The following is a 115,343-nucleotide window of genomic DNA, read 5'->3' as shown; positions in this document are numbered from 1 at the left end:
GCCGGACGGCGAACCGCCCGCAACCCACGGCCCCGACGATCCAGGCGACGCCGGGCCGCGACGACCGGGCGGCTCCGAAAACGAGAGCGGCGCACCGAGATCCGAGACTTCCGCGGAACCCGCCGGCGGACCTCGAATTGAAGCCACCCCGCATTCCGATGGCACCCCGCAACCCGATCCTGCCTCGGTGCACGAGGCGGACAACGCCGAACGCCGCGCTGAGACGGTCAAGGCGCGCGACCTCGCCGTAGAAGACCTCGAGCTCGCGATCCGCAGGCGCAACGAGCTGGCCGAGTTCCTCGGCGTCGACCCGGCCGACGACTGGGCCGCCCTGCGGCCGGGCGACAACCTCGCCGACACCCTGCGTGAGTTGAATCACCGCCGTCCAGACGTGCCCGAGTGGCAGCCGCACGACCTGCTTCGCGTCAAGGAGCTGGAGCGGCTGTCGAATCGGGTGCCCGAGTCGACCGCGGCGATCGAGCGGTTGACCGCCGAACTGGCCAGGATGGATGCCGAGGACGGCCCGCAGGAAACCCGAGAGGCCGAATACGATCGCCTGCTCCAGGAACGCGGCGAGCTGGCGCGCGAGCGCGAAGCCGCGCGCGCGACAAGAGATGAGATCGCCGGGCGACTCGATGTGAAACACCTGACCGGCGACGCGTTCACCCAGCGGGTGCTCGAGCTGCACAACGAGGCCCGCAACAGGTCGGTGCGGGTGCCCGCCAACCTGGACAGCCCCTCACGGGTGGTGCACGAACCGGTGTCCGGGCCCGAGCGCGAGCTGCGCGACCGCGCCGTTCGCAAACTGGTCCAGGCCGTCGAGGCGTTCAACCGGCTCGACGATGCGGTCAGCGGGATCGACACCAGGCTCAATGACCTGCACGGCGAGAAGGTGAACCGGGACCGCCCGCTATCCGCCGACGTTGTCGCCACCCTGGATCGGCTGGCCCACGAGCAGGCGGCGATCTTCCAGGAGAGCAAGCGACGGCGCACGGTCATGGAGGACCTGGCGGAGCGACTGGATGTTCCGCTGTCCGATCTCGGCCCGGAACCACACCGGCTGGACGAGACGATGCGGCGTCAGCGGCAGCTCGACGACGGCACCGATCCGCACCGAGCGGGCATGCTAGAGGAACTCGGCGACGCCGCGGCCGACGTGATCCGGTCCGACAAGGCGATGACCCGCAAGCAGCACCAGATGACGCAGCTAACCGAGCGGTGGCACGAGGTTGCCGAGTGGCGCGACACCATGCGCGCCGAGGGCGGTCGGATGGCGACCGACCGAGTCGGCATCATCGTGGGCGAGCCACCCCGGATCGTGGTTTTCGGTCAGCAGCCCGAGACGGCGCGCCACGGCGCCATCCACGATGCCGCGCTCGAACACGCGATCCGCACCAATGCAGGTGTCGCACAGGCGATGTTGCAGCATCCGCGAATCGAATATCGGGAGACCGCGCCGGGGCGGGAGACGGTGGTGCACCCGGGGCCGTCGCTGGAGCGCACCGCGACGGGCTGGATCCAGGGCGACCCCGGCATGCTGGTGGTCCGCTGGCGCGACGGTGCCGGTGACTGGCATACGGTCAACCCGAGCAGGCCCGACTGGACGGTCAATGTGGGCGAGGACGGCAGGTTGCGCCGTGGCAAGAAGCTAGGGGATTACGATCCGGGCAATCCCGATTGGTGGGCGGGTCTCGCCGACTACATCAACGACCTGGCGACACCGTTCGCCGATATCCCGCCGGGGCATATCGCGAAGAACATGCTGCCGATGAATGCGATGAGCGCACCGGTCGAGTACTTCCAGGATGGTGTCCCGGCCGACGACATTGTCACCATCCACATCGGCGGCGATTTCTATGCCATCCAACGCGATATCCGTACCCTGCTCCAGGCGATCGATCACCCGATGGTGCGGGACTGGATCCATCGGCACCCGGCGATCGGCGACTGGGTCAAGGCCCGGCCGTGGTTGCAGCGGCTGCCACCGTTCGGGACGGTGTGGGACGGTTTCGATTGGCATAAGCCGCCGGAGACCAATATCCAGCCGATGTTCCGTAGTTGGGAGGCGAGCGAACACTCGCGCCTCGACGAACACGTCGAGATCCCCGAGTGGTTGCAGCAGGTCTTCGATCACGAGATCGCCGATTGGCAGCGGGTTCAGGACTGGGCCGACGGTGAATACGACAGGTTCCGTGCCGATCGCCGGCTGGCCGACAAGATCGCCGATCAGTTGGCGCACTACGGCGAAGACCAGCAGTCCGACGCCGCGCGCAAGCTCATCGACCTGGTGCGCAAGGAACTGGTTGACGCTCATCGCGGCATCGACCCCACCCGGCCCGACGCCGCCGAGCAACTGCATCGGATCGACCAGCAGATCGATGACCTGGCCGGGCGCGTGCTCGGCATGTTCGACAGCAATGATCGAATCGCGGTGCGCGACACCATCGCCGACATCCGCAACCTGCTCGTCGATCAGCAGAGCACCGGGCGCATCACCGAGGAACAGCTCGATCGGATGGCGCGGGAACTGGCGCCGAACATGTGGCACGACGCCACCACCGACGGCGCCCTGCCGCCGCCGCGCTTCACCAGGGAGCAGATTCAGCAGGTCCTCAATCACCTGATGACCGATGAGCATCTGGTGACCGACTACGCCGATCCCTCCGGCCGAGTGGTGAAGCGGCCAATGGATCAGCTGGCCGATGTCGCCGAGGCGCTCAACCGCCTGGTGGCAGGCGAACCGCTGAAACAGGACATCGTGCTGCTGTACGACGCGCTGGCCGAGTCGGAGTTCCTGCGCGATCCCGAGAATCGGGGCAAGACCTGGCACGACGCGAACACCCACGCGGTCGGCCTCGGCTTCCACTGGGACGCGGATCGGCCGCCGCTGACCGGCTGGCGGGCCGGCATTCCGTTCGCCGCCGCACCGCTGACGGATTCGACGCCGTTCCTGCCGCGCGACCGCTACCAGCTCGCATTGTCCGAGGCGCGAGCCACTTTGGACGCGCGCACCGATGCGCTGCTCGCGCTGGAACAGCGCCTCGGCGTCGACCCCGCCTGGCTGTTCGGCTCCGACGAGCCCGTCGACACGCGATTGGCCGAACTGCGGGCCCAGCAGCCAGACGCGGACGGCCGCCGGCGGGTGGACGACTTCGCGCAGGCGTTCCGCGATGTCGAGGACGCCGCCGCGGACGTGCGGCGCCATGAGGAGAACGTCGAACGTCACGACGTCGAACTTCAGCAAGCTCGGGCGCTGGCGCGCAGCGGACGACCCGAACTTCCGGCTGCGCAGACGCCGGAAAGTGATCAGCACGAGGCGGATACGACGCACAATGACGCAGATGCGCAACGCGACGCCGACGCTCGACAGGAGGTAGCGGACCTCAGGGAGCATCTCGAAGCGGAGTTGGTGCCCGCCCAGGATCGGCTCGATCGTGCCGAAGCGGCGCGGGCCGAGGCCGCCGCGAATCTGTCCATGACGATCCAGCCACACGAGCTGCGTTCCGTGCGTGAAATCGAAGCGCGCGCCGAAGATTTGCGGTCCCGGACGTTGGACGTCACCGAGCAGCAGGCTCGGCTGGACAAGGTCGCCGAACTCGAGCGAGCCGCGAAGGATTACCTCGTCGCCGACGCCGAAGTGGGGCGCATCGAAGCGGAACTGGCGCAGGCAGAGACCCGTGCCGAAACTCTGACACCGCTCGACCCGAACGCAGGCGTCCGGCCTCGATCGGATGAGGAGAACGCGAACCAGCAAGAACCGCTTGGCGATTCGCCCCCGACCCGCCCCGCTCCGGAACGTAATGGGTCCGATCTCGCTGAGCAGCCCACTGATTCGGGTACGGCGACAGATCGCGACCGCGACACCGGTGGCCCTGATCGCGAGCAGCCGGTCGATCCAGACTCGACAGTGCATCGCGATCGCGACGGTGACGACCCCGATCCCGTTGAGTCGCCCGGTGATTCAGGCTCTGCGCGGGATCGGACTCGTGAGTCCGAGAGCGACTCGGATCGCGATGATTCAGCGGGTGATGAGCAGTCGGTCGATTCGGACTCGACGGCAAATCGTGATCGTGACGATGATGACTCCGATCCTGCTGAGCAGTCTGGTGATTCGGGGTCTATGCGGGATCGGACTCGTGAGTCCGAAGGGGACTCTGATCGTGACGACTCGTCGGGCGATTCGGGGTCGGATCGGGGGACTACCGATGGTGGTTCGAATCGGGATCGCGGTTCCGACAACGGGGACGACGATGGTGGGGACGATCGGTTCCGCGGTGGCGAGCCGGATCCGGCGCTGCTCCGTTCGCGTATCCCGCATCCGCCGCACGACTACGAGTTCGAGTTCCCGCCGGAGGTAGGGCCCCCGCCCACCGTTCATGTACCCGCGCCGGAACTTCCGGAGCCGCCGCAACCCCCGCACCCGCCCGTGCCCCCGCATCCGCCGGTCCCGCCGCACCCGCCGACTCCGCCACGGACTCCGGTCCCTCCGACGCGTCCGCACACGCCGCATCCAGTACCGACCACGCCGACGACACGGCCGACGCCTCCGACGACGCCTCCGACGACGCCTCCGACGACGCCGCCGACGACGCCGCCGACGACGCCGCCGACGACGCCGCCGACGACGCCGCCGACGACGCCGCCGACCACGCCCCCGACGACGCCGCCGACCACACCTCCGACCACGCCGCCGACGACGCCTCCGACCACGCCCCCGACGACGACGCCGACCACACCTCCAACGACCCCGCCAACCACACCCCCCACGTCGCCGGATCCGACACAGCCTGGCCAGTCCACGCCACCGCCGAACCCACTACAGGCACTTCCCCCATACCCGGGAGAGTCTGGGGCAGCACCGTTCCCAGGCCAGCCGTCACTTCCGGGCCAACCCGGATACCCCGGCCAGAACGGGCACATCCCGAACCCATGGCAATCCAACGGCTCGCCGGCCGGTGACCCACAACAGCCTTCGATGGCCCCACCGATGATGCCGCCGATGGCAGGATCGGGCACCGGTGCCGCGGGCCGGCGTGGTGGCGAACGCCGACGCTGGAACGGCGAGAACGCCACGCCGAGTAGCGAAATAGTCATCCAGCCACTCGACGGAGGCCGCATGGCCACCTTCGATCCGGAGACGGGCTCGCTGCGCGCGCTCACCACTTCGGCCACCAGCCCGGTCGGCGGCGTACTCGGCTACTTCGGTGACGTCCTCGCCGTTTTCTACCGCAAGGCGGGCCGCCTGACATTGCGCCTGGGCGCCAACGAGTTCGATCTCGATGCCCCCGCCGTCGACGTCGGCTGGCAGCACCTCGGTCCGCAGCAGGCCCGCTTCCAGGTGCGGGTCGGCGGCGAGCCCGTCGTCGATTTCCCCTACCCGCTGGGCGGCGCCGGGACCGACCTGGGTCTGATAATTCGCGACGTCTTGGCCGACCCGCGACAATGTGCCGGAGTGTTCCACTGAGACCGACAAGGAGGAATCATGTTCGTGGACTACCCAACCGAGGACGAACTGCGGCAAAACTTCGTTGACGCGCTCGCCGCGGTCCGCGGTGGGGGCGGCGTCTCCTCGGACAACGGTCTCGACTTGCGCACCGTGCACGCGCTGTGGGAGATAGCCGACGCGTATCCGAACATCCCCGATAACCTGATCGTGGCCGCCGGCGCCGCCTTCGCGGGCCAGCTGGACGGCTCCAACGCGGCCGCGCGACAGGCCGCGATCGACCGTGCGTTCGAGCAGAACGAGTGAGCGAGGCCAGGCCTGGGTGACCCCGTGATCATCGGTAAAGTCGCTGGTCAACGTGTGTTCGGAGCAAGCGTGCCACCAAGATTCGGGTCTGTACATGCGAGGTCGACGCTAGTAACCATAGAATTGGCACGCTGTAGGAACTGGCTGCGATGCTGTCGTGCGCACATAACGTCAGCGGCGTCGCAGGTACGAGGAGGGCCAGTAGCGGATGAAGGATCCAGTGCACGAGCGTCGTTCGATGCCGAGGACGGGTGGGTGGCCTGTCGCTATCGTGTCGGCCTGCGGCCGTACTCGGAACCTTCGCGCTGGCAGGAGTGTGACCAATGGGTGATCCGAAGGACGATTGGAAGGGCTTCAAACGGCCCGGTGCCCTCAAGTTGGAAAATGGGGTCGCGACTCAGGCCGCGACCTTTTGCGCCGATATGCTCGACATCATCGATCTGGCCGTGGGAGATGTCGGCAGAGTTGTGCCGACCCAAGCCGAAATGTTCGGCCATTTACCCTCGGGTCATCGGTTGACCGATGAGTTCGTCAAGGCCGGCAAGAAGTTTCGTGACGAGGTCCTGGACAGCCATAAGAAAATATTGAACGATATGGCTCAGTCGTTTCTGATCGCGGGCAACCACTACAAGAACGCGGACACACAATCGCAGACCGATCTGGACGGCATCAAGAATAGTCGGAAACCCAGGGAGGGCATCGAGCGTATCGGGCAGTCCTGGCAGGTTGTCCTGTGCACCACAAAAGGCGATGTATACGGTTGGGCCGACACCCCGGTCTCCGATCCGAGCAACTATCAACGAGCGAAGCGGGACGACAAGGGTAACTGGCAGATCGGCAAATATGCTGGATTGCCTTCCGGACTTCAGGTTACGGACAAGGGAGCCCTCGTCGAGGCGGAACCTGCCGTATCGCTGCTGTATGAAGATTTTTACAAATTGGCTACCAGCCTAGGCGGTGTGTACGCCGCCAAGGATGTGGCGTCGGGCTGGAAGCGTATCGCCGATAAACTGGATGCGGGCTTCACCGACTTCAACGCGAATATCTCCGGCCTGGTGGACTCGGAGAAGTGGACCGGCCACGGTGCCGACAGTGCAAAGAATGCGGTGCACGTCTATACCGGCACCGGCAAGGCATTGGTCCAGGCCATGAAAAACATGAGCACCGTCTCGATGGACGCGTACAACTGGGGAAAAAACACTCAGGTCAATATGCCGAACTCCCCGGCCGACACGTTGTCTCCGGAAAACAAGAATATCGAACTAGGGCTGGCCCGAGATGCCTACGCCGGCTGGTATGAGCAGGGCATAGCGGCGACCTCCACCGCCATCCCGGAGCTGCCCCTTCCACTAGGCCCCAAACCGCAGCAGAACAACAGCACGCCGGGAACCCCGGGCACGCCAGGTACTCCGGGCACTCCGGGTACTCCAGGCAAGGCAAATCCCGGCACCCCCGGACTGCAGAACCAACAGCAGCAGCAGGATCAGCAGCGCAGGCTCCAGGAGCAGGCCGATCAGCAGCGCAAGGCCCTCGAAGACCAGCAGCGGCGGGCACAGGAGCAGCAGGCTCAGCGCGATAAGCTGCAGCAGCAGCAAGAGCAGCAGCGAGCCACCCAGCAAGCCGCGCAGCAGGCGAGCCAGCAGGCCACCCAGATGGCGTCGCAGATCGGGCAGCAGCTCTCCCAGGCAGCTCAGCAGATGGGCTCGCAATTGGCCACTGCCGCACAGCAAGCCGCGCAGCAAGCGGGCTTGGCCGGACTGCCGGTCCTGCCGAGCATGAAGGACCTGGAGGAGCAGGCGAAGAAGGCATTGGGCACGGCCTCGTCGAAAGGCGGCGGTCCTGGCCCCGGCAGCGCCGCGAAGCCCGGCGGTGTCGGACAGAACCTGGACAAGGCCTCGAAGTTGTTCCCGCGCGCCGAGGCGGCGACATCCGCCGCCGCGACCGGCGCGCGAGCGGGCCTCGCGACGAATGCCGGGATGGGCATGGGCCCCGGCCCCGGTCCCGGCGCTCAGGGACAGCAGAAGGAGCACAAGCGAGCCGACTATCTCGACTCCATCGAGCATCTCGAAGATGCGATCGGGGACGCGCCGGTAGTGGTCAAACCCATCGTCGAACAATGAACCGCACGTGGACGTTTACCGACCTCGAACTCTTTGCCTTTTGGGAACGGGCAACGACGACGTGGCTGCCCTGGCCGTTGCTCATGACCGCTCGCGTGCGCACCCGCAGCGAATTGGATTCACAGATACGGCAGGCGCTGGATCGGATCGAACGTGCGCACCCGGAGTTCGTCGATACGGTGTTGGAGACACTGCTCGAGCCTGATATCCAGATCGCGGTGCACGGCTCCGACGGCAACGACAACACGAAACCGGACACTCTGGTCCGTGTATATGCCGTCCGTCGTGGCGATATCGGCTACGTGGTAACCCAGAAACCTGGTGAAACCTATTGGCATAGTGGCGGATATATCGTCACCGAGTGCGACGCGCTGAGATTGGCCGACATGGTGGTGCAAGCAATTCCCGAGGTCCCGGCGGGTAGGGAAGCGGACTACATCCTGCCCACCGAGGACCGGGCCGAAGAGTTGGACTATTCCTACGCCAGTTCCATTGTGCAAGATTCCTTTACAGACTCTGTGCACTCTCGGTCCGCACGGTTCATGGCCGCGCCGGACCAATATGTGGGCACCATCGATATCACCCAGGGACGTTCTCGATTCGGCCCGCGTGGAGTTACCCGCCATCGGCTCGAGTGGCGCGACATCGAAGACGACGGTCGTTACGTCATTACCGAGGGAACCCCGGCCACGGCGGTCGCGGCGGACGGCAAGCGGTTCGTGCAGTTGATCAACGGCCGAATCGCCGAGGTGGTCCGTGCCATCAAGGACGAGCGCGCATAAGGAGTTGTTAAGGAGTTGACATGCGTGAGACGCTGTTATTGATCCCATGTTCGGAGAGGGAGCGGCCGTGACGACACCCAATGGCGATACGCCGCAGGAGTTTCCGACGGAATTCGTCGTGACCTCGCTGACCGGCTCGATCGCGGTGCGCACCACCGAGCAGGGCCTGCCGCTGGGTATCCGGCTGGACCAGGATCAATTGCGGCGTGCCCCGGAGGCGTTGGCGGCCGAGATCTTACGGCTGTGCAAGCAGTCGGCGAACCGGGCCGGGATGGCCCGTCGGACGCAACTGCAGGAAGCGGGCTTCACCTCCGAAATGCTGGCGATGACCGGGCTGCCCACCGAGCAGGAAGTGGCGCGGCAAGAGATCATCGAAGAGCAGGAGTACGAGACCGAGCCGCAGAGCTGGCTTCGATCAGTCTGACCAGGACGGGAATTCGGGAGGTAGTCATGGTCGACACGATGGACGAGCTGATCGCGCGGGTACAGCAGCAGATGTACCGACTGCGTGATCTCAACGAGGCGACCACCGGCATCTTGATGACCGAGACGTCGGAGGACGGCTCGGTCACCGCCTCGGTGGACGGTAACGGCGCGCTGGTCGGGCTGAGCTTTACCGGTGCGATAGCGAAGCTTTCGCCCGCCGACTTCGAGAAGACACTGGTCGACACCGCGCGCGCGGCGGCGTATCGCGCCTTCGCCGAGCGGGCCGAGCTGGTTACCGCGTATAACGAGGAAAGCGCGGCGAAGTGATCGAGAAATTACGCCGTGATCAGCGCATACATGCTCCGATAGGTAAGGTCTGACGAAACGCCTTATGGTGTTTCGGGATTGGATGTCAAGTCATGAATCACATTGAAGTTGTTCCAGATGCGGTTCGGGCCTACGGCTCCGCCTCGGCCGCGATGGCAGCGGGCGTCGCCTCGGCGGGCGCGGTGGACCAGGCGGCAACCATCGGCACGGTGGTGCCGGTGTTCGGCCTGATCGGCCAGGAGTTCCTCGCCTCGTTCGCGTTCGCGCAGGCGAACCATCTGAGCTCGGTGGCCGAACTGGCCGCGGTGCACGCCGGGACCGCGCTGACCGCGCACCAGGCGGCCAGCACCTACGAGTCCGCCGATGGCGCGTCCAGTGCGGCCATCGGATCGGTCAACTCGAAGCCATGACCATCCCCGGGGCCATCCCACCGCCGGGGGCGGAGCCGCTGGATCCGAGCGTGCTGGATCTGTTGCGGGGCAGCGTCCTAGCCCCGATGCTCGACCAGCCGGTGAACCACATCCTGCAGGACATGGGGCTGCCGAACCTGCCGGAGCTGCCCTCGTTCATCCATATGCCCGAGATGCCGCCGCTGCCGCAGCTTGACCTCACCGCGCTGATGCGGCCGCTGACCGATCTGGCGTCCGCGTTCGGCAACGGAAAGCTCGGCGCGCCACCGGCACCCCAGCCGGCCCCGGCCAACGCCGACGGCACCCAGAACGCGGCGGCGCCGCCACCGCCGATGGACCCGACCCAGCTGTTGACCGGCATCTCGACCGTCATGCAGACGGTGATGCAGGTCGGCACCTCCGCGATCCAGACGGCGATGTCGGTCTGGCAGGGCATGGCGGCGATGGAGGCGGCGAAGAAGTCGGGTGAGGCCGCGACCGACGCCGGCAAGCTGGAGAGCCAAAGCACCCAGGAGAAGGCGGTTCTCACCAACGCGGCGGGCAGCGTCTTCACCGGCGCCGGGCTGATGTCCGCAGTGGTTGCCAAGTTCTCCACCACCCTCGCGCTGGCGCCGCTGTACGCGGCAACCCCGCCGGGACAGGCGTTTCTGGCGGCCTCGGCGGTCGAGTCGATGGCCGAGGCGCTCGGCATCACGGTCAAGACCAAGGTCGAACTGCTCGGCCACAGCGGCACCATGACCGCGACCGGGACCAAGGTCCCGATCACCAACGCGCCCAAGGGCGTCGCGGGTGCGGGCGGCGCCGACCAGCTGAGCCAGCTGATGGGCATGGTGACGCCGCTGATCAGCACCGCGACCACGGCGGCACAGTCGCTCGGTCAGCTCGCCCAGGCGAGCTCGGCGCTCAGCGCGCCGAAGCCGGTCGTCGACTCGAAAACCCATGAGAGCAGCCAACTCTCCGATGACGAGAAGGCGAAAGCCGAAGCCGCGGGCGGTGTCGGCGGTCCCGGCGCGTTCGGTGGCCCCGGCCCCGGTGTCTCGGGCGCTCCCGCCGCTCCGTTGAACCCGTGGCAGGGCACTCGAGTCGCGAGCGGCTCGATGGGCTCGCTCACCGGGTTGAGCGGTGTGGGTGGGTCGAGTCCCGCCACCACAGCGGCGATGTCGACCGGTGGCACCGGCGGCATGGGCGGCGGGATGCCGATGTCCGGTGTCGCCGGCGCCGGACTCGGCAAAGACGGCGGGTCGAGCACCGATGCGCTGCGTGGCCAGCTGGTGACCAGTCAGCACGGCGACGAAGTGGTCGGCCGGATCGAGGGGGTCTCGTTGCCGGTGGTCGGCGCGGCCGACACCACGTCGGAACCACCGCCGGATAAAGAACTCACGCTCTGACTTTGAGGAGGGTCTCATGAGTAGTGATAGCGCGTTCACGAGCTTTCAGTTCGACGCTGACGCGGCCGGGGAGGCATCGAGTGGACTCGATGTGCTCGCCGACCGGCTGGCGGCGGATCTGCAGGCCGCCGAACAGGCATTGACGATCCAGCCGGCGGGGGCAGACGAAGTCTCCGGCCGGGCCGCGCAGACCGGGAACGAGGTCGCGTCGTCGTACCTGGCGAGCGCGCAGGCCAGCGTGACCGAAATGCGAAAGCTGGCGGCCACGTTGCGGTTGCACACCAACGAGTTCAGCCAGATGGAAAGCGACAGCGTCGCGGGCTTCAACGCGGCAGGCGGCACGTCCGCCTGAGGCACGGGTCCGTGGAAAGGCCTGTCTTGGAAAGGCACAGCGCAGCAATGATCGAACCACCGAAGCCAGGGTTTACCGGCGTGGTGTGGGAAGCTCGGCAGCCGGATCGGCTCGCCCGAGACCTCACCACGGGGCCGGGTTCTCTGCCGATGGCCGAGGCAGCCGCCGAATGGGCGCGGCTCGCCACGGTTTTCGGTGCGGCGGTGCTCGAATACGAGCGGGTCCTTGCTTCGCTGCGCACCGCATGGCAGTCCGGTCGCAGCAACGAGGTCATGGAAAAGGTGACCACGCTGCGGGATTGGCTGGTCGACGCGGCCACCACCGCGACCTCGAACGCCACCCGCTTGCAGACCCAGGTCGCCGCGTACGAGGTGGCCAGACTGACCATGCCGAACACCGCTGACATTCAGCAGATTCAGCAAGTGCAGGAGATGCTGAAAAGCATGGGTGCCATGCTCGGCGCGCCGATCCAGGCGATCGCCGCCGACAACGACGCGGACGCGGACATGGCGAAAGCCGTTGCGTCACGGGTGATGCGCAGCTACGAGACGGCCGCTGAACCATTGGCGACGCCGTGGCAGCATCAAGAACCGCCGAAGATCGCGCCCGAACAGGCATTGGCCGCCGAGCAGGCCACCGCTGCGGCGGCAGTGACACCCACCGCGATGCCGGGTATCGGCGGTATCCCGATCGGCTCGATCGCGATACCCACCTTGCCGCCACGGGCGCTATCGTCCTACCGCGCGCCGGTGTACTCGCAAGCCACCACGACTACCGAGTCAACGACGAAATCGACCCAGGTCAGTACGGCGAGCGCGACCGGCCAGTCGGCGCCGATCGCCCCCGGCGCGATGGGCGGCGCAGGCGGCGGCCAGGATTCGGCCCGGTTCCCACGCGCCAATCTGGCGGGCGAGGCGGACCAGATCGGGCTCGAAGGCGAAATCCAAGCCGCGCCAGCGGTTCTCGGCGGCACCGAGTCGGTGACGAAAACGCCCACCGAGACTCGGACCGAATCCGGCGGTGCGTCGTGACCACACTGACCAACGACGCGTTGCTCGCCGTCGCCGACCGGCTCGGGGTGCAGACCCTGCCGCTGGCGCTTTCGGTAGGGCCGCAGCAGGATTCGTTCGAGGAATGGCAGCGCGCGCAGGAGCACGCCATGGCCACCCTGATCGGCGACGGCCTGATCGACGCGCACGGCGAAGTGGCTTCGGAGCTGGCGGAAACGCTGTTCACGCTGGCCTTGCCGGAGCATGAACTGGTGGCCCGCATCTACACCGAAGACGGCCCGCGCCGAGTCTGTGTGGTGCGTCGCGGCGACGCGCACGCGGTCGCGGTCCGCTCCGGCGACGACTTCGAGGTGCGGCAGGTGTGGACCGATGGGTCCGCGGCCGATCTGGTGCGGCCGCTGCTTGCCGCCATGGGTCCGTGCCCGCCCGCCGACATTCCCCAGTTCAGCGTCCCCGCTGCGGAGCTGGCCGAACGGCTCAACGCCGCCGCCACCTCCAGCGAGCTCACGGACGCTCTCTATGCCCTGGGTGCCGCTGAGCGCGACGCCACCAAATTGGGGCTCGCGTTCGGTGCGACGCACGCTTACGCCGAGATCGTGGCGTGCGCCCATGAGGATGGCGTGACCACACGAGCGCCTGGTGCCGTCGCCGTGTACGACACCGCCCGCGGGCGGATCGTCGCAGCGCCGACGGTTTCCCCGGATCAGCAGGTCTGGTCCACGGTCACGCCAGGTTCCGACCACCGGGTTGCGCAAGCAGTCGCCACGTTGATCGAGGGGCTGCCCGGGGGGAGGTGGCTGCCTCAGTAGTTCTCGGGTGGCAACTTCGGTTGTCTCGTAGTTCGACGAGATCGTTTGCATCAGAACGATCATCAAAATGACGAAAGGTCAATGAAATGGCACTCACTAACCTCGCCCCCTCGGGCGACACCGTTGCGCTCGAGGCCCAAGGTATCACCGCGGTCGCCCAGCAACTGACGCAAGCGATCGAGAACCTGCGCGCCTCGGTCAAAGCAATCGACCATGCCGCAATGGAAGCGAAGGCTGGCTGGAAGGGTGACGCCAACGACGCGTTCGTTCGGGTCGCCAACGAGTGGGACCACGAGGCCACCGCGCTGAACGCGAAGTTCGACCGGTTCAACGAGGCGGTCGAGAACGGCAAGAAGACGCTGCTGGCCATGGACCAGACCTAAACGGCCTACTCCACTCCTATTCGTCACCCATCATTCGAAGGAACTGATCCATGACCATTATGTATGACCCCAAGACCATGAACCAGCTGTACGACGAGCTGAAGAATCACGGCGGCAAGATGCAGCAGGAGATCACCACGCTGGAGACCGTTGCCAAGGCCTTCCACAACAACCTGGCCGGTAAGAACGCGTCGGCGAGTTTCGACGCTATGCACAAGGAGCTCGACACGGAGCTCACCGACACCATCGACAAGGTGAACCAGCTCGCCGCGCAGGTGGAGAGCGCGCTGAACCGCGCACTCGAGGCCGATAACAAGGTCGGCGACGGTTTCTCCGCTTACGCCTGACCTTATCCCTTACCTGACGGCCGAGCGGGACAACCAGTTCCGTTCGGCCGTTTCGGGTTTCGAGCCAGTGCTGTAGTTCTCGACCAGCACAGCGATTCCCGGATCAGCGGGCGGCGAGCGATTCGCCGATGTAGTGCATCTCGTCCGGTGTGGTCACCATGAACACGGTCGCGGTCGCGGTCGCGGTGCGCACCGTGATCCGGTTCGGCGCGTCCGGATCCTGGATCAGCGTGACGTCGGCATCGATCGGCGCCGGCGGCTGATCCGGCGTGCGTACATGCACGATGGTGGCCCCGCCCGCATGCGTGGTCGGTGCGATCCCGTCGAACACCACGACCGTGGTGCTCGGGTAGGGCGCGGCAGGCAGCGGTGGCGCGGCAGGCGCGTGGTAGCTGGCGCCCGCAGACCGTGGCGCGATCGAAATCACATGCGGCGCATCGAGGTTGGTCACCATGGTGTGCCACGCGTCGGGACGTGCGGTGTGCACGATGGCGTGCGCGCCGAGCGCGGTCGCCCGCAGGATCACCTGCTGGGCCAGGTCCAGGTTGCCGACGACCTCCAGGTGCCTGGTGCCCTCCCCGACCAGCCGCACCGCGATGCCCTGGCCGGTCTCGTCGGCCCCGATCAACTGCCCGCAGCCCGCGGTCGGCACCGCGATGTCGGTGAGCGCGGTGATGGTGCCGCGATATCCGGTGTCCGAGCCCCAGCGGCCCGCATCCCCGATCGGCAAGGTGTCCAACAGGATTCGCAGCTGATTGCCCGGCAGTTCGCGCAGCCCCGGCAGCGGTGGCTCCTCTGGCTCGAAGGTGGTGTCGAACCGGACGACGGCATTGAGTACCACGGTGCCGATGTGGTCGGCGCGGGTGTCGTGCCGGTGCGCGCCGGGCCGCAGCCGCAGGGTCACCGTGGTGGACAGGCTCTGCACCGTCCAGATATCGGCGAGCCCGCGCGGGCCGATCATGTCCGCGCCGATTTGATAGTGGGTGAGATAGCGGCCCTGATACTCCAGTGACCGCGGCGATTCGGTGAGCTGGTCGAGCTCGAAGCCATGGGTGAGTTCGCGGACCGCGGTGTTGATTTCGGCGGCGGTCAGTACCGCGGTGGCAATGTCGTGCGCGGCGAGCCGGTTCGCCACCCGGCGGGTGGCGATCATCGCGGTGCGCAGCGCGCCGGTGCCGCCGCCGCCGCGTTTGTCCACCGCCTCGGCATTGGCCAGCGGATCGAGCCGCAGCACCAGCCAGAGGGTGCGGTGCGCGATGGCGGGCAGCGGGCCGAGAATGCTGTCGTAGAGGTGCGAGATGATGCCCGTGCCCGCTGTGCGCGCGCCGGTGCTCACGATGTCGATACCGGCCAGGGTCAGGTCGAATTGATCGAGGCAGCTGGCGATTTCGGTGAGCGGAAGCAGTTGATCGGTGCTCAGCGAGCCGCGGCGAAGCAGCGTCAGCGTGTCCGGCGGCGGGTCGATGCGCAGCACAGTGAGCAGCAGCTCGCCATCCCAGCGCACCCCGTAACCGCCGCCCTCGCTGAACGGCACATCGAAGGCGGGCGCCTGGGTCAGCTGGTCGGCGGGACGCTTGGTGCGCCGCCGGGCCATGGCGCCGCCGATTCGCGCCGCCGGGGTGCGGCCGCGGATCGGGACGAGAAAGATCACCGCGAAAGCGATGCCCGCGCCGATCGCGCCCCACAGCGAATGCGTGGTGGCGAGCACGACCCAGGCCAGTGCGGCGGCGAGTACCACCACCGGCACGACCACCCGCAGGGGATAGACACGGAAGAGCCAGAATTCGGGGTCGCGCAGGGTGTCGTAGGCCGAGGCTGGAACGGCGGGCGGCGTCGGCGCGCCATCGCCTTCCGGCTCGGTCGCCCCGTCGGGCCTGGTCTGCTGCTCAGTTGTCGTCACCGCGTTGTCCCTGTCTGCCACCTGTACGACCAGCGCCCATGACCATGAAATCATCGGTTCAGGGCCGTCCTGGAATTACGGTACCGTGTCGATGAAGATGGTTCTCGACAGTTCGATGGAGACCTTGTGCCGGCACAGCTGACCACCCGAGCCCAGGTCAACGGGTATCGATTCCTGTTGCGCCGACTCGACCACGCGCTGGTGCGGCGCGACGTGCGAATGCTGCACGACCCTATGCGGTCTCAAGTGCGCTCGCTGTGGGTCGGCCTGGTGCTCGGGATTCTGGTGATAGCGGGTGCCGCGATCCTGAGCTTCCTGCGGCCGCAGGGCGCGATCGGTGACTCGTTGATCGTGTCGGGCAAGCAGAGTGGCGCGCTGTATGTCGTGGTGCAGGGCAAGGATGGCGGCAAGACGCTGCACCCGGTCCTGAATCTGGCCTCTGCCCGGTTGATCACCGGCAGCAATGCCGAGCCGAACGCGGTGAAGGACAGCAAGCTCAACGACCTGCCGCGCGGACCGATGGTCGGCATCCCCGGCGCGCCGAGCGCGCTGCCTGGGTCGTCGCAGGGGCCGCGGTCGGAATGGGCGCTGTGCGAGACGATCACGCTGTCGCAGGGCGGCAGCGCAGCCTCGGCCACCGGCGGTACCACGACGGTCATCGCGGGTCGTCCTGCCCTCGGCGAGCGGACCCGCACGGTCGGCAAGGACGAGGCGCTGCTGGTGCAGCGCGGCGGCAAGACCTACCTGGTCTACGACGGCAAGCGGGCCGAGGTCGACCCGGGGAACTCGGTGTTGGTGCGCGCACTGAGCCTGACGACGCACCGGGCGCGCCCGATCGGCACCGGAATGCTCGGCGCGACAACGGAAGTCCCCGCGCTGGGGGCGCCGCAGATCCCGCAGGCCGGCCAGCCTGGCCCGGGGCCGCTGTCGAGTATTCCGGTCGGCGGCGTCATCTCCGTTCGCGACGCCGGCGACGGCAAGCCCGGGCTGTACGCCGTGCTCGCCGACGCGCTGCAGCCGGTGAGCCCGTTCACCGCGCAGCTGATCCGGTTCGCCGACTCGCACGGGATGAGCGACATCCCGACCATGCCGCCGGACGTGCTCGATCGAGTGCGGGTGGTGCACGATGTGTTGCCGATCAACGACTTTCCGGTCGAGACCCCAAAGATCCTGAACGCCGAGGACGCGCCCGTCACCTGCGTGGCGTGGTCCAAGACACCGGGCACGGCCCCCGCCGACCGCAAGGTCGACGCGGGCGACGGCCCGGCCGAGCGTGCGTCGATCACCCTGCTCGCCGGTGTCCGCGTGCCGATCGCCGACTCGGCGAAGGCTGTCGCGCTGGCCACCGCCGACGGCACCGGTGACCGGGTGGACGCGGTGTACGTCCCGCCGGGCAGCGGCGAGTTCGTTCAGGTGACCGGCATGGAGCCGGGGAGCCCGCGGCGCGGCAGCCTGTTCTACGTCGCCGATAACGGTGTGCGCTACGGCATTCCGGATATGGCGACCGCGGGCATACTCGGTCTCGGGGACACCCCGCGGCTCGCGCCGTGGGCGATTATCGGCCAGATGGTGCCCGGCGCAACGCTGTCCCCGAAGGAAGCGCTCGCCGCGCGCGATCAGCTGCCGCTGGAGCCGCAGCACTAGCCGTGCCGCCGCCGCGTGGGGGCCGCATCAGTCGGGTGCGCCCGTTGCGGCCCTTGGAGTGTCAGCCGGTGAAGCCGACGTTCAGCGAGGCGAGGATGCTGGACAGCGCGGTGTGCATATCGGGCGCTTCGATGCGCATCAGCATCTTCTCGTCGATCGTGGTCAGATCCAGCGTTTCGTCGTTGGCCAGCCGGAACTCGCGCTCTTCCTCGGCGGTCTCGATGACGTTACGGATGAACCGGCCGTTGCCCGCCAGGTCGACGCCGCGGCGCGGCTGGCCGCTCTGGTCGGTGCTCTGCAGCTCGTAGAGCTGGGTGCAGGCGGTGACGAGCAGCGCGAGCGCCTCGTCGGACAGTTCCGAGTCCCGCTTGTGCGCGATGACGTTGCCGATCTCGCCGAGCTCGGCCGGGGTATACGACGGGAACTGCACGCGCTTGGAAAACCGTGATGCCAGGCCGTCATTGGCGGCGAGCAGGCGATCGATCTCGCCGTCGTATCCGGCGATGATCACCACCAGCCGGTCGCGGTCGTTCTCCATCCGGGCCAGCAGGGTGTCGATGGCCTCCCGGCCGAACGAGTCGCCGCCTTGCAGGCCGGTCTGGATCAGCGTGTACGCCTCGTCGATGAACAGCACGCCGTCCATCGCGCTGTCGATCAGTGCCTCCGACTTGACCGCGGTGCCGCCGAGGTGCTGGGCGACGAAGTCGACGCGCTTGGCCTCGACCACCTTGTCGGTCTTCAAGATGCCGACGCCGCAATAGATCTTGGCGACCACCCGGGCAATGGTGGTCTTACCCGTGCCGGGCGGACCGGTGAAGGCGAGGTGCTGACCGCGCGCCCCGGCGGCCAGGCCCTTCTCGGCGCGGATCTTCGCCATCTGCGCGCTCGACTGCAGCTTGGCCACCTGTGTCTTCACCGAGGCCAAACCGATCTGGGAGTTCAGTTCGGCGCGGGCGTCGGCGAGGATCTTCTTGGCCCGGTCCTCGGTCTCGGCCTGCTCCATGGCCTTCATCGACGGCGCCGAGGCCGGATCCCACTTGTCGGTGCGCGCGTCGATCGTTTCGCGCGAGGTGACGCTGATCCGATAGGTGCGGTCGCGCATCGCGGCGGTGTTCGCCTCGAAATCCGGTGCCTGCGAGTACACCTTCTCGAACAGGCCCTGCGCCACTTCTTCGTTGCCGGATTCGCGCAGGCACAGGCCGCGGCAGAACATGGCGGTGGACCGAGCGGCCGGAATCGGGCCCGATTCGGCCTGTTCCATCCGGCGGATCGCCTCGCCGAACAGACCGAGCTGCGCGCAGGCGGTGCCGACCATGACGTTCGCGCCCGCCGCGAGATACGGATCGTCCCACTCGGCCGAACCGGCCAGCACGGACATCACATCGGGCCACCGCTGGGTGTTGTAATGCATGACGCCGCGGACGTACGCGCAGATGCGGTTGTCGATCTCGCGATCAGGGTCGCTCAGGTGGGACCTGCGGTGCGTGTCGAGCTCGTTGAGCACCCGCTCGGCCTCGTCGTACTCCTTTTCCCCGATCAGGTACGCGGCCCAGGCGAGCCAGATTTCGGTGTAGCTGGCCAGCGGGTAGTCGATATAGAGGCCGGGCAGGAACCGGCCCGCCAGGTCGCGCGGCTGCAGGCCGAGCCTGCGTTGCTCGCGGTACAGCGTGCTCGCGCTGGTCCTGTGCATGTTGAACAAGACGTCTTTGGTGAGCTCGCCCGCGGCGGCGCGGCCGAGCCAGGCGTCGCACATGGTGGGGTCCCACTCGGTGGCGCGCTGGAAGGCGAGCTTCGCGTACTCGAGGTCGCGCGCGGATTCCTGTCCCTCGATGGACAATCCCAGCGACAGAATTCCGGCGTCGAAGGCGCGTTGTGCTTGGCGATTGCCGGTCATGGCTGTCGGACCCCGAAGTCTTCGTTCGTAGTAGCGGATGAGTTCTTTATGCCCCCCAGACTACCGATCGCGCAGTGCCTGGTCTGTCCGTTACATTAGGTTCAGCTGCCCAGAGGTTGCAACGCAAGTGTTGTCTAGGTGAGAGTCTTACGGGTGTCGAAGTCGTTCACTCAGAAGACGTTCCACCCAGTGCCGTCGAGGCGTGAACAATCGTCAGTGGAGAGGCCGGGGGTCCGGGGTCGTTGATCGAGTCACCAACCAGTGGCACACGAGCCGCTGAACCGGAGCTGAGTCGGGTTTCCGTCATCGGCGGAAACACCCAGCTCGACGTCGGGCTGCCCGCAACCGTGCCGATCGCAGGCTTCATCGGCGACCTGGTGGCCCTGATCGAATCCCGCAACCCCGACCAGTTCGACGCCGAGGAAGACTCGGTGCCGCTGCAGGCCCAGCATTGGACGTTGGCACGGGTCGGCCAGGAGGCGTTCGCGCCGAGCCGCACGCTCAACGACGCCGACGTGCACGACGGCGAGCTGCTCGTGCTGCGTTCGGTCACCGCGAAGGAATCGCCCGCGCTCTTCGACGACGTGATCGACGCGGTATCCCGGCTCACCGCCGAGGAATTCCGCAGCTGGACCGGCAGCTCCGCGCGCTGGATGGGCCTGGTCGCCGCGGTGTTGACGGTGCTCACCGTGCTGGCGCTGCTGGTCAATTCGCGCGGGCACGGCGATCCGCTCGCGCCCGCGTTCGCGCTGTCGGCCGCGGGGATCGCCGCCTTCGTCGCCGCGGGCTTCGCCGCCCGCAGATATCTCGACCAGCTCTCCGCCACCTGGTTGTCGCTGGACGGCCTGCTGTTGCTGTTCGGCGGTGCCGCGCTTTTCGTGCCGGGCTCGCTCGGCAGCGCGCATCTGCTGCTCGGCTGTTCGGTGACGATCGTGGCCGCCGTGCTCGGCTATCGGGTGATCGGCGCGGGCGCCACCTTGTTCTCCGCCGCGGGCGCGCTCGGCGTGATCGGAGGTGTCGCCGCCGCGGTGTATCTGATCTGGCATCCGGGCCTGCCGAAGCTGGCCGGTGGTCTGGTGGTGGTCGGCATCGCGATGCTGTCGATGGTGCCGCGCCTGGCCGCCGGGCTGGCCAGGCTGCCGATCCCGCCGGTGCCGACCGCGGGTGCCGCCATCGACCCGGCCGATCACGAACAGCGCCCGACCATCGAGGGCATCGGCGCGATCGGCGCCACCGCGCTGCCGTCGGCCTCCGGCCTCGGCGAGCGCGCCCGCGCGGCCAACCAGTATCAATCCGGCTTGATCATCGCGTGCACGGTGACCGCGGTGATCGGCGCGTTCGGCGCGGCCGACCCGCTCGGCTCGGGGCGCTGGCAGGGCATCGTGCTCGCCATCGTCACCGGGATCATCCTGTGCCTGCGCGGCCGCTCCTTCGCCGATCTCACCCAGGCCGCGACGCTGATCGGGGGTGGCAGCCTGACCTTCGTCGGGCTGGCCGCCGGTGCGGCGCTGGGCGACACGGAATTCGAACTGCTCGCGGTCGGCCTGCTCGTCGCCTTCGCGGCGGGCACGGTGGGCTTCGGCGTGATCGGACCGCATATCGAGGTCACCCCGGTGACCAGGCGGATGATCGAAATCTTCGAGTACCTGCTGATCATCTCGCTCATCCCGCTGGTCCTGTGGATCATGGGCGTCTACTCGATGGCCAGAAACATATGAGTGCGGGGACCGATGGGACCTAGCGCTTTCCGTCGCAACTTGCTGCGGATGGCCGGTGCCGCCGCAGTGGTCGGCCTGGTGAGCGCACCCGCACCGCCCGCCTCCGCGATATCGCCGCCCCGCATCGACCCGGGCGCGTTGGGTGTCGCCCAGGCGTTGAGCGGTCATCCCGCGCCCTTGGAGCCGACTCAACAGGCCGACCAGTGCGCCGAACCCGCGCTCACCGGTGCGCCCCCGAACGAGCCACCGATCTCGCAGCGAGTGCTGGATCTGCCCGCGGCCTGGCAGTTCAGCAGGGGTGCCGGGCAGAAGGTCGCGGTGATCGACACCGGGGTGCAACGGCATCCGCGATTGGCCGCGCTGCAACCGGGCGGTGACTACGTCTCCGATTCCGACGGCACCGTCGACTGCGACGGGCACGGCACCTTAGTGGCCGGCATCATTGCCGCGCAGCCGAGTCCGGGCGACGCGTTCGCCGGGGTCGCGCCCGACGCGGAGATCCTGAGCATCCGGCAGCTCAGCCTGGCCTACGAGAAAAAAGATCGCGGCGGTGACAAGCCGCCCGGCACCATCCGCGCCGACGGCTACGGCAGCGTGCTCACCCTGGCCGCGGCTGTGGTGCGCGCGGTCGATCTCGGTGCCAGCGTCATCAACATCTCCGAAGTGGCCTGCAGCCCAGCCGGATCCGATACCGCGGACTCCTCGCTCGGTGCCGCGGTGAAATACGCCTCCGAGCGCAATGTCGTCGTGGTGGCCGCCGCCGGGAACGTCGAGAACAACGGTCCGTGCCAGAAACAGAACGACGGCTCCGGCTGGGACTCGGTCAACACCGTGGCCAGTCCGGCCTGGTTCTCGCCGTACGTGCTCGCCGTTGGTTCGGTGGACGCGGACGGTAAGCCGTCGGACCTGTCGTTGCACGGACCGTGGATCGGCGTCGCCGCGATCGGCCGCAATATCGTGTCGCTGGACAGCAAGGGCGGCGGCGTCGGCCTGGTGAACGGCGTGCAGACCGACGAGGGCATCCGTCCGGTGGACGGCACCAGTTTCGCGGCACCCTATGTCGCCGGGCTGGCGGCCCTGGTGCGGTCCCGATTCCCGAATCTCGATGCCCGGCAGGTGATCGAGCGCATCAAGCGCACCGCGCAGGCACCTGACGCCGGCCGCAACGACGCGATCGGCGCGGGATTGATCGACCCGCTCGCCGCGCTCACCGCGCAGCTGCCCGACAAGTCCGTCGACGACGGAGCCGATGTCGCGCGGGCGATCGCCGCGCCCGTCATCCCGTCCGGCCCCGATCCACGGCCGCGCCGGATCGCGGTGATCGGCTCGCTGACCTGCCTGACCGCCCTGGCCATCGGTATCGCGGTATCGATTCCGTACCGCCGCAGACGCCGGGAGATCGACGCCGAATTCGACCCGTAGCCGCAGGCTGCCCGCCGCACGCAGACAGCTCGACGATCGAAGGACTCCATGGCTACCGAAGGTTTCGTACGACGCCCCCGGATAGCGCCGCCACGGGCACCCGGCGGTGAGGTGGCGCTCACCCCGCCGCCGGAGATCTCGCGTGCGCTGCCCGCCCCGCTGATGATGAAGCTGATGCCCATCGTCATGGTGGTCGCGGTGGTCGGCATGATCGCGATGATGGCCATGATGGGTCGCAACCTGCTGGCCAACCCGATGTCCATGATGTTTCCGATGATGATGCTGATGTCGATGGTCGGCATGATGGCCGGCTTCCGCGGCGGCACGGGCAAGCGCGCGGTCGAACTCAACGAGGAACGCAAGGACTACTTCCGCTACCTGGACCAGATCCGTAAAGAGGTACGGCGCACCGGCAACAAGCAGCTGGAGACCCTGGCCTGGAGTCATCCGGACCCGACCGACCTGCCGTCGCTGATCGGCACCAGGCGGATGTGGGAGCGCAGACCCAACGATCCCGACTTCGGGCACGTCCGGGTCGGCATGGGCAGCCACCGGCTGGCCACCAAGCTGGCGCGGCCGGAAACCGGTCCGCTAGAGGACCTGGAGCCGGTTTCCACCGTCGCGCTGCGCCGGTTCGTGCGCACCCACTCGGTGGTGCACAGCCTGCCGACCGCGGTGTCGCTGCGCGCCTTCCCGGCGATCAATATCAGCGGCTCGCCGGAGGACGCGCGCACGCTGACGCGTTCCATGCTGATGGAGCTGGTCACCTTCCACGGCCCCGACCACCTCGCGGTGGCCATCGTCTGCGCGGACCCGGACGGGCCGTGGGCGTGGGCGAAATGGCTTCCGCACCTGCAACATCCGACCCTGCGCGACGGCATGGGCTCGGCCCGCATGATGTACACCTCGCTCGGTGAGCTGGAGACCGCGCTGTCGGCCGAGCTGATGGAGCGGGGGCGTTTCATGCGCAACCCGCAGCCCACCCAGGGGCGGCTGCACCTGGTGGTGATCATCGATGACGGCTACGTCAACGGCAACGAACGGCTGATCAGCGAATCCGGCCTGGATTCGGTGACCGTGCTCGACCTCACCGCCCCGGAGGGCGGCCTGGCGGCGCGGCGCGGGCTGCAGCTGGTCGCCGCAGGCGGCGACGTGTCCGCACGCAGCGCAACGGGGGTGGAGAAGTTCGCCGTCGCCGACGTGGTGAGTTCGGCTGAGGCCGAGGCCTTTTCGCGGACGCTGTCGCGCTACCGGCTGGCCACCGCGGCCCAGATCGTCAGCCTCGGCGAGGGCTCGACGGCCGATCCGGGGCTGATGGCCTTGCTGAAGATCCCGGACGCGGCCCAGATCGACCCGGCCAGGGTCTGGCGGCCGCGCACCGCGCGGGAACGACTGCGCGTACCGATCGGCATCACCCCCGACGGCACGCCGGTGGAGATCGACATCAAGGAGTCGGCCGAGAACGGCATGGGCCCGCACGGCCTGTGCATCGGCGCGACCGGCTCCGGTAAGTCGGAATTCCTTCGCACCCTTGTGCTTTCGCTGGTCACCACGCACTCGCCGGACGCGCTGAACCTGGTGCTCGTCGACTTCAAGGGCGGCGCGACCTTCCTCGGCCTGGATTCGCTGCCGCACGTCGCCGCGGTGATCACCAACCTGGAAGAGGAACTCTCCCTGGTAGACCGCATGAAGGACGCGCTCGCCGGTGAGATGAACCGGCGGCAGGAACTGCTGCGGTCGTCGGGTAACTACGCCAACGTCACCGATTACGAGAAGGCAAGGGCCGCAGGCGTACCGCTCGATCCGCTGCCCGCGCTGTTCGTCGTGGTCGACGAGTTCTCCGAACTGCTTTCGCAGAAGCCGGACTTCGCCGAGTTGTTCGTGATGATCGGCCGGCTCGGCCGCTCGCTGCACGTGCACCTGCTGCTCGCCTCGCAGCGCCTGGAGGAGAACAAACTTCGCGGCCTCGAGTCGCACCTGTCCTACCGCATCGGCCTGCGTACCTTCTCGGCCAACGAGTCTCGTGCGGTGCTCGGCATCACCGATGCCTACCACCTGCCGAGCGTGCCCGGTGCCGGATACCTGAAGAGCGATGCCTCGGATCCGCTGCGGTTCAACGCAAGCTACGTGTCCGGCCCGTATGTCGCGCCGGTCGGCACCGTGACCGGCGAGGACGGCGCACCGGTCGGCGGCCAGCGGCTCGCGGTGTTCACCGCGGGGCCGGTGGAGATGCCGGAACCGGTCGAGCTCGACTCCGCGTTGGATCTGCCGCCGTCACCGACGAACCCGATGCTCGAACTCCCGCCGCCACCGTCGGCCTTCGCCGCACCCGGCTCGGAGGAGGGCATTCCGGACTCGCTGCTCGACACCGTCGTCAAGCGACTGACCGGGCACGGCCGCCCGGCGCACGAGGTGTGGCTGCCGCCGCTCGACGAATCCCCCACGGTGGACATGCTGCTGCCCGACCCGGATTGGCGCTCGCCGGTCAACCGGCACGGTCAGCTGTGGATGCCGATCGGCGTCATCGACAAGCCGTACGAGCAGCGCCGCGACGTGCTGACCGTCAGTCTTGGTGGCGCCCAAGGCAATGTGGCGGTCGTCGGCGGCCCGCAGTCCGGTAAGTCGACCACCCTGCGCACCATCATCATGGCCGCCGCGGCCACCCACACCCCGCAGCACGTGCAGTTCTACTGCCTGGACTTCGGTGGCGGCTCCATGGCGGGCTTGGTCGGGCTGCCGCACGTCGGCTCGGTGGCTGGTCGCCTGGACAGCGATCGGGTGCGTCGTACCGTCGCCGAGCTCACCTCGCTGATGCGCCACCGCGAAGAACGTTTCGCCGAGCTGGGTATCGAGTCGATGGCCGAATTCCGGCGGCGTAAGTTCGCCGCGGCGGCGCACGTGCCCGACGGTGCGGCGTCGGCCGGTAATCCGTTGGCCGACGACCGATTCGGTGACGTGTTCCTGGTGATCGACGGCTGGGGTGCGATCCGCGAAGAGTTCGACATGCTGGAGCCGCAGATCACCACCATTGCGGCACAAGGCTTGTCGTACGGCATCCACCTCATCATCGGTGCGTCCCGGTGGGCCGAGATCCGGCCTGCGGTCAAAGATCAGATCGGCACCAGGCTGGAGCTGCGCCTCGGCGATCCGTCGGACTCGGAGATGGGGCGGCGCACCGCCGTTCAGGTTCCGGTCGGCCGCCCGGGGCGTGGTCTCACCCCGGAACAGTTGCACATGCTGGTTGCCTTGCCGCGGTTGGACTCCGATTCCAGCCCGGACTCGTTGGCCGAGGGTGTTTCCCTGGCTCGAAAGGAACTCGCGGAGCTGCATGCGGGCAGGCAGGCGCCCGAGGTGCGGATGCTGCCGATGCAGCTCGACCGCGATGAATTGCTTGCCGCCACGCGGGAACTGGGTATCGAACTCAGCCCGACGAAGGTGGTCGTCGGACTCGGCGAATCCGAATTGCAGCCGCTGGTCCTGGATTTCGGGACCGAGCCGCATTTCATGGCGTTCGCCGATGTCGAATCCGGCAAGACGACGCTGCTGCGCAACATCGTGATGGGCGTGGTGGAGAATTCCGCGGCGGACCAGGCGCGGATCATCATGATCGACTATCGCAGGACCATGCTCGGCGTGGTCGAGGGCGACCAGCTCGCCGGGTACTCCACCTCGTCGCAGACCTGCGGGCCGATGATCCAGGAGGTCGCGCAGTTCCTGTCCCAGCGGATCCCGGATTCCGACATCACCCCGCAGCAGCTGCGCGATCGCAGTTGGTGGGAGGGCCCGGAGATCTACATCGTGGTCGACGACTACGACATGGTGGCCGCCGGCACCATCAATCCCTTTACCCCGCTGATCGAATACATGCCGCAGGCGCGCGATATCGGCATGCACTTCGTGGTGACCCGGCGCATGGGTGGTGTCTCGCGCGCACTCTATGACCCGATCATCGGTGGCATGAAGAACCTGTCGGTCGAGACGCTGATCATGAGCGGCTCCCGGGACGAGGGCAAGATCATCGGCGACATCCGCCCGAGCAAGCTACCACCGGGCCGCGGCACACTGGCCTCGCGCAGCAGGGCCGAGGAAATGGTGCAGATCGCCTACCTGCCGCCTACCGTCTGATTCAGTTATTTGCCTGCACCGCACCGAGTTTCGGTGTGCTGCCCGCAATGCGGATGGCTGGGATGGTGACCGGGGTGTCGAAATCCCAACTGTCGGTGCGTCGTTCGAAGAGTGCGCAGGAGGGGCCGGTCGCGATCGGGCCCGCGATGCGGACGAACTCGAAGCCCTCCCTGCGGTAGTAGTCGTGCAGTTCGGTGTTGGTGGTCCATGCGTCGAGGCGAACCCAGTCGCGTTCCTGTTGGCGCGCAAGCATTCCCGCGTGGGCGAGTAGGTGGTGGCCGATCCGGTATCCGGCGAATCGCAGGTCGACGATCATGTAATGGACGACGACCGCGTCGGATAGTTCCCACGGTGACCACAGCCCGGGGTCGGCGTGGCGATCGACGGTGATGGTGCCCGCGGGTTGGCCCGCCACCTCCGCGATCCAGGTCTGGCCCGCGTCCAGCGATCGCCCGACCGCCCGCGCGAAGATCTCGATCGGTTTTCCGCGGCCCGCGACCGTCCACTGATCGGAGCCGCGCGCGGTCAGCCACGCGGTTCGTTGCAGCCGTAGTCGGCAGATCAAGCCCAGATCGCCAATTGTGGCCTGGCGGAACGCGATATTACTCATGCTGACGGCACACCTGGCTCATACGGCACGCCGAGCGTGCGTCCGATAACGCCGAGACCCTCGGCATCGCCGAGCTGGTAGGCGAGCCGGTTGCTCGCGGCGATGGAGCGATGGCGAGTCGCCCGGGTGACCCGCTCGTGATTGGCGCCGATGCGCAGGTGATCGAGCAGGATCGTGCCCACCGCCACGCCGAGCACGGTGGCCTCCTCGGCGGAGGCGGGCCGCGCGGTCAACGTGTCGCGGTGGGCGGTCTCCGCGTGGCCTCGATCGGCCAGCCGCCGGGTGGTACCCTCTGGAATGTCGTGCGGTGAGTCGATTCCGGTGGCCTCGGCCAGGTCTCGCGGATAGAAGCTGACCTCCCAGGACCACGGCTCGTTATCGAGAAACTGGACGACCGTCCTAGCCAGCACCCAGGAGTCCTCCGGCACGCCGAGCCATAACGCGACCGCGGGCCCGGCCGGCTCCATCTTCGCGCTGAACTCCTTCGACGGCATCCGGTGCGCGGCGCGCGCGATCTCCTCGAAGATATCGTGCGGCGACTTCGGACGATCCTGTCGAATGTGTTCGGTGACAACTGATTCCAGGACTTCCTGGTTTCGCACGATGGTGCCGCGGGAAGTCGCTGTGTAGACCAGATTTTCGGTGACCAGCACCTGAATCGCATTGCGAGCGGTCGTAAGCGAGACCTGCATGTGCTCGGCCAGCTCCGTGTGGCTGGGCAACCGATCACCCGGTTTCCACTTGCCTGCGCGGATCTCCTCGCGGAGGAGGTCTGCGATCCGGTGGTACGTCGGACCGTCCGCCATCTTGCTCCTCGGTTGGTCGTGCAGGTAACGAAGTGTACTCTTCGTGACTTCCTACGGCCCGGTAACGCTTGACAGGTGCCTTCAGGGGTTTATTGTAATGAACGTCCTGATCCGGTGTTGTGCGGCGATGACGGCGAGGCAACGTGGCAGGTTCGGATACAACAGTCGTAATGGCTCTTCCCGGCACACTTCGGTGTACCGATTCGGTGGCGCAGTCCCACGCTCCTGGACTGCTTCCCACCTCGGATCTACTTGTTCGGGCGTGTCGTGGACACCGCGTGGTCGGCGGTCCGCTGCTCTGGTTCGCCCGCGATCTCGCGGTGCTGCACGAGCGGCGCCTGGTCGGCCGCGGCGGATCGATCGACACCGACCCGCTGGTGGTCCTCGAAATCGAGCGTCGCAGAGTCGAATTGGTCATGGCCATCGACGACTGGGTCGCGCGCAGCGTGCCCCAGCACCGGCTCGGTGCCACCCTGCACACCGAAACCGTCGGCGCGGTCATCGACCGCCTCGCCGAATCCTCGGTGCGCGCGCACCATGCGCTGATGACCCTCGACGCACACGACGAAAGACTGCACGGCGCTTGGCATCACCTCGCCGAACTCGCCGACGCCTACGACGATCTCGTCCGCGACATCATCGCGGGCAGACGCCGCTTGCCGGAGTGGTAGCTCCGAAGTTGTAGCGGCCGAAGCACTTCCGTTCCCCAGTCTGCCGGATGGTGAGGTCTCGGACTGTCCACCTCACGCAAGGCTCGCGGGATGTGTGGACGGTTTGCGGGCATAGTGCGGGAGCCTGGCGGCTCCGCGAAGCAGGACTGCTGAGCCTTGCGGCTCCACGAGGCGGGGCTGCGGAACCTGGCCGCCTCGCAGAGCCTGGCGGCTCCGCGAGGCGAGCCGGTCAGCGCTAGTTTCGGTGGTGTACCGCGCCCACTAGGCGCTCCCCGGCCCCGTATCCCCAAGATCCGCACCCACTCTCGGGATCCGCACTATTTCTCGGGATCTGCACTCAGAGTAGAACCCAAGGCGGTGCGGATCCCGAGTGAGGGTGCGGGTCTTCGGTGGCGTGGTGTGCACCGCCGTATCCCCAAGGTCCGCACTGACTCTCGGGAGCCGCACTGGGAATAGGGCCCTAGAGGCGGTGCGAATCCCGAGTTAGGGTGCGGGTCTTTGGCGATGTGGTGTGTGGACCCGTGTCACGTGACGATGTGACACGGGGATGTTTCAGGGTTGGTAGCGGCGGTGGTCGGTGGCGAAATCGTCGGCGATGGTCGCGGCGAGTTCGACGTAGGCGCGCTTGGTTTGCTTGTGGAGGCGGTGGAGGTCGATCTCGGCGCCCTCGGACATGTGTGGGTCGAAGGGGATGATGTGCACTGCGCGGCAGCGGGATAGGAAGTATTCCCGTAGCTGTTGGATGCCGACGTTCGGTGATCCGGCGCGTGGCGAGTTGATTACCACTACCGCGTTGCGGACCAGGTGGTCGTGTCCGTGCAGCGATAGCCAGTCCAAAGTCGCTGCGGCGCTGCGGGCTCCGTCGATGGCGGGTGAGGAGATCAGCACCAGCGAGTGGGCGAGATCGAGCACGCCCGACATGGCCGAGTGCATGAGTCCGGTGCCGCAGTCGGTCAGGATGATGTTATAGAAGCGCTGCAGGATTCGCGCGACCGCACGGTACTCCTCCTCGCTGAACGCCTCCGACGCCGCCGGATCGCGTTCGCTGGCAAGCACTTCGAGTCGGCTGGTGGCCTGGGAGGTGTGCCTGCGGACATCGGAGTACCGCTGGATCGACGGGTCGAGCAGTAGGTCGCGCACGGTGGACCTGGTCTGCAGCGGCACCCGCTGGGACAGCGTGCCGAAGTCGGGGTTGGCGTCCACCGCGATCACCCGGTCGCCCCGGATGGACGCGAAGATCGACCCGATACCCATTGTGGTGGTGGTCTTTCCGACGCCACCCTTCAGCGACAGTGTCGCGATCCGGTAGTCGCCGCGGACCGGTTGCCTGATCCGCGCGACCAGTTCCTGTAGCCGCATCTCCTCCGCGGACAGGCCCGGATTGATCGCGCCACCCGAAACGTGATGCACGGCCTTACGCCAGCCGGTGCCCGGCGACTTCTTGGCCCGCCGCATCGGCACGTCGTCCAGTGAAGGCGGCGGCCCGGACTGATACTGCACACCCGGTTGGTTCTGCCCACCGGGCGGGAACTGTCCTGGCGGGCGCCCCCACTGTCCAGGCGGCGCAGGCGGTGTCGGCGAAACTCCGCCCGGTGCCTGCCCGCCCACCTGCGGTCCGGCGAACCCGCCGGGCGCACGCAACGGTGCCTCGGCCTGCTGCGGCCCGACCTGCTCGCTGCCCGGCGCTTGCCCACCCGCGAATGGTGGTGTCCGGCCGGCGGTTTCGTCGGTCGGTGCCGGTGTTGCTTGGTTGCGCCAAGGTTGGCCGGGTGCCTGTGGGCCTCGTTGCTCGCCACCTGGTGCTTGTCCGCCTACGAATGGTGGTGTGCGACCAGCGGTTTCGTCGGTTGGTGCGGGTGTCCCTTGGTTGCGCCAGGGTTCGCCGGGTGCCTGTGGGCCTCGTTGCTCGCCACCTGGGACTTGTCCGCCTACGAAAGGCGGTGTCTGACCAGCGGTTTCGCCTGTCGAAGCCGGTGCTGTATGGATACGCCACGGCTCGCCGGGTGCCTGCGGACCAGGCCGTTCGCTACCCGGTGCTTGCCCACCGGTGGGCGGCGTCGCAGCGGCGGGTTCGTCTGCCCACACCGGTGCCGCCGCATTGCGCCACGGCTCGGCTGGGGCGGGCGGGCCCGGCTGTTCGCTGCCCGGTGCCTGGCCGCCGGTCGTGGGTGATGCGTAGCCAGCCGGACCGCCCGGTGCATACGGGCCAGCCGGTGGCTGGGCGAAGTCATTCGGCTGCGGTGCTTGCCGACCGGACTCGTCGACAGCGCCCTGCTGCGCCGCGATTTCCGAAGGCAGGCGATGCCGCCCACTGCTTGTCGTCCGAGCCGTTCCGGCGTTGGACGAAGGCACCCAGTCTGGCGCCTGCCGCCCGGGGTCGCGTTGCGGCTGACCGGATTCCGGTCGCTCGGCGCCTCCCGATGTCGACTGTCCGGTCAGCCAGGCGGGCGGCTGCGGCCCTGCCGTACCGTTCGGGGCTTGCTCGGCGGCCGGACGGTCTGGGTGCGCACGCTGTGGCACGTCGAGCGGGCCAGTGTCGCCGGGCGCCGCTGGTCCGTGCTCTTGGCCGGTCGGGGGTGTCGAACTCGCGGCCGGTGCCCGGCTCGGGCGTTCCAGATTCGGTGGCGTGCCGGGAGGCGGTGTCGCACCGGCACCGTGCTCAGTCTCTGAATCCGGCACGCGCCCCTGCGGTCCCGTGACCGGCTCCGGAGTTGTTGCGGCACTTGGCCGCTCGTTCGGCAGCACGCCGTCGCCGGGGGTGCGGTTCTGATCCGGGGCCACCGGGGGCGTTGCCGGGCTTGGGCGTTGGGCCGCTGCGGCGTCGCGCGGTGTCTGGGGTTCCCGGCTCGGGACAGGTGGTTCTGGTCCGCGCTGCGGTGGAGCATCGGCGCCGCGTGTCGGTGCATCGAGTCGCGCTTGGTCGGCGGGCGGCGCCGCCGACCGGTCGACCGGCGGATTGCCCTGCGTCGGTGGGGGATCGGGCAATGGCGGACGACGGGGCGGTTCCGCCGGGGCCGTCGTCGGCTGCTCGGGCCTCGGCCCGGCCAACCACGGTGGCGGACCGGCGGACTCGGGTGGAGCGGAACGCTCGGCGGGTGCCTGCGGCACATCGGCCGGTGGCGCGTCCGGGACGGCCGTCGACGCCTGCGGCGCTGGATCCGGAAGCGCAGGTGGCGGCGGCAGATCGGGCCGGGCGGGTCGATGCCGCGTGGTCAGGTCGTCCGATGCGGGTGACTCGGCCGCGGTACGCCTGCCGAGTGGCTGGAAGGCCGGGGGCGGCGGTCCGGGGTTCCGGGTCGGCAACCCTTGCGGAGGTGCTTCGGTGCGCTGTGGCGGTGCCTCGGTGCGCGCCGCCGGCGGTTCCGTCCGCTGCGGAGGCCCGGCCTGCCATGCGTCATCTGGGCGCGGCTGGACGTACGCGTCCAAACCGGGCTGGCGCCACGGGTCGTCGCGCGGGGAATCAGGCTGCGGCGCTTCCGGCCCGCGCGGTGCTGGTTCCGGCGCACGCGGGGCAGGCTCCGGAGCGCGCCCGCGCTGCGCGGGCTGCTGCTCTTCGGCAGGCTGCTCGTTGTTCTTGTCGCGACCCCAGCGTCTACCGCGCTTCTCTGGTCGCCCGCGTCTGCGGCTAGGCCCCTCTTCGATCACATCGTCGGAGGGGAGGTTCTGTACCGGCGCTTCGTAGCCGACCTGTGTGACATCGCTCTCGGACAGCCACGGCGGCAGCATGGGGAGGCCGTCATTATTACGGCTCACAACTCCGCCTCGCTAGCGCTCGGCTCCGTTGTGCCCGTGGGCGCTGTGTCTGGGGTTCGCTCGCTGCGCTCGCTCACGGGATCCCCCTCGATCTTGCTCGACCCTGTTACCTGGACAGCGGTCAGTTTACGCGACGTCCGTACATCGCAGCGGGGCAGGAGGCCAAGGGCTGGAAGGCCCGGATTCCCTGCTCTGATCGGGGCGGAAAGACTACCGGCGGCCGATGCTGACAGGGGGCATTTTTGCCGGAACCATCCGGTGCCGGTAAGCTGGAGCGGCGGTGCACCTATGCGCCGACTGTTTGTGTGCCTGCCGGTCACTTCGACCGACAGATCCATGTAAGCAGAAACAAGCCAAACAAACCAGGTTGAGCGTAACCGGGATCGCGGAGGACATGGCGAAGAAAGACGGGGCCATCGAGGTCGAGGGTCGAGTTGTCGAGCCGCTGCCCAATGCGATGTTCCGGATCGAGCTCGAGAACGGTCACAAGGTTCTCGCGCACATCAGCGGGAAGATGCGGCAGCACTACATTCGTATCCTCCCCGAGGACCGGGTGGTCGTCGAGCTTTCTCCTTACGACCTGTCGCGCGGCCGGATCGTCTACCGCTACAAGTAGTCGCGGGGATATCCATGCTCGCGGAGAGCGCGAGCCGATGCGACTACTTGGTGTTTTGTGGGGGTGCAACCCCCACGACCCGCCCGGCGGGCTTCGCCCCCGGACCCCCGCACGGGGCTCGGTAGGGCGGGATCTCGCCCTGTGGGGCGGGACCGAGAGAATGTCGCTCGAAAGAGCGGCACAACAGACTTCCCCGACCAGTGGGTCGGGGAAAAACTGTGTTCACACCTGTGTGAACCACAAGATGATTGGACGGACGTGAAGGTTCAGCCGAGCGTCAAGAAGATCTGCGAGAAGTGCAAGGTGATCCGCCGTCACGGTCGGGTCATGGTGATCTGCGACAACCTGCGCCACAAGCAGCGCCAGGGCTGATCAAGCGGGAGGTAACTCCCGTCGATCACCAGCCGGGCACCGATCACTGATCGGCTTGGCCAACTTACAGAACTGAATAGGGCGAGCTGCAAGCACTCGCCCTGCAGAACTCCCAGCTCCAGCCGCACGCTGCGGTATTCCGGGTTCGCTCGGAAGGCGTGTGCGCCAACCACCGGTACGGAGGCCGGTGCCCCAATAAGACGAGGGGACGGACAGGGAGCAGACCTCCGCAACAGCTAAGGAACCTGCCACATGGCACGTCTCATGGGCGTTGACCTCCCGCGCGAAAAGCGCATGGAGATCGCGCTGACTTACATCTACGGCGTCGGCCGTACCCGCTCCAAGGAGATCCTCGCGGCCACCGGCATCAGCCTGGACCTGCGCAGCAAGGACCTCAGCGACGATCAGGTGACGCAGCTGCGTGACTACATCGAGAGCTCGCCCGAGCTCAAGGTCGAAGGTGACCTGCGCCGCGAGGTGCAGGCCGATATCCGTCGCAAGATCGAGATCGGCTGCTACCAGGGCCTGCGCCACCGTCGTGGCCTGCCCGTGCGTGGCCAGCGCACCAAGACCAACGCGCGCACCCGCAAGGGCCCGAAGCGCACCGTCGCCGGCAAGAAGAAGTAGGGGATAACCGATGCCTCCGAAGTCCAGGGCCTCCGGCCCCAAGAAGACCCAGAAGTCGCGTCGCCGGGAAAAGAAGAACGTCCCGCACGGCCACGCGCACATCAAGAGCACGTTCAACAACACCATCGTGTCGATCACCGACCCGGCCGGAAACGTCATCTCTTGGGCGTCCTCGGGCCACGTCGGCTTCAAGGGTTCGCGCAAGTCGACCCCGTTCGCCGCGCAGCTCGCCGCCGAGAACGCTGCCCGCAAGGCGCAGGAGAACGGCGTCAAGAAGGTCGACGTCTTCGTGAAGGGCCCGGGTTCGGGCCGCGAGACCGCGATCCGTTCGCTGCAGGCCGCCGGCCTGGAGGTTGGCACGATCTCCGATGTCACCCCCCAGCCGCACAACGGCTGCCGTCCGCCCAAGCGTCGTCGCGTCTAGCGGGAAAGGAAACAGATAACAAATGGCACGTTATACAGGCCCCATCACCCGCAAGTCGCGTCGTCTGCGCGTCGACCTCGTCGGCGGCGACCAGGCGTTCGAGCGTCGCCCCTACCCGCCCGGCCAGCACGGCCGCGCGCGGATCAAGGAGAGCGAGTACCTGCTCCAGCTGCAGGAGAAGCAGAAGGCTCGCTTCTCGTACGGCGTCATGGAGAAGCAGTTCCGCCGGTACTACGAAGAGGCCAACCGCCTCAAGGGCAAGACCGGTGACAACCTGCTGCGTCTGCTCGAGTGCCGCCTGGACAACGTCGTGTACCGCGCCGGTCTGGCCCGTACCCGTCGTCAGGCTCGCCAGCTGGTCTCGCACGGTCACTTCACCGTGAACAACCGGAGCGTCAACGTTCCGAGCTTCCAGGTGACCCAGTACGACATCATCGATGTCAAGGAGAAGTCGCTCAGCACGCTGCCGTTCCAGGTGGCGCGCGAGACCGTCGGCGACCGTCCGGTTCCCGGCTGGCTCCAGGTCATCCCGGGCCGCCTGCGGATCCTGGTGCACCAGCAGCCCGAGCGCGCCCAGATCGATGTGCCGCTCTCGGAACAGCTGATCGTCGAGTACTACTCGAAGTAAAACGCTGCTACACGGTGTGGATCCATCGAATCGGTGGATCCACACAACCCCTTAAACGAGGCGTCAAATAGCGGGCGCCCAAACAGGAGGATGATCCTAAATGCTGATTTCACAGCGTCCGACACTGACCGAAGAGGTCGTTGCCGAGAACCGCTCGAAGTTCACCATCGAACCGCTCGAGCCCGGTTTCGGTTACACCCTGGGCAACTCGCTCCGGCGTACCCTGCTGTCCTCGATCCCGGGGGCCGCGGTCACGAGCATTCGTATCGACGGCGTGCTGCACGAGTTCACCACCGTTCCCGGCGTGAAGGAAGATGTCACCGACATCATCCTGAACCTCAAGGGTCTGGTCGTGTCCTCGGAGGAGGACGAGCCGGTCACGATGTACGTGCGCAAGCAGGGCCCCGGCACCGTCACCGCTGGTGACATCGTGCCGCCGACCGGTGTCGTCGTCCACAACCCGGACATGCACATCGCCACCCTGAACGACAAGGGCAAGCTGGAGATCGAGCTCGTTGTCGAGCGCGGTCGCGGTTACGTCCCCGCCGTGCAGAACAAGGCGTCCGGTGCGGAAATCGGCCGGATCCCGGTGGATTCGATCTACTCGCCGGTGCTCAAGGTGACCTACAAGGTCGAGGCCACCCGTGTCGAACAGCGCACCGACTTCGACCGTCTGATCCTGGACGTGGAGACCAAGAACTCCATCAGCGCGCGGGACGCGCTCGCCTCGGCGGGCAAGACCCTGGTCGAGCTCTTCGGCCTGGCCCGTGAGCTCAACGTCGAAGCCGAAGGCATCGAGATCGGCCCTTCGCCGGCCGAGGCGGACCACATCGCCTCGTTCGGTCTGCCGATCGAGGACCTGGACCTCACCGTCCGGTCCTACAACTGCCTCAAGCGCGAGGGTGTGCACACCGTGGGCGAGCTCGTTGCCCGCACCGAGTCGGACCTGCTGGACATCCGCAACTTCGGCCAGAAGTCCATCGACGAGGTCAAGGTCAAGCTGCACGCGCTCGGCCTCTCGCTGAAGGACAGCCCGGCGTCGTTCGATCCTTCGTCCGTGGTGGGTTACGACGCGAGCACCGGAACGTGGAGCGACAGCGGCACGTTCAGTGACACCGACGGTGGCGAGCAGGACTACGCCGAGACCGAACAGCTCTAGGCCGCTGGGGTAGGCACCCCGGCCCGGCCTCACACAAGGAGAACAAACAATGCCCAAGCCCAAGAAGGGTGCTCGCTTCGGCGGGTCGGCGTCGCACCAGAAGGCGATCTTCGCCAATCTGGCGACGGCGCTCTTCGAGCATGGTCGTATTTCGACCACCGAGTCCAAGGCCAAGGCGCTGCGCCCCTACGCAGAGAAGCTTGTCACCAAGGCGAAGGGCGGCACCCTTGCCGACCGTCGCGAGGTGCTCAAGGTGATCCGCAACAAGGACGTCGTGCACGAGCTCTTCGCCACGATCGGCCCCTCGTTCGAGGGTCGCGAGGGCGGCTACACGCGCATCACCAAGACGCTGCCGCGTAAGGGTGACAATGCGCCGATGGCCATCATCGAGCTGGTCCGCGAGAAGACCGTGACCAACGAGGCCGACCGGGCTCGTCGGGTCGCGTCGTCCAAGAAGACCGAAGAGGCTCCGGCCGCTGAGGTTGTCGAGGACAGCGCTGACGAGGCTGTTGCCGAGACCGAGACCGCTGAGGTCGAGGCGCCGGCTGCCGATGAGGCCGCTGAGGACAAGAAGGACGCCTGACGCTCGCGTCGGAGTTCTCGAACGAGCCCGCCGCCCGCTATGCGGGTCGGCGGGTTCGTTCGTTGACAAGGAGATCGAAGTGAGCGCGGAGGACTCGATGCTGTCGTCGGATTCGGCTGGGCCGGAGCAGGACTCGGTGCCGACCGAAGCGGCCGTGGGTCCGTCGCGCCGTTTTCGGCTCGACATCAGTTACGACGGAACCGATTTCACCGGCTGGGCGCGACAGCCCGGGTTGCGCACCGTGCAGGGTGTGCTGGAGGAATCGCTGAGCAAGGTGTTGCGGGAACCGGTGCAGCTCACCGTCGCCGGCCGTACCGATGCCGGTGTGCACGCCGAAGGGCAAGTCGCGCACTTCGATACGGCCGCCGAGGTCGACACGGGCAAGCTGGTGCATCGGATGGCGCGCTTCCTGCCGAAGGATGTGCGGATCAAGGAGATTCGCGTCGCCCCGCCCGAATTCGACGCTCGCTTCTCGGCGATTCGCCGACACTATGTGTACCGGCTGACCACCGCTGCCTACGGCGCCGAACCGCTGCAGGCGCGCGGCATCGTCGCCTGCCGCCACGACGTCGATATCGATGCCATGCGCGCGGCATCCGGAAAGCTGTTGGGCCTGCACAACTTCGCCGCCTTCTGCCGTCGCCGCGAGGGCGCGACCACGGTTCGTGAACTGCAGCGCTTCGACTGGGCCAGGCACGGCGATCTGCTCACCGCCTATGTCAGCGCGGATGCTTTCTGCTGGTCCATGGTCCGCAGTCTGGTCGGCGCCGTGCTGGCGGCAGGGGAGGGTCGCCGCACGCCGGACTGGGTCGGCGGGCTGCTGACCGAAACCGAACGTTCCAGCTCGGTCACCGTCGCCCCCGCGCACGGCCTGAGCCTGGTCGCCGTCGATTACCCCGCCGACGCGGACCTCGCGGCCCGGAACGCGCAGACCAGAGAAGTGCGGACGGTGCCGTCCGGTGAAGGCTGTTGCGGCAGCTGAACCGCGCACGCCGCGGTTTCGCGGTGCTGGAATAGGAACGGCGGCACGGTGGTTCCGCAAGGCATGACAATCGAGGGTCTCGGACGATTCGGTGTGTGGCGGGCGTACAACCTGTTCAACCCGGAAGACGCGCAGGAGCTGGAGAAATCCGGCTATGGAACGCTGTGGCTCGGATCGTCACCGCCCGCCGACCTGTCGACCGTCGAGCCGCTGCTCGAGGCGACGGAGACCATCACTGTGGCGACCAGCATCGTGAACATCTGGTCCTCGCCCGCGAAGCAGGCCGCCGAGTCTTTCCATCGGATCGACGCGAGGTTCCCCGGCCGCTTCCTGCTCGGCGTCGGCGCGGGACATCCCGAACACACCGGCGAATACCGCAAGCCCTACGACGCCCTCGTCGAATATCTCGACGAGCTGGACGAACTGGGCGTCCCGGTCGAGCGCCGTGCCGTCGCCGCCCTCGGCCCGCGCGTGCTGAAGCTGGCCGCCGAGCGCTCCGCGGGCCCGCTGCCCTACTTCGTCCCGGCCACGCACACCGCACAGGCCCGCGCCACTCTCGGCCCGGACGCCTGGATCGCCACCGAGCACAAGGTCGTCCTGACCGACGATGCGCAGCAAGCACATTCGCTCGCCGACGGCATCGTCGGCTTCTACCTCGGTCTCTCCAACTACGCCTCGAACCTGACCAGGCTCGGCTTCACCGACGAAGAACTGGCCACCCCCGGCGGCCGCGTCTTCGACGCCGTCATCGCCCACGGCACCCCCGACCAGGTCGTCACCCAGCTCAACGCCCACCTCGACGCAGGCGGCAACCATGTCGCGATCCAGGTCCTGAACGAGGACTACCTCTCCGCCCTGCGCACCCTGGCCCCGTTGCTGAACATCCCCAGCTGAGCGGACCCGCATTCGCAAGCCCTTCGCACCCCGCACGAGATCGCCTCGTGCGGGGTGCGTTCTTGTGTCAAAGGTCAGGTGGTGCTGATGATTTGGCGCTCGCAGGCTGATCGATGGCCGGAAGTTTTTCGAGAATGTATGGAACCGAACGGATCTCGGCGCCGTCTAACCATTCAGAGTCAAACAGACTCAGCGAAAATGGAGGGGAATATCAATGGGGAAATCATCTGGGAAATTGATCGTCGGCCTCATCATCATGGCCGCCGGTCTCGGCGGTTCAGTCGGGGTGGCGTCGGCGGAAGCCATCCCGGCCAACGGTTTTCGTGCAGCTTCCGCCTGTGGCTTCCATGAAGAGTCCGGCGGTGCGCTGTGGTGGAACAACTGCGGCGATCAGGACATCACGATCAACATCACCCGCCCCTGGTTCCCTGATCAGACATACTGCGTGCCTGCGCACAAGGACGAATGGGTGACCTCTAGCCATGAGGGCGACGCATACCCGGTCGGCTGCGCCGACGGGCTCGAGTACGTCCACGACGGCTGCTGATCAGTTGTTCGGTGCGGTATGAGGAGCGGTCCATTTGAGCAGTAGAACGCGCTGAAAGAATCGCACTACGAGAAACCGCTGGTTTGGAATACCCGTCGTCCCTGCTGTGCTTGGACGATGGGTACCTCCGTGACCTACCGGGCAACACTCCTAAGGGACTGTAAGGAAGCGGTCTGGACCGTTCCCTTGCGGCTGTGACAGCAGACACACTCGATCTCGGCTGACGCGCTGATGCGTCGAAGAAGGAGATCTTGTGACTACGACAAAGCCCGTGAGCGAGCGGCGGGTCGTCGCGAACGTGCTTCGCGGATCGATCGGCAACCTTGTCGAGTGGTACGACTGGTACGTCTACGCAGCGTTCAGCATTTACTTCGCGAAAACGTTCTTCCCGTCCGGCGACCCGACCGCGCAGTTGCTGTCCACCGCGGCCGTGTTCGCGGTCGGCTTCCTCATGCGCCCGCTCGGCGGCTGGCTGCTCGGTCAATACGCCGACAAGTATGGGCGCCGTTCCGCGCTGACCCTGTCGGTGACGGTGATGGCGGGCGGCTCGCTGCTGATCGCGTTAACCCCCGGATTTCAGACGATCGGTATCGCCGCGCCGGTGCTGCTGCTGTTGGCCAGGCTGCTGCAAGGGCTTTCCGTCGGCGGCGAATACGCCACCAGCGCAACGTATCTGTCCGAGGTCGCCTCACCGGGCAAGCGCGGGTTCTATTCGAGCTTCCAGTACGTGACGCTGGTCGCGGGCCAGCTCATCGCGCTGGGTGTGCAGATCATCCTGCAGCAGTTCCTCGACAAGTCCCAGATGTACGACTGGGGCTGGCGCATCCCGTTCGTCATCGGCGCGGCCGCCGCGCTCATCGTGATGTGGCTGCGGCGCAGCATGGACGAGTCCGAGCAGTTCGAGGCGGTGGCGGCCGAGTCCGTTCCGCCGGTCAACGGCCACGGCGCGCTCACTGCGGCGGCGAGCGAGCCGAAGCGTGGCTCGCTGCGAATGCTGATGCAGTACCCGCGCGAATGCTTGCTGGTGGTCGGTCTGACGCTCGGTGGCACGGTGGCGTTCTACACGTTCACGACGTACATGCAGAAGTACATGAAGCTGACCTCGGGCATCTCCGAGGACACCGTCGCCTGGATCAATTTCATCGCGCTGCTGGTGTTCGTGGTGCTGCAACCACTTGCCGGTGCGTTGTCCGACCGGATCGGTCGGCGCAAGCTGCTCATCTTCTTCGGTGTCGCGGGCACGGTGCTGACCGTGCCGATCATGACGCTGCTCGGCCACACCAAGAACCCGATCGCGGCGTGGGCGCTGATGATGGGCGCGCTGGTTATCGTCACCGGCTACACCTCGATCAACGCCATCGTGAAGGCCGAGCTGTTCCCCACCAAGATTCGCGCACTCGGCGTCGGCCTGCCCTACGCTCTGACCGTCGCCATCTTCGGCGGTACGGCGGAGACGATCGCGCTGTCGCTGAAGAAGGCAGGCCACGAGTCGGTGTACTTCTGGTACGTCGCGGGCTGCATCCTCGTCTCGCTGGTCACCTACCTCTTCATGCGGGAGACCTCGGCTTCGTCGTCCATCGATACCGAGCATGCCGCCGCCGCGGACGCCGAACAGGCTCGTCCGTTGGCCCGGCGTGCGTGACTGACCGCCCGGCACCCGCGCCGATCGACCCGCTGTGGGACGATCGGCGCGTGCGGCTTGCGGTGGTCGAAGATGACGACGGCGTCGGGGACGCGCTGGTCGAGGCGCTGAACGCCCGGGGACACCGGGCGGAGCGCAAACGGCGCGGCGCGGATCTGCTGACGGCGCACCGCGGTTATGACGCGGTCATTCTCGACCTCGGCCTGCCCGATGCGGACGGACTGCAGATCCTGCGGCAGCTGCGTGAAGTGAGTCAGGTGCCGGTGATCATCCTGACCGCGCGCAGTGACGAACGCTCGATCGTGCGCGGGCTGCGCGGCGGTGCGGACGACTACCTCGTGAAGCCGCCGCGCATCGCGGAATTGATGGCCAGGCTGGAGACCGTCACCCGGCGCGCGGCCACGGCGGCGCAACCGGCGCAGGAGGTGGTGGTCACCGGGGATGTGCGGGTGGATCTGCAGGCGCGCGCGGTCGAGGTGGGCGGCGAGCCGATCGCGTTGACGCAGAAGGAGTTCGAATTGGTGCAGGCGCTGGTGGAGCGGCCGGGTGCCGCGGTGAGCCGCCAGCAGCTGATGGATCGGATCTGGGGCGACGCGTTCGTCGCGGTGTCGCGATCGCTGGACGTGCACATGACGGGGTTGCGCGCCAAGCTGAATCGGCCGGGGCTTATCACGACCATTCGCGGTTACGGGTATCGGTGGGGGCAGTGACCGGGGGCAGGCCATGCGGCGCCGCCTACTCATCGCGCTGACCGTGTTCGCCGCGATCGCGGTGCTGGCGTTCGCTGTCCCGCTGTCGCTGACGGTGGCGACGAGCCGGACCCAGCAGTTGGTGCTCGCCCGCTCCGGTGACGCCGACCGGTTCGCGACTCTCGCCGCCGCCGCGTCGACCGGGGGTGACAGTCGCGCGCTGTCCGACGAGGTGGGTCGCTATCACGAGCTGTATGGCGAAAACGTGCTGGTAGTCGATGCCAAGGGCGCGACAACCGCCAACGGTGGCGCGAACATGGACGATCCCGGTATCGGCGCCGCGGTGGCGGCGGCCCGGCGCAATCAGCGACCGCACGCGGAGAACCAGCTGACGCCGTGGGGCGCGCCGACCATGCTCATCGCGCGTCCGGTCGGCACCGGCGTGCAGGTGAACGGCGCCGTGGTGATCGAGGCGTCGACCGCGCGTGCGCGCGCCGATATCGCGCGGACCTGGGCGTTGATCGTGCTCGGCGGTGCGGTCGCGATGGCCCTGTTCACCTTGCTGGCACTGACTTTGAGCCGCTGGGTGCTGCGGCCGCTCGCGGCGCTCTCGCATGCGGTGGCCGACCTGACCGCAACGCTGCCCAAGCCGCGCGTTGATACGCTCGCCGCGCAACATCCCGTGTCGATCGCCAGGCATCACGGCGGTCCGCCCGAAATGCGCGCCGTCGCGGAATCTTTCGACGCCATGGCGCTCGCGGTCGCCGACTCGGTGGACGCGCAACGCCAGCTCGTCGCCGATACCGCGCATGCTATGCGGAACCCGCTGGCCGCCTTGATGATTCGACTCGACTCACTCGAGAACGCGGTACCGGGCAACGCGGCGAACACATTCCGCAGCGCTGGCGCGGAGGTCGAGCGGCTGACCGCGCTGCTCGACGGCCTGCTGGCGCTTGCCGCCGCTGAAACTCCCGCCGCTTTCGATGTGGCCGGCCTCGAGGAGGTCGATGATCACTGCGACGCGGTACAGGTGGTCGCCGATCGCTTCGACGCGTGGCTCTCGGCGTATGCGGCCGCGGACCAGGAGTTGCACGTCGGCCCGTCGATAGAACACGCCGACGTCGCGGTGTCCGCCGACGTGCTCGCGCAGATTCTCGATGTGCCGCTGAGCAATTCGTGCCGTTACGCGGGTCCCGGCGCCAGGACCATCCTCACTGTCGCCGCCGAGCCCGGCTGGGTCACCCTCACCGTCCACGACGACGGCGCCGGTGTTCCCGCCGACGAGATCGACCGGCTCAGCACCCGCTTCTTCCGCGGCTCGACGGCCGTCAGCGGCGGTTCCGGCCTCGGCCTCCCCATTGCCGCCGCCCTCGCCCAGGCCCGCGGCGGCACCCTCACCGTGGCATCGGTGCACCCGCACGGCCTTGCCGTGCACCTCAGGCTGCCTGCGGCGGAGTCCGCATGATCGAGCGCTGGAATTGGTTGGCGCGGGCGGGATTTGGCTCCGCGCGCGAATGCGGGGTGAAGTGGCGATGATGGGACGGCGGGGGTTTCTCGCACTGACCGGCGTGGCCGCGGCGAGTGTCGCCGGATGCGGGCCGAGCGGCGGCGGGCCGCTGGTGCGGCTGGCTTCGGGTGAGGTCGGCGGGTTCTACTACGCGTTCACGGGATTGCTGGCCGCTGCGGCGGCCCGGGCGGGGGACGTACGGATCGAGCGGGTTACCACGTCAGGATCGCAGGAGAACCTGGCAATGCTGGCCCGTGGGCAGGTGGATGCCGCACTGGCACTGTCGGATTCGGTCGGAGACAGCACGGATCGGATGCTGGCGCTCGGCCGGGTGTATGAGAACTATCTGCAGCTCGTGGTGCGGTCGGACAGCTCGATCGGAAGCGTCGCGGCGCTGCGCGGCACCCGGGTGAGCCTGGGCGCCGATGGGTCCGGAGCGGCGTTGACCGGCGACCGGATCCTTCGGATAGCCGGGCTGAATCCCGAGACAGACGTGCAGGTTTCGCACCGGCCGTTGCGAGAGGCGATGGCGGAGTTGACCTCAGGGGAGGCGGATGCGCTGCTCTGGGCGGGTGGCGTGCCGACGAGCGTGCTGGAGATCCCCAAACGCATGCGCCTGGTGGACATGGGCGACCTGGCCGGGCCGATGCGCGAGCGATTCGGCCCGGTATACGACCGGGTGGAGGTTCCCGCCGACGCCTATCCGGGCGGTGTCGCCGTGCACACCATCGGCGTGGCGAATTACCTGCTCGCCGCCGCGTCCATGCCCGACGATGTCGCCGCATCGATCGTGGAACTACTGGTGTACCAAGCCGATTCGCTGGTGCCCACCGAGGCGGCGGGCACGCAATTCTTGGACGGTCGTTCCCTCATCGGCACCGCGCCCGTCCCGCTGCACCCCGGTGCCGCCGATGTCTACCGTCGCTGGCACGGTTAGCGGCGGCACTCGAGGCGGCTTCGGTTGGTCAGGAGCGGACCAGACGGGCGATGGCGTCGGTGGCCTCTTTGATCTTCGCCTCGGCTTCGGGACCGCCCGCTACCGCGGCGTCCACCACGCAGTGGCTGATGTGGTCCTCGAGCAGCCCCATCGCCACCGCCTGCAGCGCCTTGGTCATCGCGGAGACCTGGGTGAGGATGTCGATGCAGTACTTCTCCTCCTCCACCATCCGCTGCAGCCCGCGCGCCTGCCCCTCGATCCGGCGCAGCCGCTTGAGGTAGTCGTCCTTTGCGGTGATGTAGCCGTGCGCGGCATGATCGTGCGCGGTGTGGTCCTGTGGGGTGGGGGTCACCGTGTCTCCTCGCTGGCTGCCGGTCTGCGGCCGGACCGTAATTCATACCCCCCTAGGGTACAGCTAAGTCGCCGACTTGTCAGGTCAGTGCCTGGTCCGCCGGGTCACGCGGGCGATCTGCGGTCAGCTGTGCGCCCGGCGTTTCGATCCCCGTCGCGCGGCGGGCGCGGCGAGACGAGAGAATTGGTGCATGAGTTCGCATGCCAAGCCCGCGCTCGCCGTCATCGGCGGCAGTGGCTTCTACGATTTCTTCGACAACGAGGCCACCAACGTCGAGGTAGAAACCCCCTACGGGGCGCCGAGCGCGCCGATCGCGGTCGGCGAGGTGCAGGGGCGCCCGGTCGCCTTCCTGCCGCGGCATGGCAAGAGTCACGAATTCGCCCCGCACACCCTGCCCTACCAGGCCAACATGTGGGCGCTGCGTTCGCTCGGGGTGCGCCGGATCTTCGCGCCGTGCGCGGTGGGCAGCCTGCGCGCGGACTGGGGACCCGGCACGGTAGCGGTGCCGGATCAGCTGGTCGACCGCACCTCCGGCCGCCCGCAGACCTTCTTCGACGGCGGTGGCGTGCACGTCTCCTTCGCCGACCCGTACTGCGACGAGCTGCGCACCGCGACGATCAAATCCGCCGACGACACGCTGCCGATGAAGGGTGCGGGCACCATGGTGGTGGTGCAGGGTCCCCGGTTCTCCACCAGGGCCGAGAGCCGCTGGTTCGCCGGACAGGGCTGGGACCTGGTGAACATGACCGGACATCCCGAGGCTGTGCTCGCCAGGGAACTCGAGATGTGCTATGCCGCAGTCGCTTTGGTGACCGACCTGGACGCGGGGCTGGAGGAGGGCGGCGGCGTGCACGCGATCGACGTCTTCGCCGAGTTCAAGCGCAACCTCGCCCCGTTCAAGGACCTGATCCGCCGCTCGCTGGGCGCGGTCACCGAAACCGACACCTGTGATCGGTGCCGCGTTCATACCGGAGTGTCGCTGCCATTCGAGCTACCGTGACCCATGCGGGGTGCCGAACAAAGGTGCGGTGAATGAGAGTGCTGGTTACCGGCGCGGCCGGTTTTCTCGGAACACACGTGTGCAAGGCCGTGTCTTCGGCAGCGCATGAGGTAGTCGGCATCGATCTGATGCTCGACGCTGTGCACGGGCCGGACGCGAAGCCGCCGGAGGGGGTTTCGCGAGTGGACGTGCGCGATGCCGACGCGCTGGTGCCGCTGCTGGCGGGCGTCGACGTCGTCTGCCATCTCGCCGCGGTCACCGCGGGCGCGGGACCGGCCGACTTCGCGACACACAACGACCTCGGCACCGCGGCGCTGCTCGGTGCGATGGAGCGGGCGAAGGTGCGGCGGCTGGTGCTCGCGTCCTCGATCACCGTGTACGGCGAGGGCCGCTATCGCAGCGTGCGCGGCGGGCCGTTCTTCCCGGGGTTGCGCAGGCGCGCGGATATGGATCGCGGCCTGTTCGATCACCGGGCTCCGCGCACCGGCGACGTGCTCACCTGGGAGCCGGTGACTGAGGACGCGCCGCTGCGCCCGCGCGGTAGCTACGGCGCGAGCAAGGTGGCGCAGGAAAACTACGCCTTCGCTTGGGGATTGAGCGTCGGCGGCGCGGTGACCGCGCTGCGGCTGCATCAGGTCTATGGCGACGGCGCGCGCGCCGGAATGGTCGGCCAGGTGCGGGCCGCTCTGCACGAAGGGCGCGCGCCGCATGTGTTCGAAGACGGCGGGCAGGTGCGGGATTTCGTGCACGTGCGCGATGTCGCCGCGGCCATGCTCGCGGCGATCGAGCGGGCGCTGCCCGGCTTCGTGCCGCTGAATATCGCGTCCGGGCGGCCGATCACGCTGTGGGAGGTCGCCTCGATCATGGCCAAAGCGTGCGGCGGGCCCGCACCCGTGGTCACCGGGCAGTATCGGATCGGCGACGTGCGTCATTTCGTCGCCGACCCCGAACGGGCCAAGCGGACACTGGGTTTCACCGCGATGGTGGCGCCGAGACAGGGGCTTGCCGAGTGCACCCCGGCTCCGGTGCAGGCGGCCCCGGCGACAGGCGTGATTGCCGCGATGGAGGCCACCGCGGGTGGCTGACGGCTCACGGGGCTGGTGGGTGCTCGATGATATCCAGTTGAACCAACGCGAACTCGGGCGTCGGCGTGCCGGTGGTTCCGCCGGGCAACGGTGACGCCGCCAGGTCGGCGACCATCCAATCGCCGGTGTCGGTGGCCAGGCGCATTCCGGTCAACGTCACGCGTTCCGCACCGGATCGTATGTCGTTGCGGGCGACGATGATTCGCTCTCGATCGGCCGGGTGCGGCACGGTGCGCTCGTCGGTGCCGCGGCCCCAGCGCAGCCCGGGAACGGGTTCGGTGACCCATCGGATCAGCCGCACCTGGGCCAGGTCGACGATGGCGAGGTAAAGGTTCGGTTGGGCACCGCGCAGCAGGTCCAGGGTCGCGGCCTCGAATGATTTCCGTTGTGGCGCAACGCTGTCGGTGACGTCGACGGCCAGGCCGACCCAGTGGTACCGGTTTTCGTCGGGGTTGCGGGCGGCGAGCAGCAGTGTGCGCGGTCCGGTCGGCGCCCGCACGGTCGCGGTGTCGAGCCACCGGTCGCCGGGTGCGGACCTGGCCAGCGTGGCCACGAGATCGAGTGCGCCGTCGAATCTTTCGATCAGTTCGAAGGATTCGGCGCCGATCCACACGATGCGGTCGTGCTCGAAATGCGCTCCGAGATCGTGGGGGAGGGCCTCGATCCGGCGGGCGCGCGCGTCGACACCGAACGCGGCCACGCCCACCGGCGGCGGCGGATCGCCGGCGCCCACCCAGAGGCGAACCGCGTGTACCCGGTGATCCGGCCCGTGCAGCGGCACCGCCAGGATGCGCTGGCCCGACCAGTTGTGCCGGGACTGCGGCAGTTGCTGATCGACGATCGAACCGGTGGTGTAGGCCGTGGCGACGAGGGGTTGTAGTCGCGTGGATACCGCGCGCTGGAACGACTTCCACTCCCGCGGTGCCGTATCGACCGCGAGCAGCGACCAGGTGTCGACGTGTCCGAGCGTTTCGATGAGCAGCCAGCGCCCGAGTATCACGAATCCCCCTCCCGAGTCGAACACTATGCCACGGTCAGGCTGATAGCCAGTGCATATCGTGCCTGATTCGACGGTGCGAGCGGTAGTGAGGGGGTCAGTGGGCGAAGTCGGCGGCGTGCGCGTGCGCCCACTGCTCGAAGGTGCGCGGTGCACGGCCGGTGACGTCCTGCACCGTGGGGTACAACGTCTCCTCGTCCAGCGTGCCGTCAGCGAAGAAGCTCAGGAAGGCGTCGACGTAGTGCTGCGGCATGGTTGCTTCCAGCTCCGCCTTGGTCTCCGCGGTGGTGAGCCCGTGCGCGACGAGCTGCCGGTTCAAAAGTGTCGCTAGCACCGCGATTTGGTCGGCGGGCCGCAGCGCCTGCGGGCCGGTCAACTCGAGTATCCGGCCGTCGAGGTCGTCGCCGGTGAGGGCCAGGGCGGCCACTGCGGCGATGTCAGCGGGGTCGATCGCGCCGACCCGGACATCGGGGAACTGCACCCGCACCACGTCGCCGACCGCGAGCTGCGGTAGCCAGCGCAGGGCGTTCGACATGAACGACCGCGGCCGCAGGAAGGTCCATGCCAATTCGGATTCGCGCACTGCCCGCTCGGACAGCGTCATGTAGCGCGAGACCGCGTTGTCCATGTCCTGGAGGGCCGCCGAAGCGCTGGATAGCTGCACGATCCGTTGCACGCCAGCCTTTTTCGCGCGGTCGAGCAGATCGGCCTGGTTGTCGTAGCCAGGCAGCAGGAACAGCGCGCCGACTCCGTCGAGGGCATCGGTCATGGTCTCCGGCCGGTTCAGATCGCCGGTCACCGCTGCGACGCCGGCGGGCAGCGTGGCCGTCGCCGGATCGCGTACCAGCGCACGCACCTGCGTCCCGGACTCGCTCAGCACCGTCACCAGTTCGCCGCCGATGTTTCCGGTCGCACCGGTTACCAAGATCATTTCGATTTCCTTCCGGACCCGCCACGCATTGCCGCATTCACTCGGCCACGCGCAGTCTATTGACGGACTCCGTCCGGCCGCGCCCGTTACGCTCACGCGGTGGACACTCCGTTGCGGCTCGAGGTCATCGTGGCCAGCGTGCGTCCGGAGCGTTTCGCTCCGGTGGTCGCCGACTGGTTCCTGCGCACAGTACGCGCGCACCCCGAGTTCGACACGGGCGTCATCGATTTGGCGGACACGCACTTGCCGACCGATCTCACCGACACCCCCGAAGCCGTGGCCTTCCGATCCCGCCTCGCCGCCGCAGACGCCTTCGTCGCGATCACCTCCGAGTACAACCACGGCTACCCGGCGTCCCTGAAGACCGCCTTCGACACCGCCAAACACGAATGGCGCGCCAAGCCCATCGGTTTCGTCTCCTACGGCGGACTCTCCGGCGGCCTGCGCGCCGTGGAACAGTTACGTCAGGTCGTCGCCGAAATCCACATGGTCTCGATCCGCGAAAGCGTCAGCTTCCACCAGGCCAAGCGCCAATTCGACGCCGCAGGCGAAACCCGAGACGGCGCCGCCATCGACGCCACCACCCGCATGCTCCGCCAACTCTCCTGGTGGGCAAGAACCCTGCGCACCGCCCGAACCACCGACCCCTACCCCGGCTGACCGTCGCGCACCAATCGCGCTGGCGCGCCAATGCACTTGCTTCGCAAAGAGCGACGCGCCACGCACGAATCGTGCGTGGCGCGTCAACAGGTGCGCTACGTCAGCTTGCGCTCGCCACCGCTGCGCCGTGGTGTGAGCCCATGGTTAGTACCAGGTCGCTATATGTACATATTCCCAGCGGTCCTTGTCCGGCTGCTGGTTAGAGCAATAACTGATCTGCGGATGCTGCCCCTTGAGCTCATTGCGTGCATCTGCGCATTGTTTCGCCGTATCGCAGACGACCGAGGAACTTCCCAGCGTACAACCGGACGGCAAGGCACTCGCGACACCCGGATTCAGTGCCGCAGAAGCGATGCCAGCGGCCAACAGTGAGGTGAATGCATAGATCGAAAGCTTCATGAATGGTCCTCCCCGAAAACCCCAATAGAACAGCTCGAACGGAGCCGCGCAAGCGAACGCTAGCTTGCCGATCTTGAAGCCGTCAAGCCTTGCGTTCGATGCAGTATCGCCGCCGGGCTGATTCAGCCCCGAATTCCCTCGCGCACAAGGCCGTTCGCACGACTAGTTGGGTGCCTATTGGTGCTGCGGTACGCGGCGACCGCGGGGGTGGCCGATGTAGGTGGCTTCGCGAGGGATGGAGACGAGGGTGAGGTCTACCTGGGCGGTGCCGGTGCGCAGGATGACGTGGTTGCCGATCGCTTGGGGTTGGTGCAGGGAGAGATCGGGGCGGGTGGCCGGCCAGCCCATCGGGTCGCCGGTGACGTAGATCGTGGTGACACCGGCGTGCGGGGCGGGCGCGAGGACGCCGTCCACCACGGTCGCGGTGAAACCCGCGTCGGACTGGTGGGTTTCGACCGCGAGGGTGAGCCGCTCGGGGTTGCCGATGGTGGTGACCAGGTTTTCCCAGGCGTGTGCGCGATCGGTGCGGATCAGGATGCGTTCGCCGACCGCGAGGGCGCGGAACACCAATTGCTGTGCGAGATACAGCTCTCCGGCCACGTAGACGGTCGAGATGCCCGCGCCGACGATACGAACCGCGACGCCGTTGCCCTCATCGTCCGAGCCGATCAGCTGACCGCAGCCCGAGGACGGCAGGTGCAGCGCGTCGATCAGGTCGATCGGGTATTCACTCATCGGGACGGTCGCGTCCACGCCGGGTACGGCGAGCGGCAGATGGGCGAGCAGCCCGTCGCGGTGCCGTCCGTGCATTGACACCATGCCGGACAGCTTGCTGCGCTCCGGCAGTTCCCGCGCGGTCAGTCGCCACGCGGCGCCGATGCTCACCGACTCCGCCGAGCTACCCGGCCGCAGCCGCACCGCCACCGTGGTGCCGCGCGACGGCGCCACCCACAGCTGCGCGAGCAGATCCGAGCCGAGCCGCTTCGGATCGACGGCCATGCCGATGTTCACGCTGTTGCCGATTTCGGCGTAGCGCCAACGATGTTCGAGGGTGCGTGGGTCGAAGCCGCTGGTGATCTGCAGGACCGCTTTGCGGATTTCCGGCGCGGTCAGGATGCGGGCATTGCAGTCGGCGTCTTCCAGCGCGCGCATGATGCGCTGGGTCGCGATGGTGACCGCGCGGGAAGCGCCCTCCGCGCCGCCGCCCCGTCGCGCCGCCGCCTCCGGGCACGCCACCGCGTCGAAACCGATCGCCAGCCAGACGGTGCGATGCGCGGTGGCGGGCAGCGGCCCGAGCAGCGATTCGTAGATCTTGCCCGCCGGCGTACCCGACCTGCTGCGGTGCCCATGGCTGACGATGTCGATGCCGCTCAGCAGGATGTCGTGCTGGCTCAGGCATTTCGCCAGTTCCGGCAGCGGAAGCAGGTGCGAGGCGTGCACGGTGTTGCGGGCGATCCTGGTCAGCCCGCCGGGAGGTGCGAGCACCTCGACGACCGTGACCACTCGGCTGCCCTCCCAGTACAGCCCGAGTGAGCGCCCGTCGGTGCCGCGGTAGTCGACGGTCTGGCCGATCTCGTACTCACGCTTGGTGAGGTAGCGCCACCAGGTCGCGATCCAGTCCAGCACGGTGCGCTTGGCGATCGGGATCAGCGGAATCAGCGCGACGACGATGCCCACCCCGAGCGCGATCAACGGCTGCAGCCCGGCGAGCAATGCCCCCACGCCTGCGATAAAGCCGATGACCTGCGCAATCAACAGATTCTGCAGCGAGATTCGGCCAAGGAGCGGCCGTGGTCCCGCCCCGGCAGGTTCCGCCATCGTCGTCCCCCAAGTACCCGGTGTCGGCCGTTTAGTAGTGGCCGAGCTGAACAAGAGTCCTCGGGAACTGTACTGTGTTGCGCGAACGTGAGCACTGTTCGGGGGAGGAATAATGCCTTCAAAACCCACCACTCGGTGGCAGGTCAGCGGCTACCGCTTTCTGGTTCGCCGGATGGAGCACGCCCTGGTCCGCCGGGACGTGCGGATGCTGCACGACCCGATGCGCTCGCAGTCGCGGGCCTACGCGGCCGGGCTGGTTTTGGCGATCGTCGTGTTGGCCGGCTGCGGTGTACTCGCACTGCTGCGCCCGCAGGGAAAGATCGACAACGCCAAGATCCTGATCGCGAAGGAATCCGGCGGCGTCTACGTGCAGATCGACAACGTCGTATATCCCACCCTCAACCTTGCTTCAGCCCGCTTGGCCGCTGACGACTCGTCCAAGCCGACGGTCGTCAAGGACTCCGAGCTCGGTAACAAGCCGCGTGGCCAGCTGATCGGCATCCCCGGTGCGCCGAGTTCGCTGATCTTCGACAAGGCGGGCAAGGGACGGAGCTGGACCGTCTGTGATTCGTTGAAGACGGATGGCAGCGATGATCGCACCACCTCGGTATTGATCGGCGACCTCGATCTCAGCGACAAAGCGTCGGCCATGGGCCGCGACCAAGGCCTGCTGGTGAAGGGCAAAGACGCGACCTACCTGGTGTGGAACAACACGCGGGCGCGCGTCGACATGAACGACCCGTCGGTCACCGTTCCGTTGAAGATCCGAGGCGCGACCCCGCGGCCGATCAGCGAAGGGCTGCTGAACTCCATCCCCGAGGTGAATCAGATCATGCCGCCGAAGATCGACGATCCAGGCGGGACGCCCAGCTACTCGATCAACAATCTGAAGATCGGCACGGTGGTTCAGATTGCCGGCAAGGCCGATCAGAACTCCGTGATCCTGCGCGACGGCCTGCAGCCGATCAGCCCGCTGACCGCCGCGATCATCCGCAGTTCGCAGCCGAGCGCGGACCACGGTACGGCCATCGGCGACTTCGAGGCGGCCCGCGCGCAGCCGTCCAGGGCGTTGAAAGTGGACAGCTACCCGGACGTCGCGCCCACCATCATCCAAACCAGCTCTCGACCGGTGAGCTGCTTGTCATGGAAGCCGATCACCGGCGCGGCGGGCAACACCGACGTCGCCGTGCGTGCCGAATTGGCCGTGATCGACGCCAGCGATCTGCCGATGCCGAGCAGCGCCAAGCTGGTCCCGCTCGCGCAGGCCGACGGCAAGGGCGACAACGTCGACTCGGTGTACTTCAAGCCGGGTTCGGGCGCCTTCGTCCAAACCACCGGCATCGAACCGGACAGCCGCCGCAAGGACAGCCTGTTCTACATCTCCGACACCGGCGTGCGCTTCGGCATCAAGAACAAGGATGCGGCGAAAGCGCTCGGTATGGACACCGAGGGCGGCGTGACGCCAGAGCCCGCACCATGGCCGATCGTCGGTCTACTCGCCGGCGGACCGACCATGGGCCGCGAGGAAGCCATGGTCGCCCACGACGGCGTCGCCCCTGATCAGAGTCCGGCCAAGCAGCCGATCGCGTCGGCGAAGTAGTCGACTAGATGTACTGACCGGAGACGTTAATTGAGAGCAGGGCGTTCCCATCGGCGGTCACGAGGCTGGGGTTGAGTGTCTTTCAGCCAGGTCTCTGGCGAGCTGAGTGATGCGTTTGCGGGCTGTCTCCGGGGTGAGTATCTCGATGTGGTCGCCGAATTGGAGGAGCTGACGCACTGACTCGATGTCGGGGTAGCGGACGACGACGGTGCACCAGCCGTTTTCCGCGTCGGAGACATCGTGAATGCGGGTGCCGAGGATGCGCCTCGCCAGGTCGAGGCCATTTTTTGGTAGGCGGAAGGTCACGCTCACGCGACCTTGCCCCTCGGTGCGTTCCTTCAACGCGGCCCATCTGGTGGGGAGGGTTTCGTCTGGTCGGAGAGCAGCTGGCGCGTCGAGTTGTTCGTAGGCCGAGAGTCGTTCCAGAGCGAACAGCCGACTGGTCCCCTGGTCGTCGGCGATGAGATACCAGCGGCCTGATTTCGCCACGATCCCGTACGGGTCGACCACTCGCGTTGAGGCCTGTTTCTCGGCGCTGCGCCGGTATTGGATTCGCAGCTGTCGTCGGTGTCGCAGGGCCGAGGCCAGATCCGATACGTCGACCGCTGCCTCTGAGTCAGCAAACCACGCGGTGCTGTCCACCAGCACCAGGTCCGCCAGTCGCAGCGGGCTCGGGGACTCAGGTGCTGCGGCCTGGCGGGCGGCGATCTTGCGCGCGGCCGACTCCCGCACCGCGGACAGGCCCATGCGCTCGAGTTGCGTGCTGTCCAAACCAGCCACGGAGAGGGCCTCCAGCTCTGGTGGTTCCAGATGGGATGCGTTGAGCCGTGCACCGGGGAGCAGGACGATCCCACCGTTGCGCCCGCGTTCGGCATAAACAGGCACACCTGCTGTCGAGAGCGCCTCGACATCCCGCAGCACAGTCCGCCGAGACACTTCCAGACGCTCGGCGAGCTCGGTGGTGGTGATGCGCTGACGGGTCTGCAGGAGCAGCAAGAGGTGCAACAGCCTCGAAGCCTTCATGCTGACCAATGTTTGCAGAAAAGGTGACAGGTTCTGTCGCGATGAGGCGATCAGCTGAAGCGGTACCGAGAAATCATCGAGTTGAGGAGCGCTCTATGCCCGCACCGAACCTGTTCCTGATCGGCGTCCGCGATGCCAAGGCCGCTACCACCTTCTACAGCGACTTGTTCGAGATCGAACCGACCTTCATCAGTCCCCACTACGTTGCTTTTGAGGTTGCCCCTGGTGTCCTGTTCGCGCTGTGGACGGGCTACAGCGAGCACGCGGTCCCGAGCACCCCTCGCACGAGCGAGGTTGGACTCATGGTGCCGGGACCACCATCCGCAGTTGACGAGATCTTCACGAGTTGGGTCTCGAAGGGAGTCCATGTCGTGGAGAAGCCGCACGACGCTGTCTTCGGCCGCACATTCGTGATTACGGACCCCGACGGCAACCTCATCCGGGTCTCCCCGGTGGACTGACCTGCACGCCCCCTACCCACCAAGTTCGTTCTCGAAGGGCCGACCACACACGATGGTCGGCCCTTCATCCTGTCCAGGAGCGCAGAAATGTCACATCCGAACGCCGTCCTCACCCCGCGCCACCGTATGAAAGTCGCTCGACTCGTCGTTGACGACGGCTGGCCAATCAGCGAAGTCGCGGCCCGATTCCAGGTGTCCTGGCCGACCGTGAAGAGGTGGGTCGACCGCTACCTTGCAGGCGAGTCCACGCAGGACCGATCCTCACGGCCGCGGAGGACTCCGACCAAGACACCCAAGACCGTGACGAAGAGGTGCGTCAGCCTGCGACTGCGTCTGCGAGAAGGGCCGGTCCAGCTCGCCGCGAGACTCGACATCGCCCCGTCGACAGTGCACCGAATCCTGCGATCAGCGCGACTGAACCGACTTGCCTACGTCGATCGCGCGACTGGTGAACCCGTCCGGCGGTATGAGCACGACCACCCGGGATCGCTTGTGCACGTGGACGTGAAGAAGCTCGGGAATATCCCCGATGGCGGCGGCTGGCGCTACGTCGGTCGCCGTCAAGGCGAGAAGCACCGCGTCGCGACACCGGGTACGTCACGCAACGCCTATGGTGGCCCGAAGCTCGGATACGCGTTTGTGCACACCGTCATCGACGACCACTCTCGCGTCGCCTACACCGAGGTTCACGATGACGAGACGGGTGTGACCGCAGTCGGCGTGCTGCACCGCGCGGTGGAGTGGTTCGCCGAGCGCGGCGTCACCATCGAGAGGGTGCTCTCGGACAATGGAGGCGCCTACCGGTCCTACTTGTGGCGCGACACGTGCGGCACCCCCTCGATCACGCCGAAGTTCACGCGCCCTTACCGTCCCCAGACCAACGGCAAGGTCGAGCGCTTCCACCGCACCATGGCCGACGGCTGGGCCTACGCCCGCTGCTACACCAGCGAGCAACAACGCCGAGACGCTCTGCTGCCGTGGCTGCACCACTACAACCAGCACCGTCCGCACACCGCTTGCGGCAACCAGCCGCCGTTCTCACGATTGATCAACGTCCCCGACCAGTACAACTAGAGGCGGTCCGCGCCAACGGAATTCGAGGTTTTCGCGGCGTCGTTCGCGTGTAGTGCGGCGATCTCGGCGCGCAACGCCCGAATCTCCTCGACCAGCACCGTGATCTCCCGATCGGTGCGGTCGGCGGACTCCTCGACGGTCTTCAGCTGATCGATCACCCAGCTGGTGGTGGTGCCGATGGCGAAGGAGATGATGCCGATGCCGAAGGTCATCAGCACCAGGGAGATCAACCTGCCCTCGACGGTGACCGGGTAGACGTCGCCGTAGCCGACCGTTGTGACAGAGACCGCCGACCACCACAGTGCGTCACCGAAATTCAGCACCTTGCTGCCCTCCACGCCGTACTCGGCGTCGAAAAAGGCCAGGCTGCACAGGAACAGGATCAGCACCGAGCTGGTGCCGACGAACACCGCCAGCCGGGTGCGGTGCGTCAACGTGTGCCGGTTCAACGTGCCGAGCACCAGCACCGCCGCCCGCACCAACCGCAGCGGCCGAAACGGCGGCACAATCACGATCAACAGCTCCACCGGATGCGTGCGCAGGAATTCCCAACGGCGAGTGGACAACCCGAGTCGCATCACGAAGTCGACCGCGAACAGCACCCAGATCACCACGTCCACCCGGCCGAGCCAGGCATCCAACTGTGGCGAGGCGCCGGTATCGAGCACGAACCACGCATAGACGCCGAGAAACAGCACCGCGAGCAGCACCATCGGCACCCCGGTGACCCGCTCCCACGCCTGCCTGCGACTCGGTCCCTTCGCGGCGGACATGCTGCTGACTGCTTGCTCTTGCTGCTCCATGGGAACTACCTGCGTCGGTTCGAATCGGGCACCCTGTGTACCGCGGTTTGCCGTGCAGACGCTACCTGCACCCCACCCGATATCCCGTCAGCTCGCATGAGTCGCCGAGCCGAGCCGAGTGCATTGGCGAAACCTCCGCTGTGCCGATCGGACCACAGAAATCCCCGAATCGATGGAACCGATCGCGATCTTGCTGCGTCATACCAAGTGTCAGAACAAGTTTCGGGTGGGAACGGCGTAGTCGGGAGCGCTCAGGCGCCCCGTTGCTGGGGTTCAGCCGAATCCGAGCGAGATAGTCGCACGGACAACTGAAGAGGGGAAGAATGAAGAACACGCTGAAAGCAATCGCCTCAACTTTCATCATTGCGGCGGCGTTGGGGGGAGTTGCGACGCTCAATAGTGGGTCGGCTCTAGCCGATGTAGATCCAAGCTTGAAATTTGACGTAAAGGACGACTGCTACCGATACGTCGACAGCCAGCCCGACGGTCGCTACTGGTTGTGCTCATACCACCCGGAGGATGGCACCTACTCTCCGTCTCCTATGACTCATGTAGCGGCCGGTTGATCTACCTCAGCCGGTGTGGAGTAGGTAGCCGACACGAATAGAGTAGGGCCTCAGCGAGTTTCGCTGAGGCCCTGCTGCTACATATCGTCGCCGGAGATGCCGAATCGGCGGCGGATCGGGAAGGACGCGAGCATGCCGAGGATCAGCAGGATGGCAACGGTGCCGCTGCCGATCAGGGCGATATTGCGGGCTCGGTTGTCCGGCGGTGGTGTGGGCGCGGGGACTGCGAGCTGCTTGCTGTTGGGACTGGTCGCTTGCTTCGGGGGCAGGGTGGGCGGGACCTCGTCGGTCAAGGCGGCGACCGGGTCGATCGCGCCGTAGCCGACGTAGGGATTCCACCCTTCGGCGGGTGCGTGCGCGGTGGCCTCGATGCGCTTGATCACCTCGAGTGCGCTCAGTTCGGGAAAGCGAGCGCGCACGAGTGCAACCACACCGGCGACGTACGGCGCAGCGAAGCTGGTGCCTTGTAGGGGTGTAACCCCCTGCTGTTCGTTCACGAATCCGGTGATGGTGCCGGTGCCGCGGGCATCAAGTGACACGATGTCCTCACCGGGTGCTGCCACGCCTAACCAGGGACCGGGCACGGTGAATTTCGATGGTTGCCCATTCTTGTCGACGGAACCCACGGCGAGGACATAATCATCGAAACGAGCAGGCGTGATGTTGGTGTTCAGGTTCTTCCATAGATCACCGCGCGGGTTGACGGGATCGACATCGGGGTTGCCTGCGTTGCAAGCCTTCTCCTTGTTGCCCGCAGCCACCACGACAACGGCATTGTGCTCGAGGGTGGCGTATCGGAGGGCGGCGCCTAGCGCTCCGTCGTCGAGGTTATGGGAACGTTCCGCGCATAAGACGAGTGAGATATTGATTACCGTCGCACCTCGGTCCGCAGCGCGCCGCACTGCGGACGCGAGCGTATATATTGGGCCGTACCCGTCCGGCCCGTCCTCGGGTCGCTGTTCGCCTGTCCGGCCCGCTTTCTGGAACAGTCCGCTGTTCTGTCGAATTGTCAGGATCCGTGCGTCGGGCGCTACACCGGAAAAGCCTTGACCCGCAACGGGTTTTGCGCCAATGATGCCTGCGACGACGGTGCCGTGTGCGTCGCAGTCGCTGGTACCGTCACCGCCTTCGGCTACATAGTCGCCACCAGCGTCGAGGTCGGGTAGGCGCGGGTGGCGCGCGACGCCGGTATCGATGACCGCGACGAGTTGTCCTGCGCCCTGGGAGAACTTCTGGGCAGTGTCCAGATTGAGGGCCAACTGCGGTATCGGAGTGGTAGGGCCTGCCCCGCCTTGCTGGGTACTTACGCACGGGGCGTTGGACTTCTGCTCGGTCTTGTCCGGCGGTGCGGCGGGGTCGCCTGCTGGCAGCAACGTCGGGTCCACCGGTGGCGGCCGATCCGCGTACGCCACACCCTGACTCGCGCCCAACCCGAACGACATGCTCAGTGCGAGCACCGTCGCTGCCGCGCCGGTGCGCAGGATCCGGTTCACAGCCCGCGGACGAGGGAGTAGAGGCCGGCTACCCAGAAGACGAGGGGGAGGACGGCGGCGACGAAGGCGTATTCGAGGAGTTCGACGCCGCGGCGCATGGGCGGGGTGGCGGATTGGTTGGGGATGATGATGCCGAGGATGAGGGCGGCGATCAGGATGACCATCGCGGCGCCGAAGACCGCGAGGGGTTGTTCCATCTCGAAACCGGCTCCTACCAACATGATCAGCACGATGCCCGCGCCGCCCGCGATGAGGACGACGGCTTGTTCGGCGCCCGCGTAGGTGCGGCTGCGGAACATCAGCACTGCGGCGCACACGATGGCCAGGCCGATGCCTTGCCAGTACGGGTTGTCGGCCATCGGGTCGGTGGCGGCTAGTGCGCCGACGACGGTGACCGCGGTGGTGGCGGCGACCAGGCCGGCCAGGTACATGCGGGCTCGTTCCGACTTCACCCGCAGTGCCTCCATGGTGGGCAGGGCGCGGTGATCGTCGGGGTCGTCCTCGGTCGGGTCGATCGGGGTGCCGGGCGAGGGGACCGGCGGCAGTGGCAGTTTGGCCAGCAGCATGGAGATCCGCGGTCCCATGGCGAGACCGGCCAGTCCGAGCGCCGCGGCACCCGCGCCGATCGCGCGTTCCGGCTGCGCGGTGAGCAGGCCGACCAGGGCGGCGGGTACCGCGTAGACCGCGAGGGTGGTGGCGCCGATGAACAGCGCGAGGCCGACGCCGCTGACTCGCCATGCCAATACCGCTGTCGCGCCGAGCAATACCGAGCCGAGCAGGAGGTTCGGCCAGCCGTAGTGGTCGGGTACGTAGAGCATGCCCGCGGTGAAGGCGGTCGGTAGCGCGCAGCCGCCGAGGACCAGTGCCGTCGAGGTGTCGCCGTACATGCGGCTGAGCACCATGGCCGCGACCACGAGCAGGATCGTCACGGCCAAGGCGACCGAACCGCTGACCCAGTAGGGCAGCGAACCGGTGGACAGCAGCAGACCGAGACAGCCGACGAGCATGGTGAGCGCCGCGAGCACCGAACCGGTGATCCGCGCGACCTTCGGGGTCCAGCTGCGGTAATGGTCGGTGTCGGCGATCGCGACGTTGTACATGATGTCGTCGAACAGCGGCGTCGGCGCGGTGTGCGAGGCGCTTTCCAGCATGAGCAGCTCGCCGTCGCGGACACCGTGCTCGCCGAGGCTGAGCGAATTGGAGAAGGGCGGATGACCGATCCGCGCCAGCACCCACTCGGCCGGCTCGAAGCGCTCGCCCTCGTTGTCGAAGTCATTGGAACGGCTGTGCTGTGCGACCATGTCGACGACGCTCGGAATCACCAGCGCGACAGGCACGTCGACCGGGATCGCCATATCCACCTGGGTGTGCTTGGCGAGGATGGTCACCCGGGCAAGATCCGGTGCGCGCACGATGCCGTGCGAGGAGTTTTCATCGATGTGGTCAAGTCGCGCGTGCGTCAAGCTTCCCCCAACTCGTCTTCTACCTCGTATTTTCGCAAACCCGAGACCCTACGTCGAGTTTGCGAACCCACGGTTCGGGCAGCAGAATGCTGGTCGAACTGTACGACATGTCGGCGACGGCCTCTACACTGAGCCGGAATCACAGCAGTCGAGGAGGGGGATTCTCGCACCATGAGGGAACCGAGCGCCGGCGAGGTGCAGGAATGAGTACCGTCCGGTTCCAGCGCAGGGCGCGCCGAGAGATGCCGCGTTCGCCTGGTGGCGAGGTCACTTTGCAGCCGCCGCCCGAGATCCCTCGGGTAACCCCCGGCAGCCTGCTGATGAAGCTGATGCCGGTCGTGATGATCGTCGGCATGGTCGGCATGATGGCGCTGATGTTCACCCAGGGCGGTGGCATCGGGTCGAATCCGATGAGCATGATGTTCCCGCTCATGATGATGTTCTCGATGGTCGGCATGTTCGCGGGCCAGGGCGGCGGCAAGGGCGCCAAGGCCGCCGAGGCGAACGAGGACCGCAAGGACTATCTGCGCTATCTGGACCAGGTGCGCCGCGACGTCGACACCACGGCCACCCAGCAGCGCGCCTCGGTCGAGTGGAGCCATCCCGAGCCCACCCTGATCTGGATGCTCGCGGGCACCAGCCGCATGTGGGAGCGCCGGGCCGGCGACAAGGATTTCTGCCACGCCCGCATCGGCGTCGGCGGTCAACGGCTGGCGACCCGCCTGGTCGCGCCGGAGACCGGACCGGTCGAAGAGCTCGAGCCGATCGCGGCCGTCTCGCTGCGCCGCTTCGTGCGCGCGCACTCGACCGTGCCCGACCTGCCGACCGCGATCGCGGTCAAGGGCTTCGCGACCATCGCGCTGGACGGCGATCGCGTCGAGGCCAGGGACATGACCCGCGCGATGCTGTTGCAGCTCAGCATGTTCCAGGCGCCGGACCAGGTGCTGTTCGCGGTGGTCTGCGGTCCGGACACCGCGCGCGAATGGGAGTGGACCAAGTGGCTCCCGCACACCCAGCATCCCGACGCGCAGGACGGCATCGGCACCCAGCGCATGTTCTACGGCTCGATCCGGGAAGCCATGGCCGGCCTGCAGCCGCTGCTCGGCAACCGGGTCCGGTACTCGCGTAACCAGCCTGCCAACGCGAACATGGTGCACATCGTGATCATCGTCGACGGCGGCCTGCTGGAGGCCGAGGATGATCAGCTGCGCGAATCGGGCTACGAGGGTGTCACCATCATCGACCTGTGCGGCTACGCGCCGCGGTTGGCGGTGTCGCGCGGCATCAAGATGATCGTGGAGAACGGCGAGTGCGTCGGCCGCGGCGCGACCGGCAACCAGGAGCGCTTCGCGCTGATCGACCGGATCAGCCCGCAGCAGGCGCAGCAGGTGGCCCGCAGGCTCGCGCCGTACCGCGCGGCGACCCAGCGCAGCAGCGACGTGGAAACCGATGACTCCGAGGTGATTTCGACGTGGAGTCAGCTGATGGGCCTCGGCGACATCGGCATGTTCAACCCCGAACACGCGTGGCGCCCGCGCTACGGCCGGGAGCGGCTGCGGGTGGCCTTCGGCGTCGGCGCCGACGGCCTGCCCGTCGAACTCGACATCAAGGAAGCCGCCGAGAACGGCATGGGCCCGCACGGCCTGTGCATCGGCGCGACCGGTTCCGGTAAGTCGGAGTTCCTGCGCACGCTGGTGCTCAGCCTGCTCGCCACGCACTCGCCGGACCAGCTCAACCTGGTGCTCGTCGACTTCAAGGGTGGTGCGACGTTCCTCGGGTTGGACAGCGTCCCGCACGTCGCGGCCGTCATCACCAACCTGGAAGAAGAAGCCGACCTCGTCGACCGTATGAAGGACGCGCTGGCCGGTGAGATGAACCGCCGCCAGGAAGTACTGCGTGCCGCGGGCAACTTCGCCAACGTCTCCGAATACGAGAAGGCCCGCGCGGCGGGCGCCGACCTCGATCCGCTGCCCGCGCTGTTCGTGGTGCTCGACGAGTTCTCCGAACTGCTCACCCAGCACCCGGATTTCGCGGAACTGTTCGTGATGATCGGTCGGCTCGGCCGCTCGCTGCACGTGCACCTGCTGCTCGCCTCGCAGCGCCTCGAAGAGGGCAAGCTGAAGGGCCTGGAGAGCCACCTGTCCTACCGGATCGGCTTGAAGACCTTCTCCGCCAACGAATCCCGCCAGGTGCTCGGCGTGCCCGACGCCTACAACCTGCCGAACAACCCCGGTGGCGGCTACCTGAAGTCGGACTCCGGCGAGATCGTCCGATTCCAGGCCTCCTACGTTTCCGGCGCGTACGTCGGCGGCGGCTCGCAGCGCGATATCACCGTCGCCACCCAATCCGGCGACATCGACATCAAGGCGCGGCCGTTCACCGCCACGCACGTGGATTTCCGGGCGATCGACCGGGTCCCGCTGCCCGCCGAGCCGACCGAGAGCGAGCAGCAGGGCGACGACGGCGAACAGGTCTCCAACGTGCACATGCTGGTCTCGCGGATCAACGGCCACGGCCGTCCCGCGCACGAGATCTGGCTGCCGCCGCTGGACGAGGCGCCGACGCTCGACCAGCTCATCCCGCGCTCCATCCTCACCGGCGAATACGCCGCGGTGGCCACGCTGCGTGCGCCGATCGGCATCGTCGACCGGCCGTACGACCAGCGGCGTGACCCGATGGTCGTCGACCTGTCCGGTGCTCGCGGCAACGTCGCCGTCGTCGGCGGCCCGCAGTCCGGCAAGTCGACGGCGCTGCGCACGCTGATCATGGCGATGTCGCTCACCCACACCGCCGAGCAGGTGCAGTTCTACTGCCTCGACTTCGGTGGTGGCACGCTGATGAGCCTGCAGGGTCTGCCGCATGTCGGTTCTGTCGCAAGCCGATTGGACGGCGACCAGGTCCGGCGGACCGTCGCCGAAATGACCACCATCGTGCGTACCCGCGAGGCCAGGTTCCGGCAGCTCGGCATCGAGTCGATGACCGAGTTCCGCAGGCTGCGCGCCATGGATCCGGCCAGCAGCCCGGCCGCGACCGGCGCGCACGAGGATCCGTTCGGCGATGTGTTTTTGGTGATCGACGGCTTCGGCTCCATCCGCCAGGACTTCGAGCTGCTCGAACAGACGATCATGAACCTGGCCGTGCAGGGTCTGTCGTATGGCGTGCACATCGTCATCGCGCTGGCAGGCTGGCGGGAGGCGCGGCCCGCGCTGAAGGATCAGATCGCCACCAGAATCGAACTGCGCCTTGGTGATCCGATGGATTCCGACCTCGGTCGCAAGTTCGCCTCGATGGTTCCGCAGGCCCGCCCAGGCCGCGGTATGACGCCGGACACCTTGCACATGCTGACCGGTCTGCCGCGCATCGATGGCAGTTCGGACCCGAGCGATATCGGCCAGGCTGTCGGCGAAGCGGTCGCGACCATCGCCCGGTTGACCCCGGGCCGCCCAGCCCCGCCGGTGCGCATGCTGCCCGAGGAACTGCCGCGCGAGCAGATGCTCTACCTGGCCGGGAACTGGCCATCGCAGCTCGACCATTCGGTGAAGTGCATGCGATTCCCACTCGGTATCAACGAAGCCGAGTTGGCCCCGGTCTACCTGGACTTCAACGTGACCCCGCACTGCATCATCATCGGCGACACCGAGTCCGGCAAGACAACGCTGTTGCGCTCCATCGTCGAGAGCATCTGTGCGTCGAACACCCCGGACCAAGCGCGGATCATCATGGGCGACTATCGGCGTTCCATGCTCGGCATCGTGCCGGAGGGCTACCTTGCCGGATATGGTTCGACCGCGCCCCAGTTCACCCAGAACATGGTCGATCTCGCCGCGTATGTCGAGAATCGGTCGCCGGCCCCGGATGTGACGCCGCAGCAGTTGAAGGAACGCTCATGGTGGAGCGGACCCGAGCTTTACGTCATCATCGACGACTACGACCTGGTGGCCACGTCCAGTGGTAACCCGGTTCAGGCGTTGCTGGAGCAGCTGGCGCACGCCCGTGATCTCGGCTTCCATCTGATCATCGCCCGGCGCTCGGGTGGTGCGGGCCGCGCGATGTTCGAGGCCACGCTGGCCAGGATGAAGGACCTCACCGCGGCCGGTCTGATCATGAGTTGTAGCCGGGACGAGGGTGTGCTGATGGGTACGACGCGGCCGAGCCTGCTGCCGCCAGGGCGCGGAACCTATGTCGCGAAGAACTTCGAGGGTCTGATTCAGACGGCCTGGATGCCGCCGACAACCTGATGTCCACCGTCGAGCTCGTGGTCACCGACACACGCGTCTGGGCGCGTGGCGCGACGACGCACTGGGACCTGGCGCCCTCGATCGTGTTGGGCAGCAACGGGTTCGACCTGGTGGTGGGTGAGTCGCTGACGCCGCCGACCCAGGTGAGTTCCGCGGTGCAATACGTGCCTGCCGAGGCAGTCGCGTTGCTGCCCCGCGTCCCGTCTGTCGTCGACGCGCTGACCGCCGTGTTCGCCGCCGTGCTGGAGAACCTGCGGGTCGCCGCGCCGTGCGAGCGGATCACCTTGATCTGTCCGACCGAATGGGGCGCGTCGCGTCGCTCCGTGCTCGACCAGGCGGCGCGTCGCTTCACGGCGGATGTCGTGTTCGAGGAGCTCGCGGTGCGGGCCGTTGCGGCGGACGAGGGCACCAGCCATAGTCGTCGCACGCTGGTGCTGGAGTTCGGCGCCCTCACCACCACGGCAACCGCGGTTATCCGCAGCCATCAGGGTGTGCACATCGAATCCTGTGAGCACGCGCCAACTCTGGCCCTCGCCGAGGTACTTCCGGAATCGCGCGGCTTCACCGCACTGTGCGCGTTGATCGATCGGCTCCTCGACGGCCAGCCCGCTGATCTCGCACAAACCGTGGGTGTCACCGATGTCGGGAAGCTCGAGCTCCTCCGTACGGCCGTTCAGCAGCGGTGCGGGCCGGGTGTCGGGCTGCGAGCACTCACCGGGCCCGAACTCATCCGCGGCCATCAGACTGAACCGATCCAGCAGGCTGAATTGCCGTCCGCGCTGCCACAGACCGAGTGGATGCAGCCGCTGCGCGAACGGGCCGCCGCGCAGCGGCCTCGCCGTAGCGGTCTCGGATATGTGGGTGCCGCCATTGCCGCGGTGGTTGTGGTTGCCGCCGTCATCGTCGGTGGGGTTGTGTTGCTGAACCGACCTGACGACAACCCGACCGCCGCGCCGGGCACCACCTCGCCGCCGAGCAGTGAATCGGCACCGAGCAGCACCGCCTCCGTACCCACCGCCACGGCCGGGCCGGAAACGTATGGGCGCATTCGCTTTCAGGCCCCGGATGGCTGGCACATCGCGTCGACGCCTGATGCCAACGGCAAATCCCGAGTGGATCTGTCCCCGGACGACGGGGCTCGCTTACGCGTCACTGTGACGCAAACCCCGGTCGCACCGGGCGCGAGCTATGAGCAGGTCGCGGCGAAGCTGGAGACCCAGATGAACCAGCGCCCGGCCGGTGTGATGTCCGATCTGAAGCGTGACGTCGTCTACGGCGGCCGTTCCACCCTTGCCTACACTGAACGTCCTGGTGACGGCTCAACGGTTCGCTGGCATGTGCTGCTGGAGTACGGGATTCAGGTCAGTGTTGGCTGCCAATATGCCGACAACGACTGGCAGTCTTTATCGACTACGTGCGAGAATTTCGGCAGTTCGGTCCGCGTGATTCAGTAGTGCAAGCCTTGCTCGATCCCGGTAAAAGGCTTGCGGTACAACCCTATTGAGTTCGCGATTCGTTTGTGTGCGAATGGACTACGGCCGATTCGACGGATAGCTACGGTGGTTCACGCCGTCACGAAGTTTTACCTGGTAGCGAAGGTGGCCCATCCGGGCGTAGCTGGCCGTACGACACGAGATACGCGCGGTACGCCAGACTTTGCCAACCGCGCTCGGTCGGGTGCAGCGCCCGACCGCTGGTGGTCGGATCCTTCGGCCATAGCTCCCGGGTGTGGATCTGGATGTCGTCCTGCAGGATTCGGGCCAACGCCATCGCGAACTCCTCGGCGGACGTGCTCCCCGGTTCGCCAGGGTCGAGTGCCGCCCAAGAGCCCACCGTGGGAACGCTAAGGCCGACCAGGGAATTCGGCGCGGGACGTCCTGTTCGTTCCCTGAACGTAAGCCATTCTTCCGTGACGTCAGAAGTGACCTGCGCGGAAAAACCCAGCGAATTCTCGATGTCGGAGGCAAGCAGCCGCGCGCCGCGGGCCGCTTCGCCTTTATCCATAACCTTTGTGCCTAGTCAAGATATGGAGCCGTTGACGCTGCTGCAACGCGGGTTCTCGCACGATCGGACCGCACATAATTCGGGCCCCCGGCAAGTTGCTTGCCGGGGGCCCGAATTGGCCGAGACAGGATCTCAGAAAAGACCAGCGAGGCTGGTGTCGGTGGTCTGCAGATCCGAGTTGCCGGTGCTGACGGCCCGGCCAGCAGTCTCCAGCGTGGTGTTCAGCTGGCTGACGTTGGTGTTCCACTGCGACTGGAGCGAGGCGAACGCGTCGTTGGCGTCACCCTTCCAGTTGTTGGTCACGAAGTCGGTGACCTGCTTGTGGAAGTCCTCGAGCATGCTCGAGATGTTCTTCGCTTCGGACACGATCGACTGGGCACCAGCCTCAACCGAGCCGAAGTTGGAGGCGATTGTGTTGGGATCACTCATTGTCGTCTTCTCCTTCAGTATCTGGTGGTTCGGCGATCAGGGAAGCGTCAGGCTGGAAGCCTGCTGCTTCACCTGCTGGGCGAACTGCTCGTCCTGGGCCGCGAAGGCCTGTCCGGCCTTGGTGAGCTTGTCGGCAGTCTGGTCCAGGGCGTCGTTCAGCTTCCGCGCCTGTTCGAAGTAAGAGTTCATGAGGTTGTTGAACGCTTCCTTGGCCTGGCCTGACCAGGTAGCGACCGTGTCCTCTTTCCTCCCGGCCAGCAACTTGACCGCCGTCTCGAGGTCGCGGTGACGATCCCTGCAGTTGTTCGCGAAATCCCGGATGACGTCCTGATTCGCGCTAAGCTGTCCTGCCATTTCGGCTCCTTCTCGGTTTCCCGTCTCGGCCAACGGCAGAAGCCCCCAGTTGGCCTGTACATCTGATTGGACGCTCGATAGGTCTGATCGGTTCCATCCGACTCGAGAAATTTTGGATCTCCCCCTACGGAGATCAGACCCCAGTGTCCTTTGCCGTGCTCGTCCATAGTGTCGGGGCCGCGTATGGGCCGCTCGACAGGTCACGGACGTGGTCATCTTGGCATGTCTGCAACGCCAGCGCTCGGCTCCCCTCCTTCCCCCTGCTCGCTGATGTCTTGATTGGCGAGTGGGCTGGCTGGCTTGTACCTTACCCAACCACTATCGCTCTCGCTACAGCAGATCGTGGGTATATCGGCAGGAAAACGTCAGGGCTGGGTGGGTGCCGGGTGCTACTGGCTGTTGGCAAGCAGTGCGTACTGCGCAGCGGCACGTTGCTGTGTGTCCAACAGCTGAGTGCTCCAGACGTAACCGACGTAGTTGCGGTATCGCACGGCGCACACGAAGTCTTTGACGTATCTGTCAGTAGGAATCTCAGCGCATTTGCTGTCCGGAACGTTCGACGGTGCCTGGCCGGGATCCGGTGCGTCGAGAATTTTCGACCACAGCGATCGGGCCGAGTCGCCATCCCGTGTCCGGAACAGAAGGCCGCCGTTCAAGGTCCGGCCAGTTCCCTTACCGAAGCTCTGCGCGATCCCTCTGGTGTAAGTGTTTGTCGACGCGATATAGGCCGACGAGACGGCGACACGTTCGGCATCGGCGTACAGGTCTTTTGCCGCCATGCGGTCGGTCTGGAAGTGCAGGAGTCCCTGCGCTTCGTATGTCGCAAGCATGCTGACATCGGGTACGCCGAGCTTGTCCGGATTGAGTACGCGGCGGAGCATGCCATCCGGGTCGTTATCCAATCGCAGTACCTGTTCCGGCGACAATGGCGGGAGGGCGTCGAGCATCGGAAGCTGGGCTGAATAGATCTTCTCGACCAGAGCGGTCAGTTCGGCGCGGTCAGGCCGGGGCATACTTATGAAGGTATTTACAACATAGTTGCCGTGTGCGAGGGCTGAACCAATCGTCGGTGTTCCAGGGCGCCAATGAGAATGCGCCAGTGGATATTTCGTGAGCTGCACGCGTTCGTTCTGGTCCGGGGCCACCGCGAAATCGGTCTCGTCGAATTCGGCGGCTGCCCTGGCGGCAGACTCGTTGTCCGGGAACTGCATGACAGTCACGGTGGTGAGGGTCGAATCCGGGGGCAAGGCTACGGCGAGTTCCGGCTGGAAATCGCTACTGCCGGAGGCGAATCCGAACTGCATCTTGTTCCGGGCAGCGATCGGTACGGCCTGCTCTGCCAGGACGTTCTTGACGTCGTCGGGCTTGGTGATCTCCTGCACGCCGGTGCCGTAGCGCAGTTTGGCGTCGATATCGATGCCGATTACCACATGGTTCGCGAGGCGTGGGATGGCCAGCGCGGTCCCGCTGCGCACCGAGTGCTGGTAGTCGAAGTAGGAGTCCAGCGGCTCGGTCGAATATGGGCCGATGTCGAGGGTGCGGACGTCCATCTCACCGGGGCGCGGTGTTCCGGTGATCGGCGCACCGCACCCGGCGATGGCGAGCAGGACCAGGACGGTGGATACGTGTCGCAAACGCAGGTTGACCACGCGGCTCACTTCGCCTTCGTGAGAATTGCGTACTGTGCCGAGATCCGCTGGAGCACGTCGATCCGCTGATCTGACCACACCTCCGCAGCGTATCGGTCGTAGGACGCTACGCAATGAAACCTGGAGACGAGCGAATCCTTCGGGCGGTACTCGCGGCAGCGTGTATCGGGAAGATTCTTCGGCGAATCAATCCGGCGATACAGCTTGCTCGGCGCGCTGTGGCTGTCTCGAATAAGCTGCGCACCTTTCGCATTCTTCGCGCGATAGAGGAGCCCAGCGTTGTTCGCCATCCAATCGACCCCGGCTTCCTCGAACAACTTCTTGTCCCGCGCGGGATCAGCGCTCATATGCAGCGCGCCGGTGCGATCGTACAAACCGGGAGGGTTGTCCCAACCATCGTCGTTCGGTCGCGGAAGTGAGCGGCCGAGCATGCCGTCGTGATCCAGGGGTATATCTGTCAGCTTGTCCAGTGGAGTTGGGTGGAACTCGCCCAGTCGGGCGCCGGCCGCTTCGAGGCTCTTCTCCACAAGCGCGACCATGGCGGGTAGATCGGTGGTGCCGAGCACGACCTTGGCCGCATCCGTGATCGCCGTGTAGATGACGTACGGCCCGCTTGCCTGGAACGAGTAAAGCTCCTGCGTCCCGGGTTTCCAGTATGCGAGAGCGTCCGGATGCTTGCCGATGACGACCCGTTCGCTCAGCCCCTTCTTTGCGGCGACGGCCGGTGCGAGAGCTGCGGCGGCCCTAGTGGCGGCCTGCTGATCGGAGAACAACAGCACGGTGTTCGCGAGGGTGTTCGCGATCAACACATCCTTCTCGGAATACCCGAGGCTATAGAAACCCGCTGTGAACCCCGGTGCCAATTCTCGGAAGGTGTCAGCGGAAAGCGTGGGTGTATACAGGGTTTCGATGAACCCCATTGTCGCTGAGATGCCGGAAACCATCTGGACGGTGAACCGGGGTTCGATGTCCATCGGTAAGGGGACAAAGCTGGCGAGGCGCTGACCTTCGGTAACCCGCGCACGGTCGAATCCGGGTTTGCCGATCTCACGTGGTGCGGTCGCGTAGCTACCTACGTCGAGCTGGCTGATGTCGACGGCGGGCGGCGGCGGAGGGGCATCCGACCCACAGCCTGCGGTGCCCACCGACAGGACAGCCAGTCCGGCGGCCAGTGCTCTCAGCGGTCTCCGCATCGTTCCCTCCATTTGCCGACGAGCAGGAGGACGAGCCAACGAACAATGATCCCCCCGGGTGTGTACGCGCGCGCTGCCCAGTCTGCGCAGGCGACGTATCGCGGTCCGCAACATAACACCCGGAACCGCTGTCCCGCGACACTGCTCGGGCTACTTGACCCGCTTCTGCAATAGCGGGACCAACTTGTCGAGGAGGGTCTTTTCCGAGGTCGGAGTCCAGTTGCGGAATGCGGCCACGGCCTCTGGATCGTCCAGCGGGATAACGGTCGCCCGAGTACCCGCGACCTGGTAGGGCAGCCCGCGGAGCCCGCCGCTTCCGGCGTCTTCGTCGGTGCGAACCGCGAGGACGTAGCTGTCGGACGCTACCTCGAGCGGGTCGCCCGCATTCATCACTCGCGGCGACGATTCGCCACCCTGTGCCACGTAGTTCAAGTTGTAGACAAAGCCCAAGTCTTCGAGGAACTTCGACTGCGCGGTGCCGCCGAGGAAGATCGAGACTTGTTTGTTCGAACCGGTCGAATGTGGCACATCCACCACCGTGATGGTCTTGCCACGGAAGGCTGGATTGGTGGCGCGGGCCTGCTCGATCGACGGCAACGCACTCACGGCGGCCGTGGAGCTGGCCGCGGTGGTGGCGACGGCGGTGTTGGTGCCGGGTTTGTCGCTACCGCCGAGCCCCCAGATCCCGAGACCCGCTGCCAGCGTGACAACGACGACACCGGCACTCGCTCCGATGACCCATCGACGGCGCGAACCGGTGGGCGGGGCCAGTGTTTGAGGCCCCGAAAACGCAACGCGCGGATCGGTATTCGGCCGGGAATCGTAGGCCTGAACGGGATAGGTGGCCGAGGTGCTCATAGGGGCCGGGACATAGCCGGGAGAGAGGGCGCTCGCGGCCGCGTCAGTGAACTCGCGGCAGGTGTTGAAACGATCGGTCGGGTCCTTCGCCATCGCTTTGGCGAAGACATGATCGATGGCGGCAGGCAGGCGGGGATCGACGGCGGTGGCGAGCGGCGGCGGCTCGTGTAGGTGCCCCATCATGACCAGCGCGGGTTGCGTTGCCGGGTAAGGGTTTCGGCCGGTGAGCAGCTTGAAGAAGGCGCACGCCAGGCTGTAGATGTCGGCCCGGTGATCGAGGTGGCCGCCGACCAATTGCTCGGGCGGGGCATAGGCGATGGTGGCGACGAAGCTGCCGGTCTGGGTGAGCTCGGTGGTGTCGTCGTTGGACTTGGCGACGCCGAAATCTGTTAGCAGCACGCGTTCTTCGTCACCCTCGGTCGATGAGAGCAGGAAGTTGGCCGGCTTGACGTCACGGTGCAGCAAGCCTTTTCGGTGCGCGTAGTCGAGGCCTTTGCCAACCTCGGTGGTAATGCGCAGTGCGCGTAGCGGATTCATCGCCCGCTTGTCGCGGGCCAGCTCGGCGGCGGCGTCGGTGCCGTCGACGTACTGCATGGCGATCCACAGCTGACCGTCTTCTTCGCCCCGGTTGTAGACCGAGACGATGTTCGGATGGTCGAGGCCGGCGGCGAGATTGGCCTCGCGCTCGAAGCGGGTGCGGAACTCGTGGTCGTTGCTGAGTTCGCCGCTGAGCACCTTCAGCGCGTCCATGCGCGGCAGACTGGGATGTTTGGCCAGGTAAACGGTGCCCATGCCGCCCGCGCCGAGCACGCCCTGGACGCGGTACCCGCCCACGATGGTGCCGGGGCTTATCGCCATGATCCACAATCTCCTGAGTCGGTCCCCACGCGGCAGCATACTGGAACGCGCGGGGCGGGCCGGGTGCGTCGCATCAGCGGCTGTTCGCGAAAATCGCGTACTGCGCGGCGGCGCGTTGCTGCACGTCCAGCAATTGATCGCCGGTGACGAACCCCGCGAATTGGCGATACGCGACGATGCAGGTGAATCGCTTTATGTCGAAGTCCATGGCCGCGCGTTTGTTCTCGACGCACGCGGAATCCGGCACATTCGGTGGGGCATCGGCGTCGCGCGCTATCGGTGCGGGGGTGCGTCGTTCGGCGACAATCTTTTTCGCCGCAGCGGCGTCCGGCGTGCGGGCCACGATGGTGCCGTCGGACACCGCGAATCGATCCGCGTTCATCGCGCTGAACTGTTGTTTCGCGACACTCAGGTCGTCGGCGTACTGCACGATGCCGCGCAGACTGTAGAGCGCCTGACTGCCGATTGCCGGTCGTTCGGACTTGTTCGGATTCAAGGCGCGGCTCAGCAGATGGTCGGTGTCCCATGGCAAGTCGAACAGTTCTTCGTCGGTGAGCGGCTTCAGCTGGTCCAGCACGGGAAGTTGTGCGGCATAGGACTTTTCGGTGAGTTCAGTCAGCGCGCTGAGGTCCGGCTCGTTGGTGGATACCAGAAAGGCGACGACGTAGGACCCATGTGCGAGGGTAGCGCGCAAAAACGGTGTACCCGGACGCCAATGGGCGTGGGCGGTGGGGTAATTCGGCAGCGGTACCGGCTGGTTCTGCTCCCGGTTGGCGCCTAGATCCGCGTCATAGAACTGTGCGGCGGCCGCCGTGGCCCGCTCCGGATCGGGGAATTGCATCACCATTGTCGAGATCGTCGTCGCGTGCTGGGTCGTCTTGATCGGCCAAGCGGAGGGGACGATCGTCGTCTTCTGGTCGAAACCGGTTGTCTTGAAACCGAACAGCAATTTGTTCCGTTCGGCGATCGGCTTCATGTCGCCTTCGCTACCCAGTTCGCCGGGCAGCCCTCCGCGCGTTATCTCGAACGGCAGTTGGCCGTACTTCAGGTGCGGATCGATCTCGTAGGCGGGTAACACGAAGTCCGACAACCGCATTGCGGCGATGTGCGGCATGGTGACGAAATCGGGTTGATAGTCGTCATCGTGTGCATTGAGCGGCTCGGTGGGGTAGGACCCGGTATCGAGTTTGCGAATATCGACCTCGGCGGGCTGCGAGCTGCCTGCCACGGCGGAGCCGCACGCGGTAAGGCCCGCCGTCAGCAAAGCGGCGAAGGGCAGTACGACCGCGCGCCTCATTTGGTATTCACCAGCACCGTGTACTCGGCCGAGATCCGCTGTTGTGCGTCCAGCAATTGGTGCGACGCGGAGAACGCGGCGTACCGATCGTAGGAGACCGAGCAGTAGAAGCGGATCGCCATGGCCTCTCGTCCGATGTACTCGTGGCAGTCGGCGGCGGGCAGATTCGCCGGCGAATCGGAGCTTTTGAACCGTTTTGTCAGACCGCCCAAATCCTTCTGCAATGCCGAGGCCGCGGCTGCGTCGCGTGCTCGGTAGAGATCTACTCCGTTCGACGCGTACCTGTCGGCGCCTGCCTTTTCGATATCGGCCAGGGCGCCGGGCGGGTCATTGACGAAGTGCAGGGCGGTGCGGGCGTGGTACGCACCGGGCGGGTTGAGCCACGAGTCTTCCTTCGGCCGCGCGATAGTGCGGTTGAGCATGCCGTCGAGGTCGATCTGCAGGCCCATGAGTTTGTCCGGCGGGGTCGGACTGAACTTGGCGATGGACGGAACCACCGCGTCGAGGCTCTTCTGCACCAGCGCGAGCAGGGCGGGTAGGTCGACCTTTTCCAGATAGACCTTCAGGTAGTCATAGATCCAGGTATAGACGACGAATTTGCCGGTGGCATACCAGGATCCGATGGACTGCTGGGTTGGCTGCCAGTGCGCGTGTGCCGCAGGGTATTTCGGGATCGCCACGGTGGTATTACGATCGCTGGCCTCGTGATCGACGCGCTCCAGTGCCGCGGCCGCGGCCGTCGCCTTCTGCTCGTCCGGAAAGATCAGCACCGCGTTCATCAGATCGATGCCCCTGGAATCGGCCTCGGTACGGCCGTAACTCTGGAAGCCCGCGACGAAGTCCGGTGCGGCCTCGGCGAACCGGTCGACCGCCATGGTGTCGCGGAGCGCGAACTTCGGGTCGGTGAATACCGTCGCGACGAACTGATTGCTGTGCGCGAACCGGGGATCGATGTCCAGCGGCACGGGTACGAAATCGCCGAGCCGTTCCGCTTCGATTATCCGGGCTTGTTCGAGGCTTTTCACCGCGCCCAATTGACGCGGTTTCGTGTCGTAGTTGCCGACGTCGAGCTTGCTGAGATCAATAGACGTGGCCTGACTGTCCGTACGCTGCTCATTCGACCCGCAGCCACCGCAGGCTATCGCGAGTATTACCGCCATGACCAGGGCATACGCCGTCCAGCGCGGCATCGAGTTCGCGCGGATCTGCAACATCCCTCCCCTGCCAACTGTGGTTCCCGCGGAATCCTACGTCACCACCTGACGCGATACCCGCCCACAACGTTCAGGGTCCGGCTCACAGGCTGTTCGCCAGCAGCGCGTACTCCGCGGCAACTTTCTGCCGGACATCAGGTTCCTTGTCGCTGGTCACGACACCCACATAACGCTTGTACGAGACGTAGCACCGGAACTTGTATTCGCGATCGGGATTGCCTTTGCTATTGAGCTGCAGGCATTTCGCGCCCGGCACGTCCTTCGGTGCGCCGAGCGTGTCGTAGTGTGCGCCTTCGCTTTCCATCAGACCGTCGGCCAATATCTGGGCGGCGGCGGTGTCCCTGGTGCGCGCGACGTAGCTGTCGTCGGCGACGGCTTGGCGGTCGACGCCCGCCTCGTCGACCAGGCGCAGGTGCGCGGATTCGTCCTCGGCGCGGTGCACCATGTGGTGCGGGCCGAAGATGGCGAAGAGGGCGGCGTCGGGGGTGCGGTTCTTGCGGTCACTCACGGCGACGCGGGCGAGTAGTCCGTCCGGATCGACCTTCAGGTCCTTGATCTTCTCCTGCGGCGTGGCCTGGAACTTGTCCAGCTGGGCGACCTGCGCGCCGAGCGTCTTGTCGACCCAGCCCGTCAGGTCGGCGCTGTCGGCGCGCGGGCGCTGGATGAACAGGGAGATGACGAATTCCTTGTAGGCCATGAAGGTGCCGACGGTGGGAACGCCTGGGCGCCAATGGATGTAGGCGTCGGGGTACTTGGTCGACGGCAGTTTACGATTGTCCGGCGAGATGCTGATGTCGGCGTCTTCCAGCTCGCGGGCGGCGAGTTTGGCGATGGCCGGATCCGGGAAACGGAACAGGGCGGTGGTCACCGCGGTGGCGTCGGGGGCCGGGTTGGTCTGCCCGGCCGGGTCGGGCTGGTCGGCGCCGCTGGCGGCGTAGCCGGTGATCAGCTTGCGGTCGTCGAAGACCGGCTTGGAGGATTTGGCGACGAAATCGAGCGCCTGGTCGGCGTCGGCCACCACGGTGCTGCCCCGGCCGAATTTGAGCGACGGATCGATCTGCACGGTCGGGGCCACCGCGTCGGACATTCGCATGCCCTCTAGTAGCGCGGCCTTGTCGCCGGGGTCCTGGTTGTACTGGTGGCGGTCGACCGCGTAGATGCCGACCTCCAGTTGGCGCACGTCGACCTCGCCCGCGGTAGCGGTGCCCCGCACGCCGCCGCACCCGGTCAGCAGACCAGTCAATGCGATACACGACGCGGCAAGCGCGATTCGCGATGTCCGAACCATGACGGGTCCTCGTTTCTTCACGTGCTGCCACTGAAGTTACCGGACGGACGCCTGGGAGGAGGGTCGATAGTTGTGGGATTGCAATACCCTGGTTCGTGTGACGACGACCCCGGACCGCGTGCTCGGTACAGGCCGATACCTCTGATGGATCGGCAGGTCGAGGTCGTCGTCGGTGGTCACGCGGTGGTCCGCGTCGCCGGGGCGGTCGTGGTCGTCGGGCATCGCGGCCTGGGCAGGTTGACGCAGGATTCGCCCGCCGTGCTCGCCCTGGAATCGTTGGCCGAGTTGGTGCGTGCGGCGACCGAGCACGAGCCCAAGGGCCCGGGCGCGTTGATCGCACGCCAGGCCACCCGGTGGCTGATGAAGGACGCCGAGCAGATCAGTCCGGGCGAGCCGATCGATTTCGGCATCCTGTCCACCGCGGAAAACGGTGGGGTGGCGATATTTCTGCACGGCGCGGTGACCGCGGTGCTGGCCGGCGACGGCACTGTCGAGCGTTATCGGGGCAGTGACGCGGCATTCACAGTGGACCGGGTGGCCGGGGTGCCCGCGCGGGCCGTCGCGTTGTTTGTCGACGACGCGAAGGGCCGCATCCCGGAACTGCCCGCGCAGCGCGGCATCGGCTGGCTGGTCGAGGGCATCGCGCAGGCGGGCGGCGCGATCATCTGGACCGACGAGGTGCGGACCAGGGCGCTGTCGGGAGTGCCGCGCGAAGGAACGCATCGGCGCGACGACGAGGAGCGGCTGCCGACCGCGCGTATCGACCAGGATCCGCCCACCCAGGGGCAGCGAGAAGCGCGGCCGCACACCGGAAGTCGGCCCTCGACCGACGCGCACGGGCCCGGGCAGGACCCGCATCACGCGCATACCGAGGTGCGCGGCACCAGCCCGGCGCCGCCGCCCGATCCGGAGCTGCAGCGGCGCTTGGAGGCGACGGCGAAGGCCACCGCGCTCACCGTCAAGGTGATGGGATTCAAGTGCGCCAGAGCGCATCCCAGCGATCCGCGCGCGGCGTTCTGCACGGTGTGCGGCATGCCGGTAGACCAGACCCAGGCGCTGATCGAGGTGATTCGCCCGCCGCTCGGCATGCTGATCCTCGACGACGGCATGACCTACGTGCTCGCCGCCGACGCCGTGATCGGCCGCGACCCAGAACATTCCGACGCCGCGCAGCGCGGCCTGGTCCCGCTGCGGGTGGACGACTCCTCCGGCGGCATGTCCCGGGCCCACGCCGAGATCCACCTCTTGAATTGGGATGTCACCGTGGTGGATCGCGGGTCGACCAACGGCACCCGCACTCGGCTGCCCGGCTACCGCGACTGGATTCGCCTGGCGCCCAACCAATCCATGGTCCTGGTCCCTGGTGCCGAGGTGATGCTCGGCAACCGCGTGCTGCGCTTCGAACACACCGCGCCGCCACCCTTCGGCTAGCGGCAGTTCACGAATACCGTGACATGCAGGTCTTTTCGCCGTTGATCACGCCCGCCCGGAACGCGTCGACGCGGGCGAAGCCGCTGCGCACGGTGTTGCCCTGTACATCACTGGCGGCCAATCCGTCGGTGAGTAAGCCGGAGACCGCTTCGTCGAGATCGCCTGCGGCAAGGCCGATGTCGCCCTGTGCGACCGGGCGGTTCGGCGCCGCGAGCTTGCCGGTGATGACGCCGGACAGGCAGGCCGCGCGCAGCCCGGTCTTGGCGCCGATCAGGTCTTGGCCGTGATTCTTCTGCACCGCGAGGGTGTAGCGGGAAATGAAGACGATGTAGCCGTTGTAGTCACCGGTTACCTTCAACGGCAGCGGATCGTCGACATCCCAGTTCGAGGTGCCGCGCTGGGCGAGGGAGGGGATGTCGGTGCCGATGGTGTTGGTATCCGGGCAGTAGCTGACCGGTTCGGTGGCGACGCCGTTGGGGCAGTTGATCTTCGCGCCGGAGTAGTTGTAGGTCGGCGAGGGCTTGGTCGGCAGCAGCGCGCCGAGTGCCTTGCTGAGCTCGACCAGAGTGTCCTTGTTGATCTCGTATTCGCCGCGGCCGGTGTCGTCTCGGAAATCCTTCGGAAGAGAGCCGCGCCGCTGATTGATCTCGTCCATGTCGATGCGCTTGCAGCCCTTGGCGCCGTCGGTGAATCCGATCTGCACGGCGGTGACGCGTTCGAAGGCCGAGCCATGCACGCTCTCCGGGTCGCTGGGGTCGGAGTCGCGGATGGCCACGGTGGCGGCGAGCACGGAGTTGAGGCCGTCGGAGGTGTTGATGGTGAAGTGTTTGGACTTGCCCTCGGCGACCGAGCGCATGAACGCGCCCGCGAAGCAGTCGGCCTGCTGTTCCTTCACGATCACCGGATCTTTGGCGCCGACGAGCCTGGCCATGGTCTGCACCGCGTGCCCGTATTCGTGCGCGAGCACCATGACCACCGCCATCTTGCCGAAGGTGTCGATCATCGCGGGCAGCAGCACGGAGCGGTCCCAGCCGATGGAGTTGTCCAACCGGCAGTACGCGGCGTTCACCAGGTGAAAGGTGGTCTCCTTGCAGAATTCGCGGGCATCGCCGCGCGGCGACTTCGCGCTCCAGGACAGCAGCGTGTCGACCGGCTTGAAATCGCCGCTCTGGAATTCCTTGCCGAATTCGGCGTGCCAGTAGCTCTGGATGTCGTCGACCGCGTTGAGGGCCAGGGTGTCTTCGGGGCTGCCGTCGCCATTGGTGGCCTTGAGCGAGCTGTCCGGCACACCTTCTCGCGGGCCGCTCGGACCGCTGGTGGTCGGCAGTCCTGCCACCTTGAACGGGTCGTCGTAAATGGAGACGGCACGGCCGTCCACCAGCCGGGTGCAGCCCGCGACCAGCACCACAACGATCAGCGCGGCGGTAATGATCGCCGTCGCACGGACTTTCGGCAAAGCTCCCCCTAAATCGGCCGGTATCACGTTCTCATCGGTCGCCGGATCGGGGCAAAAGGCGCGTCGGGGGCACCGCCGATGTCCGGGTGATGGAATAGTATCCGCTGCATGTCTTCACCGGGGGCGCAGACCATCACCGTGCGCCATGATGGAAACGAACGAGTCTTCGATTCGAGCCAGCAGGTCACCATGGGCCGTGCCCCGGAGGTGACGCTTTTCGTCGACAGCCCGCTGGTTTCGCGGGTACACGCGACGCTCGCTTGGCAGGGTAGCGCTTGGGTGCTGTCCGATAACGGAAGCACCAACGGCGTGTTCGTCGATGCCCGCAGACTCGCGCAACCGGTGTCTATCGATCGGCCGACGCAGGTGCGGCTCGGTGATGCGATCAGCGGCCCGCTACTCCATCTATTGCCCGCCAATCCGCAACCCCCGCAGCGCCCTTCGGTGCGGCCGCCGCAGTCGGGTCAGCAGCCGATGCCGGGCCAGCCGCAGTCGGGTCAGCGGCCGGCCCAGCAGTTCCAGCGCCCGGCCTATCAGCCGCCGCAGGACGCGCAGCCGCAGGTGAACGTCAATCTGACCACCCGCGCCGACACCTCGAACATGCCGCCGGTGCGGGCAAGGGCCTCGACCGCGGCGATCGCCAGGGCCGACCGCCTGCCCGCGGGTGGCCTGACGATCGGGCGCACCACCGACAACCAGATCGTCGTCAACGATCCGCTGGCCTCGCGCAAGCACGCGCGCCTGCTCGCCGCTTCCGACGGGCTGACCATCGAGGACCTCGGCTCGGCGAACGGCACCTTCGTCAACGGCCACCGCCAGCAGCAGGCGGTGCTGCGCGAGCGCGACATCATCACCATCGGCAACATCGACTTCGTCGTCCAGCAGGGCACTTTGGTGCTGCGGCAGAAGCCGGTGGCCGAGCAGGGGCTCGCGGTGCACGGGGTCGCGTTCACCGTCGAGGGCAACAAGCAGCTGCTGGTCGATGTGAATATGCAGGCCAGCCGGGGCACGCTGACCGCGCTCATCGGTCCGTCCGGCGCGGGCAAGTCGACGCTGTCCAGGTTGATCGCGGGCACCACCCGGCCGTCCGGCGGCGTGGTCACCTTCGAGGGCCGCAATCTGCACGCCGAGTACGAGGCGCTGCGCTCCCGGATCGGCATGGTGCCGCAGGACGATGTGCTGCACCGGCAGCTCACCGTGCGCCAGGCGCTCGGCTACGCGGCCGAGCTGCGGCTGCCGCCGGATAACAGCAGGGCCGACCGGCAACAGGTGATCGACGGTGTGCTGAAAGAGCTTTCGCTGACCGAGCACGCCGACACCAGGGTGGACCGGCTCTCCGGCGGTCAGCGCAAGCGCGCGTCGGTCGCGCTGGAACTGCTCACCGGCCCCTCGCTGCTGATCCTGGACGAGCCGACCTCGGGCCTCGACCCGGCGCTGGACCGGCAGGTGATGGTGATGCTGCGCGAGCTGGCCGACGCGGGCCGCGTGGTGATCGTGGTCACCCACTCCATCGCCCACCTGGACATGTGCGACCAGGTGCTGTTGCTGGCGCCCGGCGGCAAGACCGCGTACTGCGGCAACCCGGCCGGTGTCGGCGCCGCGCTCGGCACCACGGACTGGGCGGAGATCTTCGCCAACGTGGCCGCGAACCCGGATCAGGCGTTCGCCGCCTATCGATCCAGACAAGCGTTCGCGCCGCCGCCGCCGCCACCCCAGCAATACGGGTCCGCGGGCTCACCACCGCAATCCAGTGGCGGCAAACAGTTCTCGACGCTATCGCGCAGACAGATCAGACTGATCCTGGCTGACCGTGGCTATCTATCGTTCCTGGTGATCATGCCGTTCATCCTCGGCGCCCTATCGCTGGTGGTGCCCGGCAAGGACGGTTTCCAGCGGGGCGCGCTGAAGGCGTTGCCGGACGGCACCTTCGTGCCCACTGGCGGCGGCGAGACCCAGCAGTTGCTCGTCGTGCTGATCCTCGGTGCCTGCTTCATGGGATCCACGCTCACCGTGCGTGACCTGGTCGGCGAGCGCACCATCTTCCAGCGCGAACGCGCGGTCGGATTGCTGCCGTCGGCGTATCTGTCGGCGAAGATCGCGGTGTTCAGTTGCACCGCGCTGCTGCAGTCGGCGGTGCTGGTCGGCATCGTGCTCGCGGGCAAGAAACGGCCGGGCGAGGGGGCGGTGCTGTCCTCCGGCAGCGGGGAGCTGTACATCGATATCGCGTTGACCGCGGTGTGCTGTGTCGTTGTCGGCCTGCTGCTTTCGTCGGTGGCCAAGTCGAACGAGCAGGTGATGCCGCTGCTGGTGGTGGCCATCATGGTGCAGCTGGTGATGGCGGGCGGACTGATCCCGGTCACCGGCCGGGTGGTGCTCGAGCAGGTGTCCTGGCTGTTCCCGGCGCGCTGGGGGTACGCGGCCGGTGCCTCGACGGTGAACATTCGTGAGGTGTTCCTCAGCGCGCAGCCGGACACGTTGTGGCAGCACACGCCGGGCATCTGGGCCTTGGACGTCGGCGTGCTGCTGCTGATCACCCTGGCGCTCGCCGTCCTCACCTGGCGGCGGCTGCGACTGAAGGCGTCGGCGGCGTGACGGGCGCGCGATTTTCCGGCCACGACCGGGGGCTCCGGACAACAGCAAGCATCTCGGCCGCACACCAGGCACACTTATGCCTGTGACGGTGCGAGTAGGGGCGGTACATCTCGGCTGGGATGTGGTGTCCGTGGCCGCGGGTGGCGGTGGCACACCGATCCGCCCGGTCCAGGTGGAAGGTATGTGGACACCGCCGGCGTATCTGCTGGCGGATTCGTCGGGTCGGTTGCACACCGCGGGCGTGGACCGGCAGCGGCCGGACCTCGGCATGGCGATCGCCGACGTGCGCGACATCCTCGGGCATCCGCAGATCGTGGTGGCCGGGGCGACCTGGCCCGCGGAGCTGGTGTTCCGGGCCAGGATGTACAACCCGCTGGCCGCGATCGGTAAACATCTGCGCGGCAAGCCGGACCTGGTGGCGCTGCCGTTCCCGGACAGCTGGCCGGACGAGAAGGTCGAGGTGTACGCCGGGCTGGTGGAACAGCTCGACGTGACCGTCGAGCCGCTGCCGGAGAGTGTCGCGTTGTCCGGTTATGTGCGCGCGCTCGGGCTGGTGCATCCGCCGGACCAGGCCAGGCCGCACGGCATCGGCGCGACCGGTGTGTACTCCGACGGCCGGACCGTGCTGGTCGTCGCGGTGCACGGCGACGACGAACAGCCGACCGAATCGGTCGATGTGCCGGTGACCATGGAGTCGATGCGCGATGCCAGGTCCGCGGACAACGTGGTGATCGAGGTGATGGCCGCGGCCCGCTCGATCGGCGCGGACACCTCGACGGTGTTGCTGTCCGGCAACGTCTGCTTCAACGACGCGCTGCGACTGGCCTTCCAGAACCATCTCGGCCACCGATTGCAGGTGGCCGATCATCCGATGCACGCGCTCGTGCTCGGTGCCGCGCACCTGCTGGTGACCGATACCGAAGCGGAAGAACCGGAACCGTCGGGCCGGCATGCCGAGCCCGCGCAGCCACCGGTCGACCCCACCCAGTTCCAGGATCCGGGACCGCAGTACCGCGATCCGGCCGGGCATTACCGGGCGGAATCCGCACCGCAGCAGGCCGCCCCCGGGCAGCGTCAGGCCGGTGCCGCACATCGGCAGGCCGAGTCGGCGCAGCGCCAAGCGGAGTCGTCACAGCGCCGAACGGACGTGCCACAACCCCACATGGATCCGTCTCCGCCGCGAACGGTGCCGCCCGTGCAGTACGGGCCCGGCTATCCGACGCAGGGCGAGGAACCGACGACCAGGATCACCCGCGACGAGGTGCCCCGGCTGCCCCCGAATCTCGCCGAGCTGGGCAGTCGTTTCACCCGCCCGCCGGGGCAGTACCCCGAGGAGCAGCAGCGGCTTCCGCCGCAGGGTGGGCCGCCGTCCGGCCAGACATCCGGTGCGCGGTCGTATCAGGCGCCGCAGTCCGATGCCGCCGAGCAGGGGCGGCACGGGCAATGGCGGGAGCCGGAGTCCGAGGACGACGACGAGGACCGGCCCCGGAAGGGGAAGCTGTGGAACAAGATGAGGGACAACCTGTTCGGGGCGCACACGGTGGTCGGCGCGCTGGCGCTCGCGGTGGTCGCGCTGCCGTCCGGCGGTGATCGCATCGAGCTGACCTCGGCGACGGCGACCTTGGCCGCGGCACCGGCGCCTGCCGCCGCCGAGCCGATCGTGTGCCCGCTGACGCCGTATGTGACCAACGAGGTCAGTCCCGGCGTCTCGGCCGCGCGCGGCCACTCGGGTGGTCAGCGCAATGGCCGGGAGACCGCGGATCAGGACTGCAAGCAGCCGGGCGTGGACACCCTGCGCTTCCTGCTGCCCGGCCCGCGCCGGGCCATCGATCCAGGGCCGCCGATCGAGATCTGACGCGATTTCGATCGCCGGATGCTGGCTGGTATTGTGGCTCGTTGGCGTATGGACGGCCGGGCAACCGGTCGTGCAATCGAACCCCGGGTCTCCACCGGCCGCCGGGAGCTTCGACCACATGCCTGGCCGGCAACACCGACTACAGACAGGGAAGCACTGTGCCTACGTACAGCCCCAAGGCTGGTGACGTCACCCGTCAGTGGTACGTCATCGACGCCACTGACGTAGTGCTCGGCCGTCTCGCCGTCCAAGCAGCGAACCTGCTGCGTGGCAAGACGAAGCCGACCTACGCACCGAACTTCGACGGTGGCGATTTCGTCATCATCATCAACGCCGAGAAGGTTGCCATCAGCGGCAACAAGAAGGCGGACAAGCTGATCCACCACCACAGCGGGCACCCGGGCGGCCTCAAGTCGCGCACTGTCGGTCAGGTGTTGGAGAGCCGTCCGGATCGGCTCGTGGAGAAGGCCGTCAAGGGCATGATCCCGAAGAACAAGCTCGGCAACGCGATCGCGGGCAAGCTGAAGGTCTACGCAGGCCCGAACCACCCGCACGCCGCTCAGCAGCCCATTCCATTCGAGATCAAGCAGGTGGCCCAGTGACCGCTCCTGAGGAATTCAACGAGGAAGCCGTCGTCGAGGAATTCGACGCCGCCGAGGTTGTCGAGGACGGCGAAGGCTACGAAGAGGCCGAGGTCGCAGTCGAGACCTTCGCCCCGATCGTGATCGACCGCCCGGTGCAGACCGTCGGCCGTCGTAAGGAAGCCGTCGTTCGCGTACGCATGGTGCCGGGCTCCGGCAACTTCGTGCTCAACGGCCGCACCATCGAGGACTACTTCCCGAACAAGGTGCACCAGCAGCTGGTCAAGTCGCCGCTGGTGACCGTCGAGCGGGCCGAGAACTTCGACATCGTCGCCCTGCTGCACGGCGGCGGCCCGTCGGGACAGGCGGGCGCCCTGCGTCTGGCCATCGCCCGCGCGCTGATCGAGGTCACCCCGGACGACCGTCCCGCCCTGAAGCGGGCCGGCTTCTTGACGCGTGACCCGCGCGCCGTGGAGCGTAAGAAGTACGGTCTGAAGAAGGCCCGTAAGGCGCCGCAGTACTCGAAGCGCTGATTTTGGCCTCGCCGACCACCGTCATCCGGCACCCTGGAGGTGCCGGGGCCAGCGGAGTCGCCGGGCTCGGAGGCGGCAGCTTTGCGTAACCACGCAGAGCTCGCTGCGTCCGGCACAGCACGGTCGGCGGGCAACCTGTACGAGAGCAGGCTTCCAGCAATGGCTGGTCGCCTGCTCTCGTGCTGTATCAAGCCGCGGCGTTTCGAGGCCCTTCGTGTTGCGTGTATACCCTGGACCGGTTACATCGACGGCCCTCCGGATGTGTACGTATCGTCTTCGGGCGCGCCGCGGATCCACCGATGAGGGGCTGAGGTATGGGACGTTTGTTCGGCACCGACGGAATCCGTGGGCTGGCCAACGAGTCGTTGAGTCCGGAACTGGCGCTGCGCGTTTCGGGTGCGGCCGCCCAGATTTTGAGCAGTGGCAAGAAGCGTCCCCTCGCGGTCGTCGGCCGCGACCCGAGGGCCAGCGGTGAGATGCTGGAGGCCGCGGTCACCGCGGGGCTCACCGCCGCCGGGGTGAACGTGCTGCAGGTCGGCGTGCTGCCGACCCCCGCCGTCGCCTATCTCACCGGGCTCTACGACGCGTGCTTCGGCGTGATGATCTCCGCCTCGCACAATCCCATGCCGGACAACGGCATCAAGATCTTCGCGGCCGGCGGGCACAAGCTCGACGACGCCATCGAGGACCGCATTGAGGCGCTGCTCGCCGAGGACAACGCGCTGCGGCCGACCGGACGCGGCATCGGGCGGGTGGTCAACGCGTCCGGCGCGCGCGACCACGGACAGGTCGTGCCGGACCAGTACAGCGTCGCGGGCACCCATGAGCGGTATGTCGAGCATCTGGTCGAGGCGACCGGACAGGACCTGTCCGGACTGACCGTTGTGGTCGATTGCGCGCATGGCGCGGCGTCCGAAGTGGGGCCCGCCGCCTTCCGCGAGGCGGGCGCGACGGTGATCGCGATCAATGCCGAGCCGGACGGCCTCAATATCAACGATGGTTGCGGCTCAACGCATTTGGACACGGTGCAGCGGGCGGTGCGCGAGCACGGCGCCGATCTGGGGCTGGCCCTCGACGGTGACGCGGACCGGTGCCTCGCGGCCGATGCCGACGGCAATGTCGTCGACGGCGACGCGATTCTGGCGATCCTCGCCCTCGACATGCACGAGGCAGGCGAGCTGGCGAAGAACACCCTGGTCGGTACCGTGATGAGCAATCTGGGCCTGCACATCGCGATGCGCGAAGCCGGGATCACCTTGCTCACCACCGCCGTTGGCGACCGCTATGTGCTGGAGGAACTTCGCCGCGGCGGTTACACGCTGGGCGGTGAACAGTCCGGGCACGTGATCTTCCCCCGGTTCGGCACCACCGGCGACGGTGTGCTCACCGGCCTGAAACTGATGGCCAGGATGGCGCGCACCCGGCGTAGCCTCGCCGATCTGTCGGCCGTATTGCACACGGTGCCACAGGTATTGGTGAACGTGCCGGTCAGCGACAAATCGCTGGTCGCGGCGGCGCCCGAGGTGCGGGACGCCGTGCTGGAAGCCGAACGCATCCTCGGCGACACCGGCCGAGTCCTGCTGCGCCCCAGCGGCACCGAGCAACTGGTGCGCGTCATGGTGGAAGCCACCGATCTCGCGCAGGCCAGGCAGCTGGCCGACGACCTCGCCAAGCGCGTCGCGTCGGTCTGATCCGAAGGACCTTGCCCGTCAGGTGGTTTCGGTGAGTTTGCCGAAGTCCATCTGCCAGCGGCGGGTGGCCTGGATGGTGTCCAGCATCCGGCGGTCGTGGGTGACCAGCAGTAGTGTGCCGGTGAAGGATTCGACGGCCTGCTCGAGTTGTTCGATGGCGGGCAGGTCCAGATGGTTGGTCGGTTCGTCGAGGACGAGCAGGTTCACGCCGCGGGCTTGCAGCAGCGCGAGGGCGGCGCGGGTGCGTTCGCCGGGGGACAGGGTTTCGCAGGCGCGCAACGCGACTGAGCCGCGCAGGCCGAACTTGGCGAGCAGCGTGCGGACCTCGGCGTCCGGCCAGTCCGGCATCTGTGCGCCGAAAGTGTCGGCTAGCGAGGTCGTCCCGCGGAACAGGCCGCGCGCCTGATCGACCTCGCCGATCTCCACGCCCGCGCCGAGCGTGGCGGATCCGCTGTGCGGCTTGATCTTTCCGAGTAGCAGCGCAAGCAGCGTGGATTTGCCGGAGCCGTTCGCGCCGGTGAGCACGATCCGGTCGGCCCAGTCGACCTGGGTGGTGATCGGGCCGAGGGTGAAATCGCCCTGGGTGACCGTCGCGTCGGACAGCGTGGCCACCACCGATCCGCTGCGCGGCGCGGCGCCGATGGTCATCCGCAGCTCCCACTCCTTGCGCGGTTCCTCGACCACGTCGAGGCGTTCGATGCGGCGTTGCGTCTGGCGGGCCTTGGCGGCCTGCTTCTCGGTGGACTCGGCGCGCATCTTGCGGCCCGCCTTGTCCGAGTCGACCTTCTTCGGGTCGCGCGCCTTGCGGCGGGCGTTGCGCACGCCGTGTTCAAGCCAGTTGCGCTGCATCTGCGCCCGCGCCTCCAAGCCCGCCTTGGTGTCGGCGAACTCCTCATAGGCCTCGCGCGCGTGCTGGCGGGCGATCTCGCGTTCCATCAGGTACGCCTCATAGCCGCCGTCGTAGCTGTCGACCTGCTGCTGTGCCAGATCGAGTTCGACGATCCGATTGACGGTCCGCGCCAAGAACTCTCGGTCGTGGCTGATCACCACCAGCGGCACTCGGACGCCGGTGACGAACTGTTCCAAGCGGGCAAGGCCGTCCAGGTCGAGGTCGTTGGTCGGCTCGTCGAGCAGCAGAATGTCGAAGCGGGACAACAACACCGAGGCCAATCCCGCGCGCGCGGCCTGGCCGCCGGACAGGACCGTCATCGGGGTGTCGAGGCCGTTGGGCAGGCTGGCGATCAGGCCGAGATCGGCGGCTACCTCGGCGGCGCGCTGGTCCAGATCCGCGCCGCCGAGCGCGAGCCAGCGCTCCAGTGCGGGCGAATACTCGTCTTCGCCGCCGTCGGCGATATTCTCCGCGGCGGCGTCCATTGTCCGCTGTGCCTCGGCGACGCCGGTTCGGCGACCGAGGAATTCGAGCACCGACTCGCCGGGTACCCGCTCGGGTTCCTGCGCGAGATAGCCGACGGTGGCGTCGGGTGGGCTCAGCGTGATGCTGCCGGTCGGGGTGCGGCGGTCCGCGAGCATGCGCAGCAGAGTCGACTTGCCCGCGCCGTTCGCGCCGACCAAGCCGATCACGTCACCCGGTGCCAGGGTGAGATCGAGATCATCGAACAGGGTGCGTTCGCCGTGTCCCGCGGACAGTCCGCGCGCGTGCAGAGTGGTACTCACGACTGCGCCTCGCTGGCGCTCGGCTCCGTCGTGTGCATAGGCACGCTGTGTCTCTGGTTCACTCGCTGACGCTCCCTCACTGGCCTAAGTCTGCCGTGTTCGCGCGACCCATCCCGCACCGGTCGGCTACTCGGGGTAACACCCTGAACCAGGGTCGTAGGAAATCAGGGTCGGCATAGCTCCATGGACCGATGTGCCACGGCGTCCGGCTCGGCAGAGTGGAGTTCGAAGAGATCATCACCAGAGAGGGAAGACCATGACCGCACCTGCCCGCCGTTTCACCCGCTCCACCCACGACAAGTGGATCGCCGGAGTCTGTGGCGGCATCGCCGAGTACCTCGGCTGGAATGCCAATGTCGTGCGCCTGCTGTTCGTGCTTTCCTGCCTGCTGCCCGGCCCGCAGTTCATCATCTACCTGGTGCTGTGGCTGCTGATGCCGAAGAAGTGAGGCCAGGGGGCTGCGTCGGGCTCCTGTGGATGTCAGGATGGAGCGATAGCGTTGTTGTCGGGTCATTGGATGACAGCACCACGAGTCCCGCTGAGGAGGAGTAATGATCACCTCGGGTGAATTGCCGGGTTTGGAACTACCCGGCATCGACGCGTCCTCGTCACTGGACGGCCTGGGTGCGGTCGAATTGCACCACCCCACCCAGGACATCGACGGTGACGGAACGCTCGACACCATCACCACCAACGGTGGCGACGCGATGCAGGTCTGGACCGATTACGACCACGACGGACTGGCGGACCACGTCACGGTCGTGGAAAACGACGGCGACTACGCGGCGTGGGAATTCCATCGGCATCCCGACGGTACCTCGGAGTGGGTACGCACCGACCACGGGAAGATCGGCACGTAGGTTCGTCGCAGCGGCGGGTCGGCACTACCGCCGCGGATTCGATGGAACCGAACGTCGGCGAGGCGCGTCGAAGGAAGTATGGCGGCACTCGGCGAACACGGAGGGGCGTAGATGACCGGCGATCCGAACAGCATGGTCGGCGTCCAGACGGGGGAGCTGGGTCGGCTCGCCAACGATCTCCGGATATCCGGGCAGGCGGTGGCGCAGTACTCGCGGGAAGTGACCGAGAAGGAGTTCGGTCCCGGCGATGCCGGCGAACACTATGCCGAGCACGGCAAGCGTATCCAGCAGGGCTTCGAGCGGATCACCCACTGGATGGAGAACTGGGCCGAGGCGACGATCACCACGGCGGACGCGCTCGGTGCGTCGGTGGTGCGGTACTCGGACACCGTCAAGGAGACCGCCGGAGACATCGCGAAGGTCGGCCGTGAGATCCAGAGCTGAGCTTCCGGACGCCCGCACCTCGACGGCAAGGGGTTAGCCGTGGTTTTCACCGTTCCCGCACACGCGCGGATCAAGGAGTACCTCGACATCGGGTCTCGAAGTCTCTTGTACTTCGAGTATTTCGAGCCGCGCTACCACCGCGCCTTCACTGCCCCGTCCGCGGGCTTGGCCAGTTACGAGCAGCTGCACAAGCGCTTCTACGAACAGAACGGGCTGAACGAGGACAACCTGTACAACGCCTCGGTCCGGCTGCAGGAGGTGCTGCAGAAAGCCGGAGTGCAAGTGGACAACCAGCGCGTTGCCGCGCAGGCGCTGCCTTCGCTGTGGCAGGGGCAGGCCGCCGAAGCCGCGATCCGCATGCTGAATCAGCAGGTCGGCCAGGCCGACGCGGACTGGAAGACGGCCGGAACGGCATGGCGGGCACTGGCCGGGTCGATCGCCGCGTTGCGGACCGCCGTGAAGATCAAAGCCGATGTGGTGCTGCACATCCTGGAAAACGGCGAAGGGGTGAAGATCGACGGGAAGACCCCGGAGGATGTCGACGACATCATCTCGGGCACGTCGATCGCCTGGAGCAACATCACCGAGAACAGCCTGCTCAGCAAGCTGCGCCGCCTCTTCCCGGAGCTCGATGAGGACGGGCCATCGGGCGATCTCGTGTTGCTGGTTCCCGGCACCGGGTACCAGGACCGGATCAAGCAGCGGTGCCGCGACTGGCTCGACAAGGTTTTTCAACCCGACTACACGGCCAAGGTGCAGAAGTTCAGCACTGCCTGCGACCTGACCGACCAAGCGGTGAAGAACGTCTACGAGCCGCTCATCGGTGCGCTGAATGAGGTTCCCGATACGGCTTATCCGCGTCCGGCGGCGGCGGGGCCGCCGCAGCCGAAGGACGATGGCGCGCCGACCGCTCAGCCCGGAAATCCCGCTGCGCCAGTCGTTCCCGCGAGTACGGCGCCTGCGCCGTCGACGCCGAGCGCGCCGTCGACTCCCGCGTCGCCATCCGCGTCGCCGTCGACTCCCGCGTCGCCATCGGTACCGGCGTCGACCACTGCTCCGGCGAGCACGGGGATACCTTCGGCGCCGAGCACGCCCGCGACACCTACTACGCCGACGGTTCCTAATACGTCGTCGTTGGAGGGGCTCCCGGCGCTCAGTCAGGTGGCGAGTCAGTTGTCGCCGTTGACATCCGGCATCAGTCACCTGGTCGAATCGGGAATCAGCTCGCTGTCCGGGATGGTCAGCGACGGCGTCGACAACGCGGTGAAGATGGTCGAGGGCATCATCGATCCGACGCAGGTCGACAAGGACGGCGACGGAAAGCCGGACGGAAAGCCCGCGGCCGAATTCGACGTTGCCGGTAAGCATCTCAAGTTCGAGATGAGCCCGGACGGTCAGCTGAAACTGATGATGTCCGAAGCCGACGGCAAGGCGCAGGAGTTCAGCGTGCGGCTCGACGAACACGGGATGCCGGTCATCGAGGTGCACGAATCGAAGGACGAACCGGCGCCAGAGGAAAAGCAGCCGCCCGCGTCGGCAGCGGAGAAGCCGTCGCAAGTACCTCCTGGGGAAAAGCCGTCACCCGGTGAAAGCCCGGCGCCGGCGTCGCCGGGAGAAAAGTCGGCGCCTACGGACTCGACTCCGACCGCGCCGGTACCGGAGAAGCCGTCGCACGCCCCTGAGGAGAACTCCGGCCAACCGAACGCCCGGGTCGGCACTCCGCCACCGATGCGGCGCGGAGAAGATGGCGAACACAGGCCCAAACGCATGCCGGGCGAACAGAATCCGGACGCCCCGTTCGACAGCGGCGCGGAATTGGCGGAGGCGGGCCCGATGGGAGACTTGGCCGAAGCGGGTCCGCTGTGAGCCCGACGCAGTGCGTTGGTGAGCCGGTAGCCTAGGTGCGGATGCGGCGGGGAGTGCGCGACGCGCTCACCGAGCGGAGTCGAGCGGCGGCACGGAGCCGCGAGCTGATGTCCACTTGCGGATCGGGGAGAATCGACATCGTGAGTTACGCCGAGGAGATCGAGCGTGTCGCCGAGGAATGCCGTCGCCGCTCGGCCCTACTGCTGGACGAGCTCGAGCAGATCAACCGCAAGACCGCGGACACCAGCCGCGAACTCACCGCTGCTGCCGCCGCCGAAATGCGCGAGTTCTGTTCGGCACACTCGGACGAACTGGACAAAGCGCGCGCCGAAGTCGAAGAACGGGAACGCCTGGAGACAGCGGCCCGCGAACAACGCGAAGCCATTGCCCGCTCGATCGCCGCGCGCAAAGCGGGCCGAGATGTTCTCCCGGTAGACCAGGAGGACGAGGAAGCCGCCTTCTACCAGCGCGAAACCTGGCTGATCTAGCCACTGCCGACACCGGGTCCGGGTCCTGCACTGACCGCAGCATCTCACCTCGGTGACCGAGTACCGCTCTCAACGCGGTATCGCCCCAAATCCGCACCCTCACTCGGGATCCGCACTCATCAAAATAGGGCCCTAGAGGCAGTGCGGATCCCGAGTGAGGGTGCGGATTCTGGTGCATGCGTGGGGAGTTGGGGCCGCACACCGGCTGTGTGACCTGCACACCATGTGTACGGGGGTGCGGGTTGTGGAGTGGGTGTGAGGGGTGTTAGCGGCGGAGGAGGCCAGCGAGTTGGGTGATCTTGAGTTTGGGGGTGGGCTTGTCTTCTTTGGCTTCGGGGTCGACGACGACCGTGTGGGGGATGTCTGCTTCGGGATCGGCGAAGGGCTGATAGGTCTTGTCGCGGGCGACGGTGGCGAGGAGGTAGCCGGCGAGCAGGGCTTGGGTGGTGCGGGCGGTTTTGGATTCGTGTTTGCCTGCGCCGACTGCGGCGAGCATGCGGCGGCCCTCGATGATGCCGTTGTGGGAGGCGCCGTCGATCGCGCGGAAGACGGAGGGGCCGCCCCATGCGGTGGCGAGGGGGATGGCGTTGGAGCTGACCGAGGCGAGATCGGTGGCGCCGGCCAGGATCAGGGCGGGCGTGTCGAGGTCGGGGGCGAGGGTTTCCGCGGACGGTGCGGTGGGGGCCGGGAACAGTGCGGCGACCGCGGCTACCTGGCGTTGGGTCGCGGCGATGACGGCGGCGCCGGCGCCCATGCCGTGGCCGACCAGGGCGAGGCGGTCGGGGTGCACGCTGATGGTGCCGTCGCCGAGTCGCACACCGGTGCAGATGTCCAAGATGGTGAGCAGGTCGGTGGCGAGGGCGAGATGTGACGGGATCGGCCCGCGCTCGGTGTCGGGGGCGGCGGCCACGAAACCCCAGGACGCGAGGTGCTCGAGTAGCTGCCGATAGTTGCCGGCGCCGGTCAGCCAGCCGTGCCCGAACGCGACGGCGGGCAGGTTGAGCCCGGATTCGGGCGTGAATACCACCCCCGGCTGCCCGGCGATGGCCAAATTGCCGCGCAGCACCCGATGGGGGCCGCGGCTGATCAGGGTGCTCAGGAGTGATTTCACAGACGCCGACACGACGAGAACGTTATCCGATAAGTACTCTGGTGAGCCATGTGCGGAATCGTGGGGTACGTCGGATACCGGGACGCGCTCGGCGTTGTCGTTGACGCGTTGCGCCGCATGGAATATCGCGGCTACGACTCCGCGGGTGTGGCGATCGTGGACGGCGCCGGTGCGTTGGCAGTGGAACGCAAGGCGGGCAAGCTGGCGAATCTCGAGGCCGAACTCGCCGAAATCGGGGTGGCGCGGTTCGCGGGCAGCACCGGAATGGGACATACGCGCTGGGCAACGCACGGCGCGCCGACCGACCGCAACGCGCACCCGCATCGGGACGACAGCGGCAAGGTCGCCGTCGTGCACAACGGCATCATCGAAAACTTCGCCCCGCTGCGACGGGAACTGGAGGACGCGGGCGTCGAGCTGCGCAGCGACACCGACACCGAGGTCGCCGTGCACCTGGTGGCCAGGGCCTACGCCGACGGTCCGACGGCGGGCGACTTCGCGGCCAGCGCGCTCGCGGTGGTTCGCCGGCTGGAAGGCGCGTTCACGCTGGTCTTCACCCATGCCGATCACCCGGACCTGATCTTCGCGGCGCGGCGCTCGACGCCGCTGGTCATCGGTGTCGGCAAGGGCGAGATGTTCATCGCCTCGGACGTCACGGCGTTCATCGAGCACACCCGCGAGGCGGTCGAGCTCGGTCAGGACCAAGCCGTGGTGATCACCGCCGACGGCTACACGGTCACCAATTTCGCCGGCGACGACGCGGCCGCGCGTACTCGGCCGTTCACCATCGACTGGGATCTGGCCGCCGCCGAGAAGGGCGGCCACGACTACTTCATGCTCAAGGAGATCGAGGAGCAGCCCGCTGCGGTCGCGGACACGCTGATCGGGCATTTCAGCGTGGACAAGGACGGCGCGGGCCGGATCGTGCTGGACGAACAGCGGCTCGCCGATCAGGAACTGCGCGACTTCGACAAGGTCTTCGTGGTCGCCTGCGGCAGCGCCTACCACTCCGGGCTGCTGGCCAAGTACGCGATCGAGCACTGGACCAGGCTGCCCGTCGAGGTGGAGCTGGCCAGCGAATTCCGTTACCGCGACCCGGTGCTGGATCGTTCCACGCTGGTGGTGGCGATCTCGCAGTCGGGGGAGACGGCCGACACACTCGAAGCGGTGCGCCACGCCAAGGAGCAGAAGGCGCGCGTGCTCGCGATCTGCAATACCAATGGCGCGCAGATCCCCCGCGAGTCCGACGCGGTGCTCTACACCAGGGCGGGGCCGGAGATCGGCGTCGCCTCCACCAAGGCGTTCCTGGCTCAGGTGACCGCGAATTACCTGGTGGGGCTGGCCTTGGCGCAGGCGCGCGGCACCAAGTACCCGGACGAGGTGGCCCGCGAGTTCGCCGAACTCGAGGCGATGCCGAAGCTGGTGGAGCGGGTGCTGGAGACCGCGCCGCAGGTGCGGGCGATCGCGCGCGAGCTGGCACACGTGTCGACGGTGCTGTTCCTCGGCCGTCACGTCGGGTACCCGGTGGCGCTGGAGGGTGCGCTCAAGCTCAAGGAGTTGGCGTACATGCACGCCGAGGGTTTCGCGGCGGGCGAGCTCAAGCACGGCCCGATCGCGCTGATCGAAGAGGGCCTGCCGGTGATCGTGGTGATGCCGTCCCCGAAGGGGCGAGCGGTGCTGCACTCCAAGCTGCTCAGCAACATTCGCGAGATCCAGGCCCGCGGCGCGCGCACCATCGTGATCGCCGAGGAGGGCGACGACACGGTCCGCCCGTTCGCCGACGACCTCATCGAGATCCCGACGGCCCCCACGCTGTACCAGCCGCTGCTGTCGACGGTCCCGCTGCAGATCTTCGCCGCCGAAGTAGCCCAGGCCCGCGGCTACGACGTGGACAAGCCGCGCAACCTGGCCAAGTCCGTCACCGTCGAATAACCTGACGCCCCAACCGTTTCAACCGACGCACCCCGAACCGCTCAGCGATTCGGGGTGCGTTGCGTTCAAGCTGCCGGGCCGGGAACACCCGCGCGTGAGTCAGCGGTGGGAGGCAACGACAAGGGGTTCGGCGGCGGCAGCGTGAGTTCGGCTGGTCGAGCGGCGTTCCAGAGCGCCGGACCAGACGGCCAGAGCCAGGGCGATGACGACCAGGACGACGCCGACCCAATTGGGAGCGGTGTAGCCGAAGCCCGCGGCGATGACCAGGCCGCCGAGCCAGGCGGAGATGGCGTTGCCGAGGTTGAAGGCGCCGATATTGACGGCCGACGCCAAAGTCGGTGCGCCGGAAGCCTGGTCGAGCACGCGCTTCTGCAGGGGTGGGACGGTGGCGAAGCCGAGGGCGCCGATCAGCACGACGGTGATCGCGGCGGCGATCTTGTTGTGTGCGGTGAGGGTGAACAGGGCGAGCACCACGGCCAACCCGCCGAGGGATAGGTAGAGCATCGGCATCAGGTGGCGGTCGGCGAACTTGCCGCCGATCAGGTTGCCGAGGAAGAAGCCGAAGCCGAACAGCACGAGCAGCCAGGTGACCGAGCTGTCCGCGAAACCGGTGACCTCGGTCATCATCGGCGCGAGATAGGTGATCGCGGCGAAGACACCGCCGAAGCCGAGCACCGTCATCGCCATCGCGAGCAGTACCTGCGGGTTGCGGAAGACGGCGAGTTCGGTGCGCAGCCGCGCGTCCTGTGGGGCGGGCTGTTCCGGCACCAGCAGGGCGATACCGGCCAGGCCGATCAAGCCGACCAGCGCGACGATCAGGAAGGTGAGCCGCCAGCCGAATTGCTGGCCGAGCAGGGTGCCGAACGGCACGCCGACCATGGTGGCGACGGTCAGTCCGGTGAACATGATCGCGATCGCCCCGGCGCGCTTGTCCGGGCGGACCACGGCGCCCGCGACGACCGCGCCGATGCCGAAGAACGCGCCGTGTGCCAGTGCGGCCACGATCCGTCCAGTCAGCATCAGGCCGAACGTGGGTGCGACCGCGGACAATACGTTGCCCGCCACCAGGAGCAGCAGCATGCCGAGCAGCATCCGCTTGCGCGAGACCCTGGTGCCGAGCCCGGTCATCAGCGGCGCGCCGACCACGACGCCGAGCGCGTACCCGGTGACCAGCAGCCCCGCGGTGGGGATGGACACCGCGTAGGTGGCGGCGATGTCGGGGAGTAACCCGACGACGACGAATTCGGTGGTGCCGATTCCGAAGGCCCCGAGTGTCAGGGCGAGGAGTGCGAGCGGCATGAGCGGGAGCCTCCACGATAGTTGCGCCTCTTCCTTACAGGCGTCAACAATAATTGCAGACGCGTGATAATTGCAAGCGCGGGCTATTGCGGTTCTCATCTATCCTGGAGGGACAACCTCTACGCGGAAGGAACGCGATGACCGCGGATGCCGCCCTGACCGGCCTGGCCGATGGCTGGTACGCACTGTCGCTGCTGCACGATCGGATCGAGGCACACATCGAACGGGCCCTACAGGGCGGCCACGACCTGAGCGTTCGGGAGTACTCGCTGCTGGTGGTGCTCAGCCGCCAGCACGATGGGCCGGGCGGTCACCTGCGGATGAACCAGGTCGCCGAGGCCGTCGTGTTGAGTCAGAGCGCGACGACGCGCCTGGTCACCCGCCTAGAGGACCGCGGCCTACTCCAGCGCTATCTGTGCCCCGACGACCGTCGCGGCATCTACACCGACGTCACTCCGCCTGGCCTGACCCTGCTCGAGCAGGCCCGGCCCACGCACGACGCCGCGCTCTCCAGCGCGTTGGGTCAAGCCGCCGCCGACCCCGAGCTGGCACCTTTGGTGGCGGCCGTCGAAGCACTCAACACCAGTTCCGCGCGGAGCCCGCGCACCCGCCAATATCGGCCGGTGTAGCAGGCTGGCTACTGAACGGTGACGGTGCCGCGCATTTCCGGGTGCAGCGAGCAGAGGTACCGGTAGGTGCCGGGCACGGTGAAGGTGTAGCTCCAGTCGCCCTTGTCGATGATGGGACTGTTGAGGCCCATCGCCTTGTCGCCGATGCCCTGCACGGTATGCGGGGCCTTGTCGGCGAAGTGCCAGGTGACCGTGTCGCCGGTCTTGACGGTGATGTCGGCGGGGGCGAACTTCATGTTGTTCACCTCGACCGTGCCGGCCGCGGGCTTCGTATCGCCCGCGGGCTGCGATGTGGTGGTGGTCGGATGTGACCGCTTCGTGGTCGTCGCGGCCGCGCCGGAGTCGCTACCGCCGCACCCGGCGACCAGCAACGCCGCTGCCAGCACGAAACCGGTAACAACCTGTGTAGACCTTGCACGGGGCTTGACCATAGGCATGATCGCCAAGCGTAGTCTGCTGTCGTTGCGGGCTTGTGCGGCGCTCTCGGTGCCGCGCGGTGCGTAACAGACGGTACTGAAGTGGAGGATCGCCCATGTCCACGCAGCGGGGTTATTACACCGCCGACGAAGTACGCGAGGCCGAGGCCGAGCTGTTCACCAGGGTCCCGGACGGCGTCCCGATGCAACGTGCGGCGTACGGCCTGGCCACTGTCGTCGCAGGCGAGTTGCGGGCGCGCACCGGCGGTGTTGCCGGACGCTCGGTGACCCTGCTCGTCGGTTCCGGAGACAACGGCGGCGACGCGCTGTGGGCCGGGTCGATGCTGCGCCACCGCGGTGTCGCGGTCACCGCGGTGTTGTTGAATTCGGCCCGTGCCCATGCGAAAGGTCTTGCGGCGCTGCGTAAGGCGGGCGGCCGGGTACGCGACGAGATCGGCGAGCCGGATCTGGTGATCGACGGCATAGTCGGCATCTCCGGCCGCGGCGCGCTGCGCCCGGCCGCTGCAGAACTCGTTGCGGCGCTGCGTGTCCCGATCGTCGCCGCAGATTTGCCGAGTGGCGTGGATCCAAATACCGGCGCGATCACCGGCCCCGCCGTCCGGGCCGACGTCACCGTCGCCTTCGGTGTGTACAAGCCGGTGCATGTGCTGGCCGCACCGAACTGCGGGCGAATCGAGCTGGTGCCCATCGGGTTACGACTACCCGAGCCGAATCTGGCGGCGCTGGAACCCGCTTCGATCGGCGCGGGCTGGCCGGTGCCGGATGCGGCCGACGACAAGTACTCCCAGGGCGTCACCGGCGTCTGCGCGGGCAGTGCCGAGTATCCGGGTGCGGGGGTGTTGTGCACCGGTGCCGCCGTCGCGGCGACCTCCGGCCTGGTCCGCTATGCCGGAACCGGCGCCGCCGATATCCTCGCCCATTTCCCGGAAGTCATTGCCACCGAGCATGTCTCGGAGGTCGGCCGAGTGCAGGCCTGGGTGTTCGGACCCGGTGCCGGCACCGACGCCGACGCGCACAAGCGGCTCGTCGAGATCCTCGCTACCGACCTGCCCGTGGTGGTGGACGCCGACGGCCTCACCATGCTCGCCGCCGAACCCGACCTGGTTCGCGGCCGCTCGGCGCCGACCGTATTGACCCCGCACGCAGGCGAATTCGCGCGACTCACCGGAGCGGAGGTCGGTGACGATCGGGTGACCGCGGTGCGCGAGCTCGCCGAAGACTGGCAGCTCACCGTCCTGTTGAAGGGTCGCGCCACTCTGGTCGCCACCCCGGGCGCTCCGGTTCTCGTCAACGAGGCCGGCGCGTCCTGGGCTGCCACCGCGGGCGCGGGTGATGTCCTCTCCGGCATCATCGGCGCTCTGCTCGCCGCAGGTCACAGCCCGAGCCGGGCCGCCGCGGCTGCCGCACGGGTGCACGCGCTCGCCGCGAACCTCGCCGCGCACGAAGGCCACCCCGACGCGGCGCCTATCTCGGCAACCCCGCTGCTCGACCACATCCGCCCGGCCCTCCGCACCCTCCGCGCCCTGGCCCATTCGGACGGCTGACTCGAGGTTCGTTACGCGTACAGGTCGGCCCCTCCCGACATAGGCGAACAACCCCCGCAGCCCGTCGGAGTTCAGTGATAGGACCGCCCGCCCCGCTGTGCCGCAGAACACGGCCTGGGCAACTCGCCGCAACCAGATATCCCCGCCCCAATAGACTTCAGCAAGAACAATCGTGACGACTGACTTCGACAGCACATGGGTAACTCGGCGGGTATGGGCTGACCGCAGCCTGCCGCGTCACCGCCAGCCGCCGACGCCACCGCCGTGGCCGCCGCGTCTGGCCTGAATTCCCGGAGAGGCGGACAAGCGTGAACGCGCAGGTGGAGACTGTCGTCGATCTGGATGCCATCGCACACAACGTGCGCATCCTGCGCGAACTCGCGGGCGATGCCGCCGTGATGGCGGTGGTCAAGGCCGACGGATACAACCACGGTGCCGTCGAGGTCGGCAATGCGGCGTTGGCCGCGGGTGCCGCCGAACTGGGCGTCACCACGATCGACGAGGCCGTCCAGCTGCGCGCGGCCGGTATCACCGCGCCGATCCTGAGCTGGCTCAACGACTCCGACGCGGACTATGCCGCCGCGATCGGTGCCGACATCGAGATCGGCGTCTCCTCGCTCAGCCAGCTGCGTGCGGTGGAAGCGGCGGCCAGGAGCACGGGCCGCGCCCCGACGGTCACCCTCAAGGTGGATACCGGGCTCAATCGCAACGGCCTGTCGACGGTCGAATACCCGCAGGCCCTCGCGGAACTGCGGACCCTCGTCGACGAGCAGGCGGTGCGCTTCCGGGCGATCTTCTCCCACCTCGCCCGCGGCGACGAACCCGAGCACCCGACCAATGACCTGCAGCGTGACCGCTTCCTGGAGGCCATCGCCCTCGCCAAGGAGCACGGCCTGGAACCGGAACTGGTGCACCTGGCCAACTCACCTGCCACGCTGACCCGCCCCGACCTCGCCTTCGACCTGGTCCGTCCTGGCATCGCGATGTACGGTCACTCGCCGGTCCCCGATCTCGGCGATTTCGGATTGCGTCCCGCGATGACCTTCCAGGCGCGCGTCGTTCAGGTGAAGCAGATCGCCGCTGGGGCAGGCGTTTCCTATGGGCACACCTGGATCGCCCCCCGCGACACCACGGTCGCGCTGATCCCCGCCGGCTACGCCGACGGCGTATTCCGGCCGCTGAGTGGACGTTTCGAGGTTTGGCTCGGCGGCGCGCGGCACCCGAACGTCGGCCGGGTCTGTATGGATCAGTTCGTCGTCGACCTCGGCGACAACGCCGCGAACATCCGCGAGGGTGACGTCGCGATCATGTTCGGCGGCGGCCAGGGCGAACCGCGGGCCGAGGACTGGGCGAACCAGCTCGACACCCTCAACTACGAGGTGGTCTGCGCCCCGCGCGGCAGAGCTGTCCGCCGCTACGTGGGCGGTGCCCGGTGAGACGCCCCCGGATCACCCCGGTGCGCGGCGGCTTGGCCACCGCGGGAGTGATCGGCGCTCTGGCCGGGGCGCACGCGCTGCGCCGGGCGGGCGCCAGGGTGCTGTGGCCCGCCCGCCGCGACGAATACCGGGACGAGAACTTCGATCTCATCGACGAAGACCGCTCCGGCGCGGTGCTCACCGACGACGGCGTTCGCCTGGCCACCCGCGAATGCGGTCCTGCGGACGCGCCGGTCACCGTGATTTTCGTGCACGGCTTCTGCAACACCATGGAGTCCTTCCACTTTCAGCGCCGCGACCTCGAAAAGCGTTGGGGCGCAAGCGCGCGCCTCGTCCTGTTCGACCTACGCGGGCACGGCCGCTCCGGCACGCCGGAGACGGCGAGCTGCACCGTCGCCCAACTCGGCCGCGACCTCGCCGCGGTGATCACGGCGAGCGCGCCGACCGGACAGGTGGTGCTGGTCGGCCATTCGATGGGCGGGATGGCGGTGCTGGCTGCCGCCGCGCAATTCCCGGAGCTGTTCGAGGCCAGGGTGATCGGGGTAGCGCTGCTCTCCACGGCCGCCGCCGAGGTCACCGCGGCGGGCATCACCCAGCTGCTGCGCAATCCGGCGATCGACGGCTTCCGGATGGCCGTGACCACCGCGCCCGCGCTGGTTCAGGCGGGCCGTTCCACGGCGCGACATGTGATCACGCCGATCCTGCACGTCAGCTCGTATCACGGCGAGGTGAGTCCCACCCTGTCCCGATTCACCACCATGATGATCGATCGGACGCCGGTCGAGACCATCGTGAAATTCCTGAAAGCCATCGAGCTGCACGACGAATCGGCCGCGCTGCCCACCCTCGCGCACCTGCCGGTCCTGGTCCTCGGCGGCACCAACGACCTGGTGATCCCGTTCCGCAACTCGCGCGCGCTGTCGCACGAGCTGCCGAGCAGCGAAGTAATCCGCCTCATCGGCGCCGCGCACATGGCGCACCTGCAGTACCCGGATATCGTCAACGACGCACTCGATCGATTGCTCGTCCGCGCGGGCGTGCGCGAACCCACCCAAGCCTCGGAGGCGACCAGTGGCTGACCGGCAGCAGCGGATCCTGCCCACCGTCGCCGACACCGAGGCACTCGGCCGGGAGCTGGCGGCCGGGCTCGGCGCGGGCGACCTGGTGGTGCTCGACGGCCCGCTCGGCGCGGGCAAGACCGCGCTCACGCGGGGCATCGCCGCGGGTCTCGGCGTGCAGGGCCGGGTCAGCTCGCCGACGTTCATCATCGCCCGCCAGCATCGGGCCGGCGAGCGCGACGGCGCGGTGCCGCTGGTGCACGTGGACGCCTATCGGCTCGGCGGCGACCTGGACGAGCTGGACGCCCTCGACCTCGACACCGACCTGCATCAGGCGGTGGTCGTGGTGGAGTGGGGCCGCGGCGTCGTGGAGCACCTGACCGATCGGCACCTGCGGGTGCTGCTTTCGCGCGAACCGGAGTCGGACGTGCGCACCGCCGAATGGGAATGGGTCGATTAACTACCCGGTAGCTCCGCACCGACGGCAGCTACCAACCGGTATCGTTGGGTCAATCATGCTGGTATTAAGCGTCGACACCGCGACACCCGCCGTGACAGCGGGATTGGTGGAACTGGAGCAAGCCGCACCGGGCGCGGCCACCGTCGGCGGCGATCGGATGCCGGTCGCGCCACGGGGCAGCGCAGGCGAACGCTTATCGGTCGCTCGATACGACACCCGCACCCTCGCCGCCCGCGTGCGCGTCGATCCGCGCGCCCATGCCGAGGTCCTCACCCCGCAGATTCTCGAATGTCTCAGCGAGGCAGGCCGTTCCAGGTCCGACATCGACGCGGTCGTGGTCGGGATCGGGCCGGGCCCGTTCACCGGATTGCGCGTCGGCATGGCGACCGCCGCCGCCTTCGGTGACGCGCTGGGCATTCCGGTGTACGGCGTGTGCAGCCTCGACGGGATCGCCGCCGACGCGGTGTCCGACCTCACACCGGGCAGCGAACTGCTCGTGGTCACCGACGCGCGCCGCAGGGAGGTGTACTGGGCGCGCTACCGCGACGGCGTGCGCGTCGCGGGGCCGGACGTGGCCAAGCCGAGCGAGGTGGATATGGCGCAGGCCACGGTGATCGCCGGATCCGCCTCGCACGTCGACTTCTTCGACCTACCCGTGCTTCCGGTGGAGACGCCCTCGCCCGCCGGGCTGGTTCAGGTCGCCGCGGCGGATCTGCTCGGGCGCGCGGTGCCCGCCGCGCTGGTGCCGCTGTACCTGCGCAGGCCCGACGCCGTCGAGAAGAGCTACCGCACCCTCGACCGGACGGGAGCGTGACCGCGGTGGCTATCCGAATCGAGCCGATGGTCACCGCGGACATCGAGCGCTGCGTCGAACTCGAACAGCTGTTGTTTCCCGAGGACGATCCCTGGCACGCGGTGGCGTTCCAATCGGAGCTCGCCGCACCGCACAATCTCTACATCACCGCCCGCGACGACGACGGGCGAATGGTCGGCTACGCCGGCGTCGCGCTGCTCGGTGATGACGAACACCCCGAGGCCGAGGTGCACACCATCGGCGTCGACCCCACCTGCCTGCGAGCCGGCATCGGAACCTTGCTGCTGGAGGCGCTGCTCGCCGAGGCGGCCAAGCGCGGCGGGCCGATGTTCCTCGAGGTACGCACCGACAACACCCCCGCGATCGCGCTGTACGCCAAGCACGGCTTCCACATCATCGGGTTGCGCAAGAACTACTACCATCCCAGCGGCGCCGACGCCTACACCATGCGCAGGCCCGCGTTGAGCGCGCTGCCCCTCCCGGACGAGGTCCTCTCGTGATCATCATGGGTATCGAAAGTTCCTGCGACGAAACCGGAGTCGGCATCGTGCGCAGGCACGCCGACGGCAGCTGTGAACTGCTCGCCGACGAGGTCGCCTCCAGCGTCGACCAGCACGCGCGGTTCGGCGGCGTGGTGCCCGAGATCGCGTCGCGTGCCCATCTCGAGGCGATCGTGCCCGCCATGCGCCGGGCGCTCGCCACCGCGGGCATCGCCAAGCCGGACGCCTTGGCCGTGACCATCGGCCCCGGCCTGGCCGGTGCGCTGCTGGTCGGTGTCGCGGCCGCGAAAGCCTATGCGGCGGCGTGGGATGTGCCGTTCTACGCGCTGAACCACCTCGGCGGCCATGTCGCGGTGGACACCCTGGAGCACGGCCCGATGCCGCCGTGCGTCGCGCTGCTCGTCTCCGGCGGCCACACCCATCTGCTGAAGGTCACCGATCTGGCCGAGCCGATCACCGAGCTGGGTAGCACCGTCGACGATGCGGCGGGCGAGGCGTTCGACAAGGTAGCGCGGCTGCTCGGCCTCGGCTTCCCCGGCGGTCCCGCCCTCGATGCCGCTGCGACGCGTGGGGATTCGCGCGCGATCGCGTTTCCACGCGGCATGACCGGCCCGCGAGACGCCCGCTACGACTTCTCGTTCTCCGGTCTCAAAACGGCCGTCGCCCGTTACGTCGAGTCGGCGCAACGCAGCGGACTGACCGCCGAGGACCTCCCAATCCCCGACATCGCCGCGTCCTTCCAAGAGGCAGTCGCCGACGTGCTCACCATGAAGGCGGTACGCGCGGCGCAGGACGTCGGCGTGGACACACTGGTACTGGGCGGCGGCGCAACCGCCAACTCCCGGATCCGCTCAATGGCCGAGGAGCGTTGCGCCGCAGCCGGATTGACGTTACGCGTGCCCAAGCCACGCCTGTGCACAGACAACGGAGTGATGATCGCGGCCCTCGGCGCACATGTGATCGCAGGCGGCGCCAAGCCATCACCGCTCACGGTAGCAACCGACCCAGGCCTGCCGGTCTCAGTCAGCCGAGTCGGCTGAACTACCCGCCCACGATGGTCACAGATGACCGAGTCGTGCGCGCCGACCCCCGCCAAGCTGCGGGTTGGGCCTCGCTGCTGCTGAGCGGGTTAGTCGGTCTCGCCGGGCTGCCACGGGTTTCCGACGCCGGGGGCCACCGAGCCTGAGTTCTGCCGGTGCGGCATCGGCAGGTATGTCTGCGCGGGCGTCTGGGTGGGGGCGGATTTCGGGGTGGGCGTGGTGGGCCGGTTTTTGTCCGGACTGGCCGAACCCGGCTGCGGGCCAGTGGTATTGCCGAACAGCGGGCCGAGCAGTTCCGGGAACGGGATCACCGGGAGGTTCGGGTCGGGGCGCAGCGTCGGCTGGGTCGGCGGGATGACGGGTGCCGAGGTCTGGGGGCTCGACGGCTGGCCTCGGTCCTGGGTGATCGACGGAATGTTGCCGCCCGGTGGACGATTGGTGCTTTCCTGGTTCCGCCCGCTGGTCGCGGTGCCCGCCCCGGTCGGCGGCACGATGCTGCCCGGCGACGGCGGCAGCTGCGACACGCTGCTCGTGGTGCCCGCGGGGGAGACCTCGTCGTCCGAGGTGGGTGCGAAGGTCTTCACGCCGTAGCCGATGATCAGCCCGACCACCACGATCGCCCCGGCCAGCGTGCCGACCACCTTGGTGAACGTGCCGACCGGCGCGTCGGAGCCGAGCGCGGCCACCGGGAACACCGACGGCTGCACCGAATCGGCAACCAGCGCGGCGCCTTTGGCGATCACCGCGTCGGGATCCTCCACGGTGAACACCGGGACGTCCAGCTGCCCGGCGAGCGTGTCGACCACGGCGGGGATGTTGGCTCCGCCGCCGATCACCGTCACCGCCTGCGGGAACTTGGGCGCCCTCGCGAACACCGCGGCGGCGAATACGGCCGTCTCGCGCAGCAGATCGGCGATCAGCTCCTCGAAATCGGCCCTGCTCAGTTTGAGCGGCCGGCCCGCGACGTGGTCGATGGTGACGGCGGGCGCGATGGACAGGTGTTCCTTGGCCGCGCGGCCGCGGTTGGTCAGCATGCCGCGGTTCGGGCGGGTGCCGCGCCGGGCGTAGTGCAGGTCGACCAGGTGGTGGTAGATGAGGTCGTCGATGGCGTTGCCGCTGATCGCGATGGTGCGCTCGGACCGGAGCACGGTGCCGTCGGCCTGGTCGGCGACGGTGACGCTGAGCCCGGTGGCGCCGAGGTCGACGATGGCGACGGTCTCGTAGCGGTCGAGCAGGCCGGTGTGCCGCAGGAAGGTGAGCGCCGCGGAGCCCTCCGGGACCAGGCGTAGTTCGCGCTGCTTGCCGGTGGCCGAGCGGATCGCCTGCGCCTGCTCCTTGCTGCGATAGGCGACGGCGACGCTGGTCGGCGGGCGACTTGTCGGCGATTCCAGATTGCGCGGCTGCGCGCCCGCGAAGCGCGCGCCGACCGGATAGCCCGCGTCGTGCGCGAGCTGCGTGGTCGGTAGCTGGGTGGTCATCAGCTCGATCGAGGACGCGACGAGATCGCCGAGGTCGGAGTGGGCCGCGTCGGCGGATACGACGCGGTAGTCGAAGCTCTGCGCGCCGTTCGACGCGGTGGCGACCAGCGCCGAGCACACGACCTCGGACCCGGCCGAGATACCGAGGGATGTTCGCATGTTCATTCACCTCCCTTCGAGCGGATGGTCTTGTGGCGCCGACCATCTCGATTGGACTGCCCGATCGCCGTGTGTCGACGGACGATCCGGACTCGAAACCCGTTCGGTCCCGTTATCCGGATGGGTCGCGGGGACCGGCGATGGATCACGTGTGGCTAGCTCTCTGGTGCAGCTCTGATGGCGCTGGTGTCTTCTCTGACGCTGGGTGTTCGATGACGCCGGAACTTCGGTTCACGCTGAGGTATTCGGTGACGCCGAGCGGTGTAGCGACGTACGTTCTGTGACAACCCCTGGTCTCCGACGGCACCGGTTCGTGACGAACACAGCGGTCGGACAGCGACCGTCGTCAATAGTGTCACAATCCGTTATCCGAACGTTACAGTTTTCTGGATCGCTTGAAAACCCCTCCCGGCGTGCGTCGGGCGTGTCGGGGAACACTGAGGTTCGTGGCGATCTGAAATTGGCACATCCCGGCCTTGAGCGCTGGCACTCTCATGTATAGAGTGCTAGTCGGCACTGCTGATGTGCGCGGCCGGACTTTCGTCCATCCGATGCACGGTGCGTTGCCAGGCATTTTGACTACTGAGCAGGGGTCCCGGCACCCGCGACGACGGGGCTATGCGACAGGGTCACATCAAAACCTGATACCGATGGTCCGGAACAACAGTTCCGGACGACATCCCCTGAAAGTGGAGGGCTCAACGTGGCGAGCGTGAACATCAAGCCGCTCGAGGACAAGATCCTCGTCCAGGCCAACGAGGCCGAGACGACGACCGCCTCCGGCCTGGTCATCCCCGACACGGCGAAGGAAAAGCCGCAGGAGGGCACCGTCATCGCCGTCGGCGAAGGACGCGTCACCGACAAGGGTGACCGCATCCCGGTCGACGTCAAGGAGGGTGACACCGTTATCTACAGCAAGTACGGCGGCACCGAGATCAAGTACCAGGGCGAGGAATACCTCATCCTGTCGGCGCGCGACGTGCTGGCCGTCGTCACCAAGTGACCCGCGCCCCGCGCGGTCGTTCCGGCGAGAGCCGGGATCGAGTGGTGACGTTCCATGCTCACCCGACCGCCGGGATCGAGTCGTCATGACGCTGCCCCGGTTCCCCTGAGCGGGGACCGGGGCAGTCTCGTCTCAGCTGAGAGCGCTTGCGACAGCGAATGCTCGAGGCCGGCCCTGGAATCCAAGGAATAGGACTTATGGCAAAGCAGATCGAGTTCGACGAGAAGGCTCGCCGGGCTCTGGAACGCGGAGTCGACAAGCTCGCCGACGCCGTCAAGGTCACCCTCGGCCCGCGCGGCCGCCACGTGGTGCTCGCGAAGGCCTTCGGCGGCCCGACCGTGACCAACGACGGTGTCACCATCGCGCGCGAGATCGACCTGGAAGATCCGTTCGAGAACCTCGGCGCGCAGCTGGTCAAGAGCGTCGCCACCAAGACCAACGATGTCGCGGGCGACGGCACCACCACCGCGACCGTGCTGGCCCAGGCGCTGGTGCGGGCCGGCCTGAAGAACGTTGCCGCAGGCGCGAATCCGATCTCGCTCGGCTACGGCATCGCCAAGGCCGCCGACGCGGTCTCGGCCGCGCTGCTCGCCGCGGCCACCCCGGTGTCCGGCGAGAAGGCGATCGCACAGGTCGCCACCGTGTCCTCGCGCGACGAGGAGATCGGCGAGATGGTCGGCAAGGCGTTGACCGTCGTCGGCAAGGACGGTGTGGTCACCGTCGAGGAATCCTCGACGACGCAGACCGAACTCGTTGTCACCGAGGGCGTTCAGTTCGACAAGGGCTACCTCTCGCCCTACTTCGTCACCGACACCGACAGCCAGCAGGCCGTGCTCGAGGATGCGCTCATCCTGCTGCACCGCGAGAAGATCAGCTCGCTGCCCGACTTCCTGCCGCTGCTGGAGAAGATCGCCGAATCCGGCAAGCCGGTGCTGATCATCGCCGAGGACGTCGAGGGCGAGGCACTGTCCACCCTGGTGGTCAACTCGATCCGCAAGACGATCAAGGCCGTCGCGGTCAAGGCGCCGTTCTTCGGTGACCGGCGCAAGGCGTTCCTCGACGACCTGGCCGTGGTCACCGCGGGCACCGTCATCAACCCTGACCTCGGCATCAACCTGCGCGAGGCGGGCCTGGACGCACTGGGCCAGGCGCGGCGCATCGTCGTCACCAAGGACGACACCACCATCGTCGACGGCGTCGGCACCAAGGAAGACATCGCGGCCCGTGGCGCGCAGCTGCGCCGCGAGATCGAGGCCACCGACTCCGACTGGGATCGCGAGAAGCTCGAGGAGCGGCTGGCGAAGCTGTCCGGCGGCGTCGCGGTGATCAAGGTCGGCGCGGCCACCGAGACCGCGCTCAAGGAACGCAAGTACCGGGTCGAGGACGCGGTGAGCGCGGCCAAGGCCGCCGTCGAGGAGGGCATCGTGCCCGGTGGTGGCTCCGCGCTGGTGCAGGCGGCCGCGAAGCTGGTCGAGCTGCGCGACTCGCTGTCCGGCGACGAGGCCACCGGCGTCGAGGTGGTGCGGACCGCACTGTCGGCGCCGCTGTTCTGGATCGCCACCAACGCGGGCGTCGACGGCTCCGTGGTGGTCAGCAAGGTCGCCGGGGGCAAGGCTGGCTTCAACGCCGCCACCCTCACCTACGGTGACCTGCTGGCCGACGGCGTCGTCGATCCGGTGAAGGTGACCCGTTCGGCCGTCGTGAACGCGGCGTCGGTGGCGCGGATGATCCTCACCACCGAGAGCGCGATTGTGGAGAAGCCCGCCGAAGAGGCGGCCGACCACAGCCATCACGGTCACAGCCACTGAGCTGAAACCAGAGAAGGCCCTCGGACATCGAGTCCGGGGGCCTTCGTTTTACGAAATCAAGAGGCTACGGGCGGTTGCTCGGCGGCTATGGCCGCCAGCAATCGGGTGCGCAGTGTGGCGGGCGGTGGTGTCGCTGTCGCGCCGGCCAATAAGGCGAGCGCTTCTCTCGTCTGCCCGATCTCGGTGATGAACTCCGCGCGTAGGGCGGGGTCCTCGGTGTCGAGCAGTTCCTGCACCTCATGGTGATCTACGTCGTCGATCGATCCGAGCGCGACGGTGTGCGCGAGATCGACCTGGCGTTCATTCATCTCACGTCACCCCCAAACTTTTTTTGAGTCGTGTCAATCCGTCCCGAATTCGGGACTTAACGGTCGGTAACCCTACTCCGAGGTACAGCGCGACCTCCGCGTAGGTCCGCCCGCCGTAGTAGGCGAGCGAGATGGCCTCTCGCTGGGTCTCGGTCAAGGTCGCGAGTCCATCGAGGACGGCCTGCTGTTCGAGCCTTCGCTCTACTTCTTCGGTCACTTCGTCGAATTCGTTACCGAGAACCCGGATTCCGTAGGCGACCTCGCGTTGGGTGTGTGCCTGCTCGGCGCGCACCCGGTCGACGGCCCGCCGGTGCGCAAGCGTCATCAACCACGTCACGGCCGACCCCTTGTCGGCGTCGAAACTGGCTGCGGTACGCCAGATCTGCAGGTAGACCTCCTGCGTCGTCTCCTCGGCGTAGCCGGGGTCGTGCAGGACGCGCAGCACCAGACCGAAGACGCGCGCGGACGTCCGGTCGTATAGCTCGGCAAAGGCTTCCTGGTCGGACTCGCCGCAACGATGTAGCAGGTCGGCGAGTTCGATGCTCTCGGCGGCGCGGGCCGTAACCGCAGAATCCACACCGGGTAAGAAGGCATCTCTTCGGAACGAGTCGCCCTCTGCGGCCGGCTGCCGCGTTGTCACAACGCTCCATTCTGTGTCATCGGTCACCACCGTAGCGGGTCGCTATGACCTCCCATCGGCTGGGGGTGTCGGCAAACCACCTGTGGCCCAGCGACTTTGCGGAAAACTTCGACACGCCGGGTGGCTCTAACTAGAGACACGCCGTGACACGCCGATAGCTAACCGCGAAACGCAGGGCTCGACAGGATGTGCGGCTTCGGGTCGTAGCCGCCGCAGGCGTGGCGGTGGTGACCGCGTATTGCCTGCCGGTTGTTTGCTAGGGATTCGGCGCGCTGCACCCCGCGGATGGGAACAATTTCAACTACACCGCCATGCGCCGCCGATTACGGCGGGCGTGCATCTCGCGTTCGGTCTCGGACATGCCGCCCCAGATGCCGTAAGGCTCGCTGACTTTGAGGGCGTGGCTGCGGCACTGCATCAGTACCGGGCAGGCCCGGCAGATCTCTTTGGCGCGCATCTCGCGCGCGGTACGGGCTCGGCCACGTTCGCCGTCGGGATGGAAGAACACGGCGGAGTCCTGCCCGCGGCAGGACCCTCGCATCTGCCAATCCCAGACATCGGCGTTCGGCCCGGGGAGGTGGGTCGGCATGGGCATTGTGTGAACTCCTCGTGGTGCGAGCTCGTCAGCGTTGTCGAGCAGTTGTTCTGCAAAGTGTGGTAGGCCACTGCGCGGTGTCGGCGGGTGCCCCTGTGCTCGCCCGTTGCGGTCGCTGCAATTTCGCGCGGCGCCGACCGTGGCGATGAGCTACGTTAGGTCCAGCCGCGAAATTCCGTCAATAGTTCGGCGCAGCAGTTTCCCAAATCTTAGGGTGCGAAATTTAACCTTTGAGCTGTTTACTTTTTGCATTGGTTCCGGCGATACTGATCGGTTGACCAGTGGTCCGTGGTTTGCCGCTGCTTAGATCCGAGACCTATTTCCGCTGGTAGACCCCATTTTTGGGGGCAGCAGGCCGATTAGAGCCCAGTGGGGGTCGGGTGGGCGTGGTCACAGCACCGCTCGGCGACGGGTACGGCGAGCAGATCCGAGATGGCGGAAACGGGGCGCTGGGGTTAATTGCACGAAACGCGTGTGAATTCCGAACGCGGCCGCTCGGTGATTGCCGGTACGAGTTTTACCTGATGGAAACATCGCAAAGTGATCATAAATGCTGAGTGGTTGCCGGTTGGTCGGGTCCGGTCTTTCTCCCGGCCATCTCGACTCGGCCCGGTATACAGTTTCGGCCGTGTTCGCACCTGCTCCGCTCGGAGATACCGCATTCGAGATACTCACCGAGAGCGCCTTCGGCGCGCAGCCCGGGCGTGCCGCTGCCGAGTTGCCGACCGCGCCCGACGCGCTCGGTTCCTGGTATCGGGCGGTGATTCTCGGCGGTCAGGGCCGATATGCCGCGGCACGCGCCGAATTGCGAATTGCCCGCGCCCGCAGCACCGATCCGACGGTGCTTTCGCTGGCCGCGAGCACCGAGGGTTCGCTGCTGCGCCAGCTCGGCTGGCATGCCCGCGCCGCCGCCCTCGACGGGCGGGCCGCCGCCCTGCTCTCCGTGCGATCGATGGGCGACCGCACGGTGGACCCCGGGCCCGGCCTCCCCTTCGACCGCGCCGACGCGATCTGTGACGCGCTCACCGGTCTCGCGGCCGACGCGCTCGGCATCGGTCGGGTCGCGCTGGCCTGGCGGCTGCTCGACCGCGCCGCCGAGGTGGTGCCGGACGACCGGCTCGGCTGGCGGCCCGCCATCCGCAGGCAGTGGGTCTGTGCCGAAACCTCGCTCGCCGCAGGCTCTGTCGAGCCTGCCGTGACGTACGCGGCCGCGGCGCTCGAGCTCGCCGAGCGTGGGCCTTCGGTGCGGCATCAGGTCAAATCGCGGCTACTGGTCGCCGCGGCGGCCGCGGTGGCGGGGGAGCACGACCGGTCGCGCGCGCTCGCCGAGCAGGTGGCCGAGCAGTGCCGTGAACACGGCCTGCTGCCGTTGCGCTGGGCGAGCGCGATGCTGCGGGACGGGCTCGGCGTCGCGGGTGCCGGGGCCGAGGCCGAGGACTGCGCCGCGACCATCGTCCGACGTGGCGGTCGGTTTCGTCCGGCGGCCACGGTGCAACCGACCGCCTAGCCGTCGCAAAGCTTTTAAGTGGGACTACATCAGGTTGTGCGGGGCCTGTGCGGAGAAGGGCGACCGTGTTGCCTTGTTCCGCGCGCTGTATCGCTATTGTTAGATCCGTTCCGCCGCTTCGGCGGAAGCACTGGTCATCACCGACCGTGCCACTTGTAACGCCGGGAATCTCTCTGACGATGACGAACATGGGCGAAGAGTTGGACCTCGCCGTCACTGCGGCTGCGCAGGGCGACAGATCCGCTTTAGCTCAGGTGCTGGAGATGATCCGCCCGCTCGTGGTGCGTTATTGCCGCGCGCGGATCGGAGCCGCGGAGCGTGGGCAGCTCTCCGCGGATGACGTTGCGCAGGAGGTCTGTTTGGCCGTGATGACCGCCTTGCCCAGGTATCAAGACCAGGGCAGGCCCTTCATGGCCTTCGTTTACGGAATCGCTTCGCACAAGGTCGCCGACGCCCATCGCAACGCCGCCCGTAACAAGGCGGAGGCAATGGCCGAAGTACCAGATGTCATATCCACCGACCATGGTCCGGAACAACGAGCTCTCGAATCGGAGACGAGCAGGCAGATGAACCGTCTGCTCGCGACCCTCCCCGAGAAACATCGAGAGATCCTGATCCTGCGATTGGTCATGGGTTTGTCAGCCGAAGAAACCGCAGTCGCCGTGGGCAGTACGGCGGGGGCGATACGAGTGGCCCAGCACAGGGCACTCGCGAAACTGAAGTCTCAAGTGGCGAGGGCAGGTGAAATGTATGGCTAGGGATGGCGAGCGCGGTCGGGGTGACTGGAAAGCGCGGCTTGGATCGCGAAACAGCGGTCCCTACGCCGACGCGTCCGAAGACACCGGTCCGGTCGACATCGCCGCGGTACGCCGCGACGACGCGTTGATCGACGCCATCGGCAGCGATGGCCCGGTACGGACCGACAGCGCGGAGGAATATCAGCTCGCGACGTTACTCGCGGACTGGCGAGCGGAGCTCATCGCTCCGCCGATGACCGCGGCGCCGGATCTTGATGCGATCGTTGCCGCGGTCAACCAGGAGATCGGCGCACGGCAGTTCCGGAACGGGGCACAAGGCAGCAACCGACTAAGGCTTGTTCGCCCGCTCCTCGGGGCCGCGGCGACACTGGCACTGGTTTTCGGTGGCATGACGGCGTTGTCGTATCAGTCCGAGCCCGGCGATCCGCTGTGGAATCTCAAAGAGGTCGTCTTCAACCAGGCGGCGCAGAGCACCGTGGCGCAACGGGCGGGCACCGATCTGACTGAAGCGGGGAAGCTGATCAGCCAGAACCCGGTGCAGGCCAAGGAGCGCTTGGAGCAGGCGAAGGCGAATGCCGACAAGGTCGACAACGCCGGTAGGCACGACGAGCTGATGGCGGAGTGGCAACGCCTCGTCAACCAGCTGCGCGACATGGGCTACAACGACTTGGCCGATCAGCTGGATCAGGGCACCTCGGGTAAGCCGACCGACCCGTCGACGAGCCCGGGCCCGTCGACGAAGCCGATCCCGCCGGTCGATCCCTCGGTGACGATCCTGCAGACGAAGCCGTCGCAGCCGAGCGACAAGCCGACCGAACCCACCGAACCGACCACACCCCCGAGTGCGGACAAGCCGACTCCGCCGACGGTGACCACGCCGCCGCCGACGGTGGAGCCGACCACCGCGCCGCCGCAGGCGACGCCGACCACGGTGTCCAAGCCGACGGTGGTCGAGCCCACCGGGGACAGCGGTGGCCAGACCCAGCAGCCGCCGACTCGGGTACCGACGCAAGGCAATCCGGGCACCACGTTCGTCATACCGCCCGGCTCCGGCGGCGCGGCGACTCCGACGTAACAAGCGGCGCTAGCAACCCGCGAGAGAATCTCGAACAAGACAAGAACCGATTGCCGAGTGGCGGTCGGTTTTCTGTCGTTCGAGGTGTTGTGCCCCGGCGGCCATGCTTCAGAAATCCGCCGGCTAGTGCGTCGAAGATCACAGCGCGGAGTGCCACTGCACGCGAGCCCCCCAGGGGGACGCGTCATCGGTCCGGTACTGCGAACCTCAGTTGTCGAATCCGTCGAATCCGTCGCCGTGGAAGGCCTCGTTCATCGAGGCGTCCGCGTATCCCCGGCAGTAATCCCAGGTGACATAGGCTTCCGGCGTCGGATCGTAGGCGGGCTCGTGCGGGCGCACGGTGCCGTCCACCAACAGTTGAAGTAGGTTGGCGCGCAACATGTCCCAGTCGTGGTAGTGATCCTGCCGACAGTCTTCGCAGCTCACCACTAGTCCGCGGATACCGCGGTGCGCTAGTAGCGCCTCGTAGACGGCCAGATCGGCGAGATCTTCCTCGACCGCAAGGCGCTCGTGGGGATCCAGCGGCTCACCGGGCTCGATGGCGTCGAGCGCGGCGGACGGGTCGGAGGGGTCTCCGGCGAACGGATCCGGCGGCAAGCCAGGTGGTAGATGGTCACGCACATCCCCACGGTACGCAGAACAGGGTGGTCTGCGCCAGCTATGTCGCCCGCAAGTTTCGTCGGCGCTTGCCCGCCCCCGGTCGGCTTCGCCTCCCTGCCATCCCTCATGCTTACCCGCCCCCGGTACGCTCCGCCCCTTCACCAACGCCCGGTGCTTACCCCGCCTCGGTCGGCTTCACCTCCCCGTCATCCCCCGGTGCTTACCCGCCTCGGTCGGCTTCGCCTTCCTGCCATCCGCCCCCCGGTCGGCTCCGCCCCCCGGTGGGCTCACTGCGCCGACGAGTTTGCGGGACAGATACCATGGTGTCAGGCCCCGGCGAGCACCCGACACGATTCCCGGAGCCACCAGTCCATCCCATCAGCTGCGCGCGGCGCCGGTGACCCCGGCGCCGGTCGCTGTCGACGTCCAGGAGGAGTCGATCCGAATGAGTAATCCCGTATCGGGCGAACGCACCGCTAGGGGACGGCAGCCGGCGGGGTGGGTGAACACTGTCCGCCCATCTACGGGTGGTGACGATCCGAACAAGATCGCCATGCTCGGCCTCACATTCGACGATGTGCTGTTGCTGCCCGCCGCCTCGGATCTCATCCCCAGCTCTGTGGAGACCTCCAGCCAACTGACCAGGGATATCCGTCTGCGGACCCCGCTGGTCAGTTCCGCGATGGATACGGTGACCGAGGCGCGGATGGCCATCTCGATGGCCAGGGCGGGCGGCATGGGTGTGCTGCACCGCAACCTGTCCGGCGCCGATCAGGCCGCCCAGGTGGAGACCGTGAAGCGGTCCGAGGCGGGCATGGTGACCGACCCGGTCACCTGCCGTCCGTCCGACACCCTCGCTGAAGTCGACGCCATGTGCGCCCGGTTCCGCATCTCCGGCCTGCCGGTGGTGGATGAGGTCGGCAGCCTTGTCGGCATCATCACCAACCGCGACATGCGTTTCGAGGTCGACCAGAACCGCAGGGTCGAAGAGGTGATGACCAAGGCGCCGTTGATCACCGCGCAGGAGGGCGTCACCGCCGAGGCCGCGCTCGGCCTGCTGCGCAGGCACAAGATCGAGAAGCTGCCGATCGTCGACGGCAACGGCAAGCTGCGCGGGCTCATCACGGTCAAGGACTTCGTCAAGACCGATCAGTACCCGAACGCCACCAAGGACCGCGACGGCCGCCTGCTGGTCGGTGCCGCGGTCGGTGTCGGGGACGACGCCTGGTCGCGCGCCATGACGCTGTCCGACGCCGGCGTCGACGTGCTCATCGTGGACACCGCGCACGGCCACCAGGCCCAGGTGCTGCAGATGGTCACCAAGATCAAGGCCGAGGTCGGCGACCGGATCCAGATCGTCGGCGGCAACGTCGCGACCAGGGCGGGCTCCCTCGCGCTCGTCGAGGCGGGCGCGGACGCGGTGAAGGTCGGCGTCGGTCCCGGCTCCATCTGCACCACCCGCGTGGTCGCCGGTGTCGGCGCGCCGCAGATCACCGCGATCCTCGAGGCCGTCGCCGCCTGCAAGCCGCACGGTGTTCCGGTGATCGCCGACGGCGGCATCCAGTTCTCCGGCGACATCGCCAAGGCGATCGCGGCCGGCGCGTCCACCGTGATGCTCGGCTCGCTGCTGGCGGGCACCGCCGAATCGCCGGGCGAGCTGATCCTGGTGGGCGGCAAGCAGTTCAAGAGCTATCGCGGCATGGGTTCACTCGGCGCGATGCAGGGCCGCGGCCAGGCCAAGTCCTTCTCCAAGGACCGCTACTTCCAGGACGACGTGCTCGCCGAGGACAAGCTGGTCCCCGAGGGCATCGAGGGCCGGGTGCCGTTCCGCGGCCCGGTCAACCAGGTCATCCATCAGCTCGTCGGCGGCCTGCGCGCGGCCATGGGCTACACCGGCTCGCAGTCCATCGCGCACCTGCAGGACGCGCAGTTCGTGCAGATCACCGCGGCGGGTCTCAAGGAGAGTCACCCGCACGACATCACGATGACCGTCGAGGCCCCTAACTACACTGGTCGCGGCTAGCCTGCATGATGGTCCTGCACGAACCATATGGTCCGTGCAGGACGAGGTCGGCTGCGACCTGTTCGGGCTCAGGCCGATGGCACACGAAGCCGTAGGCCCACGTCCGGACTCACCCCGACGAGACCTGGCGTCGGTTGCGCGCGCGACAAGCCGCGAAGTGCCTGCGGCTAGCCTTTGCCCGCGACCTCCCGTCACAAGCCTGGCCACCACAGCGCGAGTTTTGCGAGCGCCGTTCGTGGCCCGTCGCGCGTCCGAGCGGTCGAAGCGCATGCGCCGCAGGCGCGAGTCTCGACCGCTC

General features: G+C 67.2%; 99 protein-coding genes (1 of these 99 running past the window's edge). 66 read left to right on the top strand and 33 right to left on the bottom strand.

Going from position 1 to position 115,343, the window contains the following annotated elements; translation table 11 throughout:
- The 13 genes from ACIBCN_RS33025 to ACIBCN_RS32965 all read left to right on the top strand — a co-directional run.
- Nucleotides 1–5,464: the final stretch of a hypothetical protein gene (locus ACIBCN_RS33025; RefSeq protein WP_396995625.1), read on the top strand. 13,340 nt of this gene lie to the left of the window's left edge; 5,464 of the gene's 18,804 nt are visible here — the last part of the coding sequence; its start codon lies beyond the left edge, outside the window; it ends in the stop codon at nt 5,462–5,464.
- A gap of 18 nt (nt 5,465–5,482) precedes the next feature.
- Complete coding sequence (locus ACIBCN_RS33020) at nt 5,483–5,749, top strand: hypothetical protein (RefSeq protein WP_396995624.1); 267 nt, start codon at nt 5,483–5,485, stop codon at nt 5,747–5,749.
- 323 nt (nt 5,750–6,072) lie between these two features.
- Complete coding sequence (locus tag ACIBCN_RS33015) at nt 6,073–7,869, top strand: hypothetical protein (RefSeq protein WP_396995623.1); 1,797 nt, start codon at nt 6,073–6,075, stop codon at nt 7,867–7,869.
- Nucleotides 7,866–8,651, top strand: coding sequence for an ESX secretion-associated protein EspG (locus ACIBCN_RS33010; RefSeq protein ID WP_396995622.1), 786 nt, complete (start codon nt 7,866–7,868; stop codon nt 8,649–8,651). Before ACIBCN_RS33015 ends, ACIBCN_RS33010 begins: the two co-directional genes overlap by 4 nt.
- Before the next feature lie 67 nt (nt 8,652–8,718).
- Entirely contained in the window at nt 8,719–9,075 is a 357-nt protein-coding gene (locus ACIBCN_RS33005; protein ID WP_396995621.1) for a hypothetical protein, read from the top strand.
- A gap of 26 nt (nt 9,076–9,101) precedes the next feature.
- Complete coding sequence (locus ACIBCN_RS33000; RefSeq protein WP_396995620.1) at nt 9,102–9,404, top strand: YbaB/EbfC family nucleoid-associated protein; 303 nt, start codon at nt 9,102–9,104, stop codon at nt 9,402–9,404.
- A gap of 92 nt (nt 9,405–9,496) precedes the next feature.
- The gene (locus ACIBCN_RS32995) at nt 9,497–9,814 is read left to right on the top strand and encodes a type VII secretion target (protein WP_396995619.1); all 318 of its coding nucleotides are present in this window, start codon (nt 9,497–9,499) and stop codon (nt 9,812–9,814) included.
- Nucleotides 9,811–11,202, top strand: a complete 1,392-nt coding sequence (locus tag ACIBCN_RS32990; RefSeq protein ID WP_396995618.1) for a hypothetical protein — start codon at nt 9,811–9,813, stop codon at nt 11,200–11,202. Before ACIBCN_RS32995 ends, ACIBCN_RS32990 begins: the two co-directional genes overlap by 4 nt.
- 16 nt (nt 11,203–11,218) lie before the next feature.
- Nucleotides 11,219–11,554 (top strand): PE domain-containing protein, encoded by a 336-nt coding sequence (locus ACIBCN_RS32985; protein WP_396995617.1) that lies wholly within the window; start codon nt 11,219–11,221, stop codon nt 11,552–11,554.
- 47 nt (nt 11,555–11,601) lie between these two features.
- On the top strand, nt 11,602–12,585 hold the full coding sequence (locus ACIBCN_RS32980; RefSeq protein ID WP_396995616.1) for a PPE domain-containing protein: 984 nt from the start codon (nt 11,602–11,604) through the stop codon (nt 12,583–12,585).
- Complete coding sequence (locus tag ACIBCN_RS32975) at nt 12,582–13,373, top strand: ESX secretion-associated protein EspG (protein WP_396995615.1); 792 nt, start codon at nt 12,582–12,584, stop codon at nt 13,371–13,373. Before ACIBCN_RS32980 ends, ACIBCN_RS32975 begins: the two co-directional genes overlap by 4 nt.
- 86 nt (nt 13,374–13,459) lie before the next feature.
- Nucleotides 13,460–13,756, top strand: a complete 297-nt coding sequence (locus ACIBCN_RS32970) for a WXG100 family type VII secretion target (protein ID WP_396995614.1) — start codon at nt 13,460–13,462, stop codon at nt 13,754–13,756.
- 50 nt (nt 13,757–13,806) lie between these two features.
- Nucleotides 13,807–14,103: a WXG100 family type VII secretion target gene (locus tag ACIBCN_RS32965; protein WP_396995613.1), complete on the top strand. Its 297-nt coding sequence runs from the start codon at nt 13,807–13,809 to the stop codon at nt 14,101–14,103.
- A gap of 103 nt (nt 14,104–14,206) precedes the next feature.
- Here ACIBCN_RS32965 and eccE (ACIBCN_RS32960) read toward each other — a convergent pair whose 3' ends face one another.
- Nucleotides 14,207–16,003 (bottom strand): type VII secretion protein EccE, encoded by a 1,797-nt coding sequence (eccE, locus tag ACIBCN_RS32960; RefSeq protein WP_396995612.1) that lies wholly within the window; start codon nt 16,001–16,003, stop codon nt 14,207–14,209.
- Between the two features lie 126 nt (nt 16,004–16,129).
- Here eccE (ACIBCN_RS32960) and eccB (ACIBCN_RS32955) point away from each other — a divergent pair, with 126 nt between their 5' ends.
- Nucleotides 16,130–17,647: a type VII secretion protein EccB gene (gene eccB, locus ACIBCN_RS32955; protein WP_396995611.1), complete on the top strand. Its 1,518-nt coding sequence runs from the start codon at nt 16,130–16,132 to the stop codon at nt 17,645–17,647.
- A gap of 61 nt (nt 17,648–17,708) precedes the next feature.
- On the opposite strand, the gene eccA is transcribed toward eccB (ACIBCN_RS32955), so the two are convergent.
- Nucleotides 17,709–19,541, bottom strand: a complete 1,833-nt coding sequence (eccA, locus tag ACIBCN_RS32950; protein WP_396995610.1) for a type VII secretion AAA-ATPase EccA — start codon at nt 19,539–19,541, stop codon at nt 17,709–17,711.
- Between the two features lie 242 nt (nt 19,542–19,783).
- On the opposite strand from eccA, the gene eccD (ACIBCN_RS32945) reads away from it, so the two are divergent.
- The 3 genes from eccD (ACIBCN_RS32945) to eccCa (ACIBCN_RS32935) are packed head-to-tail and all read left to right on the top strand — an operon-like array spanning nt 19,784 to nt 26,806.
- The gene (gene eccD, locus ACIBCN_RS32945) at nt 19,784–21,259 is read left to right on the top strand and encodes a type VII secretion integral membrane protein EccD (RefSeq protein WP_396995609.1); all 1,476 of its coding nucleotides are present in this window, start codon (nt 19,784–19,786) and stop codon (nt 21,257–21,259) included.
- Nucleotides 21,260–21,271: 12 nt separating this feature from the next.
- Entirely contained in the window at nt 21,272–22,681 is a 1,410-nt protein-coding gene (gene mycP / locus ACIBCN_RS32940) for a type VII secretion-associated serine protease mycosin (RefSeq protein ID WP_396995608.1), read from the top strand.
- 48 nt (nt 22,682–22,729) lie between these two features.
- Nucleotides 22,730–26,806 (top strand): type VII secretion protein EccCa, encoded by a 4,077-nt coding sequence (gene eccCa, locus ACIBCN_RS32935; protein WP_396995607.1) that lies wholly within the window; start codon nt 22,730–22,732, stop codon nt 26,804–26,806.
- A 1-nt stretch (nt 26,807) separates the two neighbouring features.
- Here the strand turns inward: eccCa (ACIBCN_RS32935) and ACIBCN_RS32930 are convergent, their stop codons facing one another.
- Nucleotides 26,808–27,416, bottom strand: a complete 609-nt coding sequence (locus ACIBCN_RS32930) for a GNAT family N-acetyltransferase (protein ID WP_396995606.1) — start codon at nt 27,414–27,416, stop codon at nt 26,808–26,810.
- Nucleotides 27,413–28,222 carry a GntR family transcriptional regulator gene (locus tag ACIBCN_RS32925; protein ID WP_396995605.1) on the bottom strand — a complete coding sequence of 270 codons (810 nt, stop codon included), beginning with the start codon at nt 28,220–28,222 and terminating at the stop codon, nt 27,413–27,415. The genes ACIBCN_RS32930 and ACIBCN_RS32925 overlap by 4 nt, the downstream gene beginning before the upstream one ends.
- A 278-nt stretch (nt 28,223–28,500) precedes the next feature.
- On the opposite strand from ACIBCN_RS32925, the gene ACIBCN_RS32920 reads away from it, so the two are divergent.
- Nucleotides 28,501–28,893, top strand: a complete 393-nt coding sequence (locus ACIBCN_RS32920) for a DUF4254 domain-containing protein (RefSeq protein WP_396995604.1) — start codon at nt 28,501–28,503, stop codon at nt 28,891–28,893.
- A 552-nt stretch (nt 28,894–29,445) separates the two neighbouring features.
- On the opposite strand, the gene ACIBCN_RS32915 is transcribed toward ACIBCN_RS32920, so the two are convergent.
- Nucleotides 29,446–32,646, bottom strand: coding sequence for an AAA family ATPase (locus ACIBCN_RS32915; RefSeq protein ID WP_396995603.1), 3,201 nt, complete (start codon nt 32,644–32,646; stop codon nt 29,446–29,448).
- A 394-nt stretch (nt 32,647–33,040) separates the two neighbouring features.
- Between ACIBCN_RS32915 and infA the strand changes: the two genes are divergently transcribed.
- The 14 genes from infA to ACIBCN_RS32845 all read left to right on the top strand — a co-directional run bounded on the left by infA (nt 33,041) and on the right by ACIBCN_RS32845 (nt 44,253).
- Nucleotides 33,041–33,262 (top strand): translation initiation factor IF-1, encoded by a 222-nt coding sequence (gene infA, locus ACIBCN_RS32910; RefSeq protein ID WP_003418601.1) that lies wholly within the window; start codon nt 33,041–33,043, stop codon nt 33,260–33,262.
- Nucleotides 33,263–33,520: 258 nt separating this feature from the next.
- Complete coding sequence (rpmJ, locus tag ACIBCN_RS32905; RefSeq protein WP_011207363.1) at nt 33,521–33,634, top strand: 50S ribosomal protein L36; 114 nt, start codon at nt 33,521–33,523, stop codon at nt 33,632–33,634.
- Between the two features lie 252 nt (nt 33,635–33,886).
- Nucleotides 33,887–34,261, top strand: a complete 375-nt coding sequence (gene rpsM, locus ACIBCN_RS32900; RefSeq protein ID WP_379286811.1) for a 30S ribosomal protein S13 — start codon at nt 33,887–33,889, stop codon at nt 34,259–34,261.
- A 10-nt stretch (nt 34,262–34,271) separates the two neighbouring features.
- Nucleotides 34,272–34,685, top strand: a complete 414-nt coding sequence (rpsK, locus tag ACIBCN_RS32895) for a 30S ribosomal protein S11 (RefSeq protein WP_040731638.1) — start codon at nt 34,272–34,274, stop codon at nt 34,683–34,685.
- 22 nt (nt 34,686–34,707) lie between these two features.
- Entirely contained in the window at nt 34,708–35,313 is a 606-nt protein-coding gene (gene rpsD / locus ACIBCN_RS32890; RefSeq protein WP_357386299.1) for a 30S ribosomal protein S4, read from the top strand.
- A 100-nt stretch (nt 35,314–35,413) separates the two neighbouring features.
- Entirely contained in the window at nt 35,414–36,472 is a 1,059-nt protein-coding gene (locus ACIBCN_RS32885; protein ID WP_014981770.1) for a DNA-directed RNA polymerase subunit alpha, read from the top strand.
- Between the two features lie 49 nt (nt 36,473–36,521).
- Nucleotides 36,522–37,055 carry a 50S ribosomal protein L17 gene (gene rplQ, locus ACIBCN_RS32880; protein WP_396995602.1) on the top strand — a complete coding sequence of 178 codons (534 nt, stop codon included), beginning with the start codon at nt 36,522–36,524 and terminating at the stop codon, nt 37,053–37,055.
- Between the two features lie 97 nt (nt 37,056–37,152).
- Nucleotides 37,153–38,037: a tRNA pseudouridine(38-40) synthase TruA gene (gene truA / locus ACIBCN_RS32875; protein ID WP_396995731.1), complete on the top strand. Its 885-nt coding sequence runs from the start codon at nt 37,153–37,155 to the stop codon at nt 38,035–38,037.
- 63 nt (nt 38,038–38,100) lie between these two features.
- Nucleotides 38,101–38,931, top strand: coding sequence for an LLM class F420-dependent oxidoreductase (locus tag ACIBCN_RS32870; RefSeq protein ID WP_396995601.1), 831 nt, complete (start codon nt 38,101–38,103; stop codon nt 38,929–38,931).
- Between the two features lie 235 nt (nt 38,932–39,166).
- Nucleotides 39,167–39,478, top strand: a complete 312-nt coding sequence (locus ACIBCN_RS32865) for a DUF6355 family natural product biosynthesis protein (RefSeq protein ID WP_396995600.1) — start codon at nt 39,167–39,169, stop codon at nt 39,476–39,478.
- A 253-nt stretch (nt 39,479–39,731) separates the two neighbouring features.
- Nucleotides 39,732–41,120 carry an MFS transporter gene (locus tag ACIBCN_RS32860; RefSeq protein ID WP_396995599.1) on the top strand — a complete coding sequence of 463 codons (1,389 nt, stop codon included), beginning with the start codon at nt 39,732–39,734 and terminating at the stop codon, nt 41,118–41,120.
- A gap of 50 nt (nt 41,121–41,170) precedes the next feature.
- Nucleotides 41,171–41,830, top strand: a complete 660-nt coding sequence (locus ACIBCN_RS32855; protein WP_396995730.1) for a response regulator transcription factor — start codon at nt 41,171–41,173, stop codon at nt 41,828–41,830.
- Between the two features lie 13 nt (nt 41,831–41,843).
- Nucleotides 41,844–43,274: a sensor histidine kinase gene (locus tag ACIBCN_RS32850; protein ID WP_396995598.1), complete on the top strand. Its 1,431-nt coding sequence runs from the start codon at nt 41,844–41,846 to the stop codon at nt 43,272–43,274.
- Between the two features lie 67 nt (nt 43,275–43,341).
- Nucleotides 43,342–44,253, top strand: a complete 912-nt coding sequence (locus ACIBCN_RS32845) for a TAXI family TRAP transporter solute-binding subunit (protein WP_396995597.1) — start codon at nt 43,342–43,344, stop codon at nt 44,251–44,253.
- A gap of 28 nt (nt 44,254–44,281) precedes the next feature.
- On the opposite strand, the gene ACIBCN_RS32840 is transcribed toward ACIBCN_RS32845, so the two are convergent.
- A complete protein-coding gene (locus ACIBCN_RS32840; protein ID WP_357386312.1) occupies nt 44,282–44,605 on the bottom strand; it encodes a metal-sensitive transcriptional regulator in 324 nt (107 codons plus the stop codon).
- 190 nt (nt 44,606–44,795) lie between these two features.
- Between ACIBCN_RS32840 and ACIBCN_RS32835 the strand changes: the two genes are divergently transcribed.
- The gene (locus ACIBCN_RS32835) at nt 44,796–45,605 is read left to right on the top strand and encodes an S-methyl-5'-thioadenosine phosphorylase (RefSeq protein WP_396995596.1); all 810 of its coding nucleotides are present in this window, start codon (nt 44,796–44,798) and stop codon (nt 45,603–45,605) included.
- 32 nt (nt 45,606–45,637) lie between these two features.
- Nucleotides 45,638–46,690 (top strand): NAD-dependent epimerase/dehydratase family protein, encoded by a 1,053-nt coding sequence (locus ACIBCN_RS32830; RefSeq protein ID WP_396995595.1) that lies wholly within the window; start codon nt 45,638–45,640, stop codon nt 46,688–46,690.
- Nucleotides 46,691–46,694: 4 nt separating this feature from the next.
- Here the strand turns inward: ACIBCN_RS32830 and ACIBCN_RS32825 are convergent, their stop codons facing one another.
- Entirely contained in the window at nt 46,695–47,714 is a 1,020-nt protein-coding gene (locus ACIBCN_RS32825) for a GAF domain-containing protein (RefSeq protein ID WP_396995594.1), read from the bottom strand.
- A 70-nt stretch (nt 47,715–47,784) separates the two neighbouring features.
- Nucleotides 47,785–48,618, bottom strand: a complete 834-nt coding sequence (locus tag ACIBCN_RS32820) for an NAD(P)H-binding protein (RefSeq protein WP_396995593.1) — start codon at nt 48,616–48,618, stop codon at nt 47,785–47,787.
- 99 nt (nt 48,619–48,717) lie between these two features.
- Between ACIBCN_RS32820 and ACIBCN_RS32815 the strand changes: the two genes are divergently transcribed.
- Nucleotides 48,718–49,278: an NADPH-dependent FMN reductase gene (locus ACIBCN_RS32815; RefSeq protein WP_396995592.1), complete on the top strand. Its 561-nt coding sequence runs from the start codon at nt 48,718–48,720 to the stop codon at nt 49,276–49,278.
- A 144-nt stretch (nt 49,279–49,422) separates the two neighbouring features.
- On the opposite strand, the gene ACIBCN_RS32810 is transcribed toward ACIBCN_RS32815, so the two are convergent.
- Together ACIBCN_RS32810 and eccE (ACIBCN_RS32805) are read right to left on the bottom strand one after the other, a co-directional pair.
- Nucleotides 49,423–49,677 carry a hypothetical protein gene (locus tag ACIBCN_RS32810; protein ID WP_396995591.1) on the bottom strand — a complete coding sequence of 85 codons (255 nt, stop codon included), beginning with the start codon at nt 49,675–49,677 and terminating at the stop codon, nt 49,423–49,425.
- A gap of 174 nt (nt 49,678–49,851) precedes the next feature.
- Nucleotides 49,852–51,495, bottom strand: a complete 1,644-nt coding sequence (eccE, locus tag ACIBCN_RS32805; RefSeq protein WP_396995590.1) for a type VII secretion protein EccE — start codon at nt 51,493–51,495, stop codon at nt 49,852–49,854.
- A gap of 112 nt (nt 51,496–51,607) precedes the next feature.
- On the opposite strand from eccE (ACIBCN_RS32805), the gene eccB (ACIBCN_RS32800) reads away from it, so the two are divergent.
- Nucleotides 51,608–53,095 carry a type VII secretion protein EccB gene (gene eccB / locus ACIBCN_RS32800; RefSeq protein ID WP_396995589.1) on the top strand — a complete coding sequence of 496 codons (1,488 nt, stop codon included), beginning with the start codon at nt 51,608–51,610 and terminating at the stop codon, nt 53,093–53,095.
- Nucleotides 53,096–53,152: 57 nt separating this feature from the next.
- Here eccB (ACIBCN_RS32800) and ACIBCN_RS32795 read toward each other — a convergent pair whose 3' ends face one another.
- Nucleotides 53,153–54,118 (bottom strand): helix-turn-helix transcriptional regulator, encoded by a 966-nt coding sequence (locus tag ACIBCN_RS32795; RefSeq protein ID WP_396995588.1) that lies wholly within the window; start codon nt 54,116–54,118, stop codon nt 53,153–53,155.
- A 95-nt stretch (nt 54,119–54,213) separates the two neighbouring features.
- Between ACIBCN_RS32795 and ACIBCN_RS32790 the strand changes: the two genes are divergently transcribed.
- Complete coding sequence (locus ACIBCN_RS32790) at nt 54,214–54,579, top strand: VOC family protein (RefSeq protein ID WP_396995587.1); 366 nt, start codon at nt 54,214–54,216, stop codon at nt 54,577–54,579.
- Nucleotides 54,580–54,666: 87 nt separating this feature from the next.
- Nucleotides 54,667–55,653 carry an IS481 family transposase gene (locus tag ACIBCN_RS32785; RefSeq protein ID WP_396995586.1) on the top strand — a complete coding sequence of 329 codons (987 nt, stop codon included), beginning with the start codon at nt 54,667–54,669 and terminating at the stop codon, nt 55,651–55,653.
- Here the strand turns inward: ACIBCN_RS32785 and ACIBCN_RS32780 are convergent.
- The 3 genes from ACIBCN_RS32780 to eccD (ACIBCN_RS32770) all read right to left on the bottom strand — a co-directional run bounded on the left by ACIBCN_RS32780 (nt 55,650) and on the right by eccD (ACIBCN_RS32770) (nt 59,978).
- Nucleotides 55,650–56,456, bottom strand: coding sequence for a potassium channel family protein (locus ACIBCN_RS32780; protein WP_396995585.1), 807 nt, complete (start codon nt 56,454–56,456; stop codon nt 55,650–55,652). The two genes, ACIBCN_RS32785 and ACIBCN_RS32780, sit on opposite strands and share 4 nt — an antisense overlap.
- A 643-nt stretch (nt 56,457–57,099) precedes the next feature.
- Nucleotides 57,100–58,464 carry a type VII secretion-associated serine protease mycosin gene (mycP, locus tag ACIBCN_RS32775; protein WP_396995729.1) on the bottom strand — a complete coding sequence of 455 codons (1,365 nt, stop codon included), beginning with the start codon at nt 58,462–58,464 and terminating at the stop codon, nt 57,100–57,102.
- A gap of 47 nt (nt 58,465–58,511) precedes the next feature.
- Nucleotides 58,512–59,978 carry a type VII secretion integral membrane protein EccD gene (eccD, locus tag ACIBCN_RS32770; protein ID WP_396995584.1) on the bottom strand — a complete coding sequence of 489 codons (1,467 nt, stop codon included), beginning with the start codon at nt 59,976–59,978 and terminating at the stop codon, nt 58,512–58,514.
- A 203-nt stretch (nt 59,979–60,181) separates the two neighbouring features.
- Between eccD (ACIBCN_RS32770) and eccCa (ACIBCN_RS32765) the strand changes: the two genes are divergently transcribed.
- Together eccCa (ACIBCN_RS32765) and ACIBCN_RS32760 are read left to right on the top strand one after the other, a co-directional pair.
- Nucleotides 60,182–64,216: a type VII secretion protein EccCa gene (gene eccCa / locus ACIBCN_RS32765; protein ID WP_396995583.1), complete on the top strand. Its 4,035-nt coding sequence runs from the start codon at nt 60,182–60,184 to the stop codon at nt 64,214–64,216.
- Nucleotides 64,217–64,233: 17 nt separating this feature from the next.
- On the top strand, nt 64,234–65,670 hold the full coding sequence (locus ACIBCN_RS32760) for a type VII secretion-associated protein (RefSeq protein ID WP_396995582.1): 1,437 nt from the start codon (nt 64,234–64,236) through the stop codon (nt 65,668–65,670).
- Between the two features lie 118 nt (nt 65,671–65,788).
- On the opposite strand, the gene ACIBCN_RS32755 is transcribed toward ACIBCN_RS32760, so the two are convergent.
- From ACIBCN_RS32755 to ACIBCN_RS32715, 9 genes are all read right to left on the bottom strand, one after another.
- Nucleotides 65,789–66,220, bottom strand: a complete 432-nt coding sequence (locus ACIBCN_RS32755; protein WP_396995581.1) for a hypothetical protein — start codon at nt 66,218–66,220, stop codon at nt 65,789–65,791.
- Nucleotides 66,221–66,352: 132 nt separating this feature from the next.
- Nucleotides 66,353–66,649, bottom strand: a complete 297-nt coding sequence (locus ACIBCN_RS32750; RefSeq protein ID WP_396995580.1) for a WXG100 family type VII secretion target — start codon at nt 66,647–66,649, stop codon at nt 66,353–66,355.
- Between the two features lie 36 nt (nt 66,650–66,685).
- A complete protein-coding gene (locus tag ACIBCN_RS32745) occupies nt 66,686–67,003 on the bottom strand; it encodes a WXG100 family type VII secretion target (RefSeq protein WP_396995579.1) in 318 nt (105 codons plus the stop codon).
- Between the two features lie 389 nt (nt 67,004–67,392).
- Nucleotides 67,393–68,478 (bottom strand): hypothetical protein, encoded by a 1,086-nt coding sequence (locus ACIBCN_RS32740; protein ID WP_396995578.1) that lies wholly within the window; start codon nt 68,476–68,478, stop codon nt 67,393–67,395.
- Between the two features lie 179 nt (nt 68,479–68,657).
- Nucleotides 68,658–69,797 (bottom strand): hypothetical protein, encoded by a 1,140-nt coding sequence (locus ACIBCN_RS32735; protein WP_396995577.1) that lies wholly within the window; start codon nt 69,795–69,797, stop codon nt 68,658–68,660.
- A 198-nt stretch (nt 69,798–69,995) separates the two neighbouring features.
- Nucleotides 69,996–71,561: a serine/threonine-protein kinase gene (locus tag ACIBCN_RS32730; RefSeq protein WP_396995576.1), complete on the bottom strand. Its 1,566-nt coding sequence runs from the start codon at nt 71,559–71,561 to the stop codon at nt 69,996–69,998.
- 73 nt (nt 71,562–71,634) lie between these two features.
- A complete protein-coding gene (locus tag ACIBCN_RS32725) occupies nt 71,635–72,858 on the bottom strand; it encodes a hypothetical protein (RefSeq protein ID WP_396995575.1) in 1,224 nt (407 codons plus the stop codon).
- Complete coding sequence (locus tag ACIBCN_RS32720) at nt 72,855–74,072, bottom strand: hypothetical protein (protein WP_396995574.1); 1,218 nt, start codon at nt 74,070–74,072, stop codon at nt 72,855–72,857. Before ACIBCN_RS32720 ends, ACIBCN_RS32725 begins: the two co-directional genes overlap by 4 nt.
- Before the next feature lie 82 nt (nt 74,073–74,154).
- The gene (locus tag ACIBCN_RS32715; protein WP_396995573.1) at nt 74,155–75,360 is read right to left on the bottom strand and encodes a hypothetical protein; all 1,206 of its coding nucleotides are present in this window, start codon (nt 75,358–75,360) and stop codon (nt 74,155–74,157) included.
- Between the two features lie 144 nt (nt 75,361–75,504).
- On the opposite strand from ACIBCN_RS32715, the gene ACIBCN_RS32710 reads away from it, so the two are divergent.
- The gene (locus ACIBCN_RS32710; protein ID WP_396995572.1) at nt 75,505–76,791 is read left to right on the top strand and encodes an FHA domain-containing protein; all 1,287 of its coding nucleotides are present in this window, start codon (nt 75,505–75,507) and stop codon (nt 76,789–76,791) included.
- 7 nt (nt 76,792–76,798) lie between these two features.
- On the opposite strand, the gene ACIBCN_RS32705 is transcribed toward ACIBCN_RS32710, so the two are convergent.
- Nucleotides 76,799–78,247: a metallopeptidase gene (locus ACIBCN_RS32705; RefSeq protein ID WP_396995571.1), complete on the bottom strand. Its 1,449-nt coding sequence runs from the start codon at nt 78,245–78,247 to the stop codon at nt 76,799–76,801.
- A gap of 108 nt (nt 78,248–78,355) precedes the next feature.
- Between ACIBCN_RS32705 and ACIBCN_RS32700 the strand changes: the two genes are divergently transcribed.
- The 5 genes from ACIBCN_RS32700 (at nt 78,356) to glmM (ending at nt 85,499) form a co-directional block, all read left to right on the top strand.
- Nucleotides 78,356–80,839: an FHA domain-containing protein gene (locus ACIBCN_RS32700; protein WP_396995570.1), complete on the top strand. Its 2,484-nt coding sequence runs from the start codon at nt 78,356–78,358 to the stop codon at nt 80,837–80,839.
- Between the two features lie 76 nt (nt 80,840–80,915).
- Nucleotides 80,916–82,694, top strand: a complete 1,779-nt coding sequence (locus ACIBCN_RS32695; RefSeq protein WP_396995569.1) for a hypothetical protein — start codon at nt 80,916–80,918, stop codon at nt 82,692–82,694.
- A gap of 158 nt (nt 82,695–82,852) precedes the next feature.
- Nucleotides 82,853–83,296 carry a 50S ribosomal protein L13 gene (rplM, locus tag ACIBCN_RS32690; protein ID WP_135234871.1) on the top strand — a complete coding sequence of 148 codons (444 nt, stop codon included), beginning with the start codon at nt 82,853–82,855 and terminating at the stop codon, nt 83,294–83,296.
- Nucleotides 83,293–83,808, top strand: coding sequence for a 30S ribosomal protein S9 (rpsI, locus tag ACIBCN_RS32685; protein WP_396965410.1), 516 nt, complete (start codon nt 83,293–83,295; stop codon nt 83,806–83,808). The genes rplM and rpsI overlap by 4 nt, the downstream gene beginning before the upstream one ends.
- Before the next feature lie 314 nt (nt 83,809–84,122).
- The gene (gene glmM / locus ACIBCN_RS32680) at nt 84,123–85,499 is read left to right on the top strand and encodes a phosphoglucosamine mutase (RefSeq protein WP_396995568.1); all 1,377 of its coding nucleotides are present in this window, start codon (nt 84,123–84,125) and stop codon (nt 85,497–85,499) included.
- An 18-nt stretch (nt 85,500–85,517) separates the two neighbouring features.
- On the opposite strand, the gene ACIBCN_RS32675 is transcribed toward glmM, so the two are convergent.
- Complete coding sequence (locus ACIBCN_RS32675; protein ID WP_396995567.1) at nt 85,518–87,173, bottom strand: ABC-F family ATP-binding cassette domain-containing protein; 1,656 nt, start codon at nt 87,171–87,173, stop codon at nt 85,518–85,520.
- A gap of 256 nt (nt 87,174–87,429) precedes the next feature.
- Between ACIBCN_RS32675 and ACIBCN_RS32670 the strand changes: the two genes are divergently transcribed.
- The 5 genes from ACIBCN_RS32670 to ACIBCN_RS32650 all read left to right on the top strand — a co-directional run bounded on the left by ACIBCN_RS32670 (nt 87,430) and on the right by ACIBCN_RS32650 (nt 90,831).
- Entirely contained in the window at nt 87,430–87,621 is a 192-nt protein-coding gene (locus ACIBCN_RS32670) for a PspC domain-containing protein (protein WP_396995566.1), read from the top strand.
- A 103-nt stretch (nt 87,622–87,724) separates the two neighbouring features.
- The gene (locus ACIBCN_RS32665; RefSeq protein ID WP_396995565.1) at nt 87,725–88,033 is read left to right on the top strand and encodes a DUF6802 family protein; all 309 of its coding nucleotides are present in this window, start codon (nt 87,725–87,727) and stop codon (nt 88,031–88,033) included.
- Nucleotides 88,034–88,144: 111 nt separating this feature from the next.
- The gene (locus ACIBCN_RS32660) at nt 88,145–88,477 is read left to right on the top strand and encodes a hypothetical protein (RefSeq protein ID WP_396995564.1); all 333 of its coding nucleotides are present in this window, start codon (nt 88,145–88,147) and stop codon (nt 88,475–88,477) included.
- 39 nt (nt 88,478–88,516) lie between these two features.
- Nucleotides 88,517–90,343, top strand: coding sequence for a hypothetical protein (locus ACIBCN_RS32655; protein WP_396995563.1), 1,827 nt, complete (start codon nt 88,517–88,519; stop codon nt 90,341–90,343).
- 140 nt (nt 90,344–90,483) lie between these two features.
- Nucleotides 90,484–90,831 carry a hypothetical protein gene (locus ACIBCN_RS32650; protein ID WP_396995562.1) on the top strand — a complete coding sequence of 116 codons (348 nt, stop codon included), beginning with the start codon at nt 90,484–90,486 and terminating at the stop codon, nt 90,829–90,831.
- Between the two features lie 265 nt (nt 90,832–91,096).
- On the opposite strand, the gene ACIBCN_RS32645 is transcribed toward ACIBCN_RS32650, so the two are convergent.
- Nucleotides 91,097–91,954, bottom strand: a complete 858-nt coding sequence (locus ACIBCN_RS32645; RefSeq protein ID WP_396995561.1) for a dienelactone hydrolase family protein — start codon at nt 91,952–91,954, stop codon at nt 91,097–91,099.
- Nucleotides 91,955–91,990: 36 nt separating this feature from the next.
- On the opposite strand from ACIBCN_RS32645, the gene glmS reads away from it, so the two are divergent.
- Nucleotides 91,991–93,874: a glutamine--fructose-6-phosphate transaminase (isomerizing) gene (gene glmS / locus ACIBCN_RS32640; protein ID WP_396995560.1), complete on the top strand. Its 1,884-nt coding sequence runs from the start codon at nt 91,991–91,993 to the stop codon at nt 93,872–93,874.
- A 99-nt stretch (nt 93,875–93,973) separates the two neighbouring features.
- On the opposite strand, the gene ACIBCN_RS32635 is transcribed toward glmS, so the two are convergent.
- Nucleotides 93,974–95,173, bottom strand: coding sequence for an MFS transporter (locus tag ACIBCN_RS32635; protein WP_396995559.1), 1,200 nt, complete (start codon nt 95,171–95,173; stop codon nt 93,974–93,976).
- A 137-nt stretch (nt 95,174–95,310) separates the two neighbouring features.
- Between ACIBCN_RS32635 and ACIBCN_RS32630 the strand changes: the two genes are divergently transcribed.
- Nucleotides 95,311–95,802 carry a MarR family winged helix-turn-helix transcriptional regulator gene (locus ACIBCN_RS32630; protein WP_396995558.1) on the top strand — a complete coding sequence of 164 codons (492 nt, stop codon included), beginning with the start codon at nt 95,311–95,313 and terminating at the stop codon, nt 95,800–95,802.
- Between the two features lie 8 nt (nt 95,803–95,810).
- Here ACIBCN_RS32630 and ACIBCN_RS32625 read toward each other — a convergent pair whose 3' ends face one another.
- A complete protein-coding gene (locus tag ACIBCN_RS32625) occupies nt 95,811–96,239 on the bottom strand; it encodes a plastocyanin/azurin family copper-binding protein (RefSeq protein ID WP_396995557.1) in 429 nt (142 codons plus the stop codon).
- 95 nt (nt 96,240–96,334) lie between these two features.
- On the opposite strand from ACIBCN_RS32625, the gene ACIBCN_RS32620 reads away from it, so the two are divergent.
- The 7 genes from ACIBCN_RS32620 (at nt 96,335) to tsaD (ending at nt 103,091) form a co-directional block, all read left to right on the top strand.
- Complete coding sequence (locus tag ACIBCN_RS32620) at nt 96,335–97,783, top strand: NAD(P)H-hydrate dehydratase (protein ID WP_396995556.1); 1,449 nt, start codon at nt 96,335–96,337, stop codon at nt 97,781–97,783.
- Nucleotides 97,784–98,091: 308 nt separating this feature from the next.
- Nucleotides 98,092–99,219 carry an alanine racemase gene (alr, locus tag ACIBCN_RS32615; RefSeq protein WP_396995555.1) on the top strand — a complete coding sequence of 376 codons (1,128 nt, stop codon included), beginning with the start codon at nt 98,092–98,094 and terminating at the stop codon, nt 99,217–99,219.
- Nucleotides 99,216–100,298, top strand: coding sequence for an alpha/beta fold hydrolase (locus ACIBCN_RS32610; RefSeq protein ID WP_396995554.1), 1,083 nt, complete (start codon nt 99,216–99,218; stop codon nt 100,296–100,298). The genes alr and ACIBCN_RS32610 overlap by 4 nt, the downstream gene beginning before the upstream one ends.
- Nucleotides 100,291–100,737: a tRNA (adenosine(37)-N6)-threonylcarbamoyltransferase complex ATPase subunit type 1 TsaE gene (gene tsaE / locus ACIBCN_RS32605; protein WP_396995553.1), complete on the top strand. Its 447-nt coding sequence runs from the start codon at nt 100,291–100,293 to the stop codon at nt 100,735–100,737. Before ACIBCN_RS32610 ends, tsaE begins: the two co-directional genes overlap by 8 nt.
- Nucleotides 100,738–100,792: 55 nt before the next feature.
- Nucleotides 100,793–101,551, top strand: a complete 759-nt coding sequence (gene tsaB / locus ACIBCN_RS32600) for a tRNA (adenosine(37)-N6)-threonylcarbamoyltransferase complex dimerization subunit type 1 TsaB (protein WP_396995552.1) — start codon at nt 100,793–100,795, stop codon at nt 101,549–101,551.
- Between the two features lie 5 nt (nt 101,552–101,556).
- Nucleotides 101,557–102,051, top strand: coding sequence for a ribosomal protein S18-alanine N-acetyltransferase (gene rimI, locus ACIBCN_RS32595; RefSeq protein WP_396995551.1), 495 nt, complete (start codon nt 101,557–101,559; stop codon nt 102,049–102,051).
- The gene (gene tsaD, locus ACIBCN_RS32590) at nt 102,048–103,091 is read left to right on the top strand and encodes a tRNA (adenosine(37)-N6)-threonylcarbamoyltransferase complex transferase subunit TsaD (protein WP_396995550.1); all 1,044 of its coding nucleotides are present in this window, start codon (nt 102,048–102,050) and stop codon (nt 103,089–103,091) included. Before rimI ends, tsaD begins: the two co-directional genes overlap by 4 nt.
- Before the next feature lie 89 nt (nt 103,092–103,180).
- On the opposite strand, the gene ACIBCN_RS32585 is transcribed toward tsaD, so the two are convergent.
- Nucleotides 103,181–104,728: an Hsp70 family protein gene (locus ACIBCN_RS32585; protein WP_396995549.1), complete on the bottom strand. Its 1,548-nt coding sequence runs from the start codon at nt 104,726–104,728 to the stop codon at nt 103,181–103,183.
- A 703-nt stretch (nt 104,729–105,431) separates the two neighbouring features.
- Between ACIBCN_RS32585 and groES the strand changes: the two genes are divergently transcribed.
- Together groES and groL are read left to right on the top strand one after the other, a co-directional pair.
- The gene (gene groES, locus ACIBCN_RS32580) at nt 105,432–105,731 is read left to right on the top strand and encodes a co-chaperone GroES (RefSeq protein ID WP_014981824.1); all 300 of its coding nucleotides are present in this window, start codon (nt 105,432–105,434) and stop codon (nt 105,729–105,731) included.
- A 197-nt stretch (nt 105,732–105,928) separates the two neighbouring features.
- Entirely contained in the window at nt 105,929–107,539 is a 1,611-nt protein-coding gene (gene groL, locus ACIBCN_RS32575; protein ID WP_396995548.1) for a chaperonin GroEL, read from the top strand.
- 56 nt (nt 107,540–107,595) lie between these two features.
- Here groL and ACIBCN_RS32570 read toward each other — a convergent pair whose 3' ends face one another.
- From ACIBCN_RS32570 to ACIBCN_RS32560, 3 genes are all read right to left on the bottom strand, one after another.
- Nucleotides 107,596–107,847 carry a hypothetical protein gene (locus ACIBCN_RS32570; protein WP_396995547.1) on the bottom strand — a complete coding sequence of 84 codons (252 nt, stop codon included), beginning with the start codon at nt 107,845–107,847 and terminating at the stop codon, nt 107,596–107,598.
- 1 nt (nt 107,848) lies between these two features.
- On the bottom strand, nt 107,849–108,424 hold the full coding sequence (locus ACIBCN_RS32565; RefSeq protein WP_396995546.1) for a sigma-70 family RNA polymerase sigma factor: 576 nt from the start codon (nt 108,422–108,424) through the stop codon (nt 107,849–107,851).
- A gap of 364 nt (nt 108,425–108,788) precedes the next feature.
- On the bottom strand, nt 108,789–109,082 hold the full coding sequence (locus ACIBCN_RS32560; protein WP_014981828.1) for a WhiB family transcriptional regulator: 294 nt from the start codon (nt 109,080–109,082) through the stop codon (nt 108,789–108,791).
- Nucleotides 109,083–109,710: 628 nt separating this feature from the next.
- Here ACIBCN_RS32560 and ACIBCN_RS32555 point away from each other — a divergent pair.
- The 3 genes from ACIBCN_RS32555 to ACIBCN_RS32545 all read left to right on the top strand — a co-directional run bounded on the left by ACIBCN_RS32555 (nt 109,711) and on the right by ACIBCN_RS32545 (nt 112,422).
- The gene (locus ACIBCN_RS32555; RefSeq protein ID WP_396995545.1) at nt 109,711–110,589 is read left to right on the top strand and encodes a hypothetical protein; all 879 of its coding nucleotides are present in this window, start codon (nt 109,711–109,713) and stop codon (nt 110,587–110,589) included.
- Between the two features lie 179 nt (nt 110,590–110,768).
- A complete protein-coding gene (locus ACIBCN_RS32550; protein ID WP_357386413.1) occupies nt 110,769–111,347 on the top strand; it encodes a sigma-70 family RNA polymerase sigma factor in 579 nt (192 codons plus the stop codon).
- A complete protein-coding gene (locus ACIBCN_RS32545) occupies nt 111,340–112,422 on the top strand; it encodes an anti-sigma-D factor RsdA (protein WP_396995544.1) in 1,083 nt (360 codons plus the stop codon). The genes ACIBCN_RS32550 and ACIBCN_RS32545 overlap by 8 nt, the downstream gene beginning before the upstream one ends.
- A gap of 207 nt (nt 112,423–112,629) precedes the next feature.
- On the opposite strand, the gene ACIBCN_RS32540 is transcribed toward ACIBCN_RS32545, so the two are convergent.
- Nucleotides 112,630–113,043, bottom strand: a complete 414-nt coding sequence (locus ACIBCN_RS32540) for a DUF5319 domain-containing protein (RefSeq protein WP_022567296.1) — start codon at nt 113,041–113,043, stop codon at nt 112,630–112,632.
- Between the two features lie 532 nt (nt 113,044–113,575).
- Here ACIBCN_RS32540 and guaB point away from each other — a divergent pair.
- Nucleotides 113,576–115,045 (top strand): IMP dehydrogenase, encoded by a 1,470-nt coding sequence (gene guaB / locus ACIBCN_RS32535; RefSeq protein WP_396995728.1) that lies wholly within the window; start codon nt 113,576–113,578, stop codon nt 115,043–115,045.
- The last annotated feature ends 298 nt before the right edge of the window (nt 115,046–115,343 follow it).

The organism is Nocardia sp. NPDC051052 (assembly GCF_044456045.1).
Classification (GTDB): domain Bacteria; phylum Actinomycetota; class Actinomycetes; order Mycobacteriales; family Mycobacteriaceae; genus Nocardia.
The sequence above is the reverse complement of the archived record's forward strand: the minus strand, read 5'-3'. Positions and strand labels throughout refer to the sequence as shown.

Bases quoted from the DNA above. Each gene is read 5' to 3' on its own strand.
- tsaB (WP_396995552.1), top strand. From the start codon at position 100,793: ATGCTGGTATTAAGCGTCGACACCGCGACACCCGCCGTGACAGCGGGA.
- ACIBCN_RS32980 (WP_396995616.1), top strand. From the start codon at position 11,602: ATGATCGAACCACCGAAGCCAGGGTTTACCGGCGTGGTGTGGGAAGCT.
- ACIBCN_RS32670 (WP_396995566.1), top strand. From the start codon at position 87,430: ATGACCGCACCTGCCCGCCGTTTCACCCGCTCCACCCACGACAAGTGG.
- ACIBCN_RS32710 (WP_396995572.1), top strand. From the start codon at position 75,505: ATGGATCGGCAGGTCGAGGTCGTCGTCGGTGGTCACGCGGTGGTCCGC.
- ACIBCN_RS32700 (WP_396995570.1), top strand. From the start codon at position 78,356: ATGTCTTCACCGGGGGCGCAGACCATCACCGTGCGCCATGATGGAAAC.
- ACIBCN_RS33015 (WP_396995623.1), top strand. From the start codon at position 6,073: ATGGGTGATCCGAAGGACGATTGGAAGGGCTTCAAACGGCCCGGTGCC.
- eccE (WP_396995590.1), bottom strand. From the start codon at position 51,495: ATGGCGGAACCTGCCGGGGCGGGACCACGGCCGCTCCTTGGCCGAATC.
- ACIBCN_RS32785 (WP_396995586.1), top strand. From the start codon at position 54,667: ATGTCACATCCGAACGCCGTCCTCACCCCGCGCCACCGTATGAAAGTC.
- ACIBCN_RS32990 (WP_396995618.1), top strand. From the start codon at position 9,811: ATGACCATCCCCGGGGCCATCCCACCGCCGGGGGCGGAGCCGCTGGAT.
- ACIBCN_RS32570 (WP_396995547.1), bottom strand. From the start codon at position 107,847: ATGAATGAACGCCAGGTCGATCTCGCGCACACCGTCGCGCTCGGATCG.
- mycP (WP_396995608.1), top strand. From the start codon at position 21,272: ATGGGACCTAGCGCTTTCCGTCGCAACTTGCTGCGGATGGCCGGTGCC.
- ACIBCN_RS32695 (WP_396995569.1), top strand. From the start codon at position 80,916: ATGCCTGTGACGGTGCGAGTAGGGGCGGTACATCTCGGCTGGGATGTG.
- ACIBCN_RS32995 (WP_396995619.1), top strand. From the start codon at position 9,497: ATGAATCACATTGAAGTTGTTCCAGATGCGGTTCGGGCCTACGGCTCC.
- ACIBCN_RS32870 (WP_396995601.1), top strand. From the start codon at position 38,101: ATGACAATCGAGGGTCTCGGACGATTCGGTGTGTGGCGGGCGTACAAC.
- ACIBCN_RS32660 (WP_396995564.1), top strand. From the start codon at position 88,145: ATGACCGGCGATCCGAACAGCATGGTCGGCGTCCAGACGGGGGAGCTG.
- ACIBCN_RS33020 (WP_396995624.1), top strand. From the start codon at position 5,483: ATGTTCGTGGACTACCCAACCGAGGACGAACTGCGGCAAAACTTCGTT.
- ACIBCN_RS32625 (WP_396995557.1), bottom strand. From the start codon at position 96,239: ATGCCTATGGTCAAGCCCCGTGCAAGGTCTACACAGGTTGTTACCGGT.
- ACIBCN_RS33010 (WP_396995622.1), top strand. From the start codon at position 7,866: ATGAACCGCACGTGGACGTTTACCGACCTCGAACTCTTTGCCTTTTGG.
- ACIBCN_RS32930 (WP_396995606.1), bottom strand. From the start codon at position 27,416: ATGAGTAATATCGCGTTCCGCCAGGCCACAATTGGCGATCTGGGCTTG.
- ACIBCN_RS32885 (WP_014981770.1), top strand. From the start codon at position 35,414: ATGCTGATTTCACAGCGTCCGACACTGACCGAAGAGGTCGTTGCCGAG.
- ACIBCN_RS32635 (WP_396995559.1), bottom strand. From the start codon at position 95,173: ATGCCGCTCGCACTCCTCGCCCTGACACTCGGGGCCTTCGGAATCGGC.
- ACIBCN_RS32755 (WP_396995581.1), bottom strand. From the start codon at position 66,220: ATGGATAAAGGCGAAGCGGCCCGCGGCGCGCGGCTGCTTGCCTCCGAC.
- eccCa (WP_396995607.1), top strand. From the start codon at position 22,730: ATGGCTACCGAAGGTTTCGTACGACGCCCCCGGATAGCGCCGCCACGG.
- groL (WP_396995548.1), top strand. From the start codon at position 105,929: ATGGCAAAGCAGATCGAGTTCGACGAGAAGGCTCGCCGGGCTCTGGAA.
- ACIBCN_RS32715 (WP_396995573.1), bottom strand. From the start codon at position 75,360: ATGGTTCGGACATCGCGAATCGCGCTTGCCGCGTCGTGTATCGCATTG.
- ACIBCN_RS32925 (WP_396995605.1), bottom strand. From the start codon at position 28,222: ATGGCGGACGGTCCGACGTACCACCGGATCGCAGACCTCCTCCGCGAG.
- rplQ (WP_396995602.1), top strand. From the start codon at position 36,522: ATGCCCAAGCCCAAGAAGGGTGCTCGCTTCGGCGGGTCGGCGTCGCAC.
- eccCa (WP_396995583.1), top strand. From the start codon at position 60,182: ATGAGTACCGTCCGGTTCCAGCGCAGGGCGCGCCGAGAGATGCCGCGT.
- ACIBCN_RS32730 (WP_396995576.1), bottom strand. From the start codon at position 71,561: ATGGCGATAAGCCCCGGCACCATCGTGGGCGGGTACCGCGTCCAGGGC.
- ACIBCN_RS32550 (WP_357386413.1), top strand. From the start codon at position 110,769: ATGACGAACATGGGCGAAGAGTTGGACCTCGCCGTCACTGCGGCTGCG.
- infA (WP_003418601.1), top strand. From the start codon at position 33,041: ATGGCGAAGAAAGACGGGGCCATCGAGGTCGAGGGTCGAGTTGTCGAG.
- glmS (WP_396995560.1), top strand. From the start codon at position 91,991: ATGTGCGGAATCGTGGGGTACGTCGGATACCGGGACGCGCTCGGCGTT.
- rpsD (WP_357386299.1), top strand. From the start codon at position 34,708: ATGGCACGTTATACAGGCCCCATCACCCGCAAGTCGCGTCGTCTGCGC.
- ACIBCN_RS32545 (WP_396995544.1), top strand. From the start codon at position 111,340: ATGGCTAGGGATGGCGAGCGCGGTCGGGGTGACTGGAAAGCGCGGCTT.
- ACIBCN_RS32745 (WP_396995579.1), bottom strand. From the start codon at position 67,003: ATGGCAGGACAGCTTAGCGCGAATCAGGACGTCATCCGGGATTTCGCG.
- ACIBCN_RS32585 (WP_396995549.1), bottom strand. From the start codon at position 104,728: ATGCGAACATCCCTCGGTATCTCGGCCGGGTCCGAGGTCGTGTGCTCG.
- ACIBCN_RS33000 (WP_396995620.1), top strand. From the start codon at position 9,102: ATGGTCGACACGATGGACGAGCTGATCGCGCGGGTACAGCAGCAGATG.
- ACIBCN_RS32795 (WP_396995588.1), bottom strand. From the start codon at position 54,118: ATGAAGGCTTCGAGGCTGTTGCACCTCTTGCTGCTCCTGCAGACCCGT.
- ACIBCN_RS32630 (WP_396995558.1), top strand. From the start codon at position 95,311: ATGACCGCGGATGCCGCCCTGACCGGCCTGGCCGATGGCTGGTACGCA.
- eccB (WP_396995589.1), top strand. From the start codon at position 51,608: ATGCCTTCAAAACCCACCACTCGGTGGCAGGTCAGCGGCTACCGCTTT.
- ACIBCN_RS32970 (WP_396995614.1), top strand. From the start codon at position 13,460: ATGGCACTCACTAACCTCGCCCCCTCGGGCGACACCGTTGCGCTCGAG.
- mycP (WP_396995729.1), bottom strand. From the start codon at position 58,464: ATGTCGTTCGGGTTGGGCGCGAGTCAGGGTGTGGCGTACGCGGATCGG.
- ACIBCN_RS32750 (WP_396995580.1), bottom strand. From the start codon at position 66,649: ATGAGTGATCCCAACACAATCGCCTCCAACTTCGGCTCGGTTGAGGCT.
- ACIBCN_RS32780 (WP_396995585.1), bottom strand. From the start codon at position 56,456: ATGGAGCAGCAAGAGCAAGCAGTCAGCAGCATGTCCGCCGCGAAGGGA.
- ACIBCN_RS32560 (WP_014981828.1), bottom strand. From the start codon at position 109,082: ATGCCCATGCCGACCCACCTCCCCGGGCCGAACGCCGATGTCTGGGAT.
- glmM (WP_396995568.1), top strand. From the start codon at position 84,123: ATGGGACGTTTGTTCGGCACCGACGGAATCCGTGGGCTGGCCAACGAG.
- rpsK (WP_040731638.1), top strand. From the start codon at position 34,272: ATGCCTCCGAAGTCCAGGGCCTCCGGCCCCAAGAAGACCCAGAAGTCG.
- ACIBCN_RS32985 (WP_396995617.1), top strand. From the start codon at position 11,219: ATGAGTAGTGATAGCGCGTTCACGAGCTTTCAGTTCGACGCTGACGCG.
- ACIBCN_RS32830 (WP_396995595.1), top strand. From the start codon at position 45,638: ATGAGAGTGCTGGTTACCGGCGCGGCCGGTTTTCTCGGAACACACGTG.
- rpsM (WP_379286811.1), top strand. From the start codon at position 33,887: ATGGCACGTCTCATGGGCGTTGACCTCCCGCGCGAAAAGCGCATGGAG.
- ACIBCN_RS32810 (WP_396995591.1), bottom strand. From the start codon at position 49,677: ATGAAGCTTTCGATCTATGCATTCACCTCACTGTTGGCCGCTGGCATC.
- ACIBCN_RS32620 (WP_396995556.1), top strand. From the start codon at position 96,335: ATGTCCACGCAGCGGGGTTATTACACCGCCGACGAAGTACGCGAGGCC.
- ACIBCN_RS32835 (WP_396995596.1), top strand. From the start codon at position 44,796: ATGAGTTCGCATGCCAAGCCCGCGCTCGCCGTCATCGGCGGCAGTGGC.
- ACIBCN_RS32845 (WP_396995597.1), top strand. From the start codon at position 43,342: ATGATGGGACGGCGGGGGTTTCTCGCACTGACCGGCGTGGCCGCGGCG.
- ACIBCN_RS32820 (WP_396995593.1), bottom strand. From the start codon at position 48,618: ATGATCTTGGTAACCGGTGCGACCGGAAACATCGGCGGCGAACTGGTG.
- eccA (WP_396995610.1), bottom strand. From the start codon at position 19,541: ATGACCGGCAATCGCCAAGCACAACGCGCCTTCGACGCCGGAATTCTG.
- ACIBCN_RS32665 (WP_396995565.1), top strand. From the start codon at position 87,725: ATGATCACCTCGGGTGAATTGCCGGGTTTGGAACTACCCGGCATCGAC.
- ACIBCN_RS32720 (WP_396995574.1), bottom strand. From the start codon at position 74,072: ATGTTGCAGATCCGCGCGAACTCGATGCCGCGCTGGACGGCGTATGCC.
- ACIBCN_RS32850 (WP_396995598.1), top strand. From the start codon at position 41,844: ATGCGGCGCCGCCTACTCATCGCGCTGACCGTGTTCGCCGCGATCGCG.
- ACIBCN_RS32965 (WP_396995613.1), top strand. From the start codon at position 13,807: ATGACCATTATGTATGACCCCAAGACCATGAACCAGCTGTACGACGAG.
- ACIBCN_RS32790 (WP_396995587.1), top strand. From the start codon at position 54,214: ATGCCCGCACCGAACCTGTTCCTGATCGGCGTCCGCGATGCCAAGGCC.
- guaB (WP_396995728.1), top strand. From the start codon at position 113,576: ATGCTCGGCCTCACATTCGACGATGTGCTGTTGCTGCCCGCCGCCTCG.
- truA (WP_396995731.1), top strand. From the start codon at position 37,153: ATGCTGTCGTCGGATTCGGCTGGGCCGGAGCAGGACTCGGTGCCGACC.
- ACIBCN_RS32725 (WP_396995575.1), bottom strand. From the start codon at position 72,858: ATGAGGCGCGCGGTCGTACTGCCCTTCGCCGCTTTGCTGACGGCGGGC.